The organism is Macrococcus sp. 19Msa1099, assembly GCA_019357535.2.
GTDB lineage: Bacteria > Bacillota > Bacilli > Staphylococcales > Staphylococcaceae > Macrococcoides > Macrococcoides psychrotolerans.
Window position 1 is genome coordinate 57,672 of sequence record CP079956.2, and the last position, 94,568, is coordinate 152,239.

The window sequence follows — 94,568 nt, forward strand, 5'->3', positions numbered from 1 at the left end:
CATAAAGTTCCACCTGCTTTCTATTTATGATTGTTTCCTTGGTTTTGAATATATTTTTTTATGACATCAATTGGTGCGCCACCAGTAGTTAGAAGACAAAAACTTTTAGACCAAAACATTTCCCTCCAAAGAAATTGTTTCACTTTTGGAAAGTCACGTTTTATCAAACGAGAACTAGCACTTTTATAGGCATTGATAAATTTGGTCATTTCCGTTTTCGGTTGTGCCTTGAACATGATGTGAATGTGGTCTTTATCATGATTCCACTCAACTAAAGTAATATGATACGATTTTGAAATTCTTTCAAAAGTATCTTTAGCATATTCAGATATTTCATCATCAATCACCTGTCTACGATACTTTGTAACTAAAACAAGGTGGTAATAAAGAAGGAACACTGAATGATTATTTGTGTCTAATTCCATTGTTATATCAACTCATTTCTTTTATAGACTGATTATAACATGAAGCAAAATAAAAAGGCAACATGCCCTAGTTGTCGGTTTTCGAGTTACCCACGGTAATCCTCATACCGAACGGCATTCATCACCCACCTATAGAGGATGGGCGACTTCTGCCTAAATTAGTAAAAATAAATACTTTTTGGGAGAAAATTTATCATGAGTAACTATATATTTCAACAATACCATAGCAAAGAGAACGTCATTACAGCTAACTTCATATTTTTTATAAGTAATATAAGAAGGATTTCTGAAAGAGCATATATGAATTTTATATGGAACATACAAGGAGAGGGCATACCGGAAGATAATAATTTTGTGACTCCGTTATTTAAAAATCAAATCAAGTTAAGTGTTTATAAAAGTGTTCCTGACGGTATGATTCATCAATCTTCTAACAAAATAATTGTTGAAACTAAGGGTAATGGTGCAATATTTAGAGAGGAACAGATTAATGGTCATTTAAATTATTTTGATAACGAAGATTTAATGATTTTTTTGACTTTAGATAAATATAATCTTAGTGTGTCAGATAAGTTGATGATAGAAAAAGTTGTTGAGTTGAAGAATAACACATTAGATGATCAAAAAAAGAATAGAATTAAACATGTCCATTTAAGATTTAAGGATATTATTGATAAGATTTATGAAGTAATAGACGAAACAAGAGAATTTGAATTGATAGACTTAATAGAAGCATACTCTGAATACCTTCAATCGGAAAACTTATTAGATGATATTGAGGGAAGGATGAGAATGTGTCTTTCAGGTAGCTCATTTGATGATAACCTTAAACATAATATTTACTTTCATCCTGCTGAAAAAAGAGGATACAGTTTCAAGCCGATAGAATACATCGGGCTATATAAAGACAAAGCAATACAAGCTATCGGAAAAGTAGACAAAGTAATAGTGACGGAAATAAATGAGAGCTCATTATCCTTGAAGACAGTTTATCCTGTAGGTACTGAGTTATCGACTGATGAGTATGAAATAGTTAAAAATAAAATAATGGTGCTTGGGAAAGAAAAGTGGACTAATCTATTGAACGAACCACATTATTATTACTTAATTGAAGATTTTATAGAGACCGACTACAAGAAAATATCTAAAGGTGGATCAATGGGGGTTAGGTATTTTAATGTGAATGAACTTTTGAATAAGGATAACTTAACCACTGAACAAATTGCTAACGAATTATGTAATATAGATTGGGAATAATGGCTAATGAATGAAAAGATTGAAAAACTATTATTGGGAGATAATTAATGAAAAATGTAGAAGATTATATGCAGTGGAGAACTTCAGAAGGCAAAAGTTTTGAAGATATTTTTAATAGAGAAATGAATATTTTAGGTTGGACTTATAGAGATGTATTGTATTCATTTTTAGGAATTTATGTTTTGGGGATATACGTATATTATGAAGAAGATATAAACAAAAAAAAGACTAGGCTAGAATTTAAAGATGGAAGCCAACTATGGAATTTCGAAAAAATATACAAGTTATATGATAAATATGAAGAACTAAATAATCTTCAAGAAATAAAAAGTTTTCTTTCTGTTTACGGCTCTATTGGTAATATAATTCCAATGTGGCCTGGGGGTAACGTACATAAAGGAAGTTGCAATTATTATGACTTAACGGAAATATATTTTAATAATTTTAAAAATTGGAGAGATTATTTAGTATTAGAATATCCTAATGCTTGTTTAGAAGAAATTGTTGATAGAAGTGAAAAATATAATATGAAGGAGTTCATGGATAAACTTGACAAAGAGTTTTATAAAAAATATCTGAAAGACATTACGCAAGTAATAAAAAATAGAGAAGAGGAGATAAAAAAGCAACTTCATAATTAAATAACCTCACTCTTAACCGATACGCTGAAAGTTATCATAAATGATGAGGTTTTTAACAATCTTCAATAACGTTTTTTGAGTACACTTTACATAAATTATTGAAATAGAGAGTGTGATTTTTATGACGATACTAGAAACAGACCGTTTAATTTTAAGGGAACTTCGAAAAGAAGATAAATTTAATCTTTCTAAAGTATTATCTGATTCTGAGTCTATGCAACACTATGGTCATCCGTTTAATGAGCATGAGGTTGAAGAATGGATTAAGTGGAATATCGAAAATTATGCTACATATAATTGTGGTCTATGGGCGATTATTCTGAAAGAAGATGGAACTTTTTTAGGTGACTGTGGTATAACGATGCAAAATATTGATGGAGAGGTACTACCTGAGATTGGATTTCATATTATCAAAGAATACTGTAACAAAGGTTATGCCTCAGAAGCGGCAAATGCATGTATGGAATATGCTTTTAATGTTTTGGGGTTTGAAAAGATATATTCATATTCAACTATAGATAACTTGCCATCTCAAAAAGTAGCATCAAAAATTGGGATGAAGAAACATAAAGTATTTGAAAAGAACGGGTTACAACATATTGTTCAAATAGCTATCAAAGAAAAGGAGAGTATAATATGAGTATCGAACAAAAATTATTTGATGAAGCCAAATCTTTTATTGTTAAACGTTTCCCTAAAGGATGGGGAGGTGCTGCAGCGATGTATTCCAAGAAAGGTGAAATTTATATTTCAGTTGCTCCCGAGGTAATTAATGCTTCATCAGAATTATGTATTGAAACAGGAGCGATTTTAGAAGCTCATAAATTTGATGATATTATTACACATAGTATCTGTGTTGTAAGAGATGATGAAAATAGTGAATTTAAAGTTTTAACACCATGCGGTACATGCCAAGAAAGATTACTTTATTGGGGTAACAATGTGAAGGTGGCTGTCACTAATGATAGTAGCAATTTAGAATATAAGTCATTAAGAGAGTTACAACCGTTTCACTGGACAAATGCATATCATGATATTGAATTCAAAGAGATCTTATAATAAATGAAAAACTTACGGAAAGACTGTTAGAGGTGTACTCACAATGCATTCTTTTAAAATATGGAACAAAATATTCGAAGATAGAGAAATAATTGTAGAAAAAGAAGATTGGAATAAGGAGTATGAAGGTTTAAATATTTCAAGTGGAAATTTTAATTTTAAAAGTAGATTAGCAAAGAAAACTCCTAAGAAACCGGGATATTTCGTTGCTATATGGAAGAAAGATTCCCTTAATAAAAATATACCTTTTAATGAAGATGATATTGGGGATTACCTTGTAATTAATATTCTTGATGACTATAATGAAGGTCAGTTTGTTTTCCCTGTTTCGATCCTAATCGAAAAAGGTATTGTCAAAGCAGATAATTCAAAAGGCAAAATGGCTTTTAGATTGTATCCACCATGGTTCAAAGATTTGAATAAAGCTGCAATGGTTAGTCAGAAATGGCAGTCTGAACATTTTTATAAGATGGGTGAATATAAGTTTGACTAATAAGCGTAAATTAAGTCCAAAGCTAATAAAGCTTTGGACTTAATTTTATACTAATAATTCTTTGCTATTAATTTCCTTTTTCAATTCCTTAATAAATGTTGTGATATCTTTTGATACATTCTCTGACTGACCGTATTTTCTAACAGATAATGAATTATTATTTTGTTCCTCATCACCCACTACAATAGTGTAAGAGATTTTATTCATTTGACTTTCTCTAATTTTCTTACCTAGCTTTTCGTCTCTGTTATCAATATTTACTCTGATGTTTTCCTGAGCAAATACTTTTTGAATTTGTTTTACATATTCAATATTATTTTCAGATACTCCAATAAGATTCACTTGAGTTGGTGCCATCCATAATGGAAATGCCCCTTTAAAGTGTTCGATCAATATTCCAAAGAAACGATCAAGTGATCCAAATATTGCTCGATGAATAACTACTGGTCGTTCTTTTTCATTGTTTTCATTTACGTATGTTAAATCGAATTTTTCAGGCATTTGGAAATCAAGTTGCACAGTAGCACATTGATGACTTCTATTTAATGCATCTTTAATATGAATATCAATCTTAGGACCGTAGAAAGCACCGTCACCTTCATTAATACTATAAGGTAGGTTTAAGTTATCTAAAACATTTGATAATGATTTTTCAGCTTCTTCCCATAGACTTAATTCTCCTAGATATTTTTCTGGACGAGTCGATAGTTCTATTGAATATCCAAATCCAAAAATGTTATACAGGTAATCAATAAGCTCTAATACATTTTTAACTTCCTCTTGAATTTGAGATTTCATTATAAAAATATGTGCATCATCTTGACAGAACGTTCTTACACGAAGTAATCCATTTAAAGCTCCGCTAAACTCATGACGATGTACTTGTCCAAATTCAGCTATTCTAAGTGGTAAATCTTTATAAGATTTTAATTCATTTTTAAATATCAACATATGACCAGGACAATTCATAGGTTTTAATGCAAAATCATTATCATCAACCTTTGTAAAATACATATTTTCATGATAATGATCCCAATGTCCAGAAGCTTCCCAAAGTCTTTGATTCATCATTAAAGGTGTTTTAACTTCTTGGTATCCTCTTTCTAATTGAATCTGTCTTAAAAACTCTTCCATTTTATTTTTAATGAACTGCCCATTTGGTAGATAGAAGGGCATCCCTGGAGCTTCTTCGGAAAACATGAATAGTTTCAGTTGCTTACCTAGTTTTCTGTGATTTCTTTCATCCGCTTCTTTTAAGAAGTCAAAATAATTATCTAATTCTTCTTTTGATGCAAATGCTACACCATATATACGCTGAAGCATCTTATTATTACTATCACCTTTCCAGTAAGCACCTGCAACTTTTGTTAATTTAAAGTGATTTACATATTTAGTACTTGGTACGTGTGGACCTGTACATAAGTCTGTAAATTCACCTTGTTGATATATTGAAAGTTGTTCTTCTTTATGGCTTTCTATGATATTCACTTTATAAGAATTATCTTTAAATACATTCTTAGCTTCTTCATAAGATACCTCAGAACGAATGAATGTAAGATTTTCTTTTTGAATTTTTTTCATTTCTTTTTCGATTTTACTTAAGTCACTCTCACTGATAGATTGATCTAAGTCTATATCATAATAAAAGCCATTTTCAATAACTGGTCCAATTGATAGTAGTGCATTTGGATAAATTCGTTTAATCGCTTGAGCTAAAATATGTGCTGTGGAGTGTCTTATCACTTCAATCCCTTCGGCAGTATTAATATTATAGAAACTAAGTTCTGAATCTTGATGGATGGGATAGGTCAAATCAACTAAGGTTCCATTGACGCGGCAAACAATGGCTTCCTTGAATAAAGAATTACTAATCGATTTTGCAACTTCACTTGCTAGAATTCCTTTCGGATATTCTTTTTTACTTCCATCTGGAAATTTGATACTAATTTGTTGATTTGACATTTAAATCTCTCCCTAAATTTTATTTTTATAATAAAAAGACCCGTCCCTCAAAAAAGGGACGAGTCTTCTATTACCCGCGGTTCCACCCAAAATTCCATCATTGATGATGACACTCTAGCATGTTTAACGTACATGAACGTGATATGTTTCCATATCATTTATAGTTAAGGTAGTAATTTTATTGTCTGATTTAGGAATCTCTCAGCAATTATTCCCTCTCTGTTAATCGATCAAATAAAATCATGTCCTTGTGTGTAATATTAAATTAAACATATGATATATTTTATTGAATATTTTGTCAACATTTTCATTTTTAAAATTGAATATAAAAGGGGTCATAAAGTGCCTAAATTTAAAGGGATTATTATTGAGGGTTATTCATACACAGGAAAATCATCTATATTTAATGAAATAAAGAAATTACAAACATTATCAAATAAAGAACGTTCAGCAGTCTATATTACAGAACACTACACTCAAATTCTCAATGTTAACAAACATGATGAGATAATTGAAATAACAAAAGATAATCATATTTCGTTATTAGAGTCGCATTTGAATTATTTGTCTCAACTATCGAATTGGATTAATAATGAGATAAATCATGGTAAATCTTCTAGTGACCTTTACTATATGATTGAGAGATATCATTTAAATCATATAGTACATTTTGGAAATCATCATGAGATTATTCAAATACAAAATAAATTAATGGAATTAAATCCACTTTGTGTTCTGTTAACTGTTTCTAAGAGTGAAATGAGCAAACGAATCCAGCTTAGATATCCGCAAATAGGTAATCATGATTTAAAAAAAGAAATTGAAAAGTTTACACAAATTCAAGAGTACTATATAAAAGCTGTAAGCAATACAGTCATTCCGTATAAGATTGTAAATACTGATAGTATGGATTGGGAAGGTTTAGCGAGTCAAATTTATTCTCTTCATTGTGAAACTTGAATCCACTTTGTAATCCTAAAGTGTGACGATACCACTTCTCAGTTTTTTCAATATCACTAACTAGTAGTTTATTAAACAGTGGCATTCGATAAAATTCCATGTAATCACCTCCTTACTATAATCGTAAGGTATAACGTGACGTTAAAGTAAAGAGTGAATTATGAAATAATCATAATATTACTTGGCTTCGCTTGAACAATAAATAGATGGTATAAATTAATATTAAGGCTATGGTATAATTAACTGAATATTTAGTTTTCTAAGCGTAGTTGTTAATACATAGGAGGAAGAAAATGAACTGGAAAGAAAATAGAATTCTATCAGTTAAGAATGGTACGAATCCAATGGTAATAAAAGAACTGAAAGGAAGCTATGTTGTGTTTGGTGATGTACAATTTCTTCCAGGCTATTGTGTATTGCTTCCTAAAAGAGAGGTAAGATTATTGAATGATCTTACCATAGAAGAACGTCAAGATTATTTATTAGATATGAGCTTAGTAGGCGATGCGATGATGAAAGCATTGAATCCGACAAGAGTGAATTACGAAATATTAGGTAACAAAGATCATTTTCTTCATGCACATTTGTTTCCAAGATATGAGTGGGAAGATGAGTCGGTGAAGTATATGCCAGTGTGGGCGTATGATGCTTCCAATTGGTCGAATGAAGAAACGGCTTACGATCCTGATAAACATGATGAAATTAGAAATAAGATAAAGAACGAACTTGAACAGTTGTATAAAATATAAAATCATAGTCGATATCATCATTTTGATATCGACTTTAATTATAATAAACCTCACTCTTAACCGATACGCTGAAAGTTATCACAAGTGATGAGTTTTTTTCTTAGAATTTAATATTTTAGTTAATTTCGTTTGTCAAAATAAGCTAGACAATTTCTCATCTTCGATGAAACTCATAAATACTTCCAATGGTGTTTTATAGCCCAGCGATTTTCTAGGACGATGATTAATATTTTGAGCAACACTAATGATATGATCATCAGTGACTGAATTAAAGTCTAATTCTTTATCTAATCCACTGCGTCTAAGTATCCCGTTAGAATGTTCATTCAATCCACGTTGCGACGGAGTGCCGGGGTCAGCAAAGAATATCGAGATATCGTGTCGGTTACAGATTGTTTTCCAGTTGGAGAACTCCTTACCACAATCGAAAGTAATCGATTTAAATATATGAGCAGGTAAAGCTGAAAACATAGAGTGAAGCGCATCTTCAATATCATCTGCCTTGCGACCTTGAGGTCGTATAGTGATAATCATCTTAGAGATCCTTTCTACTAAGGTTATGACAGCACTCCCATGATTACGGCCAATGATAGTGTCACCTTCAAGATGACCAAATTCTTGAAAGAAGAAAGGAAATTCTTATATTCTTTCAGAAATGTGTCTTTTGAAAGCCTGTCTACCTCTTTTTTCACAATGACCATTTGGCTTCCTTTTACCTTTCATAGGTAAAGATTGTACCGAAAAGACGTTTTCCTTAAACATTCTATAAAGAGTTTTTACAGAACAATCAATCGGGTGTTCACCTCTGCCAATAATAGTGTCAGGTGTCCAGCCATCGGCTACTTTTTCTCGAATATAAGCTGACTGATTTTCTGGAAGTACTATTCTATGTCTGCCACAATTTGATTTTCTTTGCTTATACTCCTGGTAATATTCCAGTGCAGTTATACCTGTCTTAAGTGCATTTATTACGTTATAAATTGTCTGTCTTGATCGTTTCAATCTCTTTGCGATTTCTTTTACCGAAAGATCTTGATGATAATATGATTCTATGAACGTGAGTTCATCCGTGTTAAGATGTTTATAGGCTATTCTGTACTCACTCCTTATGTTTTCTTTGGTCGGAAATACATATTGAGTTTAGCACAGAAGGCTTTTTTAGTTGTCTAGCTTAATTTTACAATCGACGAAGTAAAAAAGATTAAAAGGAATAGGGAAGTTAGTGCATTGGTATTCACATTCTTACCACAAAAAAATATAAAGCCAGTAGCGTCAAATAATAAATCAGATAATAATGCTGAGGAGTTACAGTTTTTAGCTAACAGCTTACACTTAGGTGATAATCTAGAGAATAATCCATTATATTCTGCATTAAAAAATAATTAAACCCTAAAATCTTATGCTCATAAGATTTTAGGGTTTTATCATTAACCATTTATTGTTATTAATCTATTTTTAGTATTCTCTAGTTTCTTTAACAGATATGTCGCTTCTCTATATCTCTTTTCCCTAACTAAAGCATCAACTAACCTAGCTGTGTTATTTTTGTTCAGTTTTAACTTCGCATTATTCTCTTTGACATTCATATAGCTTGTGACAATACGATTATAGTCCTTTTCATATAAACTTTTAATAAAAACATTTTCTAACCTATCTTCTCTTTGATTTAGAGACCTTATAACAGTAACAATCAGATTAGCTACACTATATAGTAATAGCACCGCACTTGATCCAACAAATAGCACTTTAAAGAGCAACTTATTATAGTCAGTGATAATGAGTAACATTTTAATTGCTTCTTCATTCTTAATATCTTTTAAGACGCCAGGCGTCAAATGTACCATATTAACGATATACAGTACTAAACAAAGTAAAGCTGTAGAGAGAATGAAGAGTAATGAACTTTTTATGACTTGTTTTTTATCTATCCATTCTAAACCGTAGTGAAATAATAGTTTATTTATCAATGTGATCGCTATAAATGTCGGAATTAATCCACATGCAAGAAATAATGATGTAATCATAAGGTATATAGCATCAATTGTTTCCATCATTATTCACCTCTCTTTGAATACTCTTCTAAAAGGTCTTTTATCACTTTCTCTTTAGAAAGATCTGAATACTCAGGTATATAATCATCAATCATTCTATATAGACTTACCGCTTTTTCATAGATTTCAATTTTAGGATATCTGTTTTTATCTTTTAACTCATTAACCGTATCGTCTGTATGTTTGAAAACTTTGCTAGTAATTCTATTTTTTACTGATGGATAGACCTTTTCTTTCTTCTCAGCAGAAACTAATTTATCATCCATAATACTTGATGGCGGAGTGGGACTTTTTATATTTTTATTCCAGCTCTTAGACATATCCTATTCCTCACTTTCTATTTTTTCTATTCGCTCTAAAGTCTCTTTTACAGCATTTTCATACATATGTAATGTCTTTTTGTCATATGGCAGGTGTTCTGTTATGCCATATTTACCCCAAGCAATTACACGTTTAGAACGTCTTATAATATGTTCGTATACATCTTCTTCAAACTCTGCTCGCAGCTCTGCTTCTACCTGTTCTACAGTGCTTCCATTAGGATCTATGAGATAGGGTAGTATACCAATTAATTCAATATTCTCATTATATTGAAGCATAGATCCCACATAGTTATAGATTTTTCGAGTAGAGTTTGCGCTTGCTTCTTCAGTCTGTGTAGTAATTATCATATAGTCACTACAGCAGATAGCATTTGTCGTTGTTATTCCTGTTGATGGTCTCGTATCAAAAATGACATAATCATATTTTTCTTTAATGTCCTTTAGAAGTGTATAGAAAAGATAGTATCTCGCTTTTTTATCTTTCAGCTCCTCCACAACATACGTGTCAAATTGCTCTAACTCCCACGAACCATGTAGTAAATCTACATTATCGTGAATTGTGATAATCGCATCTTCTATCGTTTTTTCAAAGTTACTATCCACTGCATTCTTTATTGATTGAAGCAGTTCTGTCTCTGGTTCCATTTCTTCTTTATGAAAAGTACGTTTTAATTTCTCTGTAACATCTGCCTGAGGGTCTGAGTCAATAACAAGTATCTTTTTATCGTATTTTGTCGATAGAATGTATGTCAGTAATTCAACATAAGTTGACTTTCCAACTCCACCTTTAAAATTACCAACTGTAATCGTCTTAGTCATCTGATAATACCTCCTACTCATATTGTATACTGTTGTACACTATGGTGTACAAATAATGTTAATGTAATTATATATTCTTAAATAAATATTGTAAAGTAAATTTATACATAATTTCTCTTAAGCATTGATATTATTTTGATTGTGGAGCATAAATGATATAATAAAAATACATATTATAGTAATGTGATATATATTTTTATTTATACTGAGGTGATTTCTTGGATGAGTTAGAAAATGATATTGAAAGATTAAAAAAAATTATAGAGAATCTTTTAGAGAGGACTAAATATTATTCTGCAACAGAGTTTAACTGCAATGAAGTTCCAGTAGGTACATTTTTTAAGTTCAGACAGTCTGAAGGGAAAGAGCTGTTTCATTATCAGGCAGATACTTTATATAAGATAGCTAGACGTATAGATCACCTGGATAAAGAGTCGAATACAGCTCAGAGTTTCAGGAAAGAAGTTACTGCATTTAAGCAACGCTGGATTTTAAAGGAGATAAAAAGAAAAGGAAATATATCGAGGATTAACTACCACACTTTAAAAAAATTCAGAAGTAAAAACTCGATGAATAGCTACAGCATCAATACATTAATAACTCATGCAGAAAACATCCAGAAAGTATCTAACACACACACCAATACACCTGAAAAAGGAAAGGATGACGTAAATGGACAAAGAAAGTTTATTGAGTAAAAACAATAAGGATCTGACTAAGGAAGAAAAGAAAGAAAAGAAACGTATAAAAAAAGAAGAGAGAACCAAAGCAAGGCAGAGAAGAAAAAATAAAAGAAGAAAAGTTAAGGATACAAAAGAAAACTTTTATACGTTAGGTGGACGTTTTGGTGATAGAGATCCTCGAACTAAAGGTGGGATCAGAACACTCTATATTCGAAAACTAACAAATATATTATTAATATCAGGGCTGATATTACTGATTATACAAGTTGCTAGAATGGTAGATTATCAAACAAATAACAGTACACCAGTAGGAACAGACATAACCTTTGAAAAATCTGGTGCAACCGTTAAGATTTCTGATATATGGACTGATAAAAAGAGAGAGGTTACAGTGGTTAAACTTAAATATAGTAATAAAGCTAGAGAAGTTCTTAGTCTCAGCGGTGATAAGTATAATCTGTACTTCCTTCATACAACACGACACAAGCCAGATATTGAGATGAAATATGGCTTATTAGGTTCTGAAGGAGACGGTTATCTATTTATCAAAGGAAAGCTAGACAAAAGAGCTTATGAAATAGTTATGGCGAACGCTTTAGAGGTTATATACGAAGATAACAAAGACAAGAGGTCTATAGATATTAAGAAGTTACAAGATAAAGCTATAGAAGAAACGATTAGTAATGCTAGTTACACAGAAGCTAAGCAGGAAAGTATATTCAATAAAATGTTTCAAAGTAACAAAAAAGCACCCAAGAACGATATTATAAATTTCAGAATTAATGCATTTAGTGAAAATACAAAGGTATATGACGGATCATTCTTAACTAAAGATGGTGATATTGATTATGGAAAAGTAGTAAGTAAGACTTCTCTGTCACATGCTGTAAAGAAACTTGAAGAAACACTAAAAAATGAAAAATTAGAAAGACAATCATATACAGTGAGTTTAGAAGAATACAAAGACAGACTAAAAAGAGATAAAGATAATAAAGATGCTGCTGACTCAGTGAAACGAATTACAAAGAATATAGAAGAAAAAGACGAGCTAATCGAAGCACTAGAAAAAGAGATTGACGTATATAAAAATGCCTCGTTCTCAAAAGATAATTTTGGGAATATGCAAGAAAAGTTTAAATACTTTGATAAGCAGAAAGCGGGGTACTGATATGGAAAACATGGACTTTCTGCAATATGGTGAGACAAAGTTTAATGAAATCAATAAGTATTTAGGTAATGCTTTAACGTTATTAGAGTATCCTGAAAATGAGGTCATAGAGCGTGAAGAAGAGCTAAAAGGATTAGACTATCTTATGAAACGTAGGGAGACACCAGTAGCGTGTTTAATTGGTGATGCTGGTACAGGGAAAACAGCTCTAGTTGAGACCTATGCAAAAAGAAAGTATATTCAGGGAGAAAAAACAGTTGTACTATCAGTTAATATCGGTGCGTTAAATTCGGGTGGGGTTCATAACCTTAAGGAACGTATGGAAAACCTGTTACCAAAAGTGAAGGAATATGAGGATGTTCTAAAAGAAAATGACGATAGTGTAAAAGTAATGATATTTATAGATGAGGTACATCGCATTATTTCTGTCTTTGGTAAGGGCTCTAAAGAGGGTGGGGATATTTTAAAACCCACTCTTGCAAGAGCAGGGCAATATGTTAATGTTATCACTGCTACAACAAGAGAAGAATATGACCGATATATAGCGAAAGATGGAGCTTTAGCAAGACGTCTGAAGACCTTAGTAATCAATGAACTCTCACCAAAGATTACTAAGATGATATTAAAGAACTGGCTGATAAATAAGATTGGTCAGAGTTCTACAGATGCTATTGACGATAAAGTTTTTGACAGAATTATCCGAGCTAATAAGCAGATGCAATCAGAATTCTCTGAGCCTGCGAAATCAATTGATATTATAGAGACGATGTTAGCGATACATGAAACAGACGATGTACCAATGGATAGAAGTTTAGTAGATTTTGTATTCAGGACTTCAAAAAACGTGGATCTTGAATTTAATATTGATCCATCAGTAGTTGTTGAGAACTTGAAAAGAAGAGTAAGGGGACAGCCGCTCGTATTATACACTATGGAACGCATGATAGAGATGATATCATGGCAGGCGCAAGGTAATGATATCTCTAATAAGCCTAGAGGAACGGGGCTTCTAGTAGGGACTTCAGGTGTAGGTAAAACTGAAGCGGTAAAGGCGCTTACAGAGGGAATATATGGAGATGAAAGCAACCTTGTTATTTTCAGTATGACAGACTATGATACTCCTGGAAGTTCCGACCGCTTCAGACTCGATTTAGGAACAACGGTGAGACATAGAAAATCTGTAGTCATACTACTAGATGAGATAGAAAAAGCACATAGAACTGTCCGTTTAGCATTATTACCTATCCTGGATGAAGGGATAGTGACATATTTTGAAGAGGGTACTGATGGCTTCCTGGTAAGACAGCAGTCTTCTCTAAGGGGCTCAATTGTTTTTGCTACCTCAAACTCAGGTAGTAAGATGTTTGAAGACATCAATAGATATGCGAAAGAGTTACAGGACATCAGCCAGGATAAAATAGATGATTATAGTAATCAGCTCAAATTTAGTACTAAGAAGCTAGAGCCTATCATCCAAAGAGGTCTGGAACGTGAATTCCCGCCTGAATTACTTCAGCGTTTTACATATACCGTGCCATTCAACGCTTTAAATAATTCGACTAAACTAGATATTGCCAATAAGATGCTCGCAAAAGAATTGAAAGAGTTTATGGATAGAGGATATACAATCAGTATAAATAATGCTGTGAAGTGGGGACTTGGATATGAGGAGTATAAGGCAAATGAAATAAGCATGTATATTGTATTTGAACGTATGATGACTAATAATGCAGGGGCTTCAGGCGCTCGTAACATATCTAAGGTAATAAAGACGGATATTATTCCTGAGCTGCTTCATAAGATGAGAGAATACCCTACATTACGTCGCTTCAAGATCACGACAAACGGAAGATGTATATTCCAAACCACAGAAGAAGCAATTACAAATGGTGCTATAGAAATAGTCCCTTACTAATTTATAGCATAGAATGAACTACCCCTCATACGTTATTGTATGAGGGATAATTTTATTACATGATAATCATGCCCGTTAATTTATTATATTATTAAATCTATTCCACATTTAGTGTTTTAATATTATTCATATTCATTTTGAAATTACTTAATACTTCAGCATCTATATTGAATTTGTAGAGGAATGCAGAATGTTCTTCATCAATCTTTATCACCAATTCCCTATCTCCTAGCCTCCTATAAGCTTTATTTCTTCTTCTTAGTCCATTAATAACATTCGTTACACCGCCTGGAGACATTTCCTGGTATACATTAAACCTTACTTCACCTACATTACCTGGTTTAACCTGTTTAATGTAATATCTACTACCAAAGATCTCTCCTACTTCTAAGCTACTCATATATGCTTCACCTCAGATCTATTTATTATCGAATAAACTTTTTTATATCAAAAGCCTATTTATTCCTTGAATATGACTTACTGCAGGTGCTTTCTTACTTCAACTGGAAAGACTTCTGGATGATTGATTAGCAATCGACCTATCTCGATAAGTACACCGATTTCAAAGAATATTTCTTCTCGCTCATTAGTTTCTTTATTTATTAGGTACTTCCCATCAAAGTGATATTTACTATAAAGTTCACTCATATCTATAATCTTTTCTACATGAAAATGTCCTTCCCCCTTATTCATACCAGAAAAGATAGAATGGTTTCCGTTGTAGACATATGTAACACCCATAGGATAAAGATATATCGCGCGATGATTTGTACTATCTTCAATGAACGAGTTTTTTCTAGTGATGTAGGTGTCTATTATAATACCATCACCAATTGATTTTATATTGTCTATAATTCTTTCACTATTCCAAATGGTAGTTATAATCGGAGATCTTGCATTAGATATCAATAATTCCTTAGGCATATAAACATTATTTTCATAGCTATCTTTATCATATAGAACTTTATTTTGCAGTGTTAGTAGAGGTTCGAGATAAGCGTCTACGATATTAAAATATTCGTTTTTGTATAAAATATTATCTCTTCCATATTTTAATATGTTACTTGCTGACTTATTTTGAATGAGATCAGTAAATATCTTTATATAACTAAATACTGGATGTAGACTTCGATATTTTACACTCTTGTTTTCTTTTAATAGATCTTTTGCGCCATTTAATATATTATTCAGCTGCTCTTTTTTTATATCATCTTTTGTTCCATTTTTTTTAAAGAAATACATTAAGCCTTTATTGTTTGTGTCTATCCTTTTAGAAAACATACAACCCCTCCCTTTATTACTAATTTTAGCAGAATTAGAGGGGTTATGTATTAATTAAAACAAAACAAAATGGAGAATTTTATAGAAGATCTTGTAGGTTCATAACTTTTAAAATGTCTTAATTTACATTAAAAACTAATTTTTTTATCTCTATTAGTTGAAAAATGATATATTTAAATAAGCTCCGTTGCAAGCCTTTTCGACGTCATTATCCTTGCATCATCGAAGTAAGGAGGAAGCGTATGTCTAATCAGCAAAGTACAGATACGCTCAGCAAGGACGCTAAAGCAGGCATTATTGCCAGTGTTTTAAGCGGAATTGGACGAGTGATTGCAGCTTTGATTATCAGCAACTAACGTGTTTTAGGAAGTAGATTATGATTGTTTTAATGATTAGAAATGGGAGCAATTAAGCAAGGTAAAATAAGAAGAATTGAAAATGATAAAACACAAAACCCCTTAACTCTAGACCGCCAAGAATAGAGTAAGGGGTTTCTTTAGTGCTAATTTCTAGTTTTTGTTCCTCGAAATTCACGTAATTCTATTTGTCTTTGGGAAGACGTATGTTTCTATCAGCAAGTTAATATTAGCAATATTCTATATGAAATACAAGTATTATGCTAAAAAATAAGCAGATAAATATACAGCGTTCGTATTACTCGCAATTGATTATCAATAAAATGTCACTGCGCTAATAATCGGAACTCTATTAATAAAAAAGTACTAAAACACTTGATAGATATAGCCTTAGACTGAAGCCAGGCACAATTTCTAGAAAATGATAATGTCACTGCGTAAATGTCACTGCGTAAAAGAGAAAAAATATGCTTTCAACCCTTGATATAACTAACTTTGAAAACTGATGAAAATAATAGAAACTATGTTCTTTTAATCTATTTATTATTAATCTATATATAACCATTAGGAACTACGGTTATATTTCACCAATAATTATAAAATTCTGTAAAAAAGCCCCACTGATGTCATAGACATAGTGGGGAATTATGTTACAATAATCGTATATCTTTGCAAAATACCTAGAAAAGAAGTACAATAAGTTAAAAATATTTAATAAAGATATTTGTTCTCAACATAAAAGACAATTTAATAGCAAAAAAATAGAACGGCTCTCTGATTGTCGGCAAAACTCTCAGAGATGCAACAAGCGTGTCTACCCACGTTTGTTTACCGTTTAGACTATATATTATCATGTATTTGATATTTCGTAAACTGGAAAGAACCCACTTTCTCAGTACATATCGTAATACCATTATATGTATCTCTGTATACTCTTGACTGTAGACAAGCCAACGATTACACGCTCTTGTGTTCTATGTTCGCTTGTCTTTTTTGTTGTCAAAAATAAAGTGTATGACAGAGAGGAAGATCAATATGAGTCAAAATCTAGAGTATCTCAGAAGCTACCAGATGTTTGCTTCCGTGAAGCAGATGGATTATGCGGTGATGCAGTACAACAAGGAACTTAGCAGAGCACACTATGAGACATTAAATACAATTAAGCAGTACAGCTGTAAGATTGCAGGTGTCTGCCATCTTAAATATAAGACAATTGCGAAAGTATTAGGTAAGAGTGAACGTACGATCATGAGACACATCAAGTATCTTGTCGCAAAAGGCTGTCTTTCAAAAATAACGACAGTACGTCCTAAAAAAGGTGGGGACGGTGCTAATATATTTGTCATCAATCCACCGAATACCAATGTAGAAGAGAAATTAAAAAGCAGAGTATCACAGAAAAAGAACAATCAGAATAACCAGGATAAAAGAAGCTATTTTAAAAGACTGAGTGATAACGTAGAGCAAGCGATCACAAACATAAACGATAAGTACTTTAGAAGCAGACCTTTCAACGTACCAGAACATATATACGCTATTCATAAAGCTGTGTTTACAGACAGAAAATTGGAACTCATTGCGGAACAATGTATCGCTGAAGCGGTGAGACTAGGAGTAAATTCAAAGACAGAGCAGGATGACCTATTGCATTATGCACTAAAAGCGGTTACGAAAGCAAAAAGAGAATATTATCGTGGAGAGAGGCAGGACAAGATAAAAAGTGAGCGATACTATGCAAAGAAGGTAGTTACGAACAGGGTTGAAAAGCTGAGAAAATATCAGTCAGAAAGTGAATATCTAGATTACCCAGAGCAGCAACAGATAGAGTCGATTGAAATGACGCCTAAATGGCTACTGGATCAGATAGAAGCTGAGAAAAGAGCCGCTTCAGAGCCGATAAAACAAAAGAAATATGATGAGGATGAATTAGAGAAAGAACGAGAAAGAGTAAGAAAAATGCTACAAGAGCCATACTGATATTTCTATTCAGATAATTATTAATAAATAATTATTGTAAAATAAATAAAAATAGGACGAAAAGTGGTATAATCTAACTATAAAATTATAACGGAAGGTGATCTGATGCAGAAGAAAGTAATATTACTGTTATGTATGATGCTTACATTCATGATGATAACACCTGCGATAGTTCATGCTAATAAGACAGGCGCAGAAGCAGTAAGAACGCTTCCATCACTAGATGAGGGTGTTACAGAAAAAATAGAGAAAGATGCAAAAAATAAAGATGACAACTCAGAGAATGCAGATTTACTACAGGAACGATTAAATCAGGATGAAAGTGCGAAGTCAGAGGGAGTTGCTGATACCTCAATGTGGACGATGTATGCACAATTCATTATGACGTCAGCAAACAAAGAAAAAGGAGAAAAGGAAAGTAAGAATGATAAAAATGCACTGGAAAAAGCCTTTGATGGTGCCATCTCAGGAATAATTGGAGATGGGGGTGTGACGCTAGATATCCCTTACAAGAAAATGTATAGCCTATCGAATGAATTAAGCGGAAAAAAAGGAGACGATAAAGATATAACAGGTACACAGTTAGCATCCTTTTTAGGGACTTATTCACACTATAATTATATTGATACTGTTTCAGGTAATCGAATAGCGAGTACTACATCTAATGGAATTTCCTTTGTACTAAAGATGATAGCAGGATTTATCATTGTTACATCTCTAGCTGTATACTATATGATCAATTCTCTTCTTTCACTATTGGTGAACGGTATGATAGAGATAAATCCGTTCAAGATATTAGGGTTTGGAGATGATAAGAATATCGCATTAGAAAATCCTATCGCTAAAGGTATTCAGACGATACTCTATGAGATAGGTCTAGACGATACTTTCTTTACTGTAATTACAGAGTTTGGTCTGATATTTGTAGTGGCATTCTTCGGATTTAAACTAATGAAATATCTATCAGATAAAGATTTTACAGGGGTATGGAAGACATTACAGAAGTTTGGTATACAGATATTCACGATGTTTGCGATGATCCCAATTATCATGCTGATCTACAGTGAGGCAGCTAAAGGTATAAAGGCGATGAATGAAGAAACCTCTGTAAATAGCAATCTTGCATCACAATATATATTAGATGTCAGAGGATGGGCAGCATCACAGAACTTATCACCTTCAGGGCTATATAACCCTGCTTTTCCTAACTCTAATGCTTCAAAAGAGTATATAGATAATACATTCAGTCCAATCTCATCAAGACAGATGATTGCAGACATCAACAGACAGACCTATCAGACACTCTATGGAGAAGGTCTAGGGAAGAAGATTGGATTTGATTTGGTGCAGAACTGGTCTATGAATGAGAATTTCAATGTGAATACTTACTTCGGTGATATTCAGAGAGGGACTTTACCTAACGGTGATAACGATCTGCCCGCTCACACTAATTTTTTGACGCATTATCCTAACGCAAGTTACAAGGACATAGAATATGCGATGTGGTCGGGGACACAGAATGTAAATGATAAATTAAGAGACGTTAAAAATCCACAGTTTAAACCAAAAGAAAAAATCGGAGTATTTGAGGAGAACACTTTTTCTACGCAGTCTGTCGCTCTGATGCTTCAGTCGTCATTTGATAAAAGCGGTACTCATTTCTATGCATACAATCTAGCACCAACAGGGATGCAGGGAAATATGAAGAACCTTTCAACTGTAAAGACAGAATGGAAGACACATACGATGCCTGGAGAAGGCTCGTTAGGTATCTTCGCTTCTGGATTATCACTGACTGCTAAATCTCTAGGGTATGCAATATTAGGGATAGGCTGTATCATCGCACTACTGACTGTGAACTTATTTGAAACAGCAGGAAGGTTCTTCAAGAGCTTATTTAAGGCGATTATGTTCGGTGATTTCAACCAGGCAGTCGCATTGCTCTTTATATCTATATCGTTTCTTGTATCTTCACTGATTGCGATGCTGTTACCAAGTCTATTCGTAAATTTTATAACAGTACTGACAGGGGCGATAAACCTTGTAACTCAGAACTTCTTACCTTCTAGCATTTTAGAAATGATTGGTGGTATTGCCACACTTTATTTATGCTACAAGGTAGGTTGGGGTGGTAAAGTAGGTACGAAAAAAATATCTCCCGCCAAAGCGATTATCGGAATACCAAGTGAGATGGCGATTGGATTTGCTGACAGAGTAGATATGATGTCAGGACAGAATATTGGTGACGGATTTAAACAGGGTATGCGTGGTGCTAAGTACAAGGGCAGACAGAATACTAGAGAACTTGGAAAAGCGGCCGCTAATTCGTCTCAAAACGCAAGACGAAGACTTAAAGGCGGTTCTAAAGGTGTCGTGATGACAGGAGCGAAAGAAGCGGCTAAAGGATTTGTCACTGGTGGTGTAGTCGGAGCAGCGGCAGGCGGAGCAGTAGGAGCAGCTAAAGGCGGCTATAAAGGTATGAAGACACCTGAGACACGAGCAAAACTTTCCGCTTCAGGATTGAAAAAAAATATAAAAGAGGGGCATCAAGAAGGACAGAAAAAGAAACAGCAGAAAGAGATGGAGAGTAGTTATACTACTTATAGAAGCGGAAATCCCTCACTAGGTGCAAAAAATGTAAGTCTAGAAGACAGAAAGAATAATTTTAGTAATACAGAATACAATAACTTAAAAGGATCTTCAAATGCAGATGAATTTAAGAATAATCTATCTTCTTCTAGTAATGGTGAAAGCGTGGCATATAACACACCAAGCGGACGAACAGCATTACAAGGTACAGAGTTTGTAGATGATAAAGGAAGCGTTTCAAACCAAAAAGTACAAGCGTTTAAGACAGAATATCAACAGGCAGAAAGAGACGGGAAAGTCACGGATGAAATGAAACAGAAAAAAGAACAGCTCGACAATTCTTTTAATGCAGGAGCTGAACAGTTATACAGTAATCACCCAAATGCAGGAAAAAGTAATCAGAGCTTAAACAGTAGTGATATAAAAAGAAGTGATAAGGCTTCAGAGATAAATCAGGCATCTAGAAGTAACAATCCTACGACATCTAAAGTGAATACTGATGGCAACTCTAAAGCTGCTACTGATTTAAGTAAATCGAAATCTACAGCAGAAAGTAAGAATATACTTCAGAACACTACTGCAAGTAAAAATAAAGCAGTCAAACCAAAAACGAATGGCGTACCTAAGGGTGGCGCATTAAGACTCACACCTGAAGAAAGACAGGCGTTGAAACTAAAATACAGCGAGAGAGAAAGATTTAGACAGCGTAGGGCAAAAGAGCAGGCAGAAAGACAGGCAAGAATAGATAAAAGGGTAAGAGAGTTCAGAGAGAGAAGAAATAGACCTGAAGAATAAAAAATATGATGTTATCTATACCTTTCATCCTCATAAAAATATAAAATGAGGATGAAAGGTATATAGCATTATATAAATTCTAAATTTGAGAGGATGTTTAAGATGAAAAAGATATTGCCGATCTTATTGATTTTTATTCTGATTGTTTCTGCTTGTAGTGGAGAAAAAGAGGAAAAGAAGAAGGATGCTAAAAAGGAAAGTAATCAGATAGTAGAAGCGGATGGAACATTAAACCTAAAGAATTATCTTCATAAAAAAGGTAATGTTGCTTTTTTAGTTCGTAATACAGATGGATCTCAGACGTTAGACGAAAAAACGAAAGTTGACGCGATAATTGTATCCAAAGGAAAAGAAATGCAAGTATTCAATACGGGATTTGAGGAAGTTAATTCATTACTATTAGAGGATATTAATAAAATGGGTAGCAATAAACAAGCAGCTGATATGGGGAAAATGTTTGATAAAGCTCTGCTTGAAAGAGATGTAAAATATATGAACGAAACACATAAAAAAGGTACAGATAGAACTAACAAAAAAAATGAAGAGTGGGGTAAAGAAACACATGAATTTATACCACTAACTAAGGAATACACGTTACCTGAAGATAGAAAATTGGTATATGAGGAAAGAGAAGAGCATGGAAAAAAAGCTATATTCATGAATGTTAAACCAAGAACTTGGCATAATAATACATCGAACTATTACGAACCGAAACTTAGGATTGTATACAATAGTGATATAGGGTATAACTTTACAGAAATGTTGCCTCTAACAGAAGTTGGGAATAAAAAGTATATAGGAATTTCAACGGTTGCTAATGACCAAAATGAAGCGAAAATGGTAATAGTAGAAGCACCGAAAGGTACAAAGAAGATTAGCTCTGGACTATAATTTCACTTAATAAATATGAGGAGGAATTATCATGGAAAAGAAAAAGTCGAAGATAAAAACCTTAAACAGAAAAGTAAAGAATAAAATTAAAGATGATTTTAGAAGTGTAGCAGAAGTAGAAGAAGGTAGTATTATAAATGCTTTAAGAAAGCTATATATAAAGCTTTTTAAAAGTTAAAATATATGATATAATTATCTTAAGTTAATTAATTATAAATAATTAATTTAAAATAACAAAAAGAGAGGATGTTTATATGGATACATTAACAGAAACATTGCAAGCATTGTCTCCGAGCATGAAACTTCTACTTTCAGCGGTAATTGGTATCGCAGGACTGTTCTTTGGAGCAAAGACAGGTATTAAAGCGCAAGCTGCTTTCTCAGACAAAAATATCTCTGAGGGTTTACTCTTTTTAGCGCTTACGCTAGTAATTTTCGCAATTGGAATTATATTATTCGTTATGATCTGGGGGATTGCACAAAACACTGGTAATGATTTTAACAGTGAGTTTGGTTTCATCCTACCATTCTTAAATCAATAATAACTGAGCGTACTATACGCTCTTTTATTATATATAAAAGGTTATTTTTATGGTAAAAAATAGGTGGGTGACTGCAATGTGTGATTATGAGGAAGATTTAGATGTTATGCAAAGAAATGCTGAAATTGTATTGAATAGCCCTATATTCGGTAATCGCATATCATATGAAACAGGCATATCTAAATCTAAGATATATAAATATAGATGTAATATAAAGAAATCCTGGAAGAAAGAAGATTTGATTAAGTTAAATAAGATGTATCACACACATGCATTTTTCGAGAATAAAAGAAAAGGATGATAATTATGGCGAAAGTTAATGAATTAAACTTAAAATCAGTTAAAATGGCGGATGGATCAGATGTTTATATCGCTGTACTCTTTACATTGAGCGATGAGTATTTAGAAGATGTATCAGAAAAGAAACAGAATAGATATTGGGGTACATTCTCAAAAAAATATGGTAGAGATATATCAAAGAAGAACTACTATGTGTCTACAGATATTAATTATTTATCAGAAAAGGATGATTACTCTGATAAAGAGGTAGTAGCAATTATAAATTTAGAAAGCCTAACAGCTATAGATGAGAGAGATAAAGACAATTTAGACTTTGGTTTAAGGTTAATGAAAGATGAAAAGTTACTACTTATTGATCAGTCTATAACAAATGACCTTAATAATAAGGAATTGAATAGAGGTCTGACGTTTGATGAAGTGGAAGAAGAACATGATAAATTAAGTATTTATCTTAAGAAGCGAGTAGAAGAGAAATTAGAGATGCAAGCTCAGGAAGAGGAAGAAAAAGAGAGCGAAGATGCAAAGAGATTAGAACAAACGATTAGTCCTGAAAATGATGGAATGGCTGATGATATTCAGAAAGAAATTGAAAAAGAGGGAGACAATAAGTCGGATGTAAAAGATGAACAACCGACAAATAACATTGGTGAGAATTCAGAAGAAGATTATATCTATGTAGATCAGGAACAAGAGCAATTATCAAAAGAAGAGGAAAGAGCGTTACAATTAGCGAATTTCAGAAAAGAACTCTATGAATATATTGATAGTCAAATCCCTAGACCAAATCTATTGGATATTGATGTAGCAAATATTTTTTCAGATATTGATTACAAAGGTTATAAAGACCTATATCTCATCACACAGAATAGCATCGAAAAGAAAATAAATCATGAGCAAGCAGTATTACAGCAGCAACGAAAAGATATAATTGATACGATCTATCGTACAGTAGAGAGCGAATTGATTAAGAGATACGGTTCAAATATACGACTGTCTGATTATAAGAAAGATGATGGAGAATTTTCGCATATCTATAAACAAGTGGCGAAAGATTATGAAGAGGTAATTGCTTCTTTGGAAGACCATAGAAAGAGTAAAGAAGACCTTCTCAATGAGCAGTTTAATATCAATAAGAGAAATTATGTAGCAAGTCAGACTAAGAAAGCTGAAGAGGAATTTGAAAAAATCAATCGCCCCAAAATAAAGGAAGAGTTAGATAAATATATTGAGGGTATTAGTGCAGCTGCTGAAGAAAGCAGAGAAGTACAGCTTGCAATATTAGAAGAAGATATCTACATGGAAACAGAAAGAAGAAATAATATTCTGATCCAGGATATCATTAAAGACTTCAACCCTGTACTTACAAACGCAATCAGCAATTTTAAAGAATTGATGACAGTTAGCATGACAGAAACAAAAGAAAAAATGCAGAAAGAAGTGGCCACTTTAATTGATAGAATTCAAGAAGTTGAGAAAAAGAGAATTGAGTCTGAAAAGCTTGCTGATGATACTATAAATGCAAAGGTAAAAGAAAGAACATCAGACTATAGCCAATTGAGAGATAAGATCAGTACTTTAGAGAATGAAATTTATAACAAAAACAAGGCACTTATGGATATGGAACAAGAGAAGATGAGAAAAGACAATCAGTTAGTGAGTGCGAGTGAAGAGAGAAAAATGCTAATTGATGATAAAGAGTATCACAAAAAAGCAGCGGATGAACTCAGAGAAGAGCTTAATAAACTCAGAGTCCTGCAACTCGAATCTATGAAGGATTTTTCTCAGAACCCTCAGAACAATATTAGAGCAAAAACAATTGAAAATAAGAAAAATAAAGGTGAAAAACTTACTTTCTCTGAAAAGCTAGATACAATTGACAGAAAGTTATATAACTTAGTCGGAGCCACGCTTATCGGTGCAAGTTTGCTTGGAAGTGCATTTATTATCGGTGGTGGAGATGAAGCAAATAGTGCTGAAGAAGTTAAAGCGTTAGAACATAAGATAGAAAAGCAGCAAAAACAGATAGATGAAGCTAAATCAATTGAAGAACAACGTCAGCAAAAGGAATTAGAAGATGCACAAGCGGAAGAAGCAAAGTCCTTAGAAGAAGCACGTTCTATAGAAAAAGCAAAAGCTGAAAAAGCAAAAGATAAGGAAAAGAAATAAGTCTGAAAAGAGTAATCAACTGTTTGCTAAAAAATATTATAAAGTATAATAATATGTAAATATGTAAATATGTATATATATGTATTGCGAAAGGTTGACATACTATAATTTTAAAACCGAAAGAAATGGCTAAAAAACCTAATGTATTTGTAAAAACATTACAATCATAGGATAACGATGGGGTACTAGTTGCTTATCGCAATCCTAAAAACGGAGCAATTAAATGAGTATCTAGGTGTCTCAGAAAAAAGCAATCAAAAAACGTTGCATACTGTCGCGTATCAAACAGAAATCAAAGTGACGATATAGATAATCAAATTGAATTTATACAAAACCATGTAAACGGTAAAAATTTAGTGTTGGATGAAATCATATCCGATATCGGTAGTGAACTAAATTACAAACGCAAAAAGTGGAACAAATTAATTGATGGTGTAATGAATAATGAAATAGATACGATTTATATTACCTATAAAGATAGATTTATTCGCAATTATTCACGTATTTAGCTGTCGTGTCTATGGATTACGTAAATATAAAAGATACAGGATGATAGATTATGAGAGCCTATAAAACAGAAATCAAACCGAACAAAGCACAGATTGAATTAATCAATCAAACAATTGGTGTAACACGATATGTCTACAATCTATTTATAACAAAGAATCAGAACAGATATAAAAGAAATCTATCATTTATGAGTGGTTATGATTTCAGCAAGTGGGTGAATAATAGACATTCCAAAGAAAAACAGTGGATTAAAAATGTCCCGAGTAAGGCAGTCAAACAAACTATTATGAATGCAGAAGATAGTTACCGTAAGTTTTTTAAAGGTCACTCGAGTTATCCAAAGCATAAAAAGAAATCATTGAATGGTGCTTTTTATCTCATTGGTACAATCAAAGTTGAAAGACATCGAATATTTTTACCGAAGTTAAAATGGATTCAGTTAAAAGAGTTCGGCTATATTCCTAAAAGTAACATTAAATCGGCAACAATTAGCAGAAAAGGAAGTCATTATTTCGTATCAGTGCTTGTAGATGAGCCTTTTACTGTTAATGTGCGTAATCAAAAATCAGAACCGATTGGACTAGATTTAGGGCTAAAGGAAACAGTATATTCATCGAATGGCGAAAAATTAATGAGTCTTTATCGCAATAAACAACTTATTAAGTTAAACAAATCTTTAAAAAGGCAACAACGAAAACTCTCAAGAAAGCAAAAAGGCTCAAATAACAGGTATAAACAGTTACTTAAAATTAATCGTTTATATCAAAGAATATCTAATATTAAAACAGATATGAAACGAAAACTTATAAGCACAATCATTAAAGCCAATCCACGATACATCACAATAGAAAATCTTAACATTAAAGGTATGATGAAAAACAGACGACTATCAAACGCATTACAACAAACAGGATTAGGATATGTTGTAGAATGGTTGAAACATAAATCAAAACAACATGACATCGAATTAAGACAGGTCGACCGATTCTATCCAAGCAGTCAGTTGTGTAGTTGTTGTAAGCATAGACAGAAAATGCCTTTAAACAAAAGAACATTTTATTGTGAGAATTGTGGGAACGAAATAGATAGAGATTGGAACGCAAGTTTAAATTTAGTGAAAGCAGAAGATTATGTCGTACTTACATAATAAAATATTAAGAAAGGAAAACTACTAAAAGATAAGTATGCATCTAAAATGTGAGGAACAAATACGGTAGGCTATACCGGAATTAACGCCTTTGGAGTGGACTTGAACTTATTATCAAATGATAATATCCACGTTGAATAAGGAAACTTTCTAAAATATACATTTTGATATGATTTTAGTAGCAGGTGATTTCAATGGATGAAGTGAACGAGAGAGAAGAAGAGATTAGAATTGGAAAAAACTATGGCATCAAGGCTAATCTAAGGCAAGGAACGAATGATATCATCTACCCGATTGAATTTCTAAGGAAAATGGGTATCTTTCTAGCGATAACAATTAGAAGGATAATAACAGCTATACTAATTATCTTCTTAATATTTGTAGGTGTATCTTTACTGCTGACAACAGATGGACTTAGATTAAGATTTCTATGGTTACCAATGACTTTGCTATCGATTGGGTTACTGTTGTTGTTAGCACAATATTCTTTTATAAATCCCTCTTATGGATCTTTCTTATCAATCGGTAAATCACTGGATAGGCAGATGAAGGAAAGAAGACTTGTTCTAAAAGGAAAACAACAACGTGATAGAGCGAGTATTGTTAGAACAATTGAGGATGATGGAACAATTATCTTTGAAGATGGTAGTTTAGGTAAAATGTTAAAGATTGATGGCTCTACTTCTCTTGTAGCTTTTCCATCTGAAATAAGAGATCAGGAACGCAGAGCAATTCGTTATCATAATACAAGAGAAAGAACTACTACAGAAATTGAGATAACATCTTCGCAGAAACAGAATGCGGAAAAGCAAATTAAACGTGTACAGCATCTGAAAAGAATTAATAAGAATCCTGCAATTTTAAAAATGTTGGAACAAGAAGAAAATCTACTAGCAACGCGTATTAACGGAAAAAAATCTACAGTTATTCAGTATAAGTTACTTATTGATAAAAAAAAGAAAGGACTTAACTTAGCTTTAGAACATCTTTATAGATATGAAGCTGAAGGATATTACTATAGCGTGATAGAAGTAGAAAAAGATGAAGCAGAGGAAATTTTAAGAGATATATTCTTCCTTAAATAAATCACACACGAGGATAAGGATGGTGCAAAATATGAAACTGATAGAAAGTCTGAAGTTTGTTGGAAAGTATAACAAGAAAACAACAAGAAATGATAAATCATATCTAGTTCCTGTAACGGGTTATGATTACACGCCTAGTATAATTAAAAGCGGTAAAAGATATGGAACAGTTGTATCAGTAGTTAATAAATTTGGGATGAATAGAAATAAGCAGTACGGATGGTTTGTGGATTTAATTCCACAGATCTCTGTACCTAGTGTAAAAGCATATCTATTTGTAGCGAGTAAACCGATGTCGAAAAAAGAGCAGCAAAAAATATTTAATAAAAAGGTCAGTGGAACCATTAAGACCTTAGATAGTCATAATGATCCAAAGGGTGCAAGCTCAGGTGAAATTGAACTACGTGTATTACATGCTAATGACTTAGAAATGTACACAAAGAAAGATACTAAGGAGGAGTTAGGGATAGACTTCCAAATACTCATGCTATTAGTATCAGATAACCCTGACGACGTTGCAGAGCAATTAAGAGTACTTAAAAGAAACTATGCAGATGATATGGCAGGTATAGATTTGATGTCGGTAGCAGGAGATCAAAAGACATTGTTTAAAAGACTGTTAAAAGCTCCGAGAAAATCTGTATACGATTACTGTACGATGTCATCTGATTTTGCGGGATTTGATCATTCAGTACGAAAAGGTTTAGATGATGAAAATGGCGTCTCTGTGGGAGAGCTAACTGTATCTTTATCGAATGGTAATGCACTAATGGATTTAGACGGTTCATTTAGTAAACGTATTCTTGTATCCGCTTCTAGTGACTCTTTTATATATCAGTATGACAGAAAGTTATCAGCAAGTTCTATGTGGGGGCAGAAGATAGCGAACCATACTATGATGAATGGTCATAGAGTGTTCCATATGGTGATGAATAGCTTCAGATACTATTCTAACGAGGGAAAAAATAACGAAGATTTCACTTTTAGCTGCCTTCCTGAGATGGAGTCGGTAATGAAGAGAGTGGATCTAAGTAGAGGAGGATTAAACCCTATAGAAATGTTTGGAGATAAAAAGAATGCAATTGAGATATACAATACGCACAAAAGAAAAATAGCACAGATATTCTACTATATCACTCAAAGACAACTTTCGAGAAATTCACTGCTGATGTTAGAAGATTTATTAAATCAATTCTATTATTCAAACAAGCTATGGGATGATAAAGTAAACGACAACCCTTTAAGAGCTAGGATAATTGGGGTAGAGAAACCTGAGACAGTACCGACATCAGGAGACTTCCTCACATGGTTAAAAGAAAACCTGGAGAAAATAAGGTTGAGTGGTACAGAAACCGAGATAAATAATGCTAAAGACCTATATCTAACATTAAAGAATGCATTAGACAGTTATCCGCACTTGTTTAATACTACAACTAACTTGCCATTAAGAATTGATAAAGATGTTCTACAGTATTATTACGACTTATCAGGCTTAAGAGGTAATCCTGAGATAATGGAAGCTCAATTCTTAAATACGTTTGATTACATTACTCAGCTTGCGCAAGAAGGTGATGTGATCATGTTACATGGGGTAAATAAATTAACGATAGAAACCTTAGATATTGTGAAGAATAGAATTGAAGTACTTATGGATGCGGGAATAAGAATGGCTTATCTTTTTGATGAGATGTCTACAGGTAATCCTATTAAAGGAAAAGAAGATGAATTGATATACTATTCAGATATGTTTAATACTAAAGACATCCTCTTTAAGAACTTTGAAAGTCAGTTTGACTATACGATATTAGGTACTATGACAAGAGATGAATTTGAAAAGTATCAGAGACTTATTAGACAAAAACTACCTAAAGATTTAGCAGATATAATTACAGCAGCAGATCAACCGCTTCAATATCAAATAAGAAGACCATCAGATTTAACATCAAACTATATTTTAGCGGATTTTATAGTATAGAAATTGTAAATAAAAATTGTCTTTCTTAGAATTAAGAAAAATTAAATTTCCTGTAAATATTGATATGGCAAACGAAATTCTAAAATCCTTATATAAATATCCTATTGAAAAAAACTGAATATAAATATTTGAAAACTATTTTAGGAATTATATTTTTTCGTTTGTCAAAATAAGCTAGACAATTCCTCATCTTCGATGAAACTCATAAATACTTCCAATGGTGTTTTATAGCCCAGCGATTTTCTAGGACGATGATTAATATTTTGAGCAACACTAATGATATGATCATCAGTGACTGAATTAAAGTCTACTTCTTTATCTAATCCACTGCGTCTAAGTATCCCGTTAGAATGTTCATTCAATCCACGTTGCGACGGAGTGCCGGGGTCAGCAAAGAATATCGTGATATCGTGTCGGTTACAGATTGTTTTCCAGTTGGAGAACTCCTTACCACAATCGAAAGTAATCGATTTAAATATATGAGCAGGTAAAGCTGAAAACATAGAGTGAAGCGCATCTTCAATATCATCTGCCTTGCGACCTTGAGGTCTTATAGTGATAATCATCTTAGAGATCCTTTCTACTAAGGTTATGACAGCACTCCCATGATTACGGCCAATGATAGTGTCACCTTCAAGATGACCAAATTCTTGAAAGAAGAAAGGAAACTCTTCTATTCTTTCAGAAATGTGTCTTTTGAAAGCCTGTCTACCTCTTTTTTTACAATGACCATTTGGCTTCCTTTTACCTTTCATAGGTGAAGATTGTACCGAAAAGACCTTTTCCTTAAACATTCTATAAAGAGTTTTTACAGAACAATCAATCGGGTGTTCACCTCTGCCAATAATGGTGTCAGGTGTCCAGCCATCGGCTACTTTTTCTCGAATATAAGCTGACTGATTTTCTGGAAGTACTATTCTATGTCTGCCACAATTTGATTTTCTTTGCTTATACTCCTGGTAATATTCCAGTGCAGTTATACCTGTCTTAAGTGCATTTATTACGTTATAAATTGTCTGTCTTGATCGTTTCAATCTCTTTGCGATTTCTTTTACCGAAAGATCTTGATGATAATATGATTCTATGAACGTGAGTTCATCCGTGTTAAGATGTTTATAGGCCATTCTGTACTAACTCCTTATGTTTTCTTTGGTCGGAAATACATATTGAGTTTAGCACAGAAGGCTTTTTTAGTTGTCTAGCTTAATTTTACAATCGACGAAACTAAAATAAAGATGCTATATCAAGTTATATTTTATAGCATCTTTATTTTTATTTAATTATCATGTATAGAAATTTATATATCAAATTCTATTTCTTGGTTTGCTAAGTTTTGAATCTCTAACTGATTTTCAATAGTAATAGGAGCGACAATCCATTGCCGTGCCCGACAATCATTAATAAATTTATTTATTCTATTTTTTCCATTACGTTCTTTTAATGTAATTACAAGCCCGTAGTTCAAATTTAATGCATTATTGTTATTCAACCTATCTGTTGCAGAAATACGAAATCCCCAACTACCATTTGAAATCTTTTGTGGTCCTTTATGGTTGGTTGTAATTTTCTCTTTTAACACTTTGGTATTATCCCATTTTCGAAATTCACTTCTAGCATCTTCTTCTGTAGTATATGCCCCAACTTCGTATTGTTTATCCTTATTAAAACTATTTATCTTTGATTTATGATCCAATCGACCAAACTTAATATTTAGTTCAGTATTTGAATAATCTACACCTTGATTTCTAGAACAGCGAGGAAAATAAGTAAGAGTTATCTTTGAATAGTAAGGATGACAATTCGTCTTGATATCTAAAGGCACAGGAATATTATAGGAATAATTATAAAAGTCCCTTACTCGATCATAAATATAGAATTTAATCTCATCATTCTTACCTTTAACAACTTCTTCAATTTTTATAGGTACAATCCCATATCCCACTGTATTTATATCTTTATCATTGGTTTCCCAAGGGACTGCAGAGTCAATAATTAGTGCTTTTGCTACCTCTCTGGGAAGCTTTAAGATATCAACTAGATAACTTATTTTTCTCGCAATCCATGGCGCTGCAAAAGAAGTTCCTGTAACTCGATCTTCACCTAATGGTTTACAGACAATTATTTCATCTCCTCTTGTTCCGCCATAATAACTAATATCAGGTTTATTAAAGAAAGATAAAACCGGACCGTGTCTACTATAATCAACTATTTTTCCTTCTTTGGATACAGAGTTTACTACTATTGAATTCAATGAGTCTGCTGGCGACCCTATTAATTTACTATTTGTATTACCCGCATCATTTGTACCTGCTACGACAAATATGACATCTAAATTTGATTGAAGTTCATCTAAAATAGCAGCAATAGGAGAAATATAGTTTTTATTTATTTCTTTATCTGAGCCAAGAGATAGATTCCAGACTTTAATATCTTTATTCTCTATAACTATGCTCTTGATCATATTAGCTAGGGTAAAAGCACTAAATTTCTCTCCACTTGTTACCCCGAAGTGACGAACCTTAAATCTACCACATCCATCGTCTAAAGCGCTATTAAATGAAGGACCATCTACAATAATAGAACTTACTGCAGTACCGTGATTATAGTCTTTGGATTCTAACATTATATTAGGGTCAATCATATTTCGATATTCAACCCAATCAGAAAAATAAACAGATTTATCAAAATGAGTGTCGATTACACCAATTGTCGGTTCATTACTAGGAGAAGGAATACTAATTGGAGAAAAAGATTTTATTTCGTTATCACTATAAGTGTCGAAGTTGCTTAAGTCTGTAACAGCCATGGAAATGATATAAGGGGTTACATTTAATATTTTCTCTAATGCATTAGGCGTTACCCAAGCTGTATTGGTATCTAAAACTCTATATTGATTATATTGAATATCTAAATCCTTAAGTAACTTGTTAATCTCATATTCAGTTTGATAAAAGGATATTATGTGGCTTTCTATATTTTCAATGCGTTTATCTTCTACATAGAAACATTCGATATTAGCTATATCAACTAATATTTCTGAAAAGGATGTTCTTTTTACCGAAGATTCAGTATAATCAATGTCATAAACTTGATTAATAATATTATTTATGACTTCCTTATTGACTATCTCTTCATTAATATAGGTAGTAAATGTTTTATATGCCTCTTCTAATTTTTTGATGCTGCTTCTTAAATATTCTATAGGTACATAATGAGTTATTTCATGCTTTTTATTTAAATCATCTGAAAACTTCACTCCAACTACAGTCTGATGCGTAGAACTTTTATTATTTTCAGCTAATATTATTCTTGACCTTCTTGATTTTGATATAAGATCTACATATTTAATTGTTATAAAAATATTTTCAAAAATTCTATCTTGTGATTCCCAATATAATAAAATATCTTTAAGTTGATCAATCAGTACTTTAAATTTGCTGAGATTAAAATACTGATTCTTATTTACATTTCGACTTCTAGATTGTCCTGGTGTGTAAGGTTGAGATTGGATGCTTCCTCTTAAACCTAGTAATTCATTCATGTTTTTTAACCTCTCTTGATAATGTACTGATAGAAATACCTGTAATTTTTTCTAAGTCACTATATGTGAACCCTTGTTTTTTAATTTCCGATAATGATTTGCCACCTATATCTTCTAATATATTTGTGTATAAAATTTTAAGATGACTATATGCATCATTTTTAGATGAAAAAGCAAATGCAACTTTTATTAAATTTTTTAAATCAGCAGGATATGGAATTTTTTCATATAAATTTATAATTTTATTAAATAAAATTACTTCTTTACTTTGATCAGCTGTTTTTTCAAAATATTTTTCATAGAGAGAAGTAGCAATATCATTTAAATCATTTCTTGTATACCTGTTAAAATCAACTTTCACCTCAAATCTTCTCGTTAAAGCACTATCTAAATGATTATACAAGTTTGTAGTTGCAAAAATGTAAATATTATCATTTACACTATCCAAGCCGTTCATTAGTGTAGTTGTAACTCTTCCCATTTCTCTTAAATCGTTCATATCCATACGATTCATAGCTAAAGCATCAATTTCATCAAAAAGAACAATAGTTGGTTCAAATAATGAATTTAATTCTTCAAATGTCTCATTTAAATTTTTTGAAGTTTGTCCAAGTTTACTGTCAATAATAGAGCTAAAATTAATAATCTTAATTTTTATATTTAAAATTCTAGAAATTTGAAACACTGATTGGGTTTTTCCTGTACCCGGTGCACCATAAAAAAGAAAAGAATTTAGTCCTCTGTTATGCTTTATACTGTTAATTATTCCATTAATATCATTTGTTATGGATTGTGGTAATAGAAGAGATTCGTTATTATCTATTTGTTTTTTTACTTCATTAGTATGTTCTTTAGAATTACTAGTTTTTGATAGAGTTTTAACTTCCTGGGGAGAAAGAAAATCAAAACCAGAAAGTTGTGATAATATAAATTCTGCAAGTTGTATATCACCTGTTTTATCAAATTCCTCAGCTATTTTATAAGCTGTAGTTCTAAATGAAGCATCGTTATTTTCTATATGATATTTAATTAAATCTAAAACGTCAGATTTTTTCATTTTCATACCTCCTTTAATAAATAATATATCAAATTTGAAAAAAAAGATATGATTATCGGTATTTATTTTAGAATAATGAAAAAATGATTCCATTAATGAAAAATATGTCGAAATAAATATTTATATTAGTTTTCAGTGTTAGAAATCAAATATGATTAAGAAATATTCTATACCATTATCTGAATTGTCATATTATTTATCATTGTTTTGCAATGACTACTATGATAGATGCTAGATTTAGATATATTCCACTTCTTTTCGCTAGGTTTGAGAGATATTCCGTTATCTACTGGTGTCTTGAGGAATTTAATATCACTATCGTTACATTACTTAGATTCTTTGCCGAGACATCCTCTTACTCTGACAGACACTCTCTCTACCGCCAATTTTTCTAGGATTAAGTCATCCTCAAATTCTGAGAAAACCACAAAGGAATGAATGATAAGCTGACTATTAGAACTTAATCAACCCATCGCGATATTCTCCTGAATACTATGGAAACACCCATCTGTCATTTAATACATCGTCGATAAAAATTAAATCTTCCGTATTTCTTCCAATCTGGTCTAATCTTCAAACAACAATAGCGTATAACTTCTAAGAAAATTCAACAATTTGTTCAAATCCAAGACGTGTACTTTTTTGTACAACAGATCTTATCGGTAAATATTTTTAGTCTAAATCACTCTAGTTTTGCAAATAGTCACGATTCATAATTATTTGCAAGGTCTCTTTCCTGTATTCTTCCAACTCTTCAGGTGTCATTTCTTTTTTGGAATTATTTGTTGGCTTCTTTTTTTCTGCTATCTCTTCTTCTAATAACCACTGAGGTGTCATTTCTATAGATTTTATCTTATTAGTACTAAACTTTTTTGGTGCTTCATATATCTCTTCTTTTTGAAAAGTAAACTCTAAGTGTGAGATTTTTCTGCCTCTTTTTATCTTATTGATTTTCAATCCAGTAAATACACCTTGTAAATCTTTTTGAACTATCTTAAGTACACGTTTATCTATATCGGACATTTGGTAAGACTTAGGAATATCTAATCTTTCTCTAAAATCTTCTATATCAATTTTAAAGAAGCCTGTACGTCGATATTGCTTTAGTAATCTAAATACATTTTTTGAGTAACCTGATTGAATATTTGTTAGTTCTTGCAGCTCAAATCTAGTAAAATTACCTGTAAGATTATTTAATATATGCTCAAGTTTGGGATTAATCGATATTTCTAAAGTATTCTCTTCATCATCTAACTTATAATGTGTGAATAGAACAAACTTTTCAAAACTCCTGCCACTACGCTTAGTATATGTAAGATTTAGCATTTTATCGTAAATACGTTCTAAATCATTAATAAATCTTTCTCTAGATCTGCTTGAATAATTACTTAAGGATTTAAGAGTTGTAAAGTCATACTTTACTGTTTGTACACCTTCGTCTTTAAGCTTCGTACATATAGCAAAGAATAAGTCTATTTCTACAGCGTTGAAGTTTTTTAAAGGTACTAAGTTCATTTCATTTTGATATTTAGTTACATAGCTTCTTTCTTGTTTAGACATACTTTTCACCTCTTAAGGGCTATTCTAACATAACGTCCTTACAAAAACTATTTAAAGTCTAATGTAACAATTAGTCCTTTTTTTGTAACAAAACGACCTTTTAAATGCTACAAAATGACCTTCTAAGTGTTACAAAACGTCCTTTTATATGTTACAAAACGTCCTTTAAAAAGTAACAAATTGTCCTTTGATTAACTCTATACCTATTGCGAGAGTAAGGATTAGAGACATCTAAAAGATTTTAAAAGGTTTTAAAAATATATTAAAAGATAAAAAAGGGGATTTTATATATATTTCATTAAAGAATTCATATATAAATAGCTTTTAAAATAAAAAACAATAGTTAATAAAGGTCGTTTTGTTACACGATTTCTTTAACCTATTTCAAAAAGGACATTTTGTTACTTGGATACTTTTAGTGTATTTAAATTTTTTCAACTGAAAATTAGCACTATATACAAAAAATAACTCTTAATATGGAGTAAATTATATTTATGAAAACGACGCTTTGCTAGTATCATAAAAACACAGTAAATGTAACTACTTACTCAACAACAAAATATATAAATTCAATACATCTTTAAATGTATATTTCAATCATTATTTATGATTTATTACGAGTAACACAATGTAAGTTATGCTATTTAATTTTTCCAGTCATGTAAGCTTTAAAAATATATAAATCAACAAAGAAAAATAATCCAAATGAAATAACACTGTGAGATATTTCAAACTATTCCCAAACCGATTACAAAGTGACATAATAAGAAACGGAATTAATAAAACGTTTATAAAGATAACGGAACTTGTTAAGGTAACATCATTATTCATTTTTAAATTTAATCGGATTCTTTTTAATATTTTCGTTTGTCAAAATAAGCTAGACAATTCCTCATCTTCGATGAAACTCATAAATACTTCCAATGGTGTTTTATAGCCCAGCGATTTTCTGGGACGATGATTAATATTTTGAGCAACACTAATGATATGATCATCAGTGACTGAATTAAAGTCTAATTCTTTATCTAATCCACTGCGTCTAAGTATCCCGTTAGAATGTTCATTCAATCCACGTTGCGACGGAGTGCCGGGGTCAGCAAAGAATATCGAGATATCGTGTCGTTTACAGATTGTTTTCCAGTTGGAGAACTCCTTACCACAATCGAAAGTAATCGATTTAAATATATGAGCAGGTAAAGCTGAAAACATAGAGTGAAGAGCATCTTCACTATCATCTGCCTTGCGACCTTGAGGTCGTACAGTGATAATCATCTTAGAGATTCTTTCTACTAAGGTTATGACAGCACTCCCATGATTACGGCCAATGATAGTGTCACCTTCAAGATGACCAAATTCTTGAAAGAAGAAAGGAAACTCTTCTATTCTTTCAGAAATGTGTCTTTTGAAAGACTGTCTACCTCTTTTTTCACAATGACCATTTGGCTTCCTTTTACCTTTCATAGGTAAAGATTGTACCGAAAAGACGTTTTCCTTAAACATTCTATAAAGAGTTTTTACAGAACAATCAATCGGGTGTTCACCTCTGCCAATAATGGTGTCAGGTGTCCAGCCATCGGCTACTTTTTCTCGAATATAAGCTGACTGATTTTCTGGAAGTACTATTCTATGTCTGCCACAATTTGATTTTCTTTGCTTATACTCTTGGTAATATTCCAGTGCAGTTATACCTGTCTTAAGTGCATTTATTACGTTATAAATTGTCTGTCTTGATCGTTTCAATCTCTTTGCGATTTCTTTTACCGAAAGATCTTGATGATAATATGATTCTATGAACGTGAGTTCATCCGTGTTAAGATGTTTATAGGCCATTCTGTACTAACTCCTTATGTTTTCTTTGGTCGGAAATACATATTGAGTTTAGCACAGAAGGCTTTTTTAGTTGTCTAGCTTAATTTTACAATCGACGAAATAAAAATTTCACATTTTAATTAACAAGTAAATAAATTACTATATAGATTAAATTATTTACTCGCTGAAAAACATTGATAATAACCCTATAAAGTTAGTATTTAAAAAACTTTATAGGGTTATTATCATAATGCATATTCTTAATTTCTGATCTTTATATGAGCGTGGAGATATCGATTATATATTACTATGTTTGACTACCAATCATTTCACTTATGTTAGAAATATTATTTTCATTCATATAATCTATCAATTTAAGATTAATTTTCTTTACTATAGATGGTCCATCATATATAAGAGCTGTGTATATTTGAATGATTGAAGCTCCAGCTTCAATCATTTTAACTACTTCATCGGCATTAGAGATACCTCCAGTTCCAATTATAGTTAAATTTCTACCTACTTTTCGATATATATGTTTGATCATTTTTAAATTTCTATCATACAAGGGTTTACCACTTAATCCACCATGTTCAACAGAATATTTAGAAAAAAGTCCATCTCTATTTTGAGTAGTATTAGCTACTATTATCCCTTCAAAATGCTCTGAAATAAGAGGTAAAATTTCATCCAATAACTCATAAGATATATCACTTGTTATTTTAATAAATATTGGTAATTCTATATTTTGAGTGGATTTTAATTCATTAATTTTTTTAATTAAACTTTCTAACATATCTAATTGATGAAAATCTTGTAATCCCTTTGTATTGGGCGAGCTAATATTAATAGTAAAATATGGAGTATCATTAGAAAAATATTCTATCACTTTTATAAAATCATTTATTCTATCATTAGTATTTTTATTTATACCTACATTTACTCCCACTGGAATTTCATAATTGAATTTTTTGTAATTTAATCTAGTTTTATACATACCACTATTATTAAATCCCATCCTATTAATGATAGCTTTATCTTCTTTTAATCTAAATAATCTTGGTTTCTGGTTTCCTTCTTGTGGAAGGGGTGTGACTCCCCCAATTTCTATATGACCGAACCCTAAACTCTGAAGAATATATGCAACTTCACATGATTTATCAAATCCAGCGGCAAGTCCAATAGGATTTTTAAAGTTTATACCGTGTATATTATTTTCTAATAGTGGAGAATTCACAAAAAATGTTTTTCTAAATATTTTTCTGAAAATAATGGATGATTGAATCAATTTTAATATATTTATTGTCTTATTATGTACATTTTCAGAGTCTATCAAAAATAATATTTTTTTTATAAATCTATACATACTTAATTGTTCCTAGCTAGATACTCTTCTAATCTTTTACACTCAGAAGTTCTATTTACATTTTTTAAACTGTCTATTACATCTCTAATGCTTGATATACTATAAATATTCAAATTATATTTTTGGCTAATAAAATGACTTGCTAAAATATTGGAATCAATTCCATTCTCCTGTCTGTCTAATGCCACTAAATAACCAACTAATTCTCCGTTAGCTTCTCTAATCATTTCAATTGTTTCCAATACTGTTTTACCAGAGGTCAAAACGTCATCTAATGCTAATACTTTTCTACTCTTTATTTCAGCACCTATAAATTTACCGTTATCTCCATAACTTTTTTCTTCTTTCCTATTAAATACATAGTCTATATTCATTTTATATTTTTTGTTTAAAACAAAAGTAGTGGCTAGAGCTATTGGAATCCCTTTATAAGCTGATCCAAATATAACATCAAATTCTATTTTATTTTCATAAATATAGTCAGCATAAAACTCACCTAAATCCCACAATCTCATACCATTATGAAACGAACCAAAATTGAAAAAATAAGGACTTTTTCTTCCAGATTTTAATGTAAAATCTCCAAATTTTATTATTTCATTGTTTACTATATATTCTGAAAAGCTATTCATCGGGACACTCCTTTAATTCTAATTTATCAATTAAATTAATTAAATCTTTTTCTGAGGATGAAATTCGTACATTTTTATCTTTAATCCAATTATCGTCATAAATCTGATTAAGGTAATTAATACCTGTATCAGGGACAATTGCGATTCCTCGATTTTTATCTGAACTTCTTAATACTTTAATAGCTGCTGCAATTGATAAACCTGATGATCCTCCTACAAGAACACCATATTCTTTAGCGAAATATCTACAAAGTGATATTGCTAACTCATCTGATACGATAGTATAATTGTCAATATAGTCAAAATTTATATTACTACTCTTCCATGCTAATCCTGCACCATTAACTAGATATGATTGTTTATTTTGCTCAAATATACAAGAACCTAGTACATCTGCACCTATAATCATCTTAAGAGGAGAAGATTCTTTTACTTTTTGGGCTATACCAGTTAAATGCCCACCAGTACTAACTGCAGAAGTTAAAAATTCAAATTCTTCTTGTAAGAACTCTAAAGAAGTATGTTCATAATGATATTTTTGGTTAAAATTATTTTCATATTGATTTAACCAAAAATAAGAATTAGCTTCGTCTTCTTTAATAATTGACTTTACTTTTTCAATTCTAGTTCTTTGATAGTTACCTGATTCATCTTTATCATTAACTAACACTACTTCAGCACCATATGCTTTATATAAATTAATAACAGATTGATCCAATTTGGGGTCGATTACTAATTTTGTTTTAATACCTTCTATAGCACCAAACATTGCTATCGATTTACCTAAATTACCTGAAGTAGACTCAATAATTATATCCTCATTTTTTAAAATCCCAGACTCTTTTGAGTATTTTAATAGTCCCCAAGCTGTCCTATCTTTAATACTAAAATTAGGATTAAAATATTCTAATTTTAGTATTAGCTCTTTTCCTTCAGGTATTATCCCTCCTTTTAAAACTAAAGTAGGGGTATTACCTATCAAATTAGACATATGATTATTCATTGTATCCTCCCATCACTACTATATTAAATGACCATCTGTTTCATTTAATACAATATTACCGTCATTTTTAATTAAGACTAAATCTTCAATATGAATTGCACCGATTCCATACTCATAATAGGGAGTTTCAATACATAAAACCATCCCATCTTCTATTAATTCAATATTATTTTCTGAAAGAACAGGTAATTCATAAGGTTCTAAACCTATACCATGACCAACATGATTCCTCTTATAATGAGGGATTCCATTATTCTTAACTTCATTCATCACTAAATCATATACTTCGTAGGCGTGCATCCCCGGTTTAATTCTTTCTATAGCAGATCTTTGAGCATTTCTTAAGATATTAAAGTAATCTTTATGTTTATAATAATTAGGGTTTTTAACAACAATTCTTGCTACATCTGCCCAATAACCTTCATATACAATATCGCAATCGAACCAAATAAAACTTTCATCAGTCAGTTTAGTATTATTAGGTTTTCTCTGCCCACCTACTGATTCTCTGCCGACCTTTATCATAGGAAGTACAGGTAATGCTCCTTGCTTGGAAACTTGGGTATTAAATTCTTGAACAATAGCCTTTTCATCAACCTGTTCTGAATAAATTAGATCCTTAATATGCATAATAGACTTTTCTAGTATGTTAGCTGACTTTCTTAGCAATTCTATCTCTTTATTTGTTTTAATACTTCTTACCTTTTTTATTAAGTAGGAACCTTTTAATACATTATAATTTGATAAATAATCACTTAATTTTGTATATTGAGAATTGTTTAATCCTTCTTCATCCAATACTATGTTTGATACAGATAATTTTTTTAATAATTCTATTAAAGCAAGATATGATGTATCATAATTGGTTTTAGGGTTTGAATATTGAAGTAATTTTAATTCGTCTTTCGTTAGAAGACAATGTTCTCTTCTTTCTCTATAAAACTTCCCATAGGTATGTACTATACCTATATTTGAATAAGCATCTAATACTTGATCTATTTCGCCTAATGAATGTATGATATGTATTTCATCCAAGTTATTTTTATGTATCACAGCGAAAACTTCACTATTATATGGTCTTAATTGTTTACAAACCGGAAAAAAGCCAGTTAAATATTTAAAGTTTTCTTTTGTTGTAGCAATAAATACATCAGCATTTTCTTCATTTAAAATTTTTTCTATTTCTGTTCTATTATACAATTCATGTCTCCTTAATTTTTTGGTTTATTAATTCAATTACAGCTGGTGCCATTTTAGTAAAATCATATAAACTAATATATTTTATTTCTGTTATTTCTTCATTTGCTGAGATATGATTTAATACAGCAGTTGTTTTAAAACAATTTAATTTAACTTGTTTATTAGTATCAGGGTATGCATTACCAACAATATCGTATAAGTATACTAAGTCATTCTCATGAATGTTGATATCCAGTTCTTCATTTAATTCTCTTATTAATGCTGATTTAACATCTTCCCCTTTTTCAATCTTCCCACCCGGAAGATAAAATTTCTCATTTTTTCTTACCCTTACTAATAATATTTTGTCATCTTTAATATCTACAAGACATGCACAGTTATAATCTATCAAGTAACCCACTCACTCTCTCTGTTAAATCATTTTTAGGATAAGTCAAATAGTGCATAGCTCCTATCCTCATTGGATCTCCCGCGTGATAATACTCATAAACTTTTTGTCTTTGACCAAACGCTTCTCCCGTTAAGTCCCATGCTAAATTTAGTAATTTTATTCGATAATTTGCATCACATAAATCGGAAGAAAGACTTTGCTCTAGTATTGATTTATTTTCATTTAATAAATCTGCTTCAGTTGGTACAGACAACATTGAACCTGCTGATAATTCTTGAATTAAATCTACTGCATTTTTATAAATAAAAGGTAAATTATATCTAATCGCTTGTATTGTTTTTATTTCAGGTGTAAGGATTCCTTCAGCAGTAAAATTTGCCTCTTCTTCACATCTAGAAATACCTGCTTTAATTAATTCAATAGAACTTGTTAGATATCCTAACTTTTCTTGAATATTAATAAAGTTACTTAGCCCTAGTTTTTCAGCTAATTCAATTGCTACACCAGTAATAAACTCAAGTTTCACAAGTCCTCTAGTAATATCTTGATGTCCTGTATGATGTCTTATCTTAGAGCTATCAAAGAAATGATTTGAGGTATCAATATTTTTATATACAAAAACTCTTTCCCATAGAACTTTTACATTTTCAAAAATTACATATGCATCCAGTTCTTCTAGAGAATTAGACAGTGGATAATCAAACTCATTGTATCCTTCTTTATTAATCATTTTTCTTGATATAATTTTAATACCTGGTGTATTTACTGGGATAGCAAATGCAACTGCAAATGATTCATCTCCTTCTTTAAGTCCAGGCATATTGAAAATCAACAATTCATCTGCTAATGGCGATAGAGTTACAATCATTTTTGATCCCTTCACTGTTATCCCCTGTTCGTCAGTTTCAATAATTTTTACAGCTGCGTAATCATGATTTAATTCACCTAAACTCTTGCTTCTATCCATCTGTACATTAATAGAGGCATGGGAGACAAACAAATCATTTTCACTTATGTATTCGTAATATTTTTTTGCATTTAAAGAAAAGTCTGTATACTTATTTTTACCTAAAAATGAAGAGTGCTCTGATAAGCTCATAATTCCTGGATTCAAGAAATCTGGAGTTCTACCTAACATTCCAAATGATTCTTTAGCAATGTCATAATAAACTTCTCTTTTTCTTCTTAAATCTTCTATCGTTTTTGGTTTTAAAAAAGTAACAGACTTTTTAATATTGTTTTCTTCATACGTATGATTAGAATTAGTTTCTTGTAATTCATAATACTTTTCAATATAACCGTATGTTTTATTAAGAATATCTATCGATAATACATTTTTTATTTGCTCACCATTTATATAAACTACTCGCCCATCATTTAATTTCATTTATAAAATCATCCCTTCATATAAATAAATAGTTTCTTCATATTTTCTTATATTATTCATTATTTTATCGATATATATATCATGAAAAGTATTCTCATTTAATATTTGCAAAGGTATACTTACACCAAGTATCCTTCCACATTTAAGATTGACTTTACTAATTCCTGCTGGTATTCTTCTGTTTTTATTTACTAAAAGCTTAATTAGTTCCTCATCAACTTCAGGATAAATTACTTTTACACTATCCTTACTATATTCGTTTTTATGTACTCTCTTAAAAGAATTACATTTATTTAAGCAATCTACAAATTGAATATAACTTTCCAGAGGTTCGGGAGTATTTTCATCATTCATAGTGTTAATTTGTAGTATATCTTTATCCTTCTCACTATCCAACTTACTAAATCGCTCATTTTTTAATAGTATTTGTATATGATTAGCATAATCATCCTTTGAAATAGTATGTTGCCACGTATCTATATAATATTCTTCACTATTTATAATTTGGCATAAAATATACTTATATTTAAGTGCTTTTAGGCATGTGTACCTGTGAGCTCCATCAAGCACCAAGTAATAATTATCAATTTTTGTTACGATAATTGGACTTTTTTGAACACCTTCTTCTTCAATTTTAGTTATTAATTTCTGAAATCTAATTTTTTCAGTGTATTCATGTAAAACTAGATTATTAATTTCTATAAATCTTAATTCCAATATATCTCCTCAATTCATATATTTGTTAGGTAACTCATGTTTGAAGTTTTTCATTTTATTTAATAGATTTTCAACGGAAGAATCTATTATTATTAGTTCTTTATTTTTTTCTGGAGCAAATCCTGAATTAACCGTATTATTAATTAGATCAATTATAGGATTAAAAAAACCATTGATATTCAACACGCCTATAGGTTTTTCATGTAAACCCATTTGACTCCATGATAAGACTTCAAATAGTTCTTCAAATGTACCAAATCCACCAGGTAGTATTAGAAACCCATTAGATAAATCCGCCATCATATTTATTCTTTCACTCATATCTCTTACTTTAATTAATTTATCAATTTGATTATGTGCAATCTCTCTATCTATTAAAAACTCTGGCATTATACCAGTAATATAGACTTTTGATTTAATAGCTTCGGTAGCGACTAATCCCATTAATCCAACTTTTCCACCACCATAAATAATCTCCATTCTTTCTTTTTTGATTATTTCTATCAAATCTAAAACAGCTTTTTGATATAAGTTGTTATTCCCACTATTAGATCCACAGAAGATACAAACTTTGTCCATTATAGTTCCCCCTACATATCAAATTAGTAATATAAGTATTATTAATAGGCTTAGGTTTTTACTATGATTTCTTAATATAGTGAAAAACACTATTATCAATTTTCATATTCATTTTTTCATACAACTTTTGTGCATTGATATTACCTATTGAAGTTTCTAATGTTACATATTTTGCATCTTTTGAAACTGCATATTTAAAAACTTCATTTATTAAACTTTCTCCTAAATTATTTCTTCTAAATTTTTCATCAACAAAAAGATCATTTAAAATATAAGATTTTTTCATAGAAACAGATGAAAATGTTGGATATATTTGAACAAAACCCGCTATTACCTCTCCATACTCAGCAATAAAAATAATAGATTCTTCATTTTCAATTCTATTTTTTATGAAATTCTTTGCACCCTTTAAATCACTCTCTTTTTCATAAAATATTCTATATTTATTAAATAAAATACTAACTGTTTCTAAATCATCAATATTTGCTTGTCTAATTTTCATAACCAAAATTTCCCTTACCACAAATGATTACCAATTATTGGTTCGCTAGATAATAAAATTGTATACATCAACAGAATAATTACATACTTTCTTCTTTTTAACATAATCAAAATCAAACTCCTTTTAATATAATATTTTGTATATTATAATTATTGCAAAAATTAATTGTGCAAATGTGCATAAAATTGTGAAATATGAGGTGTGAAATGCTATATGAGGTAATTGAGGCAAAAAGAAAAGAACAAAATATTACTAGAAGTAAGCTTTGTAAAAATGTGTGCAGTCCATCTACGCTATACAGATTTGAAAAAGGGGAATTAAATGTTTCTTTAGATATTTTTACAAAATGGTGTGAAAAACTTAAAATTGAAAATATAAATTTAATTTCTACAAAAATGTATTTAAATGAACTAAATCAGTTTGACATAGCAAAAGAAGCTATTTATTATAATGATTTCGAGAGCTTAGAATATTTAATAAATTCATCTCCTACTAAAAAGAACAGTTACTTTTTTACCACAAAACTACATCCTTGGATGTGTGCTGTATATTATTTTAATATAGGGGAAATTGATAAATCAAAAACAATATTAAAAAACATATGTCCTCATACTAAAATAAATTCATTTTTTGATTTTAATGTTCTAAATTCATTAGCATTGGTATATATATTAAATAAAGAGTGGTATAAAGCAAAAGAAATTTTAAATAAGTGTATTAATAACTCTTATTTCAAAGAAATTTCAGATATAAATATTGAAATGAAAGTTAAATATAATTTAGCATATTGTCATTTTTACTTAGATAACATTTACGACTGTATAGATATTTTAGAAAATTTAGTATATTTAAACAAAAAAAATACCCATATTTTTATGATGGGCAAAATATATTATTTTTTATATTTATGTTATAAAAAATTAAATAATGATAAAATATTTAGAGAATATTTAAAATTAGCATACTTCGCGTTTTATATTGAAGATCCTCAATCAATATATATTTCTAAAAATATTATCCCAACTTTAAAAGAAGAAGGTATTACTATTCATATTTAATATCTTTCATATCATAGATTAACAGTAATATAAGTAAAATAATAATCATAAATTTTTTCTATAAAAGGTTCCGTTCATTCTGTATATTTGCTATAATAGAAACAAATTACACTTATGTAGACATTAAATTAAAGAGTACTAATTATCAGTAAGATAATTTGGTATGTCAACAGTATACTGGACAATTTTTATGTGGTACTTAACTTATAACTGACTGGCGTTTGATAGTTCAGTGAACCATGAATTCTATGATGGTTAAACCAATTGATATAATCAGATAGTTGTAAATTAAGTTCATCTAATGTTCTGAAGCAATTCGGATATATAAATTCTGTTTTGACAGCTTTAAACGTTGATTCTGCTATCGCATAATCATAAGGACATCCTTTTATACTTAAAGATCGCTGTATACCAAACGTCGTTAAAGCATCTTCGATGCACGCATTATCAAATTCTTTTCCTCTATCTGTATGAAACATAGATACACGATGTAAATTGCCTTTAATGCTAGATAATGCCCTTAGTACAAGGTCTGCATTTTTATGTCTACCGGTACTTACGCCAATAATCTCTCGATTAAACAGATCAACAAATAAGCATATATAATGCCATTTATTCGCTACTTTTACATAAGTTAAATCACTTACAATAACTTCCATCGCATGTTTTCTATTGAATTTTCGATTAAGTCTATTATCTATCAATTGTTCATTGTAATTTTGCTTTTTATGTTTATATCGGGCTTTGTTATATAATGAAATGAGCCCATTAACCTTCATAATCTTAATGATTTTTCTTCTTGAAACAACTAAACCTTTGGTTTTTAACACTTCTCTAATCTTCCTAGACCCATAACATTTTCTACTCTTATTAAATATACTGATAATGCTTTCTGTCAGTATATGTTCTTGTGCTTCTTTTTCTGCTTTTCTCACGACATTTACTTCATAGTAATAAGTACTACGGCATATTTTAAGAGCTTTACACATGGCTGATACCGAATATTGATGGCTATTCTGCCTAATAACTTTTATTTTCGTCCCATTATCAGCGCTGCTTGCTTTAAAATATCTGTTTCCATCCTTAACTGCTTATTTTCTTTACGTAACCTTTTTAATTCTTTTTCATCTTCACTGAGATTATCTTGATGCTTAAATGAGCCAGTTTTATCATAGTCTTTAATCCATTTGTCTAGTGCTGATGGTGTTAAAGTATACTCTTGAATAATATCTTTACGAGATTTTCCATTTTTGAACAATTGAACCATTTGAAGTTTGAATTCAGGACTTAAAGTCCTTCTCTTTTTTTCCATAAAAAGAATCGCCTACTTTCTTAATTTAAGACTAACCTTCCTTATAAAAGTTGTCTAGTTAAGTGTAGCCGATCCATAAAAAACACGATTTACATGGTCCCGTAAATCGCGTTTTTATGGTTCTGTAAAGCCGTCGTATGCAGTTATTTTTGTAAGATATAATTTTTTTAAATTATATTACTCAGGATCAGTAAATATATTGTTATCAATGGTGTATGGGGGCTTAAAATCGCTTGAGCCATACTTCAGACTTAAAATCTGAGAAGTATCAACATTAGAGGTGATAGTATTCTTTTTGACTGAGATTATGTCATTAGAAAGCTGTATTGTAGCATCCTGAACTTTTTGTACCATAGACTCTTTATATTCCTCTAACATCTTAATAAGCTCTTCTCTGTCTTCAGATGAAAGGTTGTCACTTAATCTACCATCACCTAATCTAGTAAATACCTCATTTAGATATTCTATAGAGTCTTTAAAATAAACTTCTAAATCTGAGAAGCTTTTCTTACTTTTAAAGAGTGGTGTCTCATTTTGTGATGTCTTTTCTTTGACAGGCTCATCAGTTAAGTTATCCTGAATCGCTTCTGTTTTAGAATGTTCCTTTTGTTCGTAAAAATCTTTTAAAGCATCATCTACACCCTGAATAATATTTTGTGTCATTTATTCTTCATCCCTTTCTAAAACTATAAATTCTATGGTATTATTATAGCATAATTATTAATAAATTATAAGGTAGTGATGGCTTTTGAGAGAAGAAAAAAGTAAAACGTTGATAAAACCTATAAAAATATTAGCGTGTCTTTCTATTCTGAATGTAACTTTGCCGATGGTTGATACTCAAAATGTAGTTAAGATGAATAATACAGCTAAAGCAGGAAACCTTATCTTTGAAGCACAGCATGGATGCTTCGATGGTAATAGTTCTGTAGATAAAGGTGACGAAAAGAAAGCAGGAGTAAAAAAGGGTGATGCTTCAGCTAATATACCTAATGCTGAAGTCATTAAAGATATCTATGATTATCTTCATGGAGAATATGGATTTTCAACTGAATTTATTGCGGGCATAGTAGCGAACTGGATAAAGGAAGCACAACTAGATCCGACATCAAACGAACCCATGCGATCTGGGGAGAAGTCGGCAAAAGAAGCTACTTCAGGAGAGTTAGGGATCGGTTGGGGGCAGTGGAGCTTTGAGAGGCATCATGCACTTGTAGACCATGCGAAATCTATGGATAAAGATTGGTGGGATCCTAAAGCACAGCTGGATTATATGGTAAAAGCAGATGGCATGTATGTTGACATACTAAAGGATCTTGCATTGAATTCAGGTGATGATCCGATAGAAGAAGCTGTAAACTTTCATAATCAATGGGAACGTTCTGCTGATAGTAAGCAAACTGTTATAGCAGATAGAGGTCAAGTAGCAAAGGATGTACTTGCCTATATGAAAGAGAACGGAATGGATGGGGCAAAAGAACCTGATAAGATAGAAAAAATAAAACAGGGCAAAAGTGGTAAAGTCTCAGCTAATTCGGCGACAAGTGATACAGGGGAAAAAGTAGTAGAAAAACTCTGTGCAGGAATGGATGATGCAATAAAGTCTACAGGTAAAATAGGTATTAGTACTAAAGTTAATGGAGAGAACGGACAAGCAATCTCTCAGAATTACGAGTACAAGGACTTGCCAGAAAAATATAAGAAGTACATTAAGTTACCTCGATTTGATGAAAAATACCTTAAGAAGTCAGGTAATAACTTCCCGCAATACGGAAATACAGGGCAATGTACCGAGTTGACATGGGCTTATATGTACCAATTATGGGGCAAAGAGCCGCCTCAGAATGGTAATGGTAATGTGATATGGAAAGCCTATAAAGAAAAAGGGGCGAAGATAACAGATAAACCGACAGTAGGATATGGATTTTCATCTAATAAACCACAAGCAAATGCAGGAACAGAAGAGTTTGGGCATACGGGTGTAGTCGTTGGAGTAATGCCAGATGGAAAATGGATTATGGCTAATTACAATGTACCTCCAAAAGCAGCACCTTCTCGTACTTTATACTATACAGTGGTAAATGGAACAGATGGTAATATTAAATTCTTCAGCGGGTTAAAAAAATAAGAATGCAGAAAGGAGAAAGAACATGAAAGATGCTATAAGATACATATTAATAATGCTGCTAGGTATCGGTCTCTTAGTTACTTTGTTCTTCAACTATACATCTTCTAAACAGATAGAAAACGATGAGAAAAGAATTAGTGAAATTAAGGTTCCAAAAGCAAAAAGTTTTAACAAATCAATGACTCCTAATGAAGTAGAAGAGCTAGAGAAAGTGGTAAAAGGAAAGATTGATGATTTTCTCTTAGGACAGTATCAAGATGATACAAGTGGAAATGGTTCAGCTTATGACGTATTAAGAGGGGTGTTCGTCTCAAACTCAAATCCAGTGATCATTAATGAAAAGACTAGTGAAAAAGAACATATTAAGTACTATGAACCCTTTGAATATAAAATCAGTAACTTTTCAGGACAATATAATGAGCAAGGCAAAGAAGTGATGATGAATATATCTGTAAAACATGATGGAGAAGTGAGTAATGAATTATATACACTTATCTCTTTTCAATTAGACAATGATAATAAAATGATTGGAGGTGGATTGTATGGCGAAGAAAGATAGTTTTATAGAAGAAAGACGACGAAAATTAGACTTATTAATTCTTTTCTTGATAACATCGCTTATTATTTCATCGGTTATTCTATATAATAAGATGAATGAAGCAGAAGATTTGAGCAAGGACTTAACAGCAAAGCAAGAGAAAAGAGAAAAAATTATAAGTGAAAATAAAAAGATAACTGAAAAACAGATAGAAAACGATAACCTGGTAGGCAATCATGACGTCTCAGTAACATCAGAAGATTTCAATCATTTATATTTTGACTGGAACAGTTGGGAAATGTACTCTAAAAATATGAAAGAGATACGTGAAAAGTATCCTAACCTAGAAAGAAGTAAGTATGTAGACATATCAGGTATGGATGTTGGAACAGGAAGAAGTCCTGAAAGTGTGCATAAGGTACAGATTTATAACACATCAAAGCAAGGAGAAATTGCAGAAATAATAAATCAGAACCGACGTTATGATGACAGGGTGACGGAGCGACTTATATTTAAAGTATCTGAATATGATAAAGGAAGATATGATATCAAAGAATTCAAAGTCTATAACAGAGCTTTATAGGGGATGTTTATATGGAATTATACAAGATAACAGAGTTTGCGGAGCTGATAGGAAAAACTCCGCAGACTCTTAGAATTTGGGATAAAAAAGGAAAGCTCAAACCAAACTACAGAGACGAAAATGGCTGGCGTCTTTACACGGAAGAACAGCTCAAAGAGTATCTGAGAAGTACCAGCACAATCCCTAAAAAAAGAAATATTGTATACATAAAAGATCACATCAGGTATGAGGAAGAAAAACAGCTTATCTTAATTGATAGATACTGTAGGAAAGAGAAAGTAAAGGTAGATGAAGTGATATATGAAAAAGGTAAGTTCTATGAAACCAGTCTATTCAAGGCAATAGTAGATGAGATAATAAGAGGTGAAGTAGAGTATCTCATTATCATAGACCGAGATGTTTTCTATCCTAGCATATTCACTATATTCTTCCAGTTGATAGAAAATACTGATACTAAGTTGATGATTATATCAGAATTAATATAATAAAAGTATATAAAATGATATTAATACTATATTATATGCTAGTAATATATATATAGTATGTGATACTATTTATATAGCCTATTAATTTAGGCATAGTGTTGATTTTGTCTTACTGTTCTTTCCTTTTCAGTGAGACAAATTAATGTTATCTGCACTTCCTTATCTTGGAATTGCTGTGTGTGGGGCATATAGTTCATACTATATGCCTTTTAATTATGTAAAACGTAACATTATTTTTCCTAGATTTTATATTTTCATGATATAATTAATATAAAATAATTAACTAAATATAATTAATTCAGAGCAGATAGGAAGTGATTAAATGGATGAGACAAAGAAGATACTAAAAAAGGTTAATCAGCTATTAGATGATGAGTCGATTTCTTCGTACAGGATTAATAAGGAAACACAGATAGCTATCGCAACGTTACATCGTTTAAGAACGGGTAAATCTAAGGTAGAATATATGCAATTCAGGTCTGTAATGGCACTTTATCAATTTTACATAGACTATGAAAAAAAGTTAAAAAAGCAGAAAAAAGAAGAAAATAAATAGTACTCATATACCTGATTTCATGTTTAATTTAAGAAAGGGTGAACCTTAATGAAGTTTAATACTACACAGAAAGATTTACTTAAAAGGGGATTTACAAGCGCTTTAAGAAGAAAAAATGAACTTTTAGAAGAATATAAGAGAAAGCATCCTGAACTATATAATGAAATTATTCATGATTATCTTGTGTGGGATGGTTTCCCTAAAGATGTTAAAGCAGAAAAAGTGGATTATACAGTAGATATATCAGGTGATCCTGAAGCCCTAGTGCAGATATTAGAAATTAGAGAGATTATCCAGGACGAAGAACAGTTTAAAGCAAATATAGAAAACGATAAATTCTATATTGATAATATAATAGACGTACCTATGTATATTGATATGCAAGTGACGATTAAAACAACTGTAGAAGAATATATGGATAAGTTTCCTGATGGCGAATATATATCTTATAGACTGAATAATTACTACGAGGAAGAAGAGTTTGTGAAATTCCTAGAGGAGAAAGAGGATGTAAAAGAATGGATTAAACGAGAAGCGAAGCAAGAAGGTTTCCCTGATGATGTAGATCTAGAGAAATTGAAATACACTTTACATCCAAACGTTTCCGGAAATCAGATGCATAGAGTTGCAGAACACATACATCAAAGAGAAGTAATTACAGAAGAAAATCCACTTTATAAGTTTATACCAAATGAACTCTATTCTTACATCTATAATCATGCACTATTTGATTTGAGATTAGAATTAAATCAGACACCTGAAGAATATTCAGAATAGCATAATTTAATTATGCTATTTTTTATATTTAATTTACAAATAAGAACGAAATATATATATAATTCAAATTAAAGGTGGTGTATTTCTTGAAAGAGTTCTTAAACAAAATAATCATAACATTTCTGATTATATTAACATTTGTATTTATTATACTTTTTAATGGAATGAGTCCAGGTAAAATGTTGGATAAATTTAATCTTGATAGTAATTTCATAGATGACATTAAGTATCTCTTCGTAGAAAAAGATCAGTTATTAGATGTCGATGAGAAGAGTTTGGTTAATGAACCTTACATACCATCAAAGTATCCTGAAAACTATAAGTTTATCGGTGATGGTAAGACTATAATAAATCAAAAGGATATGAAATTATTGAGGAGTGAAGGAAGTAAAGAAGGTTGGGTGAAATATAGTAACCTTGATAATAAAGGTAGATCTAGAGAGGTTTTCTCGCTGATTGATTATGAAGCAGTATATAAAAACTCTTCAGCAGTGAAAGAAAGACCATCATTTGATAGTAATTTAAAGATAGCAGGCGAGTTTTCAGATGGTACTTTTAATATCTTTACTAGAAGTTGGGATGGGGAACAAAGAAATAATCGTATAGAACAATTATCGAATTATAGAGGTTATATCTATAATAAGAGTCATCTATTAGCGTGGTCTTTAGGCGGAGACATGAAGGCGCATAATGTGATATTAGGAACTAGAGCGCAAAATGTAGGAACAAACAGAGGTCAAGGTAGCGGTGGCATGGGATATATAGAAAGCATTGTAAGAAACAGTTTATATAATAATAAGTCACTGAAAGTATATTATCATGTGAAGCCAGTATATAAAGAAGACGAGTTGATACCGAGAGGTGTGAGAGTAAGAGCATATTCGCTAAATGATGAAGGAAGAACTTTGAATATAGATATATGGACATTCAACGCACAGCCAGATGTAACTATTGATTATGTCAATGGTACATACAAGAAGCAAATATAAAGAGGAAAGGAAGTTGCAGAAATGAAAAGTAAATATCCGTTTGCAGGCATATCTAAAAATATATACTTTGCTTTAAAGACTACAACAGTAATAACCGTCATTCTATTAGTATTAGGGTTAATATTATCAATTTTATCTAAATGGATCATTAAAGCGGCAGAATTCTTATTTGAGCCTAACTATGCGCATAACTGGTTTATAGAAACAAATGCTAAAAATGATGGTGCAATGTCGAAATTACCATTTGTTGAAAAGATTTTTGCTGATACATCAAATTGGAGTGAGAATATTGCTAGTGCTATATCGCTAGAGAGTGGGACGTTGATATCTAGTATTCTGAAAACTGCATTGATAGTATTTACGATACTTTTAGTGCTATATATTATCACAATAGTTTTAAGGCATCATAAGGGAGAAATTGAGCCATTTCTAAATGATAGAGAGTCGTTTAAGTTAAAAAGGCAGATTATCAGCTCACTAGGAGCAGGGATTAGAGATATCTATGATGAAAGTGATAGAAAATTAAAGAAAAAGGAACATGGCGCAAGGTTTGCTATAAGAAGAATGCAGGTCGAAATTCACACAACGCTTGATAAAGGACAGCAGAGACCAACTAAGAAATACTCTGTAACAATCAGAAAACCTAGAAAGACAGAAATAAATAGAATGGTGCTGACGAAGATTAGAGATCTACATGATATATTAACGGATCTCACGGACGGAGTAAGTTTTGATCAGATGAAAACGACTGCAAATAGAAGATACTATGTATATGAAGGTGCGGAAGAAAAAGAACTGAAAGAAGCTAGAAGCGTAATCAAAAGACGTGAAAGGTACAAAAATAGAAATAGTAATGGTGCAATGATTAGTGAAAGTCAGACAGTAAAGACTACTTTCCCCTTAGAGCTTATTAATGACGTAAGCGAAAAAGTAGAGATAGAAAAACGACGTGCAAAGGAATTTACAGAAGGTATTCAGGAACAGGTGACAGATCAACTTTCTACAATTGGATTGCAGGCAAACATAACAGAGACGTTTATATCAAGTAAGACAGCAGTATTCAGCTATTCGTATAGATATAACCCTAATCAACCGCACGATAGTAAAATTGCTAAAGCCATTAGTGATAGGTTGAAGATAAGAGGAGTTGTAGCAAGTTCTGATGCTGGTAAAGTTGATGTAGAAGTACCATTTCCAAGCGATGATAATAAGCCTGACTACATTGCAATTCCTATTGATTATAGAGCCATGCTTCATTCGATGCTAGAAAATGTTAAACCGAATGATGACATGAGTACAATGTATGGTGTTGTTAAAGATGGTTCACCTGTAATAAGAAAAGTTAGTGATGCACCACATATGCTTGTAGTTGGTGCAACTGGTTCAGGTAAATCTGTAGCACTAAATACGATTTTAATTGGTTTATTATCACATAATACACCTGATGATGTTCAGCTGATGATTATAGATCCGAAGAAAGTAGAATTTAAGATGTTTAAAGACTCTCCATACATGATTACAAACCCGATAACCGATGTAGAAGATGCAGAAGCAGCCTTAGAATATGCGGTGATGGAGATGGAAGAGCGATACAAAAAATTAGAAGATAACAATGTAAGAAAAATTTCTGATTACAATAAGTTGGCATTAAAAGATGAAAAAATGGAAAAAATGAAATACTGGTTTATTGTAATAGATGAATTCTCAGACTTTAAAGATACATTGGAAGATTTTAAGAATGTAGAGAAAATGATAAAACGATTAGGTCAAAAAGCGAGAGCTTGTGGTATACATCTTATTCTTGCTACACAAACACCTCGTGCTGAGGTAATTACGGGAATAATCAAAGCAAACTTACCGTTAAAAATTGCGTTTCAGACAAGTACGAGACTTGAAAGTACTATTGCTTTAGATGACACTTCTCATGTTATGACTGCTGATGAATTGTTAGGAAAAGGGGACGGTCTGATGAAAAGTGGCTCAAATGTAACCCGCTTTCAGGGCGCTTTTATTTCAGATGAAGAAATTGATAATATCACCACATACTGGAGAGAAAATTATGCCAAGCCTGTCTTCGTAGACTATAAGGCAATAGTTGCTAGAGCGCATGGAGAAGAGATATCAGATGATACATTTGAACAGTATAGTGCAATGATGAATCTACAACAGACAAGATTGGATAATAATGTATCTGAAAGATCATATCCAATTAAAAAGACAGCATTAGAGAAAGCGCAGGAAAGACAGGAGAAAAAGGAGCGTACATATAAAGTGGATATGTCTAAATACTTTAAAGACGTACCTCTGATTAAAACCGAAAAATCAGATGCTGCAAATACACAACCTCAACCTGAAGATAAACAGAAAGATAAAAATAAAAGCGTAGAGAAGCATAGGTACTCTGACAAAGAAAAATCTACAAGTGATATTCTAGGACTGTAGGCATGAATATATTTGAACGTGTCGGAAGATGGTTAACACCCTATAAATACGCTTTTGATAAAGAAGAATATCATCAGGTAGAGAAGAGTAGTAGAAGAGCGAAACTAAGCAATAATAAAAAGCAGGAAAAAGACATGCCTGTAATGAAGCAGGAAGAACTCAGTGACTTTCTAGAACGTGGTGAAATCGGAGTAAGTATAGTGAATATAAAAGAAATCATGGATGAAAAAAGTGCGTTAGAAAGGCTTCTACACAGCGCATCACACAATGGTTACTTTATCCATACTGAAGAACATCATCAGTTAGCAATCCGCTTTAGAAAAGTTTCAGCATGGAATTATTATGAACGCTCTAATAAGCGTAGAGTTAAATTGAAGCCACTAATTGAGTACAAGGAGAAAGGGCTGAGTGATAAAACGCATTTAATTCCTGTCGGGTTTCATGGATCAGAAAATGATGAAAGACTACTGATAGATTTTGATAGTACATTAAACAGAAAGCATCTGAAGAAGTTTGAAGATTATATTGCAAAAATTAACGAAAAATCTGATGTATTATGGTTTATAAATATTGTTCGGCAGCAGGATGACACAATGATCTGGAATGCTTCTGTGTGGGATGAACATGGAGATGTAATAAAAAGAGAAAGTTTTCATGATAAGAATAAGGTAAGGTGGCGATAATACAATATCGCCACCTACTATGTAGATAGGGTGTTATATATGACTAGAACAACAAAAAAGACATCGAAAAGAACATATGATAGAGATCGTTTAATGAAAATGCTGACCGAAAATAACAAGCTATTATTAAAAAGCTATACTTCAGGAGAAAGAACGATGACTGATATATTAGAACAATGTAATGTATCAAGCAACACTTTCTATGAAGTTGTCAAATCTATCTACCCTGAAGCAGTGTATGAGAACAGGAAAAATAAAAAGAAAAATAATTTGAATAGAATTATTGAGGAACTAAAAAATGATAATTTCAAGTTATTTAATACTTATATTTCAGGTGCTATATCAACGAATGAAGTAATTGGAAAATTAAAATGTAACAGATATATATTTTTCGAGGCAATAGAGCGTATTCATCCAGGAGCAGTAAAAGAAAACATGGAAAAGAGAAAAAGATTATCTCCTAGTCAAAAAAATAGAATGATATCTAAATTGCAGGAAAATGATATGGACTTGCTAAAGAGATATATCGACAACAAAATAACGGTGAAAGAAATTGAAGAAATAACTAAGCTCCCTACTAATGCATTCTATTTAGCTATAAATGAAATATATCCTACTGCAAAGGAAGAGAGATCTGAAAAAAAGAAGAAAAAGGTAGAACGGATAGAAAGTAAGCCTAAAAAAAATAAATTGGAGAAAGTAATAAACTATTTAGAAGCTGATAATAGTAAGAAATTAAAAGAATATATAGCAGGTGGTATTTCAGTACAAGATATCGTAATTGATGCAGGAGTTTCACCCTATTACTTTCGTAAAGCAATAGAACTTATTCATCCAAGCGCAATAGAAGAAAATAAACAAAACAAGGCTTCAAAAAAACCAGTAAAGAAGAAGCGAGTAAGCCATATTGAAAAGACAATAGAATACTTGAAAGCAAATGATAATGAGGTGCTGAAAAAGTATATAGCAGGGGATATTACAATGCAATATATACTAAAAGATATTAAGGTGGCACGATATTCATTTGTTGAAGCGATTAATAAGGTGCATCCTGGAGCTATAGAGGAAAACGCTAAAAATAAAGATACTGTTACTAAGGTGTTAGCTGATTATCTTAAAGAAGATGAAGACAACTTATTAAATAAATATATAAGCGGCGAGATGGATCCTAAAGAAATAATGACATTATTAGATATTGATGTACCACCTAATACATTCTATCAAGCATTAAAAAAGGTAGATCCATATGCCAGTAAAAAGAGAAAAGAAAACAAGATATATGACATAGACAGAATGTTAGAATATTTGAGGAAAGATGATTATAGGAAGGCTAATCAATATATTTCAAAAGAAGTAAATGTACAAGATATTGAGGCCGATACTGGTATGAGTACTCAAACATTCTATAGAGCGATGAATATAATTAAAGGTCGTGAGAAAAGTTATATTGAAAATAAACAGAGTGATATAGAACTGATGAAAAAGTATTTAACCAGAGAAAACAAAGATAAGTTGAACAAGTATATATCAGGCAGTATAACAATTAATAGTATACTAGATAAGACAGGGTGTAACAGGCCAACATTTTATAACGCTTTAGAAGCTGTACACCCTACAGCTAGAATAGAAAGAAAGAAGCTACTTGAAGAAAATAGAAGTAAAGAAGTTTTAAAGTTTCAGAATGCTATAGAGCAAGGTATAGCCTATGAATATATCGACTACAATAAAGAGAATATTTTCGGAAAACATTCTAAGTATAATAAAAAGAGTAATGAAAGAATTTTAAAAGTTCGCATTCAGAATATATTGTTAGATTATATAGGAGCAACACCTTTCACGTTCTTCTCAGCAGACCAACTTATAAAGATTGTGAGAAGAATTCTAATGTTAAAGGAGATAGAGGCGGGAACAACTAGATACGCTGTAGCAAAAAAATATAAAGTGCAATCTTCAAACGTCTATCAGATGTACGAAGAGTATAAGCAAAATAAAAAATATGTAATAAATGTATCTGAAGAGCAGCTTGATATTATTATGAGAAATATAAAGATTTATCAAGAAAGAGACGATAAGAAATTAAGAGATACGTATAAAATCTACGATGATACTTTAGAAATTATATTTATGATGATGGAAGATATTATCGATAAAATATTTCAATGAAAAGACGGGTTTATTACATAAAAAATCAATCTTCACACAAATAGAATATTTGTTAGTATTTATCAAGTGTGAACTTTTTTCAAGACTAAAAAGAAAGAATATACAGTTGATAAAGACACAGCTAACCATGGTGGTAGAAAATGGAAATTAAAGAAAAATGGAAAGCGTGTAGCCTCATTAGACGGTAACGGAAAAGTACTAAGTAAATAAAGGAGACTATCAAATGAAAGATTTATTATTTAAAGACATAACAATTAAATATCATGAATCATTGCAACTAGTAAAAGATAATGAACGAATTGTATTTTTATCTAAAAATTTAGATGAAATTAATTGTATTGTTGACTTCAAAATAGAAAACAATACTGTTAAAAGCATTAATATAAAACCACGCTTCAATATTGATATTACCATTGAGAATGGAGTATACATTTTTAACGTCAATTTTGTGGAAGATTAATTTATTAGTTTGTTACATACAATTTTAACTATTTTAGACATGCATCATCCTCTTTTGAAGTTGGATGATGCATGTCTATATTTATTGTGTTGTATATTGTTTGAGTCATTTTTTAATCAACACATCTATTTCGCTCATGTTGTCAATTTACTATTTTATCAAGTGATTTTCTCTCATGAAATCTTCATATAATAAATGATCTTCTCTGCCATACTTAGTATAGAAAGTTATCCAGGTTTCATCTATTCCATTTTTTTCATGTATTTATATACCTTTTTCATTATTTGATTTCTCACCTTGATATATTTTGACTTTGTTCTGATTGAATCTAAAAAGAATCCATCATATGTTTCAATTTCTACTACAGGATAACCTTCTTCCGTGTAATCTTCTGAATGTATATATACGCTTTTGTGTATACTATTTTCACTTTTCATATTTAATTTTTTCATATAAGCTTAGACTTGCCATTTTAATTCTTCCCATTTTTCAAACACAATCTTTTGTGTTCCGTAAGATTGCGTATTTAATTTTTACAAATAGAAGTCAGCATCAGAAATAAAGCAATACAAGGGCGACTTGTCGGCGTAGCTTTACCCTTGTATTGCTTTATTAGTTGGACACCAGCTCGATCTTCAGCTGGTAGTGAAACTTTTGATGCTACGATATGCAGTTAAAAATTATGCAATCTTATGACACATGGATTATTTTTTAATAAAAATCCTGGTGAAGTGGGTTTCTTCACCAGGATCCTTTGATTTTATAAATTTAAAAATTCGGTTTATGAACCGAATTTTTAGATATTCGTCTTACTAACCGAATTTATATAATCTCTATTATTTTATTAATTTCTAAATCTTTAAACTCTTGCTGTACGACTAGAAAGACATTTACCCTCATATTATATTCATCTAATTTATTTATAACTGTCTGAAGTAAATGAATTTTTTCATCTTCATAGTAATATATAAAACATGCTGATGGCTTATTACTGTAATGATTTAGTTTATTGTTGATATCGTCTATTTGTTCCTGAGATAAATCAGGCATAAATTCTTTAGTTTGTTGTTCAATTTGTTTTCTTATGTCTTCGAATTGTTGTGGCATCGTTGCAAATGGGGCCCATTTTATCATTTTTCGACCTTCTGGAATGTTCCTGGATAAATATTCTCCTGGTATCTCTTTATAATTTGTCACTGTCTCTAACTCAACCGGGACTTTTGGATGCAGTGGATTTAGATTATGGGCTTTCAAGTGATTCACCTGCTTTATATACGATACAGTATGATATATCTGAACTATCAAATCCATCTGATTCAAATAAAGTTCCTACAGGAACCATCGTAGCTTCAGCTAAAACTTGTTCATCTGATATATCAAAATTGCATAGCATATTTACGATATGTTCCTTTTTAGTCTGAAGATCCTCTAGTCCAAATTTACGTTCATGATATAAATCTTTTAGAATCTCAAATGTTATTTTATCAATTATTACACATTCATATTTTTCCATAATGTCTTTATGGCTAATCATCATAAACCACCTCTTTCGCCTAATTATAGAACATACGTTCGCTATTTTCAAGCATTTTCAATGCTGAGAAAGCGATTTTAACGCCTCGAAATTGATTTTTGTGGACCGTAGTAAGTTAAATTCCTTAAAATCTACTTTAGAATTATAACTTAAATAATCTTTCTATTTATATTATTTCGTTTGTCAAAATAAGCTAGACAATTTCTCATCTTCGATGAAACTCATAAATACTTCCAATGGTGTTTTATAGCCCAGCGATTTTCTGGGACGATGATTAATATTTTGAGCAACACTAATGATATGATCATCAGTGACTGAATTAAAGTCTAATTCTTTATCTAATCCACTGCGTCTAAGTATCCCGTTAGAATGTTCATTCAATCCACGTTGCGACGGAGTGCCGGGGTCAGCAAAGAATATCGAGATATCGTGTCGGTTACAGATTGTTTTCCAGTTGGAGAACTCCTTACCACAATCGAAAGTAATCGATTTAAATATATGAGCAGGTAAAGCTGAAAACATAGAGTGAAGCGCATCTTCAATATCATCTGCCTTGCGACCTTGAGGTCGTATAGTGATAATCATCTTAGAGATCCTTTCTACTAAGGTTATGACAGCACTCCCATGATTACGGCCAATGATAGTGTCACCTTCAAGATGACCAAATTCTTGAAAGAAGAAAGGAAACTCTTCTATTCTTTCAGAAATGTGTCTTTTGAAAGCCTGTCTACCTCTTTTTTCACAATGACCATTTGGCTTCCTTTTACCTTTCATAGGTAAAGATTGTACTGCAAAGACGTTTTCCTTAAACATTCTATAAAGAGTTTTTACAGAACAATCAATCGGGTGTTCACCTCTGCCAATAATGGTGTCAGGTGTCCAGCCATCGGCTACTTTTTCTCGAATATAAGCTGACTGATTTTCTGGAAGTACTATTCTATGTCTGCCACAATTTGATTTTCTTTGCTTATACTCCTGGTAATATTCCAGTGCAGTTATACCTGTCTTAAGTGCATTTATTACGCTATAAATTGTCTGTCTTGATCGTTTCAATCTCTTTGCGATTTCTTTTACCGAAAGATCTTGATGATAATATGATTCTATGAACGTGAGTTCATCCGTGTTAAGATGTTTATAGGCCATTCTGTACTAACTCCTTATGTTTTCTTTGGTCGGAAATACATATTGAGTTTAGCACGGAAGGCTTTTTTAGTTGTCTAGCTTATTTTGACAAACGAAACATTTTATTTAGTCTACAGAAATTGTACATAAACTCCTTAATTAAAAACATGCTGACCCATCAGCTACAGTATTAGCAGATGCAACAGCACAAGAAATCATCAATAAGAAAACTGAAATACCAAACACTGGTGGAATCGGTACAGTTATCTTCACAATGATAGGTAAATGAAAAACATGTTATTACTCTTAGGAAGAAGAGTCCTAGTCACTATGCAAGTATGATGTACCTTCTCTAAGCTTGTAGCCAATCAAAACTACTTATATGAATAATATCAGTCCCCGCGTTTCGATTGAAGCGCGGGATTTTATTGTTGTGTAGATTACGCATGGGGTAACGACAGAGAGTAAAAGAATATATTTTATTATTTTAAAAAATTTTTTAGGTTGGACTAAAGATGTGGTATATTATTGTATAAGGAGATGATAATATGAATAAAAGTCTGGAAGAAATAAATGGTAAGGTGTCTTTTGATAGTGAGGCACATGGCGTCAAGAAAATGATTATGTATTTGGGACCAGGGCTGTTGGTAGCCGTCGGTTATATGGATCCAGGAAACTGGATCACATCAATGGCAGGGGGTGCACAGTTTGGGTATACGCTACTCTTTGTCATACTGTTATCCAGTCTGTCAGCGATGCTCTTGCAAAGTATGTGCGCGCGTCTTGGGATTGCTAGTGGTATGGACCTCGCTCAGGTTACCAAGCATATGAGCAATAAGCCTGTGTCCATCGCTGCATGGGTTGTTACAGAGCTTGCAATTATGGCGACAGATATTGCGGAGATCATCGGTAGTGCAATTGCTTTAAATCTGCTGTTCAACATTCCTCTAGTTATCGGAGTAACGATTACTGTTGTAGATGTCTTGCTGCTACTTGTCATCATCAAGCTGGGTTTCAGGAAGATAGAAGCTATTGTTGGTGTTTTAGTATTCACGGTCTTATTTATCTTTATGTTTGAAGTATATTTTTCTTCACCTGAATGGAGAGACGTGCTGGAAGGATTTCTGCCAAGTACAGCTATCGCTACAAACAGTAACCTGCTATATCTTGCTCTTGGAATCATCGGTGCAACCATCATGCCCCATAATCTTTATCTGCACTCATCTATCGTGCAGTCTCGGAACTATATACGTGATAATGTTGCTAAGAAGAAAGAGGCTATTAAGTATGCAGTGATTGACTCACATATTCAGTTGACGATTGCTTTTGTAATCAACTGTCTTATATTGATACTTGGGGCTTCGTTATTCTATGGCAACGGGGAAGAACTCGGCAGATTCTATGATCTATATAATGCGCTAAAGGCATCGACATTCACAGGTGCAGTGGGCGGTGCATTGATGAGTACATTATTCGCTATAGCATTGTTAGCTTCGGGTCAGAACTCGACAATTACAGGAACATTATCAGGTCAGATAGTTATGGAAGGGTTCCTAAACATAAAGATACCGCAGTGGGCAAGACGACTGATTACAAGGATGATTGCTGTAATTCCTGTTTTCCTATGCTTGTGGTTGTATGGTTCAAGTGCAACAAAGATTGAAGATTTGCTGATTTTTACACAAGTATTCTTAAGTCTTGCACTACCATTCAGCATTATTCCGTTAACGTTAGCAACAAGCAACAAAAAGATCATGGGAGAAGCGTTCGTCAATAAAACATGGGTGAATGTCATCGCCTGGCTGTTAACAGTAATCCTTAGCGTACTGAATATGTATTTGATTGTAGAGACGGTAAAAGAAATTTTATAATAATAATGATGTAAAAATTATATAATTGAATATGGCACTATTAAAAATGGATATAATGTACTTAGTTAAAAACTATAAATTAAAATTTAGAGCGTAGTGGATAGTATGAGTTTCTCAATGAACTTCAGAGTATTAATTATCTAATAAAAGTAATGAAGTTGGTGATAATTTTATATTAAACATAATTGAATCATTTAATGTAAACAAGAAATAACAGTTTGGGACATAAGTAAATCTTCGATTTACAAACCCTACTCAAGATAAAAGCAGAAATTCCATTTGGAATTTCTGCTTTTTTGATGCAAAAAAAGAAGCCCTTTTATATAATGTAATCACCACAAAAACATTGAAAAGGGGCTTCTTTATGTACAAAAATTATAACACAAATCAAATCACACTGCCAATGGATATAGAATTTATGATTCCAAAGGATGACTTATGTTTCATTGTACATGATCTAGTAGAATCAATCCCTGAAGAAGAGTATCAACAGTACAGAAATAGAATGGGTGCATCCTCATATCATCCCAAAATGATGCTTAAGGTTATTCTTTATGCTTATACTCAGTCTATTTTCTCAGGTCGAAGAATTGAAGCATCATTAAACGACAGTATTCGAATGATGTGGTTATCACAGGAACAGAAGCCTTCATACAGGACTATCAATAGATTCCGAGTAAACCCTATGATGGATAACCTGTTGAAAACTCTTTATGTAAATTTCAGAACACAACTTGTTGAATATAAACTGATTGACGAACAGTCAATTTTTATTGATGGTACTAAGTTAGAGGCAAGTGCTAACAAGTACACATTCGTATGGAAAAAGAAAATTCTTTCGTATCAAGAGGACTCGCTTTCTAAAGCTAAGTCTATCTATGACGATCTACTGAAATAGGAAGTCATTCCTGAAATACAGAATGAAAGTAAGGACGAAATCACAATAGACTCTTTAGCGCATATCGAAAGAAGTCTAAATCAAAAAATCGAAGATTTAACATTTCAGATTGATAATGAAGAGAATGTCACGGAGAAGAAGAGAATAAGAAGTGAAAGAACCCCAATCAAAAAGACGCATAAGGTGATTAAAGATATCTACGAAAGAAATATAAGATATAATGAGCAATTGAAAATCCTGGGCGATCGAAAAAGCTATTCTAAAACAGATTGCGATGCCACATTCATGAGAATGAAGGAAGACCATATGAAGAACGGTCAATTGAAGGCAGGATATAATCTACAGATTGCGACAAACAATCAATTCACTCTGGCTTATGACGTCTTTCCAAATCCGGCGGATTCAAGAACACTCACTCCGTTCTTGAATAATTTCATAGATTTGCATAAGCAACTTCCTAAATATATTGTTGCCGACGCTGGATATGGAAGTGAAGAAAATTATGAGACTTTGATTGATGAGTTTGAAGTTACACCTTTAATTCCTTTTAATACATACTATTCGGAGCAATCAAAGAAGAACAGAACAAATATTTTTAATACATTTAACTGGCCATATAATGAAATTGAAGATTATTTTACATGTCCCGAAAATCACAATCTTAGATTCTCTCATTATTCAAAGAGAAAAAATGGTGATTTCGGAAGTATATCCAAAGTATACCGATGTGAGATGTGTCAAAGTTGTCCACTAAGAGATAAATGCATTTCTAAAAATACTAAGGGCAATAAAAGTATTTATAGAAATAATAATCTTGAATACTTCAAATCAGAGATTCGCAAGAAGCTTTCAGATGAAAATACCGGAAGAATCTACGCAAACAGAAAGATAGACGTAGAACCAGTATTTGGATTTCTGAAGGCTATTTTGGGTTACACACGAATGAATGTGCGTGGTAAATCTAAAGTGAAGAGAGATATAGGCCTTGCGCTAATGGCAGTAAATATAAGGAAAATGGCCACCTCACGTGGTGAAAATAAAAATAAAAATAAAGAAATAGCGATAAAATTTGATTTTCATCAAATTTTATCGCTATCTTTATTATCAGGAGTACTTATGTCCCGGACTCTTCAATGCCTTTCCAACGATTGATTCATCAATCGTTACTCAATCAGTTAAGACTGTGCAGATTTAGATTTCATTAGACAATCACTGCAGAACAGCAGAAGATTGCAAGGGCAACTTGTTGAACGTAGTGATCTCTTGCAATCTTCTGTTAGTAGAACGTCTGCTTTAGCTGACAGTGATACTGTTCTGCTAGATTGTAGAATGATAAATCTGCACAATTCCAAACACGCTAGTGTTTGTTCCTTGCACTGTAAGCCGACAGAAGCCCCCTGGGCTTTGTCGGCTTACTTTAATAATCTGCCATATAATAGTAGTCTTCCTTATCAATATCTATCTGTTTTAATTTATGAAATGTCTCAAATGCTTCTGCTATGTAATGATAATATATATCATCATAATCATAACCACCAAAAAATGGTCCCATGTAAGTTGGTAACAAATTACTAGCTTTTTCGGGTGCCTCGATGATTTTTATCAATCTATCGTATACATCTTCTACCATATAATTATCAAGTTTAACTCTGCCAGGATTACCTAGATAATATCTTTCATCAAAATAACCATGTAATGCATTGAACTTTCTAAAATATGCTATTTCATCTAATCTGCCATCTTCTTCTTTTACAATATACATATCTAATCCCATTATATATCCCACCTTTTTTTAATTTTGCATAAAGAATATAATATGTTTTATATTATATTCTTTATGTTTTATGTTTTAGGTAAGTTATACAATCAAGTTAGCCACCTAAGGTGGAAGATACATTAATGGTTTATAAAAAAATACGCCATGACGAATTCATGTTAATATTGTAGTTCTCACACCGACAATAAAGGAATGAATTCGTATGACGCATATCAATGGTAACACGAAAACCGTTAAGGGCAAACACCTTTCTAGAGATGAACGAATCATCATACAGACGTTGATCAATGAAGGATATTCAAACAGAAAAATAGCTGGAAAGCTCGGTAGAGCACCACAGACCATCAATAATGAGATAAAGCGCGGCATGTACACACAAAAGAGCCAGCAGGTACAGAATAATAAAATCTACACTTACTACAAGTGCGTCTATTCACCTGATCTTGCTCAGGATAGATACTTTGAAAATCGTATCAAGTCAGGACGTCGTCCTCTTCCCATTACAGATAATCCCTTTGTTGAATGGGCCGACAATCTGATGATACATCAGGAAATGTCTCCGGCTTCCGTTATTATGCTTGCTAAGAAAGCTAAGCTTTTTCCAGAAAGATTCATACCCTGTATAAAGACACTCTATAACTGGATTGACAGAAAACTGATAAAGACACGTAATATCAATCTTCTGATGAAGTTAAAGCTTAAGAATAAGAAGCCGACAGGCTTTACTCGTATTAATAAAAAAGTACTGGGTCAGTCTATCGAACTACGTCCTCAGGCAGTGGATACTCGCACGACCTTCGGACATTGGGAGATAGATACCGTTGTCGGACAGAAGTCTGCCGAAGACCAGGTTCTCCTCACCATGGTTGAGAGAAAAAGTCGCTATGAACTTATCTTAAAGATCGATGGTAAACAAACTTGCCATGTAGTCAACGCACTACGTCGTCTGATAAAGGAAACAGGAGATGCTTTCCCTAAAATATTCAAGTCTATTACATCAGATAATGGACCTGAATTCAGCGATCTTTCTGAATGCCTCAAGGGATTATCTGAAGTCTACTTCACTCACCCCTATGCCTCTTGGGAAAGAGGGACGAAAGAAAATCAGCACAGATTTATTCGCCGGCATATTCCTAAAGGTATCCCCATTTCAACTGTAAAAGCTTCTACCGTCCATAAAATCCAGGAATGGATGAACAGATATCCACGTAAGATACTAAATGGACAGTCAGCAATGGAAGTGTTTTTGAAGGAGCTAATCAAGGAGAACATACTGAGTGAATCCCTAGGATTCTATATGAACTAGATTTGTCAGGGTGGCTAACTTGTAATTGCAATTTAGAACCAAAAATAAAATACTATACTGCCATTATAAAAAACGGTAAAGTATATATCAGACAACCAATCAAAAGTCAAACAGCTGCAGCTGCACGTTTAAAGAAGGGGTATGATGTATTTGCCACTTCGCAACAATATGCACTTAATGCTGCGAAATCTGCAAGTCCCACAGGTGTAGTAAAACATGAAAAACATGGTAAAGGATCTAATTATTATTGGCATTATCATGGTAGAAATAAACAAAACACAAAATCTTTAACAGGTCATTCATTTCATAAATAAAGGAGGATTCTATGCACTTAAAAATACAAAATTCAGATGAATATAAAAAACTTTTAGATGCCGTTGCAATATTTTCAAATAAAATTTCTATTGTTGTTTCAATAAATGAAGATTTTGAAAAGCAATCTATATATATGCAGTTTAAAAATAATTTTATTTCATCTTCTGTCACAAAGAAATGGCCAGGTACTATATCTACATCAAAATCTTTAATGTATACATTTACATTCGATAGAGATATGAAAAATTTTTTAAAAAAATATCCAAATTTCTTTACTAAATCTTTAGAAGACGGTTACATATGGTATTCATCTCTCGATGATATAGAAGCTGACTTTTCTTTTTATAAAAATGATGATTTAATTATGTATACTACTGGCCATGAACAAACAATTATAGTTATCAATTCTGATCTAAAAAACTATATCCAAACACATTTTAATCACATTATAGATAATTAGTTATAAATATATTTGTTTTATAGAAAGAAGTTCTGAAAAATCAGAACTTCTTTTTTTACATTTTATTTAGTCTACATAAATTGTACATAAACTCATTACTTTCTGTACACTCTTTTTTTATAAACATTGCAATCAAATTACCTTCATATTTATGTATAACAACTCATGTTTTAATCTATGTTTGATAACATGTACTGAATTAAGATGTAGTACATTGAAAAAAGAGATAAGAAGGAATGAAAATTGAATATGCAAGAGTTTCAAAATAGGTTACTTAAACTGGATCTTCAGAATGACAGTCTTGAAAATTATGGATGCGAAAAATTTTCACTGACAAGATGTGGGGGGAAAAGTCATCATTCAGGACTTAGAAGAAAGTAAGTCTAAAATATAGAAATAGACTAAATTTCTTCAATTATTATAGTCATGATATAATAATAATATGTATTTTATTTAACAAATTATTTGTGATAAAAGTATTTGAGCGTTTGGGGGAAGAAAATGTCATACTTACAAAATATATTTTTAGAATTTAATGAGAATATTACTATTAGCGAATCATACAAACACAAAATTAGAAGAGGAAGAAATACTTTAAGAGAAAAAATTAATGGTGGTTTTTTAAACGATGGTCACAAAAAACCAGAACATTTAACTCAAGGCTCTTATGCTATGCATACAGCACTATTACCAGAAGATGGTGAAGATTTTGACTTAGATAGTGGAATATATCTAAAAGATTATGATACTGAACAAATATATTGGCCAAGTACCATAGAAGTTCACAAACAAATATTATCTTATGTATCAGGGCATACAAATTGTATCATTGATAAAGATACTTGTGTCAGAGTTGATTATCAAGATAATTATCACATCGATTTACCTATATATATTATAGGTTTAGATAAACAAAATGATGAAGTTGCTTATTTGGCTCATAAAATTAATGGTTGGATTATTAGTGATCCGAAAGCCTTTAGAGATTGGTTTAATAATAATGTTAAAATTTCTGATGATAAGGTTGTTAGGAGAATTGTAAAGTATATAAAAAAATGGTCTAAAAATAAAAATATTAATTTACCAGGGATGGCAATTTCGATACTTGTTGTTGAATGTTATGAAAAAGCTGATAATGATCCAGATGTTCTTTTTAAAGTATTAACGAATATATATGATAGATTGGAAGACAATTTTTCATGTAGAAAGCCAATAAGACCTCTAGAAGAGGATTTATTGGAGAAATACAGCTTTCAAGATGAACAAGAAATTTTAAAAGAATTGAAGGAATTTAAAGATTTACTACATGAAAGTATTTATATTTCTGAAAATGAAAAAATGTCTACTGATATTTTATCGGAAATATTTGGGTCTAAATTTCCTATAGGGGATTCTGATGTTAAAAATATTAATATTTTAACACAAACTGATGTACCAGAAAAAATCGGTTTAAAAAATAGACATTATGCATGATAAGATACATGAGTTATATAGTTACTTTTTAAAATTGGGCTATATAGTTAAAATAGAAGACGATAAAATATCATGGAACATCAATATTAAAAATAATAATTTTAAACTTAGTATTGTGATTCCTGAATATTACCCTTTTGAGTTTTTAAAAATTAAAATAATTAATTTTAGTGATTTTGATTTCTATATTCCTCATACATTAACAGGAAATTATTTATGTCTTTATGAAGTTAATTCTGATAGACATAATTATAAGAATTATTTAGAAGAAGCAAAAGAAACATTACAAAGAGCAGTGGATATTTTGGAGAAATCTGTAGAAAGAGAAGTTGAAAATCAATATAAATATGAGTTTTCAGATATCTATCCTTTCCTGACTTCTAATCAAGTAAACTATTTTCTTAGTGAAGATTATAAGACACCTAAATTATTAAAATCTTTAGAGGGATTCAAAGATAAGGATAACAAAGAAAAGTTAAGAATACTCTATGATACTAATTATAGTATTGATTCATTAGGGATGTTAGTGAGTAATTTAGGAATAAAAGACTATAAAATAAAAGAATCTGTGCTTTATATTCCTGTTGAAAATAGCAATTTATCTTCACCAATAACTAAATTTGCAGATTTAATCAATGTCTTAGAAAATAATAAGCATTTTAATTTTTTTGCAGAGAAATTAATTAAAGGTCTATCTACTATAACATTAGGAGTTTATCAAGAAGGAATTAACATCCCTACGATCTTATGTTTTAAAATAGAAAAACTATATTTTCCTAAAGGAAAAATTGTTAAGAAATCATCTTATAAAAGTATATTGAAAATCAATAATAGTAAATTGTTGGTAAATATGAAGATTAATGATTTGTCGCAAAATAAACTGATTTTTAGAAGTGGTGATGGTCATAGCAACCGAAAACTAAGTTTTTATATTATAGGTTGTGGTTCTTTGGGGAGTTTCTTGAGTAAAAGTATATGTGATACTTTTGATATTGAGAATATAATACTTCAAGATAACGATATTTTAGAAGTTGATAATATCGGCAGACATCTATGTGGACTGAGAAGTCTGAACAAGTTTAAATCCAATGAGGTTGCAAAAGTAATCAATAATTACTATCCACATATAAACACTAAAGCTATATATACAAATATATTGAATGAATTCTTAGGTAAAGAGAAGCATTTGTTATCAGAAAAGTATGATTTTCTAATTTGTGTTGTAGGAGATGAAAATGTTGAGGAACAACTAATACAAATGTATGAAAAAAAGAAGTTGCACACACCACTAATTATAGTCTGGATTGAACCTTATTTGGTTGCGGGTCATATTTTAATTTTTAATGGTGAGCTTAATGAACTTTCAAAATCATATATTTTTGACAAGGAAAGAAATATAAAATTATCAGTTGTACAAAATGTACACCAGTATTCTAAATCTGAGGCTGGGTGTCAAAGTAGATTTATGCCTTATTCTGGCTTTGAAGTGCAGTTATTTATAAATAAATGTGTAGACTTATTAATGAATAATAGATATTTAGAAAAAAAGGGGAATTACCATATCACGTATTTTGGAAATATGAAGGAAGCTAGAGGAAAAAATATTGAAATCAAACAACAATGGACAGCAAAAAATAATAGGGAACTATTTGTTACTAGATTTGACGAATAATAATAAATTTCCTTATGAAGTTTATATTAGGAAAAATATCTTTGAAGAACTTAATATAGAGTACTCTCAGTCTTTATTATTCGAAGTCGGTGGTATTATTTTTGGGAGAAAAATATCCGATTCCAAAAAAATATATATTGATAAAATAGAAAGAATAATAAGGGGAAATTCTATAATCAAGTTAGCCACCTACGGTGTGCTTTAAAAAAATAAAAAATGAGCCATGTGCATCCATGTTAATATTGTAGTTACCACAACAAACAATAAGGAATGAATGCAAATGACTCATCTAAATGGTACCACTAATCATATTAAAGGAAAACACTTAACTGAATTTGAAAGACATCAAATTCAGATTTTGAAGAGTGAAAATTATTCAAATCGTGCTATTGCTAAAATTTTGAATAGAGCACCTCAAACGATTAACAATGAGATCAATAGAGGAACTGTTAAACAAATTAAGCGCATAGTTTCTAATAGTAAAGAATATTTTTATGATTATGAATGCTATTTCCCTGATGTTGCTCAACTTAAATATGAAACAAATCGTATGAATTCTTGCAGGACACCAAAACATCAGTTATCTCATGCTTTTATTGATTGGGCTGATAAGATGATGTTGAATAAAAAATGGTCTCCCGATGTTGTAATAGCCTATGCTAAAAAGAATAATATTTTTTGTGATTCTATTATTCCTTGTGTTTCAACACTATATAACTGGATTGAAAGAGGAATTATGAAGACCTCTAATATCGACCTTATAGAGAAGATATCACGAAAACCAATTACAAATAGAAGACCTAGTCGAAAAAATAAAAAAGTATTAGGAAAATCTATCGAAGATAGAAGTCACGAAATCAATTCTAGAGATGTCTTTGGTCATTGGGAAATTGATACTGTTATTGGTTCTAAACTTAAAAACGAAAGAGCGTTACTTACACTTGTTGAAAGACAGACACGATATGAAATCATCGTTCCTATTAAAAGTAAAAATAATGATGCTGTCACATTAGCATTAAGTCAATTAAAAGATCAATTAGATAATTCATTTTCACGAATATTCAAGTCTATTACTTCTGATAACGGATCAGAGTTCAGTGACCTTACGGAGACACTACCTGACACTGAAATATACTTTACGCACCCTTATTCATCATGGGAACGAGGTACTAAAGAAAACCATCATAAATTCATTAGACGGATAATCCCTAAAGGAATCAGTATGGAATCAGTATCTGATGAGATAATTTATCGTATCCAAAACTGGATGAACAATTATCCCAGAAAAATTCTAGATTATGAAACACCTAAATACCTGTTTCTGAAGTCACTAAAATCCGAAGGATTATTAAGTGAACCATTAAGCTACTATCTCTATTAATTTGGATGTAGTGGCTAACTTGCAATTGAAATTTTCGAAAGAATAATAAGTGAAAATAAATTTCATAATTCATATGAAAGAAATAGTAAAATAGCTCAACAACTTATAAACGAAGTTTGGAAGGAATCATGTGGTTATCTTAATTACTTGGGAGAATGGCATAGCCATCCTAAAATGAGAGCGTGGCCAAGTGTAAAAGATTATAAAACTATAGTTAGTTTGACAAAAGAAAAAGAAAGTTCTTTGTTTCCATATACAATTATGATGATTATAGGATTAGATAAAGAAGTCACAGTAACTATAGTGAATAGAAAAGAAGTGATTACTTGCATAAATATTCTAAATTAGAACTTCAGAAACAGTACGAATTAGGAGTTATATTTTTAACTTTAATATCTTATATAATATCTGTTTGTATAAGTCCATTAATAGATTATATAATCAAATTTCTAAAATTCATGAAATTCCCACCAAATTTTAATGAAAATATTAACTTATTAGTTAATTTTGGGATTTTTGATTTTTCTTTTACTCCTATAATAGTATTTTGGTTTCTATATTACCTTTTCGATAAATATTTATGGAAATGGAAAATAATTGTTATGTATTTCAAAATTCCCTCAATCGAAGGTTATTATTATGGAAGTTTAAAATCAAGTTATATTGATCCTAAAACCAATGAGAAGAAACCTACTATCGAAATGAATTTAACAGTTAAACAGGATTTCAATAATATATCTTTTATATGTAATTTCCCAAATACGCCATCAACCTCAAAAAGTCGTATGGCTGCATTAGAAAAGTATGAAAATAATGTAGCCATATTTGAATTTGCTTATTACAATCAGAGTGAAGATATAGATATTGAAAGCACTAGTCACTACGGATATAATCGTCTTTATTTTAATACTGAAGATGGTACGGTACGTGGGAGTTATTTTAATAATAGGGGTGTGAGTCCTAACAAAGGTATAATCAATTTAAAGAAATCTTCTGGAACTTGAAGGATTTGATTTAATATTTATGATCCATTAGAATAAATATTGATTAACGTAAGTCGATAATGCTAACACAATATGCTAGAATATATTTAATGAATATTTTTAGTATAGATTCATCAAAGCCCTTTTCTGTCCTATTAGAAAAGGGCTTTAGTGACCTTAGTTACCTACTTATTCGACTTATATATACAAAGAAAAAGTCATTATTGGCATACTATATGAATAGAATGCCTATGTGTGATATAATAATTGATAAAATTATATGATAGAGGATAAATTTATGGAAATAGAGGACTTTGATGAAAGTTCATCAGAGAGAATAGTTATTGCAAAATTAGATGTTGAAAAAGTATTTCACTATACAGGGATACAATTCTTTAATGAGGATGTGTATCTTACGCCTGGATTGGTCAAACATATAAAAAGAAGACATGATGGTATTTGGGAAATTTATAAAACAGAAATAAGCAATTCAATATTAAATCCTGATTATATAGGTGTAAATCCAAAACATGATAATAGTATAGAAATATATAAAAGATTAGACAATGTTATTCTAATAGCCATAACCAGTAAAGAGGATGCTGGAGTAATTATATCTAGTATTTATGAATTGGATAATGCTGAACATAAAATCACTAAAAGACTTAATTCGGGTAGGATTCAAGAGTTTGATTAAAATACTTGATAATAATGTATATGTCTATTATAATGAATATAATAAACTAAATAGAGAATTTTAGTATTTAAGGTGGGAAAGGTTCCCCACGCGCTCTCTTTGAGAGTTAAAAGAGATCCCAGATACGCCGCCTGGGTAATTACTAAAATGATATAAAACTTATTGATGTAGATATACATCAATAAGTTTTTCTTTTTAAATAAAATGTTTAAGAGTAATCAAAATATAGATAATTAACAGAAATAAAAATATAAGCAAGATAGACCTTAATCTAATTTTCTATTATAGATTTTTTAATTCTATAAACTGTAGTTCTTGTCACATCGTTTCTTTTAGCAATTTGACTAATAGGTAATCCCTCTTTTAATTCATCAACAATTTTAAAATATATTGTACGTTTTTGTAGGTCACGAGAAGTGGGAGAGTAAATTAGTGGTTTACCTTTAAAAGCACCACGTTTTTTTGCTAATGCTATACCTTGTGCTTGCCTTCTTTTACTTTCTGCACGTTCCTGTTCACTAATCATTGCTAGTATTTGAATAATTAAATCTTTAACAAATCTATCCATTAATTCATTACCAATAATCTCCTGCATGATTGGTAAGCTAGTAATAATAAGTTGAACATCTTTCTTTTTCAGAGTATTGATTGTTTCAATTACTTCATTATAGTTTCTTCCTAAACGATCCAAACTTTCAACAATAAATATATCCTTTTCTCTACTATAATTTAATGCTTCATTAAAAACTGGTCGATCTTTAATATTTTTGCCACTTACTTTTTCTGTAAATATTTTTTCGCAACCATTCTTTTTTAATATTTCAATCTGTCTATCCATATTTTGGCTACTAGATGAAACTCTTGCATATCCAATTTTCATTTTTTAAACTCCCAGTACTATACACTTATAATGTACACTCATAATACCATAAATCATGAATTTTGGATTGTATATTTTAAGTGTACTTATAAAATACAATAATAAGAGATGAAGACACTTCAATATGGTATAATCATCTTAGAACATAATGAGATTATTAAATTAAGTACTAACTTAGTTATTATAAAAATAACATTGAATTTTATGAAAGGAGTTATTTTAATGAAAAAGAAAGTAATAGTATTATGTGGAGGAAATTCGAGTGAACACGAAGTATCTTTAAAATCTGCTAAGAATATTTCAGATTCGCTTAATCAAGATAAATATAACTTATCTATAATGTATATAAGTAAAAGTGAAGAAGTTATTCCTATTACTTATGATGAATTAAAATTGCTAGTAGAAGGTAAAAAATTAGATCTTTCGATTTCCAAAAAAGAAAATCTATATTTAATTGGTGAAAATAATGAAGAAGAATGTGTAGTGTTCCCAATTATCCATGGAGCTTTCGGAGAAGATGGAAAGCTTCAAAGTATTTTAGAAACATTAAATATTCCATATGTAGGTAGTTCATCATCAACTTCTGCAATATGTATTGATAAAGAATTTACTAAAATAATTGTTCAATCATTGGGAATTAAAGTAGCTAAGTCTCTTACAATAAAAAAACATGAGAGTTATGTAAGTTATGAAGAGATAGTTGATAAACTAGGCGTTCCATTTTTTGTGAAACCATCTCGACAAGGATCATCAGTAGGTATCAGTCAAGTGACTAATGAATCAGAATATACCAATGGATTGGAGGAAGCATTTAAGTATGACAATAAGGTTATTGTAGAAGAAAAAATATCAGGATACGAATTAGAATGTGGAGTATTGGGAAACGATAATCCTATTGTTTCTGAAATTGGGAAAATAGAGACTAAAGATCAAGATTTCTATAGTTATGAAAATAAATATATTGATGAAAATGGTGCGGTACTAGAAATCCCTGCTAAAATAGATCCATTAATTAAATCTACTATAGCTAATTATTCATTATCTATATACAAAAAACTAGATTGCAAAGGATTATCAAGAGTAGACTTTTTTGTTGATAAGGAAAAAATAGTTTTCAATGAAATAAATACAATACCTGGTTTTACAAATATCAGTATGTATCCTAAACTATTTAATGCTGTTGGTATAAGTTACGATGATTTGGTAGATCGTTTGATTTCACTTGCAATAGAAGAATTTAAAAATAAATAATAAGGAAGGGAAGAATCAAAAGAAATGATTTTTCCCTTCCTTATTAAATTAAAATACTGATATGCTCCCTATAAAGTAGACACTTAAAAAGTGAAAACTTTATAGGGAGTTTTTAATTTGAGAAAAAAGAAAATTACACTTGATAAATATCAACAAATCTTCGATTTGTATGAAGACGGAAATTCATTTAGCAGTGTCATAAATAAGTTTGGTTTGGATATTAATAAAGTTACACTCGCAGCTGAATATAGAAGATACTTAGAACATGGTATTTACTCTCTTAAATCAAGAAAAAATAATCATTCATATACCTCAGAATTTAAAAAAAGTGTTATTAATGAGTATATTCAAAAGGGCAAATCATTTCAAACATTAGCAGCAGAATATAACATTCCATCTCATGAAACTATACGTAAGTGGGTAATAAAGTATACTGAAGGAAAAGAGAATAAAACTTATTCTCCAAAACCGGAGGTATATAATATGAAAGCTAGAAAAACTACTTTAGAAGAGCGTATTGAAATCGTAAATTATTGTATAAGTAACGAATTTGATTACAAAAGTACTGCTGAGAATTTCAAAGTGAAATATTCTCAGGTTTATAGCTAGGTGAAAAAATATAATGAACATGGTGAAACAGGACTTATAGATGGACGTGGAAAAGGAAAACCTACAGAAACATTGAGTACTGAGGAACAATTGAAATTAAAAGCATTAGAATCAAGAAATCAATTTCTAGAACTAGAGAATGAAGCTTTAAAAAAGAGAAAACAAATCGAAAGGCAGTTGATGAATCAAAAGTTAAACAATTAGCATCATATAAAACTGTAACTGAACTAAAAGAAAGATATCCTATTAAATGGATATGTGACGCTCTAGGTATTTCAAGATCAAGTTATTACAAATGGTTAAATAGAATAATTCCAAGCACTGAAATTGAAAATGAAAATTTAAAGAATGAAATTCTTCGAATATACAACATGTCTGGTGGTACTTACGGTTACAGAAGAATTTATATCTATTTAAGACTATTTACTGAATATCAGGTTAACCATAAAAAAGTACAACGAATCACTCAAAAATATAATATTAAAGCTTTGATCCGCCAGAAAAAGAAAAAATACATCCGTAGTACTCCAGAAACAACTGCTTTAAATGTGTTAAATAGAGATTTTCAACAAAACGAGCCAAATAAAGTATGGTTAACAGATGTGACAGAGTTCAAATTAAGAAACGGCAAAAAAGTATACCTTAGTGCAATCTATGATTTAGGTTCTAAAAAGATTGTGAGTTATGAAGTTTCACGAAGAAATGATAATCCATTAGTTTTTAATACATTTAATAAAGCTAAAAAAGAAAATGAGACTGAAGGTATTATTTTTCACAGTGATAGAGGGTTTCAGTACACAAGTAGAAATTTTAATAAAAAACTGAAAGAAGCTAAAATGATACAAAGTATGTCTAGAGTTAGCAGATGCATAGACAATGGTCCAATGGAAGGGTTTTGGGGTTTATTAAAATCGGAGATTTTTAAAAGTAAAAAATATATTTTTGAGGATTTTGATCAAGCTAAAAAAGAGATTAGAAAGTATATTAAATTTTTTAATGGCGATCGTATTTCATTAAAAATGGCTGCGCTAATACAAGCGCAGCCGAGTAACTAAGTTTTATTTTTTTAAGTGTCTACTTGACAGGGTGATGTTCATAATTATATTTTTTCAGGCATTTTTATTTTGAACCATGAAAATAGTAAGCCATATTTTAAAAACTTGAAAGTATATATAGATAATGAGTTTGCTATAATACCATATTATGAAGATGAAAGTGTTTATCTACTTAACGGGAGTAAATATATAAAAAATATTTAAAAGATAGAAAATTCCAGACACTTTATTATGTCTGGAATTTTAAAAATATAATAGTTTTTCATCCTAAAAACAAGTACAGAAAGAAGAAAGCAAATAGAAGAAAAAGGAGATAGAATGAAATATTTCGTTACTGAAGAATGGGCGGGACCCGGACCTGTAGCTACATTTATTTTCAAAAGTGAAAATCATCAGAATAGATATTATCTTTTCGACGAGTATGTGCTAGAGATCCATGATATACTCGTAATTTTTAATAAAAATTTTTTTGTAGCAGGAACCTGTAATTTTTCTAGTTTAGATTTGATTAATATTATAAAATATATTTTTATGAATAACATCGATGGAGGAAAATATAAAATTATTAGTGAATTTAAGGAAATAATATGGAAAGAGCTTTCTATGGATTCATCATCTGAATTGTTATTCGAAGGAGTATGATTGGTAGAGATTCTCTCTAAATTCAATATCACCTGAAGCGATCTGCTATAATGAAAGTGTCAAAATTGCACAGAAACACCCCCGGTATAAAACGATTAACACCCGTAGCTGTAGAGATACAGGATACGGGTGTTATTTTATGATCCAACCTATAAATTTACAATCTAATATGCGGCATTTAACACCTAACATCTAACACTTAACATATGATATGTAACATCAGACTCACAGGTGAATGAGCGCATCTATTCTATGATATTACAGCATGTCATAAGAAGATGCTTCCAGGAACAAGGATGATCCATTATAAGAAGATATATGAAGCGGCGTACTAGAACGTTACAATCTCCTTAAGCTCATTATATTTCTGAATTGCTTCATGAAGATGAGCGATCTGTCATATACATAGATTTGAAGCTAAGCTGTACTTCCTGTTAGTAGTTATGGCGCAGTATGGAACATTACCGCTCAAAATAAGCTCTGTCAATGCAAAGCACCAGGAACACATGCGTAATAGAAATGTAAAGCAGCATCCCAAATACCTTACAGAGAGAATATAGGTATATATGACCTGCTAGAAGCGGTATCATAAAAGTTATCCCTACAGGTTCCCTATACCAAGTAAAAGCCGATATCAGCTACCTTTTTGCACCTAGAAATAATTTTGGTGATATTATTTTTTGGTTTTTTTGTTGTTAAAAAAATAAGTAAAAATGGCTAGTAATAATATGGATATGAGACTAATAATATTTATTATCATCTGAGATTGAGCACCATCATTAAACAATCCATTAAGAGTTACGATTATAAGTATTAAAATAATTATAAAAAAAACAATGTTTCCTTTTTTATACATAAGACACCTTCTTATCTTGTATCATTTTCCATAGCATGTTATCATTTTTTTGTATAAAATACAAATAATAGGAGATGCCATTATGGATAAAAAGATTAGTAAATTGACGATTAAAGTAACAGCATTAGCATTGTTAGTAACTCCAATTTCTCAATATTTTGATCAATCAACTGCGTTAGCTAATACAGTAAGTACAGAACAAGTACAACAAGAAGCTCGTAATTTTGAAAAGGAAGTGACACCGTTTTTAAGTTTGATTGAAAAAATGCCTCAATCTATCGCTGATCAAGGTATAGATGCAGGTGTTAAATGGTTGAATGAAAATAAAACTAGTGAATTTGCTAATCATGTTTTTGTGAATCAAAATGGCTCTCTTGTATTAAAATCAACTGCTCCATCTAATAAAAGTACCGTGAGAACCTTAGACTGGGGAGCTTGTATTAGTGCTGTAGGGGTTGCTGTGGTAAGCAATGCGATTCCATGGACTAAAATATTGAAAGTTAAGAAAGCTGCTAAAGCAGTTGGCGGGATGACAAAGATGACAAAGATGATTACTACGGCTTATCAACACCAAAGAAATCTAGGATTATCAAGAACGAACGCTCTAAAGAAAGCAGTTTCAATATCCGCAAGAACATTTCCAGAAGATGTACAACAAGCATTAATTGAATTCTTTTCTTTGGGCGGGCTATCAGCTTGTTTCTAAGAAGCAGATTAGTAAGCTGTACCGATATAAGAAAGCGATCCACTGCAATAATAAATATACTATAATGAAAGTGTCAAAATTCTATAAGAATATCCCGATGTAAAACGAGTAACACCCGTAGCTGTAGAGATATAGGATACGGGTGTTATTTTATGATTCAACCTATAGTAAACAATCTTCGTCCTTATATCACATCGTCCCACTCCCCCGCTTCAGTAGAAAAGTGATACGCACCCTTAAAATGTCTTGCTTCAGTAGAATACGTCTGAAAACCGCTTCAAAAGAAAATAGATATAAGTTTAGCCGATTTCAACGATTTTTTAATCGACTGCACCCATCAACAAAAAATGCACGTAATCGTCATTGCGGACTTAGCTTCGCAGTCCTATGAACGATTACAGGCATTTTTTGCTTCGGGACAAGTCTCCTAAAAAATAGTAGAAATCGGCTAAAAAAGTGAGTGCATTCTGTTGACATGATTAACATAATGTCATATAATAAAGGTAAGTTGAAAGGGGGATAGCATATCAACACTATACAGAGCCTAATCTTCCAGGCTCAACACACACAACACACACAATTCAAAGGAGCGTAAGGAACATGAAAAAATTTGACGAAAAGTACATCTACAAAATCACAGAGAACAAGACGTATTACAGAAAGACAAAACAGGAACGTATAAAGCTTAACTGTAAGGACAACGTTATCGACTTCGCAAGAGAAGAAATCGGGTACTGCGACAGAGAAAAGTTGCTAGTGCTAGGTGTCAACACTAAGAATGAGGTCATGATTGCCTATGTGGCGCATGTCGGTACGGTAGATGCCTCACTTGTACACCCAAGAGAGATATTCAAGCCACTGATAGAGAACAGTTGCACAGCTTTCATAGTCATTCATAACCACCCGAGTGGCTATGCAGATGAAAGCATACAGGATGTTGAAATGGCAAGAAGAGTAGACAAAATCGGGGATATGCTTGGTATCGGGATGTTGGATGCCTTAATCGTAACTGATGATGATGCGACAAGCCTTAAGAGTAAAGGGTTAGTTTAATGACAGGGGGGGAATTTGCCCCCTAAAAAATTTTCGGCGGCTCCGTCTGACGTGTGTTGTCGTCTAGTTACAGCCTTTGAGAAAACCACTCAAAGACTTACACAGACGACAACACACGCCAACCTCCGCCAGATGATACTGTAAAAAGTACCCCCAATAATAGTATACAAGGGTGTACAAATGAAAGAGGATACAGGAACATAGAAGACAGATAACCCTTTCAGATTTGAGGAATATCGTATAAAGGACTGTAGCAACCCTTAGAACGAACAATGAAGCGTTCTAGGTATGAAACAGAACGTTAAAGGATAGAAGCGGCTAGCATACTGAAGCAGAGAGGAGCATTGATATGTATCTTACAGAACAGTTGAAACGTTTCAGTTCGATAGATGGATACCTTATAGAAAAAGGGATGACACAGGAAGAGATAGATAGTAAAAAGCTTGAAGCGGTAAAGTATCCCAAAAAAGAGTTTAGGTACTGTTATGAGGAAGTTGGAGAAGATACAGAGATACGAATAGTACCTATGAAAGATATACATGATTATGCAAGGCTTGAAAATAAGTGTAACGGTATAAGTTGGCACTATCATTTGAACGGAAGGTTTTTTGACAGTGATTACACGCCTACCTTTCAAAAAGAAAGATTTTCAAGGTTATTCGAGAAGTGGCATGATATGAATATATCTGAGATTAGAAGACTGTATGAAGAACAACCGTCAAGCTTTAATAGCTTCTACTTTATAAAGTATATTGATGAACATGGGAGGACGTATTACTACCAGGAAACAGATGGAAGCCATCGACTTGTTGTAGGCAAGGTTATAGGTGTAGAGCATGTATTTCAAAAGCGCTCAACTGTATTTAAGGTGAATAGAGAAAAGTTGAGGTTATTCAGAAAGGTACAGGATATAGAGAATAAGCGAGATACATTTTTAAGTACATCTGTACTTTTTGAAAAATCGGAATGTCCTGTAAAACCAGTGCTTGTAAAAAATTTCGTTATATCGTCGGATAAAGAAACATATATCCGTGCAAAAGCAACAGACTTTGACAGGCTATATAAACTGGTAAAATATAAACCAGAAGCGGCTAGTGGAGAAATAGAAGAAGCAGGGTTATTCGTTGATAATATGGCTTATGTAGAGCGCAACGTTATAAAGGCGCTGATTGAAAGAAGAAGCAGCGTGAAGCGGCTTATAAATCTTAAGGTAAGACATAAGCTATATGGTTCATACAGCGACCACGTGAGCTTTAATGGTAGAAAGAAGGATGAAGCAGTAGGGAAGCTGACAGATTATTTTGAGTATGAATTATATTTACTGAAGCATAAGGATAATGACAAATACACAGAGAAGATGAAACAGCTTAAAGAAAGATATAACCAGTTGAAACAGGGTAAATAGTACGAAAGAAATTTATCGGCGATCCATATATGAGTCTAATAGATATAGAAAGAGCGATACAGATTATACGGACAAATAAAGCTGATACAGAGCAGGTAAGACGTTTAGGACATTCTGTAGGTATGAAGCGTTTATCATTCGCTCAGAAGGACACAGAGAAGAGAGAGGGGAATAGAGATGGATAAGTCAGAATTAAAGCAGTATCTGAAAGAAAATCTCATCAATAGAGATGAAGCAGTGAAGATTACAAAGCAGAGTAAAGGGACGTTCTCAAATGCAGTACTGAAAGGCTATATCCCTGTATTCTATGACACTGGAAGTACAAAGCTGTTCTTAAGAGAAGAGATAGAACAGTACGCAGTCAGCAAGGAAGAGAGAGCTAAGCATAGATTAAAAGGTAAGGATATGCAGACAGTTAAAAGAGAGGATGAAGCATGATGAATATCAGATATAAGGAGAGAGAAGAGATGTTGATTACAGGTAGAAAGGAAGCGGATAAAAAGACAGAGCAGAAACATTTAGAGCAGACAGGTGAATATAAGGTAACTGAAGAGAAGTTAATCATGCCTGAAATGAAACAGTCAATGACAGAAGGATATGCTCAGAAAGAAGAGTAGTAAAGCCTATTGAATATGTGTGATATATGATGTGTGTAAATGTGTGGAAAGATATGCTATCGGAACGTATAGGGACTCTAGAAAACTGGAGCCCCTATTTTTTGTGGTTATAGTGTCATAAAATATAGTATAATAAATTATAGTATATTTTATGATAGGAATAAGAGAGGGGCAAAGGATAGCCAGTAATACAAGCTGCTATCAGTAGATATGGATAATACACATAAGTCTAAAGAGATGAGACACGCAGTACAGAGATTACTGAAATCAAACCTTACAGGGTACTATATATCAAAGCATACAGGTATCAGTCAGACGACGATTACATATCTTAGAAAAGAGAAGAGAACACTGGATAATATGACTTTAAAAAATATGGAGCTTCTTTATCAGCTTTACCTGGATAATGAAGCGGATATAGAGAAAGGATAGATGATGATGAACATTAAGGATCTGGCAGAAGCAGAAATCCTGGTAAGAAAGATGAGAAAACCATTAAGAGATGAGCTAGATGTTGCTATAGAGGCATTAGGTATCTTATATATGCTAGAAGAAATTGAGACTGATGGACTTACTGCATTAGAGCTTTGTGGTTTGTTGCATATGAGTCATCAGAGACTGTCCCCGATACTAAAGAGCTTAGAAATTAAGGGGTATGTGAGTAGAAAAAGAAAACCGACAGACGAACGATCTATCGTAATATTCATGAATACAGAGAATAAAGAGAACTATAGAATACTTAAGAGCTACATAGAAGAGCTATAGACTGAAGCGGTGAAATGCTGAGGTCTTTTATTAAATTGTATACAAGAGTGTACAAAATACAACAAGTCAAATTTCCATATTATATAAGTAAAAAATTGCAATATAATTACAAAAAAATTAATATTAATTTATATATTGAGATAATCTTCATTATATAAACAAGAGAAAGAGGAGATATTTATGAAAAAGAATGCTAAAGTTACTACAATTCTAGTTGCGAGTACCATGTTATTCTGTTCATTCACACCATTTGTTGCAGAAGTTTCTGCAAATTCGACTTCTGTTCAGAATGTCTCTACGGAACAAGATATTAAACAAGTCACTCCTGCTCAATTACAGAAGTATGATCAATATGTTAAAGTCTCTGGAAATCAGTATGTTTTAGATGAGGGTATCTATGATGTTGCTGATAAAACAACCATTTCAGCAATTCGAGAACAAATTAAATTTTCAAATGAACAAGTCAGTATTCATAGTGAAAATATTAATAGTGCGACAAAGGAACGAGTTGAAAAACAAAAATCAGTTGTTACATATAGTGCAGCAAGACCAGCACATGAAGTCAGAAAATATTGGTGGGGTGTAAAACATATATTCAGAACTGCAACAGCAGCAAAATATCAAGCATCTCAATGGCAAAGCGCAGCACTTAAAACAGCCTTAGCATCAATTGTACCTGGAGTGGCAGTAGTGGGAATACCAGCAGCAGGATATGCAGAATTACTTTCACATGATTTGAGTAGTTATTCAGATGCACATCCTAAGAGTAAAATATATATGGATGTAAATAAGTGGTTTACATACTCATTTGGTATTTGGAAGGACTAAGGTTTACATATGAAAAAAAAATATTTTTTACAAGATATAATTAATATAATTCTATTAATTATAATATTTTTAGCCGCTTCTAATATAATTGATATAGATAGTTTTTTGCTTAAGGCTTTGATTCTAATTACGTTAGTGAATTCAGCAGTGATGATTTATAATACGAGAAAAGAAAAATATAGAGATTAATTTAAAGGCATGCTCTTGGATACTGAGAGCATGCCTTTATTTTTAATAGAGAATAGATTATAAAAAGAAAAGAGCTAATAATAGTTCATATATTTTTTATGATTATATTAGTGTACAAGAGTATACAACAGTGTATAAAGGTGTACAACAGTATACAAATGATAGAGTAAATCTGAAGTGGTACTAATAAAAGAAGCATATTTAATATTAAAAGTATGCTTCTTTTTATACTGTAGTCTTTGAAAGTGAATTTATAAATGACACAGTATCACATATATTTTTATCGGAATTAAAGTATGCTAGGTATTGATGTAATGTATCGTAAAGTTTTTTGATACTATTGATGGATGTAATTTCTTCACCAAATTTTTTATTATGAATTAACGCATATGCTTTTACTTGTGTAGATGATTTAGAAAATAGAATAGTTACTATAAATATATCACTATTAAATATTAGTTCGATACTGTCATCATGTTTGTTATTAAATCTGACATTTTTCATATCTTTTACTTTCAGTTCGATTGATTGCAATTGGTCATCTGTTAATATTGCACCACTTGTTGTTTCTAACTGCTGTTGATACTGATAGAGCTTTTCAGCATTTTCGAGAGTTAGGTTTTCGATTTTACGTTCTCCAGATCGAATGCGTTGAATACCTGAAGCAGCTACACCTGTACCTTTAGATATTTGATATGCGGATATATCGCTATTTATTAATGTATTGATTGTATCTTTCATATATTAGTGAATAGAGAGGATATAAAGTAGTAAGTTATAAAATTAATGAGTCAGTAGTAAATACATAATTAATATTAGAATAAAAGATATGCATAAGTTAGATACTATTTGAAATATATTCTTATTTCTTTCTGTCATTATTATCACTCCTTTTATATAATGGATTTCGGAGGGTTAGTCCCACCCGAACAATACTTTGATTAGTGCTACGAGCGATGTGAGGATTATTAGAATGTTTTTGATGATTTCTGTAATCTCTTTCCATCGCTCTACTTTTTTGTCTAACTTTGACTCTCTCCGTTCCTCTCTATTCACTTTGTTCACCTCCTTATCTATAATTAATCATAAAATGCCGAATGGCATGTATAAACCTTTTTTCTTTAACTTTCTAAAAAAAGTGTACAAATGTATACAACAGTGTACAAATAATAGAAATAATTAATTTAAAATATATATTCTATGAATACTATCATATATGATAGTATAATGAGATTAGAGGTAAATTAATATCTAATTATTGGGAGTGACTGAATATGATTAATAAGTACGAAGCTATTCGCCAGGAAGCAGTGAAGTATATTAAAAATGATAACCTTTATGTAGATTTATATGAGGATATGGAAGATTATATGGAGCAGTTAGATATTATAGATGAAGATGAGAGAGAAGATGTACTCGAAAGAATAGATATACAAGGGAGCTTCTATTCTATTGAACGACTTGGAATGAATATAGATGAAGCAACGATCGTTGATACAAAAAGTATAACAACTCATTATGATTTACTTAAATATATAGATGAGGAAGATAAGTATAGAAGAAAGAAGCCAAAAAGAGAGCTGCTTTACATTAGTAGAGAACGCATAGACGAATTCAAAGATATATATAGTAGATACTTTGAAGGTAAAGATTTTAGTAAATGCCCCACTCCCCATCTTGATATAATTCTAATGGTATCGGTTGGGGTAAAGCTGCACGGTTCAGCAAGGCTATCAGATCATTGGAATTTTGAAATTGAAGAAGAAGTGGAACTAGAAAATGGTACGTTAGAATTTGTTACAGAAACACATTGTAAATCTGATGCACCAGATGAAGCGGTCGCTATAGGAGTATTTGATGAAAATATAAAAAGTTATATCTCAGTATTTATTGATGAAGCTGAAAATGAAGTGAGTGTAGTAAAGATAAAAAATGATGGTATAGAAATCTATGTATAAAAGGCATCTATTTTTTAGATGTCTTTTATAAAATATAATAGTGTACAAGAGTATACAAGAGTGTATAGAAGTATACAATATAGAAAAGGATGCGGTGACTCTGAGAAAGATAATATATAATAATGGAAAAGATTTTTGGTATTTACTAGATGATATTGTAAGACAAGGTCAAGAACTATATCTATTAGAAAATGAGAAGTTATCCTGATAAACAGATTATTATCAATAAGAAGCTGGAAGTAATTATGAAAAACTGTAGAAGCGGATTTACAGAATATGATGAGATAATTAATAAATCTTTAAATATAGAAGATATATCTGAACGTAAAACCTTTTTGAAAAAGTATTTCGATAACAGGCATACAGAATATTTATTTAAATATTTTGAAATAAAATAATAGAAGGTGATTTTATGAATGAATGTAATGATATAGTATTAGAAATTGCTAATCATTTTAAAGCAAGAGCAGAAGAGTATGAGAAACTAGAAAAGAAGGAGCAGCTTTTAAGAAAAGCTGAATGCATGATCAATGTGGTAACACAAAATAAAGAATTATATAGAAAAGCAAAGGCATGGGAAGAAACAATTAGTCTTTTAGAAAATATAGTTAAAAATAAAGAAGTAAATAATAGTACACTAGAAGTATATAGAGCGGTCTTAAACATGATGTATAGAACTATTTAGTATACAAGAGTGTACAAATAATAAAAACATATAAATATATAAAAAAGGGAAATTCTATAATCAAGTTAGCCACCTACGGTGTGCTTTAAAAAAATAAAAAATGAGCCATGTGCATCCATGTTAATATTGTAGTTACCACAACAAACAATAAGGAATGAATGCAAATGACTCATCTAAATGGTACCACTAATCATATTAAAGGAAAACACTTAACTGAATTTGAAAGACATCAAATTCAGATTTTGAAGAGTGAAAATTATTCAAATCGTGCTATTGCTAAAATTTTGAATAGAGCACCTCAAACGATTAACAATGAGATCAATAGAGGAACTGTTAAACAAATTAAGCGCATAGTTTCTAATAGTAAAGAATATTTTTATGATTATGAATGCTATTTCCCTGATGTTGCTCAACTTAAATATGAAACAAATCGTATGAATTCTTGCAGGACACCAAAACATCAGTTATCTCATGCTTTTATTGATTGGGCTGATAAGATGATGTTGAATAAAAAATGGTCTCCCGATGTTGTAATAGCCTATGCTAAAAAGAATAATATTTTTTGTGATTCTATTATTCCTTGTGTTTCAACACTATATAACTGGATTGAAAGAGGAATTATGAAGACCTCTAATATCGACCTTATAGAGAAGATATCACGAAAACCAATTACAAATAGAAGACCTAGTCGAAAAAATAAAAAAGTATTAGGAAAATCTATCGAAGATAGAAGTCACGAAATCAATTCTAGAGATGTCTTTGGTCATTGGGAAATTGATACTGTTATTGGTTCTAAACTTAAAAACGAAAGAGCGTTACTTACACTTGTTGAAAGACAGACACGATATGAAATCATCGTTCCTATTAAAAGTAAAAATAATGATGCTGTCACATTAGCATTAAGTCAATTAAAAGATCAATTAGATAATTCATTTTCACGAATATTCAAGTCTATTACTTCTGATAACGGATCAGAGTTCAGTGACCTTACGGAGACACTACCTGACACTGAAATATACTTTACGCACCCTTATTCATCATGGGAACGAGGTACTAAAGAAAACCATCATAAATTCATTAGACGGATAATCCCTAAAGGAATCAGTATGGAATCAGTATCTGATGAGATAATTTATCGTATCCAAAACTGGATGAACAATTATCCCAGAAAAATTCTAGATTATGAAACACCTAAATACCTGTTTCTGAAGTCACTAAAATCCGAAGGATTATTAAGTGAACCATTAAGCTACTATCTCTATTAATTTGGATGTAGTGGCTAACTTGCAATTGAAATTTTCGAATATATAAAAAAACAAAAAATTAACAAATAAATATAAATACTTAAATAAATTTAAGTAAAATACTTTGCAACGATAAATGTATTATATATAATTTAAGTATCTTAAAGATAAGTAGAGAATTAAAATGAATTACACACACAGTAGCAGAAAAAGGAAAAATGTTAAGAAAGCAATTAAAGGATTTAGGTTACAGCAACCGCAACCGCAAAGTAAAAGTAAGATCTGAAAGTTATTCAATGGGAAGTTCAATCCATGTAACTACCGTAGATAGAGAAGTTGATACAGAAAAGGTTAAACAGTTGGCAACACAGTTTGAAGAAGTCAGAAGAGAAGAATATATAGTAGAGACATTATTAGGCGCTAATACTTATTTTCATATCTCTATAGATTATCCAGCAGAAGTCAACGAAACACATCAAGAATATAATGTAGCATAAATTAAAAGGCACTGATATAATTCAGTGCCTTTTAATTTATATATATAAGAAGTTAAATAAAATTAAATATTAAATATATTTAAAATATAAAACACAATAATAATTTACAAATAAAGCCAATAAATAATACGATTTTTATAGTTTCAAATATGGGACTAATACGTTATAATTAAATCATAAATTATTACAGTTCTATTTGTGGGAAAACCTATTATATTAAAAATGCATTTAATGAAATTTTAAAGGTTTAGATTAAATAATAGTCATTGATTATATATAAATAAATATATTTTAATCATCTATTAAAATAATAAGTAAATAATGTTTAATATTGCTTAAAACCAACAAGTATACATTAGTGTACAACTGTATACGTATACAAGAATGTACAAGAGTATACGCTCTATTATTGAGATATTTTAAATAATAATTATTAGGAGTGATTTATATGGCTAATACAAAAACACAAAAAAAATTAAGTATTTCTAAAATGAAAAGTGAGATGATCTTTGAATGGTTTATCAATATTGGTGCAGCTAATATTAAAAGTAGAAAAGTTATACAAGAAAAATTAAATAAAGGTAAATCAACAATTTATAGAAATATTGATAAATTAAAAGAAGTTGCTGAGGATAGGACTTACTTTGATGCACTAGCAGAAGTTTTTACTTTATCAGAGCTTAACACGTTAATAGAGCTGTTTAATGAGTACCAGACATTGCCCCCTGAAGAGAAAATGACTAAGGAAGAAAAACATGAAGCTGCGATAGCGGAGCAAAGAGAAACTGTAAATAAACACCTAAATTCTATGGGGATGAAAGAAATTACAGATGGTGCGGTAAAGCAGGAAGCGACAGATGATAACAACAAGACTGATATCGATAATTTAAAGAGTAAACTAAACCATTTAGGTAAATGAGGTGGGTTAAATGTCAGAATGGAAGTTTACAGTAAACTTACAACCAGTACCTACCCCACGACCTTCATTTAGGTATGATCCAAAGAACAAGAAGACCATCACTTATTATCAGCAGAGCTATATTGATTACATGGATGCTGTTAAAAAGATGTTAGAAGAAGCAGGGGCATACAACGAAGACTTTTATAATGTGATGTCAGCTAAACTTGGTGTAAAAGCGGAACTATATTTTTATTTGAAAGTACCTAAAGGGCAAAAGCGTATTAATAATATTATGCGAACTACTGCACCTGATTTAGACAACTTAATAAAATCCATCCTAGATAGCATATTCAAAGGTTTAAAGATAAAAGACAGTAGAATAACGATGATACAATCTGCAAAGTTCCAAGTGCTAGATAATCCAAGAACAGAGATAATTCTAAAGGGGGTAGACTGATGGCAACGACAAATCTAGAGAAGTTCCAGAAGATAGAGAAGATGATGGAACAGGCGAAACCATTACTTGATAGCTATTTAAAGGGTTTAGAAGAACGACATGAATATATGTCTGTTTACAGATCTGAGTATCGTAAATTAAGGAATGTAACTAAAAAGATAGCCTCAGATATAGAAAAGGATCTCAGAAGCAGAGAAGATACGACTACGAGCTATGAGAATGTTAAGTATAATATTCAGGCTGTATATGAGAGACTTAAAGAAATAGCAGAAACGGAAATAGAGACTAAAGGGGCAAGTATGATACTTGAAGAGATGAGAGATGCTAAAGGAAGCCTTAATAAGAGCAAAGAAGTTAATATAAAGGCGCTAAAAAAGATAAATGACGTAGTAAAGAAATATAACATCCCTGTACCGCTTCTAGAGCAGTTTATTGAAGAATACGAAACTGAGGATGTCATAGGTCAAGAAGCGGCTGACACGCTCTTAAATGAGCTTAAACAGGGGGATAGTATGTATTTATCATCTTTTAGAGGATATAGGCAAGCATGTGAAGAAGACGACGAAGTATATGAGTACTATAGCGATGTTGTAGATGACTTTTTAGATTTCGGTCTTACGAATTACGGGGAAGCCCTCCAGGAAGTACTACCAGAAAGCACAGAGAAGAGGGTTGGTAGACCAGATGGAGAAGCATTGCTAGACGTATTAGTACCAATTAAATCTTCAGGTTTAGAGTACTTTCAATCAAAAAACCGCAACTCTCATGGTTATTATTACAACAGCCAGTACGCTAAAGAGTTAGCATACGTGCGTAGAGCTTTGCTAGAGGATCGAGAGTATATAGGTACTAGAAACGCATTCAATCGCTTAACGTCAGCATTTGAACAACTCTCAGACTATATGTATGAACGATATCATCAACTAGGCGGAACGCCTGTAAATTATCACGGACATGATGACAGAAAGAAATAAGGTTTAAACTAACCCACAATAACACCATATAATAAAATAAGCAACAAAGCAAAAATATTTAAATAAAATTAACTTAATAAGAACAAACGTACAAGCAGTCTGCTTTCAGGCTGCTTTTTTGATGTGTGGAAATATTTTAACGAACAGCTAATAAAATAACAAATAATAACAATTAGTTATTTTATAATAAATATATTTATAGATCTTAAAGTAAAAATAAATATCAATTATTGAAAATTATATAAAAATTAAAACATAAATCTTCAATAATAAATATATGCAGAATGCATAGAAGTAAAATAAAAAACACAGTCTCAAAAATGGAACCAATAAAAGAACCAACACAGGAGGTAGTCCCAAAAATGAGACCATAGGCGCCAAGCCTATGGGCTATTAGCCCATAGGCTTGGCGCCTATGGTCTCATTTTTGGGACTACCTCCTGTGTTGGTTCTTTTATTGGTTCCATTTTTGAGACTGTGTTTTTTATTTTACTTCTATGCATTCTGCATATATTTATTATTGAAGATTTATGTTTTAATTTTTATATAATTTTCAATAATTGATATTTATTTTTACTTTAAGATCTATAAATATATTTATTATAAAATAACTAATTGTTATTATTTGTTATTTTATTAGCTGTTCGTTAAAATATTTCCACACATCAAAAAAGCAGCCTGAAAGCAGACTGCTTGTACGTTTGTTCTTATTAAGTTAATTTTATTTAAATATTTTTGCTTTGTTGCTTATTTTATTATATGGTGTTATTGTGGGTTAGTTTAAACCTTATTTCTTTCTGTCATCATGTCCGTGATAATTTACAGGCGTTCCGCCTAGTTGATGATATCGTTCATACATATAGTCTGAGAGTTGTTCAAATGCTGACGTTAAGCGATTGAATGCGTTTCTAGTACCTATATACTCTCGATCCTCTAGCAAAGCTCTACGCACGTATGCTAACTCTTTAGCGTACTGGCTGTTGTAATAATAACCATGAGAGTTGCGGTTTTTTGATTGAAAGTACTCTAAACCTGAAGATTTAATTGGTACTAATACGTCTAGCAATGCTTCTCCATCTGGTCTACCAACCCTCTTCTCTGTGCTTTCTGGTAGTACTTCCTGGAGGGCTTCCCCGTAATTCGTAAGACCGAAATCTAAAAAGTCATCTACAACATCGCTATAGTACTCATATACTTCGTCGTCTTCTTCACATGCTTGCCTATATCCTCTAAAAGATGATAAATACATACTATCCCCCTGTTTAAGCTCATTTAAGAGCGTGTCAGCCGCTTCTTGACCTATGACATCCTCAGTTTCGTATTCTTCAATAAACTGCTCTAGAAGCGGTACAGGGATGTTATATTTCTTTACTACGTCATTTATCTTTTTTAGCGCCTTTATATTAACTTCTTTGCTCTTATTAAGGCTTCCTTTAGCATCTCTCATCTCTTCAAGTATCATACTTGCCC

At 31.4% G+C, this 94,568-nt stretch carries 93 protein-coding genes and 5 pseudogenes (1 of these 98 only partly in view); 64 read left to right on the forward strand and 34 right to left on the reverse strand.

The features are described from left to right. Together tnpB and tnpA are read right to left on the reverse strand one after the other, a co-directional pair. Positions 1-3, reverse strand: partial view of an IS200/IS605 family element RNA-guided endonuclease TnpB gene (gene tnpB, locus KYI10_11620; protein QYA34042.1) — the beginning only. The gene continues 1,140 nt to the left of window position 1, outside the view; only the first 3 of its 1,143 coding nucleotides appear in the window; the start codon lies at positions 1-3; its stop codon lies beyond the left edge, outside the window. Between the two features lie 17 nt (positions 4-20). Beyond that, positions 21-425, reverse strand: coding sequence for an IS200/IS605 family transposase (tnpA, locus tag KYI10_11625; GenBank protein ID QYA34043.1), 405 nt, complete (start codon positions 423-425; stop codon positions 21-23). A 195-nt stretch (positions 426-620) separates the two neighbouring features. Here tnpA and KYI10_12700 point away from each other — a divergent pair, with 195 nt between their 5' ends. The 5 genes from KYI10_12700 (at position 621) to KYI10_11650 (ending at position 3,875) form a co-directional block, all read left to right on the forward strand. Continuing rightward, a complete protein-coding gene (locus tag KYI10_12700) occupies positions 621-1,682 on the forward strand; it encodes a hypothetical protein (GenBank protein ID XBW67577.1) in 1,062 nt (353 codons plus the stop codon). A gap of 47 nt (positions 1,683-1,729) precedes the next feature. Further along, entirely contained in the window at positions 1,730-2,323 is a 594-nt protein-coding gene (locus KYI10_11635) for a hypothetical protein (GenBank protein ID QYA34044.1), read from the forward strand. A 121-nt stretch (positions 2,324-2,444) separates the two neighbouring features. Continuing rightward, complete coding sequence (locus tag KYI10_11640) at positions 2,445-2,963, forward strand: GNAT family N-acetyltransferase (protein QYA34045.1); 519 nt, start codon at positions 2,445-2,447, stop codon at positions 2,961-2,963. Beyond that, entirely contained in the window at positions 2,960-3,382 is a 423-nt protein-coding gene (locus tag KYI10_11645) for a cytidine deaminase (protein ID QYA34046.1), read from the forward strand. The genes KYI10_11640 and KYI10_11645 overlap by 4 nt, the downstream gene beginning before the upstream one ends. A gap of 43 nt (positions 3,383-3,425) precedes the next feature. Beyond that, positions 3,426-3,875: a MepB family protein gene (locus KYI10_11650; GenBank protein QYA34047.1), complete on the forward strand. Its 450-nt coding sequence runs from the start codon at positions 3,426-3,428 to the stop codon at positions 3,873-3,875. 45 nt (positions 3,876-3,920) lie between these two features. Here the strand turns inward: KYI10_11650 and thrS are convergent, their stop codons facing one another. Further along, on the reverse strand, positions 3,921-5,837 hold the full coding sequence (gene thrS, locus KYI10_11655; protein ID QYA34048.1) for a threonine--tRNA ligase: 1,917 nt from the start codon (positions 5,835-5,837) through the stop codon (positions 3,921-3,923). A 342-nt stretch (positions 5,838-6,179) separates the two neighbouring features. Between thrS and KYI10_11660 the strand changes: the two genes are divergently transcribed. Both KYI10_11660 and KYI10_11665 read left to right on the forward strand, forming a co-directional pair. Next, entirely contained in the window at positions 6,180-6,797 is a 618-nt protein-coding gene (locus KYI10_11660; protein ID QYA34049.1) for a hypothetical protein, read from the forward strand. A 293-nt stretch (positions 6,798-7,090) separates the two neighbouring features. After that, the gene (locus tag KYI10_11665) at positions 7,091-7,546 is read left to right on the forward strand and encodes an HIT family protein (protein ID QYA34050.1); all 456 of its coding nucleotides are present in this window, start codon (positions 7,091-7,093) and stop codon (positions 7,544-7,546) included. A gap of 132 nt (positions 7,547-7,678) precedes the next feature. Here KYI10_11665 and KYI10_11670 read toward each other — a convergent pair. The 4 genes and pseudogenes from KYI10_11670 to KYI10_11685 form a co-directional block, all read right to left on the reverse strand. After that, positions 7,679-8,638: pseudogene (locus tag KYI10_11670) on the reverse strand (IS30 family transposase). Between the two features lie 335 nt (positions 8,639-8,973). After that, positions 8,974-9,600, reverse strand: coding sequence for a hypothetical protein (locus KYI10_11675; protein QYA34051.1), 627 nt, complete (start codon positions 9,598-9,600; stop codon positions 8,974-8,976). Next, positions 9,600-9,917: a hypothetical protein gene (locus KYI10_11680; GenBank protein QYA34052.1), complete on the reverse strand. Its 318-nt coding sequence runs from the start codon at positions 9,915-9,917 to the stop codon at positions 9,600-9,602. The genes KYI10_11675 and KYI10_11680 overlap by 1 nt, the downstream gene beginning before the upstream one ends. Before the next feature lie 3 nt (positions 9,918-9,920). Further along, positions 9,921-10,739: a ParA family protein gene (locus tag KYI10_11685; GenBank protein ID QYA34053.1), complete on the reverse strand. Its 819-nt coding sequence runs from the start codon at positions 10,737-10,739 to the stop codon at positions 9,921-9,923. 218 nt (positions 10,740-10,957) lie between these two features. Between KYI10_11685 and KYI10_11690 the strand changes: the two genes are divergently transcribed. From KYI10_11690 to KYI10_11700, 3 genes are read left to right on the forward strand one after another with little or no spacing between them, the layout of a single operon-like run. After that, a complete protein-coding gene (locus tag KYI10_11690) occupies positions 10,958-11,437 on the forward strand; it encodes a hypothetical protein (protein ID QYA34054.1) in 480 nt (159 codons plus the stop codon). Next, positions 11,412-12,590, forward strand: coding sequence for a hypothetical protein (locus tag KYI10_11695; protein ID QYA34055.1), 1,179 nt, complete (start codon positions 11,412-11,414; stop codon positions 12,588-12,590). Before KYI10_11690 ends, KYI10_11695 begins: the two co-directional genes overlap by 26 nt. A gap of 1 nt (position 12,591) precedes the next feature. Next, a complete protein-coding gene (locus tag KYI10_11700) occupies positions 12,592-14,505 on the forward strand; it encodes an AAA family ATPase (GenBank protein QYA34056.1) in 1,914 nt (637 codons plus the stop codon). A 97-nt stretch (positions 14,506-14,602) separates the two neighbouring features. Here KYI10_11700 and KYI10_11705 read toward each other — a convergent pair whose 3' ends face one another. Both KYI10_11705 and KYI10_11710 read right to left on the reverse strand, forming a co-directional pair. Continuing rightward, positions 14,603-14,905 (reverse strand): hypothetical protein, encoded by a 303-nt coding sequence (locus KYI10_11705; GenBank protein QYA34057.1) that lies wholly within the window; start codon positions 14,903-14,905, stop codon positions 14,603-14,605. Positions 14,906-14,982: 77 nt separating this feature from the next. Beyond that, complete coding sequence (locus KYI10_11710) at positions 14,983-15,786, reverse strand: DUF6710 family protein (GenBank protein QYA34058.1); 804 nt, start codon at positions 15,784-15,786, stop codon at positions 14,983-14,985. 1,391 nt (positions 15,787-17,177) lie between these two features. On the opposite strand from KYI10_11710, the gene KYI10_11715 reads away from it, so the two are divergent. The 11 genes and pseudogenes from KYI10_11715 (at position 17,178) to KYI10_11765 (ending at position 30,119) form a co-directional block, all read left to right on the forward strand. Next, a complete protein-coding gene (locus KYI10_11715) occupies positions 17,178-18,119 on the forward strand; it encodes a helix-turn-helix domain-containing protein (GenBank protein ID QYA34059.1) in 942 nt (313 codons plus the stop codon). A 105-nt stretch (positions 18,120-18,224) separates the two neighbouring features. Further along, on the forward strand, positions 18,225-21,503 hold the full coding sequence (locus tag KYI10_11720; protein ID QYA34060.1) for a hypothetical protein: 3,279 nt from the start codon (positions 18,225-18,227) through the stop codon (positions 21,501-21,503). Positions 21,504-21,605: 102 nt separating this feature from the next. Next, the gene (locus KYI10_11725) at positions 21,606-22,394 is read left to right on the forward strand and encodes a hypothetical protein (GenBank protein ID QYA34061.1); all 789 of its coding nucleotides are present in this window, start codon (positions 21,606-21,608) and stop codon (positions 22,392-22,394) included. A 31-nt stretch (positions 22,395-22,425) separates the two neighbouring features. Further along, entirely contained in the window at positions 22,426-22,572 is a 147-nt protein-coding gene (locus KYI10_11730; protein ID QYA34062.1) for a hypothetical protein, read from the forward strand. A gap of 76 nt (positions 22,573-22,648) precedes the next feature. After that, positions 22,649-22,936 carry a hypothetical protein gene (locus KYI10_11735; protein QYA34063.1) on the forward strand — a complete coding sequence of 96 codons (288 nt, stop codon included), beginning with the start codon at positions 22,649-22,651 and terminating at the stop codon, positions 22,934-22,936. A gap of 76 nt (positions 22,937-23,012) precedes the next feature. After that, positions 23,013-23,237 carry a hypothetical protein gene (locus tag KYI10_11740; protein ID QYA34064.1) on the forward strand — a complete coding sequence of 75 codons (225 nt, stop codon included), beginning with the start codon at positions 23,013-23,015 and terminating at the stop codon, positions 23,235-23,237. A gap of 5 nt (positions 23,238-23,242) precedes the next feature. Continuing rightward, a complete protein-coding gene (locus KYI10_11745; GenBank protein ID QYA34065.1) occupies positions 23,243-25,402 on the forward strand; it encodes a hypothetical protein in 2,160 nt (719 codons plus the stop codon). Between the two features lie 107 nt (positions 25,403-25,509). Further along, a pseudogene (locus tag KYI10_11750) lies at positions 25,510-25,975 on the forward strand (recombinase family protein). After that, complete coding sequence (locus tag KYI10_11755) at positions 25,962-27,059, forward strand: RNA-guided endonuclease TnpB family protein (GenBank protein ID QYA34066.1); 1,098 nt, start codon at positions 25,962-25,964, stop codon at positions 27,057-27,059. The pseudogene KYI10_11750 and the gene KYI10_11755 overlap by 14 nt, the downstream one beginning before the upstream one ends. Positions 27,060-27,253: 194 nt before the next feature. Next, positions 27,254-28,144, forward strand: coding sequence for a hypothetical protein (locus KYI10_11760; GenBank protein ID QYA34067.1), 891 nt, complete (start codon positions 27,254-27,256; stop codon positions 28,142-28,144). 31 nt (positions 28,145-28,175) lie between these two features. Then, on the forward strand, positions 28,176-30,119 hold the full coding sequence (locus tag KYI10_11765) for a hypothetical protein (protein ID QYA34068.1): 1,944 nt from the start codon (positions 28,176-28,178) through the stop codon (positions 30,117-30,119). Positions 30,120-30,283: 164 nt separating this feature from the next. Here KYI10_11765 and KYI10_11770 read toward each other — a convergent pair whose 3' ends face one another. From KYI10_11770 to KYI10_11835, 14 genes are all read right to left on the reverse strand, one after another. Beyond that, positions 30,284-31,243: an IS30 family transposase gene (locus tag KYI10_11770; GenBank protein QYA34069.1), complete on the reverse strand. Its 960-nt coding sequence runs from the start codon at positions 31,241-31,243 to the stop codon at positions 30,284-30,286. A 173-nt stretch (positions 31,244-31,416) separates the two neighbouring features. Then, positions 31,417-33,660 (reverse strand): S8 family peptidase, encoded by a 2,244-nt coding sequence (locus KYI10_11775; protein QYA34070.1) that lies wholly within the window; start codon positions 33,658-33,660, stop codon positions 31,417-31,419. After that, entirely contained in the window at positions 33,653-34,717 is a 1,065-nt protein-coding gene (locus KYI10_11780; protein QYA34071.1) for an ATP-binding protein, read from the reverse strand. The genes KYI10_11775 and KYI10_11780 overlap by 8 nt, the downstream gene beginning before the upstream one ends. 687 nt (positions 34,718-35,404) lie before the next feature. Further along, positions 35,405-36,277, reverse strand: coding sequence for a RepB family plasmid replication initiator protein (locus KYI10_11785; GenBank protein QYA34072.1), 873 nt, complete (start codon positions 36,275-36,277; stop codon positions 35,405-35,407). 870 nt (positions 36,278-37,147) lie between these two features. Next, positions 37,148-38,107, reverse strand: a complete 960-nt coding sequence (locus KYI10_11790; protein ID QYA34073.1) for an IS30 family transposase — start codon at positions 38,105-38,107, stop codon at positions 37,148-37,150. A gap of 286 nt (positions 38,108-38,393) precedes the next feature. Beyond that, positions 38,394-39,452 (reverse strand): quinone-dependent dihydroorotate dehydrogenase, encoded by a 1,059-nt coding sequence (locus KYI10_11795; protein QYA34074.1) that lies wholly within the window; start codon positions 39,450-39,452, stop codon positions 38,394-38,396. 2 nt (positions 39,453-39,454) lie between these two features. Further along, on the reverse strand, positions 39,455-40,084 hold the full coding sequence (gene pyrE / locus KYI10_11800) for an orotate phosphoribosyltransferase (GenBank protein ID QYA34075.1): 630 nt from the start codon (positions 40,082-40,084) through the stop codon (positions 39,455-39,457). Beyond that, entirely contained in the window at positions 40,077-41,087 is a 1,011-nt protein-coding gene (locus KYI10_11805) for a cysteine synthase family protein (protein ID QYA34076.1), read from the reverse strand. Before KYI10_11805 ends, pyrE begins: the two co-directional genes overlap by 8 nt. Positions 41,088-41,105: 18 nt before the next feature. Next, a complete protein-coding gene (locus KYI10_11810) occupies positions 41,106-42,287 on the reverse strand; it encodes a Xaa-Pro peptidase family protein (GenBank protein QYA34077.1) in 1,182 nt (393 codons plus the stop codon). Position 42,288: 1 nt separating this feature from the next. Continuing rightward, entirely contained in the window at positions 42,289-42,687 is a 399-nt protein-coding gene (locus tag KYI10_11815; protein ID QYA34078.1) for an NUDIX domain-containing protein, read from the reverse strand. Further along, on the reverse strand, positions 42,665-44,065 hold the full coding sequence (locus KYI10_11820; GenBank protein QYA34079.1) for a 4-hydroxyphenylacetate 3-hydroxylase N-terminal domain-containing protein: 1,401 nt from the start codon (positions 44,063-44,065) through the stop codon (positions 42,665-42,667). The genes KYI10_11815 and KYI10_11820 overlap by 23 nt, the downstream gene beginning before the upstream one ends. Continuing rightward, complete coding sequence (locus tag KYI10_11825) at positions 44,066-44,782, reverse strand: ParB N-terminal domain-containing protein (protein QYA34080.1); 717 nt, start codon at positions 44,780-44,782, stop codon at positions 44,066-44,068. It lies immediately after the preceding gene. 9 nt (positions 44,783-44,791) lie between these two features. Beyond that, positions 44,792-45,361: a TIGR00730 family Rossman fold protein gene (locus KYI10_11830; GenBank protein QYA34081.1), complete on the reverse strand. Its 570-nt coding sequence runs from the start codon at positions 45,359-45,361 to the stop codon at positions 44,792-44,794. Between the two features lie 61 nt (positions 45,362-45,422). Further along, on the reverse strand, positions 45,423-45,863 hold the full coding sequence (locus KYI10_11835; GenBank protein ID QYA34082.1) for a GNAT family N-acetyltransferase: 441 nt from the start codon (positions 45,861-45,863) through the stop codon (positions 45,423-45,425). 206 nt (positions 45,864-46,069) lie between these two features. On the opposite strand from KYI10_11835, the gene KYI10_11840 reads away from it, so the two are divergent. After that, on the forward strand, positions 46,070-46,921 hold the full coding sequence (locus KYI10_11840; protein QYA34083.1) for a helix-turn-helix transcriptional regulator: 852 nt from the start codon (positions 46,070-46,072) through the stop codon (positions 46,919-46,921). A gap of 188 nt (positions 46,922-47,109) precedes the next feature. Here the strand turns inward: KYI10_11840 and KYI10_11845 are convergent. Together KYI10_11845 and KYI10_11850 are read right to left on the reverse strand one after the other, a co-directional pair. Beyond that, positions 47,110-48,233, reverse strand: a protein-coding gene (locus KYI10_11845) for an IS3 family transposase (GenBank protein ID QYA34084.1) whose coding sequence is annotated in 2 segments (ribosomal slippage) — positions 47,110-47,987 and positions 47,987-48,233 — 1,125 coding nt in all. Because the reading frame shifts where the segments join, the coding sequence is not laid out codon by codon here. Positions 48,234-48,410: 177 nt separating this feature from the next. Further along, positions 48,411-48,896 (reverse strand): hypothetical protein, encoded by a 486-nt coding sequence (locus tag KYI10_11850; GenBank protein ID QYA34085.1) that lies wholly within the window; start codon positions 48,894-48,896, stop codon positions 48,411-48,413. Positions 48,897-48,981: 85 nt separating this feature from the next. Here KYI10_11850 and KYI10_11855 point away from each other — a divergent pair, with 85 nt between their 5' ends. The 11 genes from KYI10_11855 (at position 48,982) to KYI10_11905 (ending at position 60,037) form a co-directional block, all read left to right on the forward strand. Next, the gene (locus tag KYI10_11855; protein ID QYA34086.2) at positions 48,982-50,361 is read left to right on the forward strand and encodes a phage tail tip lysozyme; all 1,380 of its coding nucleotides are present in this window, start codon (positions 48,982-48,984) and stop codon (positions 50,359-50,361) included. Between the two features lie 22 nt (positions 50,362-50,383). Continuing rightward, the gene (locus tag KYI10_11860) at positions 50,384-50,920 is read left to right on the forward strand and encodes a hypothetical protein (protein QYA34087.1); all 537 of its coding nucleotides are present in this window, start codon (positions 50,384-50,386) and stop codon (positions 50,918-50,920) included. Then, on the forward strand, positions 50,904-51,482 hold the full coding sequence (locus tag KYI10_11865) for a hypothetical protein (protein QYA34088.1): 579 nt from the start codon (positions 50,904-50,906) through the stop codon (positions 51,480-51,482). Before KYI10_11860 ends, KYI10_11865 begins: the two co-directional genes overlap by 17 nt. A gap of 11 nt (positions 51,483-51,493) precedes the next feature. Further along, positions 51,494-51,967, forward strand: coding sequence for a MerR family transcriptional regulator (locus KYI10_11870; GenBank protein QYA34089.1), 474 nt, complete (start codon positions 51,494-51,496; stop codon positions 51,965-51,967). Positions 51,968-52,289: 322 nt separating this feature from the next. Beyond that, a complete protein-coding gene (locus KYI10_11875; protein QYA34090.1) occupies positions 52,290-52,523 on the forward strand; it encodes a hypothetical protein in 234 nt (77 codons plus the stop codon). A 48-nt stretch (positions 52,524-52,571) separates the two neighbouring features. Continuing rightward, the gene (locus KYI10_11880) at positions 52,572-53,300 is read left to right on the forward strand and encodes a hypothetical protein (protein QYA34091.1); all 729 of its coding nucleotides are present in this window, start codon (positions 52,572-52,574) and stop codon (positions 53,298-53,300) included. 164 nt (positions 53,301-53,464) lie between these two features. Beyond that, positions 53,465-54,289 carry a DNA/RNA non-specific endonuclease gene (locus KYI10_11885; protein QYA34092.2) on the forward strand — a complete coding sequence of 275 codons (825 nt, stop codon included), beginning with the start codon at positions 53,465-53,467 and terminating at the stop codon, positions 54,287-54,289. Between the two features lie 21 nt (positions 54,290-54,310). Beyond that, entirely contained in the window at positions 54,311-56,731 is a 2,421-nt protein-coding gene (locus KYI10_11890; GenBank protein QYA34093.1) for an FtsK/SpoIIIE domain-containing protein, read from the forward strand. Positions 56,732-56,733: 2 nt separating this feature from the next. Beyond that, a complete protein-coding gene (locus KYI10_11895; protein QYA34094.1) occupies positions 56,734-57,414 on the forward strand; it encodes a hypothetical protein in 681 nt (226 codons plus the stop codon). A gap of 39 nt (positions 57,415-57,453) precedes the next feature. Next, positions 57,454-59,577: a hypothetical protein gene (locus tag KYI10_11900; GenBank protein QYA34095.1), complete on the forward strand. Its 2,124-nt coding sequence runs from the start codon at positions 57,454-57,456 to the stop codon at positions 59,575-59,577. A gap of 223 nt (positions 59,578-59,800) precedes the next feature. Then, positions 59,801-60,037, forward strand: a complete 237-nt coding sequence (locus KYI10_11905; protein ID QYA34096.1) for a hypothetical protein — start codon at positions 59,801-59,803, stop codon at positions 60,035-60,037. A 242-nt stretch (positions 60,038-60,279) separates the two neighbouring features. On the opposite strand, the gene KYI10_11910 is transcribed toward KYI10_11905, so the two are convergent. The 4 genes from KYI10_11910 to KYI10_11925 all read right to left on the reverse strand — a co-directional run bounded on the left by KYI10_11910 (position 60,280) and on the right by KYI10_11925 (position 62,714). After that, the gene (locus KYI10_11910; GenBank protein ID QYA34097.1) at positions 60,280-60,489 is read right to left on the reverse strand and encodes a hypothetical protein; all 210 of its coding nucleotides are present in this window, start codon (positions 60,487-60,489) and stop codon (positions 60,280-60,282) included. Positions 60,490-60,859: 370 nt separating this feature from the next. Next, positions 60,860-61,300 (reverse strand): YolD-like family protein, encoded by a 441-nt coding sequence (locus KYI10_11915; protein ID QYA34098.2) that lies wholly within the window; start codon positions 61,298-61,300, stop codon positions 60,860-60,862. Beyond that, positions 61,278-61,574, reverse strand: a complete 297-nt coding sequence (locus KYI10_11920; protein ID QYA34117.2) for a hypothetical protein — start codon at positions 61,572-61,574, stop codon at positions 61,278-61,280. Before KYI10_11920 ends, KYI10_11915 begins: the two co-directional genes overlap by 23 nt. A gap of 180 nt (positions 61,575-61,754) precedes the next feature. Then, on the reverse strand, positions 61,755-62,714 hold the full coding sequence (locus tag KYI10_11925; protein ID QYA34099.1) for an IS30 family transposase: 960 nt from the start codon (positions 62,712-62,714) through the stop codon (positions 61,755-61,757). Between the two features lie 527 nt (positions 62,715-63,241). Between KYI10_11925 and KYI10_11930 the strand changes: the two genes are divergently transcribed. Both KYI10_11930 and KYI10_11935 read left to right on the forward strand, forming a co-directional pair. Beyond that, on the forward strand, positions 63,242-64,564 hold the full coding sequence (locus tag KYI10_11930) for an Nramp family divalent metal transporter (GenBank protein ID QYA34100.1): 1,323 nt from the start codon (positions 63,242-63,244) through the stop codon (positions 64,562-64,564). 364 nt (positions 64,565-64,928) lie between these two features. After that, positions 64,929-66,667: pseudogene (locus tag KYI10_11935) on the forward strand (IS1182 family transposase). 212 nt (positions 66,668-66,879) lie between these two features. On the opposite strand, the gene KYI10_11940 reads toward KYI10_11935, so the two are convergent. Further along, the gene (locus KYI10_11940; GenBank protein ID QYA34101.1) at positions 66,880-67,236 is read right to left on the reverse strand and encodes a hypothetical protein; all 357 of its coding nucleotides are present in this window, start codon (positions 67,234-67,236) and stop codon (positions 66,880-66,882) included. A gap of 205 nt (positions 67,237-67,441) precedes the next feature. Here KYI10_11940 and KYI10_11945 point away from each other — a divergent pair, with 205 nt between their 5' ends. The 9 genes from KYI10_11945 to KYI10_11985 all read left to right on the forward strand — a co-directional run bounded on the left by KYI10_11945 (position 67,442) and on the right by KYI10_11985 (position 75,526). Continuing rightward, positions 67,442-68,545: an IS30 family transposase gene (locus KYI10_11945; GenBank protein QYA34102.1), complete on the forward strand. Its 1,104-nt coding sequence runs from the start codon at positions 67,442-67,444 to the stop codon at positions 68,543-68,545. Between the two features lie 2 nt (positions 68,546-68,547). Further along, positions 68,548-68,859, forward strand: a complete 312-nt coding sequence (locus tag KYI10_11950) for a hypothetical protein (protein ID QYA34103.1) — start codon at positions 68,548-68,550, stop codon at positions 68,857-68,859. 11 nt (positions 68,860-68,870) lie between these two features. Then, the gene (locus KYI10_11955; protein ID QYA34104.1) at positions 68,871-69,320 is read left to right on the forward strand and encodes a hypothetical protein; all 450 of its coding nucleotides are present in this window, start codon (positions 68,871-68,873) and stop codon (positions 69,318-69,320) included. 501 nt (positions 69,321-69,821) lie between these two features. Further along, entirely contained in the window at positions 69,822-70,793 is a 972-nt protein-coding gene (locus KYI10_11960; GenBank protein QYA34105.1) for a CBASS cGAMP synthase, read from the forward strand. Then, positions 70,786-72,465 (forward strand): ThiF family adenylyltransferase, encoded by a 1,680-nt coding sequence (locus KYI10_11965; GenBank protein ID QYA34106.1) that lies wholly within the window; start codon positions 70,786-70,788, stop codon positions 72,463-72,465. Before KYI10_11960 ends, KYI10_11965 begins: the two co-directional genes overlap by 8 nt. Before the next feature lie 280 nt (positions 72,466-72,745). Beyond that, positions 72,746-73,846: an IS30 family transposase gene (locus KYI10_11970; GenBank protein ID QYA34107.1), complete on the forward strand. Its 1,101-nt coding sequence runs from the start codon at positions 72,746-72,748 to the stop codon at positions 73,844-73,846. A 105-nt stretch (positions 73,847-73,951) separates the two neighbouring features. Next, complete coding sequence (locus KYI10_11975; GenBank protein QYA34118.2) at positions 73,952-74,194, forward strand: Mov34/MPN/PAD-1 family protein; 243 nt, start codon at positions 73,952-73,954, stop codon at positions 74,192-74,194. Continuing rightward, complete coding sequence (locus KYI10_11980) at positions 74,173-74,850, forward strand: hypothetical protein (GenBank protein QYA34108.1); 678 nt, start codon at positions 74,173-74,175, stop codon at positions 74,848-74,850. Before KYI10_11975 ends, KYI10_11980 begins: the two co-directional genes overlap by 22 nt. Positions 74,851-75,109: 259 nt before the next feature. Next, complete coding sequence (locus KYI10_11985) at positions 75,110-75,526, forward strand: plasmid-related protein (GenBank protein QYA34109.1); 417 nt, start codon at positions 75,110-75,112, stop codon at positions 75,524-75,526. A gap of 271 nt (positions 75,527-75,797) precedes the next feature. On the opposite strand, the gene KYI10_11990 is transcribed toward KYI10_11985, so the two are convergent. Then, entirely contained in the window at positions 75,798-76,406 is a 609-nt protein-coding gene (locus tag KYI10_11990) for a recombinase family protein (protein ID QYA34110.1), read from the reverse strand. A 222-nt stretch (positions 76,407-76,628) separates the two neighbouring features. Here KYI10_11990 and KYI10_11995 point away from each other — a divergent pair, with 222 nt between their 5' ends. The 12 genes and pseudogenes from KYI10_11995 to KYI10_12750 all read left to right on the forward strand — a co-directional run bounded on the left by KYI10_11995 (position 76,629) and on the right by KYI10_12750 (position 86,193). Next, positions 76,629-77,657 (forward strand): D-alanine--D-alanine ligase family protein, encoded by a 1,029-nt coding sequence (locus KYI10_11995; GenBank protein QYA34111.1) that lies wholly within the window; start codon positions 76,629-76,631, stop codon positions 77,655-77,657. Positions 77,658-77,774: 117 nt separating this feature from the next. After that, positions 77,775-79,321, forward strand: a pseudogene (locus KYI10_12000) (IS3 family transposase). A 318-nt stretch (positions 79,322-79,639) separates the two neighbouring features. Further along, a complete protein-coding gene (locus KYI10_12705) occupies positions 79,640-79,963 on the forward strand; it encodes a hypothetical protein (protein ID XBW67578.1) in 324 nt (107 codons plus the stop codon). Positions 79,964-80,901: 938 nt separating this feature from the next. After that, the gene (locus KYI10_12710) at positions 80,902-81,525 is read left to right on the forward strand and encodes a hypothetical protein (protein ID XBW67579.1); all 624 of its coding nucleotides are present in this window, start codon (positions 80,902-80,904) and stop codon (positions 81,523-81,525) included. A 600-nt stretch (positions 81,526-82,125) separates the two neighbouring features. Continuing rightward, a complete protein-coding gene (locus tag KYI10_12715; protein ID XBW67580.1) occupies positions 82,126-82,578 on the forward strand; it encodes a JAB domain-containing protein in 453 nt (150 codons plus the stop codon). 349 nt (positions 82,579-82,927) lie between these two features. Next, positions 82,928-83,983, forward strand: a complete 1,056-nt coding sequence (locus tag KYI10_12720) for a hypothetical protein (protein XBW67581.1) — start codon at positions 82,928-82,930, stop codon at positions 83,981-83,983. Positions 83,984-84,012: 29 nt separating this feature from the next. After that, the gene (locus KYI10_12725; GenBank protein XBW67582.1) at positions 84,013-84,168 is read left to right on the forward strand and encodes a hypothetical protein; all 156 of its coding nucleotides are present in this window, start codon (positions 84,013-84,015) and stop codon (positions 84,166-84,168) included. Beyond that, positions 84,161-84,421 carry a hypothetical protein gene (locus tag KYI10_12730; GenBank protein ID XBW67583.1) on the forward strand — a complete coding sequence of 87 codons (261 nt, stop codon included), beginning with the start codon at positions 84,161-84,163 and terminating at the stop codon, positions 84,419-84,421. Before KYI10_12725 ends, KYI10_12730 begins: the two co-directional genes overlap by 8 nt. Beyond that, positions 84,418-84,600, forward strand: coding sequence for a hypothetical protein (locus KYI10_12735; protein ID XBW67584.1), 183 nt, complete (start codon positions 84,418-84,420; stop codon positions 84,598-84,600). The genes KYI10_12730 and KYI10_12735 overlap by 4 nt, the downstream gene beginning before the upstream one ends. A 237-nt stretch (positions 84,601-84,837) precedes the next feature. Next, entirely contained in the window at positions 84,838-85,032 is a 195-nt protein-coding gene (locus KYI10_12740; protein ID XBW67596.1) for a DNA-binding protein, read from the forward strand. Further along, a complete protein-coding gene (locus KYI10_12745; GenBank protein XBW67585.1) occupies positions 85,033-85,365 on the forward strand; it encodes a helix-turn-helix domain-containing protein in 333 nt (110 codons plus the stop codon). 180 nt (positions 85,366-85,545) lie between these two features. Further along, positions 85,546-86,193, forward strand: coding sequence for a hypothetical protein (locus tag KYI10_12750; protein XBW67586.1), 648 nt, complete (start codon positions 85,546-85,548; stop codon positions 86,191-86,193). Positions 86,194-86,607: 414 nt separating this feature from the next. Here the strand turns inward: KYI10_12750 and KYI10_12755 are convergent, their stop codons facing one another. Beyond that, positions 86,608-87,123: a hypothetical protein gene (locus KYI10_12755; GenBank protein ID XBW67597.1), complete on the reverse strand. Its 516-nt coding sequence runs from the start codon at positions 87,121-87,123 to the stop codon at positions 86,608-86,610. A 174-nt stretch (positions 87,124-87,297) separates the two neighbouring features. Further along, positions 87,298-87,438, reverse strand: a complete 141-nt coding sequence (locus KYI10_12760) for a hypothetical protein (GenBank protein XBW67587.1) — start codon at positions 87,436-87,438, stop codon at positions 87,298-87,300. A gap of 218 nt (positions 87,439-87,656) precedes the next feature. On the opposite strand from KYI10_12760, the gene KYI10_12765 reads away from it, so the two are divergent. The 8 genes from KYI10_12765 (at position 87,657) to KYI10_12800 (ending at position 93,098) form a co-directional block, all read left to right on the forward strand. Then, complete coding sequence (locus KYI10_12765) at positions 87,657-88,340, forward strand: hypothetical protein (protein XBW67588.1); 684 nt, start codon at positions 87,657-87,659, stop codon at positions 88,338-88,340. A gap of 191 nt (positions 88,341-88,531) precedes the next feature. Further along, positions 88,532-88,738, forward strand: coding sequence for a hypothetical protein (locus tag KYI10_12770; GenBank protein XBW67589.1), 207 nt, complete (start codon positions 88,532-88,534; stop codon positions 88,736-88,738). A 14-nt stretch (positions 88,739-88,752) separates the two neighbouring features. Continuing rightward, on the forward strand, positions 88,753-89,025 hold the full coding sequence (locus KYI10_12775) for a hypothetical protein (protein ID XBW67590.1): 273 nt from the start codon (positions 88,753-88,755) through the stop codon (positions 89,023-89,025). A 164-nt stretch (positions 89,026-89,189) separates the two neighbouring features. Then, positions 89,190-90,290, forward strand: a complete 1,101-nt coding sequence (locus KYI10_12780; protein ID XBW67591.1) for an IS30 family transposase — start codon at positions 89,190-89,192, stop codon at positions 90,288-90,290. Positions 90,291-90,565: 275 nt separating this feature from the next. Then, on the forward strand, positions 90,566-90,766 hold the full coding sequence (locus tag KYI10_12785; protein ID XBW67592.1) for a hypothetical protein: 201 nt from the start codon (positions 90,566-90,568) through the stop codon (positions 90,764-90,766). Positions 90,767-91,214: 448 nt separating this feature from the next. Continuing rightward, the gene (locus tag KYI10_12790) at positions 91,215-91,685 is read left to right on the forward strand and encodes a hypothetical protein (protein ID XBW67593.1); all 471 of its coding nucleotides are present in this window, start codon (positions 91,215-91,217) and stop codon (positions 91,683-91,685) included. 10 nt (positions 91,686-91,695) lie between these two features. After that, complete coding sequence (locus KYI10_12795; GenBank protein XBW67594.1) at positions 91,696-92,124, forward strand: RusA family crossover junction endodeoxyribonuclease; 429 nt, start codon at positions 91,696-91,698, stop codon at positions 92,122-92,124. Then, complete coding sequence (locus KYI10_12800; GenBank protein ID XBW67595.1) at positions 92,124-93,098, forward strand: hypothetical protein; 975 nt, start codon at positions 92,124-92,126, stop codon at positions 93,096-93,098. Before KYI10_12795 ends, KYI10_12800 begins: the two co-directional genes overlap by 1 nt. 787 nt (positions 93,099-93,885) lie before the next feature. On the opposite strand, the pseudogene KYI10_12805 reads toward KYI10_12800, so the two are convergent. After that, positions 93,886-94,568: pseudogene (locus tag KYI10_12805) on the reverse strand (hypothetical protein).

Coding starts and splice junctions, on each gene's coding strand:
- tnpA (QYA34043.1), bottom strand. CDS start 425: ATGGAATTAGACACAAATAATCATTCAGTGTTCCTTCTTTATTACCAC.
- KYI10_12700 (XBW67577.1), top strand. CDS start 621: ATGAGTAACTATATATTTCAACAATACCATAGCAAAGAGAACGTCATT.
- KYI10_11635 (QYA34044.1), top strand. CDS start 1,730: ATGAAAAATGTAGAAGATTATATGCAGTGGAGAACTTCAGAAGGCAAA.
- KYI10_11640 (QYA34045.1), top strand. CDS start 2,445: ATGACGATACTAGAAACAGACCGTTTAATTTTAAGGGAACTTCGAAAA.
- KYI10_11645 (QYA34046.1), top strand. CDS start 2,960: ATGAGTATCGAACAAAAATTATTTGATGAAGCCAAATCTTTTATTGTT.
- KYI10_11650 (QYA34047.1), top strand. CDS start 3,426: ATGCATTCTTTTAAAATATGGAACAAAATATTCGAAGATAGAGAAATA.
- thrS (QYA34048.1), bottom strand. CDS start 5,837: ATGTCAAATCAACAAATTAGTATCAAATTTCCAGATGGAAGTAAAAAA.
- KYI10_11665 (QYA34050.1), top strand. CDS start 7,091: ATGAACTGGAAAGAAAATAGAATTCTATCAGTTAAGAATGGTACGAAT.
- KYI10_11675 (QYA34051.1), bottom strand. CDS start 9,600: ATGATGGAAACAATTGATGCTATATACCTTATGATTACATCATTATTT.
- KYI10_11680 (QYA34052.1), bottom strand. CDS start 9,917: ATGTCTAAGAGCTGGAATAAAAATATAAAAAGTCCCACTCCGCCATCA.
- KYI10_11685 (QYA34053.1), bottom strand. CDS start 10,739: ATGACTAAGACGATTACAGTTGGTAATTTTAAAGGTGGAGTTGGAAAG.
- KYI10_11695 (QYA34055.1), top strand. CDS start 11,412: ATGGACAAAGAAAGTTTATTGAGTAAAAACAATAAGGATCTGACTAAG.
- KYI10_11700 (QYA34056.1), top strand. CDS start 12,592: ATGGAAAACATGGACTTTCTGCAATATGGTGAGACAAAGTTTAATGAA.
- KYI10_11705 (QYA34057.1), bottom strand. CDS start 14,905: ATGAGTAGCTTAGAAGTAGGAGAGATCTTTGGTAGTAGATATTACATT.
- KYI10_11710 (QYA34058.1), bottom strand. CDS start 15,786: ATGTTTTCTAAAAGGATAGACACAAACAATAAAGGCTTAATGTATTTC.
- KYI10_11715 (QYA34059.1), top strand. CDS start 17,178: ATGAGTCAAAATCTAGAGTATCTCAGAAGCTACCAGATGTTTGCTTCC.
- KYI10_11720 (QYA34060.1), top strand. CDS start 18,225: ATGCAGAAGAAAGTAATATTACTGTTATGTATGATGCTTACATTCATG.
- KYI10_11725 (QYA34061.1), top strand. CDS start 21,606: ATGAAAAAGATATTGCCGATCTTATTGATTTTTATTCTGATTGTTTCT.
- KYI10_11730 (QYA34062.1), top strand. CDS start 22,426: ATGGAAAAGAAAAAGTCGAAGATAAAAACCTTAAACAGAAAAGTAAAG.
- KYI10_11735 (QYA34063.1), top strand. CDS start 22,649: ATGGATACATTAACAGAAACATTGCAAGCATTGTCTCCGAGCATGAAA.
- KYI10_11740 (QYA34064.1), top strand. CDS start 23,013: ATGTGTGATTATGAGGAAGATTTAGATGTTATGCAAAGAAATGCTGAA.
- KYI10_11745 (QYA34065.1), top strand. CDS start 23,243: ATGGCGAAAGTTAATGAATTAAACTTAAAATCAGTTAAAATGGCGGAT.
- KYI10_11755 (QYA34066.1), top strand. CDS start 25,962: ATGAGAGCCTATAAAACAGAAATCAAACCGAACAAAGCACAGATTGAA.
- KYI10_11760 (QYA34067.1), top strand. CDS start 27,254: ATGGATGAAGTGAACGAGAGAGAAGAAGAGATTAGAATTGGAAAAAAC.
- KYI10_11765 (QYA34068.1), top strand. CDS start 28,176: ATGAAACTGATAGAAAGTCTGAAGTTTGTTGGAAAGTATAACAAGAAA.
- KYI10_11770 (QYA34069.1), bottom strand. CDS start 31,243: ATGGCCTATAAACATCTTAACACGGATGAACTCACGTTCATAGAATCA.
- KYI10_11775 (QYA34070.1), bottom strand. CDS start 33,660: ATGAATGAATTACTAGGTTTAAGAGGAAGCATCCAATCTCAACCTTAC.
- KYI10_11780 (QYA34071.1), bottom strand. CDS start 34,717: ATGAAAAAATCTGACGTTTTAGATTTAATTAAATATCATATAGAAAAT.
- KYI10_11785 (QYA34072.1), bottom strand. CDS start 36,277: ATGTCTAAACAAGAAAGAAGCTATGTAACTAAATATCAAAATGAAATG.
- KYI10_11790 (QYA34073.1), bottom strand. CDS start 38,107: ATGGCCTATAAACATCTTAACACGGATGAACTCACGTTCATAGAATCA.
- KYI10_11795 (QYA34074.1), bottom strand. CDS start 39,452: ATGTATAGATTTATAAAAAAAATATTATTTTTGATAGACTCTGAAAAT.
- pyrE (QYA34075.1), bottom strand. CDS start 40,084: ATGAATAGCTTTTCAGAATATATAGTAAACAATGAAATAATAAAATTT.
- KYI10_11805 (QYA34076.1), bottom strand. CDS start 41,087: ATGAATAATCATATGTCTAATTTGATAGGTAATACCCCTACTTTAGTT.
- KYI10_11820 (QYA34079.1), bottom strand. CDS start 44,065: ATGAAATTAAATGATGGGCGAGTAGTTTATATAAATGGTGAGCAAATA.
- KYI10_11830 (QYA34081.1), bottom strand. CDS start 45,361: ATGGACAAAGTTTGTATCTTCTGTGGATCTAATAGTGGGAATAACAAC.
- KYI10_11835 (QYA34082.1), bottom strand. CDS start 45,863: ATGAAAATTAGACAAGCAAATATTGATGATTTAGAAACAGTTAGTATT.
- KYI10_11840 (QYA34083.1), top strand. CDS start 46,070: ATGCTATATGAGGTAATTGAGGCAAAAAGAAAAGAACAAAATATTACT.
- KYI10_11850 (QYA34085.1), bottom strand. CDS start 48,896: ATGACACAAAATATTATTCAGGGTGTAGATGATGCTTTAAAAGATTTT.
- KYI10_11860 (QYA34087.1), top strand. CDS start 50,384: ATGAAAGATGCTATAAGATACATATTAATAATGCTGCTAGGTATCGGT.
- KYI10_11865 (QYA34088.1), top strand. CDS start 50,904: ATGGCGAAGAAAGATAGTTTTATAGAAGAAAGACGACGAAAATTAGAC.
- KYI10_11870 (QYA34089.1), top strand. CDS start 51,494: ATGGAATTATACAAGATAACAGAGTTTGCGGAGCTGATAGGAAAAACT.
- KYI10_11875 (QYA34090.1), top strand. CDS start 52,290: ATGGATGAGACAAAGAAGATACTAAAAAAGGTTAATCAGCTATTAGAT.
- KYI10_11880 (QYA34091.1), top strand. CDS start 52,572: ATGAAGTTTAATACTACACAGAAAGATTTACTTAAAAGGGGATTTACA.
- KYI10_11885 (QYA34092.2), top strand. CDS start 53,465: ATGAGTCCAGGTAAAATGTTGGATAAATTTAATCTTGATAGTAATTTC.
- KYI10_11890 (QYA34093.1), top strand. CDS start 54,311: ATGAAAAGTAAATATCCGTTTGCAGGCATATCTAAAAATATATACTTT.
- KYI10_11895 (QYA34094.1), top strand. CDS start 56,734: ATGAATATATTTGAACGTGTCGGAAGATGGTTAACACCCTATAAATAC.
- KYI10_11900 (QYA34095.1), top strand. CDS start 57,454: ATGACTAGAACAACAAAAAAGACATCGAAAAGAACATATGATAGAGAT.
- KYI10_11905 (QYA34096.1), top strand. CDS start 59,801: ATGAAAGATTTATTATTTAAAGACATAACAATTAAATATCATGAATCA.
- KYI10_11910 (QYA34097.1), bottom strand. CDS start 60,489: ATGAAAAAATTAAATATGAAAAGTGAAAATAGTATACACAAAAGCGTA.
- KYI10_11920 (QYA34117.2), bottom strand. CDS start 61,574: ATGATGATTAGCCATAAAGACATTATGGAAAAATATGAATGTGTAATA.
- KYI10_11925 (QYA34099.1), bottom strand. CDS start 62,714: ATGGCCTATAAACATCTTAACACGGATGAACTCACGTTCATAGAATCA.
- KYI10_11930 (QYA34100.1), top strand. CDS start 63,242: ATGAATAAAAGTCTGGAAGAAATAAATGGTAAGGTGTCTTTTGATAGT.
- KYI10_11940 (QYA34101.1), bottom strand. CDS start 67,236: ATGGGATTAGATATGTATATTGTAAAAGAAGAAGATGGCAGATTAGAT.
- KYI10_11945 (QYA34102.1), top strand. CDS start 67,442: ATGACGCATATCAATGGTAACACGAAAACCGTTAAGGGCAAACACCTT.
- KYI10_11955 (QYA34104.1), top strand. CDS start 68,871: ATGCACTTAAAAATACAAAATTCAGATGAATATAAAAAACTTTTAGAT.
- KYI10_11960 (QYA34105.1), top strand. CDS start 69,822: ATGTCATACTTACAAAATATATTTTTAGAATTTAATGAGAATATTACT.
- KYI10_11965 (QYA34106.1), top strand. CDS start 70,786: ATGCATGATAAGATACATGAGTTATATAGTTACTTTTTAAAATTGGGC.
- KYI10_11970 (QYA34107.1), top strand. CDS start 72,746: ATGACTCATCTAAATGGTACCACTAATCATATTAAAGGAAAACACTTA.
- KYI10_11985 (QYA34109.1), top strand. CDS start 75,110: ATGATAGAGGATAAATTTATGGAAATAGAGGACTTTGATGAAAGTTCA.
- KYI10_11990 (QYA34110.1), bottom strand. CDS start 76,406: ATGAAAATTGGATATGCAAGAGTTTCATCTAGTAGCCAAAATATGGAT.
- KYI10_11995 (QYA34111.1), top strand. CDS start 76,629: ATGAAAAAGAAAGTAATAGTATTATGTGGAGGAAATTCGAGTGAACAC.
- KYI10_12705 (XBW67578.1), top strand. CDS start 79,640: ATGAAATATTTCGTTACTGAAGAATGGGCGGGACCCGGACCTGTAGCT.
- KYI10_12710 (XBW67579.1), top strand. CDS start 80,902: ATGGATAAAAAGATTAGTAAATTGACGATTAAAGTAACAGCATTAGCA.
- KYI10_12715 (XBW67580.1), top strand. CDS start 82,126: ATGAAAAAATTTGACGAAAAGTACATCTACAAAATCACAGAGAACAAG.
- KYI10_12720 (XBW67581.1), top strand. CDS start 82,928: ATGTATCTTACAGAACAGTTGAAACGTTTCAGTTCGATAGATGGATAC.
- KYI10_12725 (XBW67582.1), top strand. CDS start 84,013: ATGAGTCTAATAGATATAGAAAGAGCGATACAGATTATACGGACAAAT.
- KYI10_12730 (XBW67583.1), top strand. CDS start 84,161: ATGGATAAGTCAGAATTAAAGCAGTATCTGAAAGAAAATCTCATCAAT.
- KYI10_12735 (XBW67584.1), top strand. CDS start 84,418: ATGATGAATATCAGATATAAGGAGAGAGAAGAGATGTTGATTACAGGT.
- KYI10_12740 (XBW67596.1), top strand. CDS start 84,838: ATGAGACACGCAGTACAGAGATTACTGAAATCAAACCTTACAGGGTAC.
- KYI10_12745 (XBW67585.1), top strand. CDS start 85,033: ATGATGATGAACATTAAGGATCTGGCAGAAGCAGAAATCCTGGTAAGA.
- KYI10_12750 (XBW67586.1), top strand. CDS start 85,546: ATGAAAAAGAATGCTAAAGTTACTACAATTCTAGTTGCGAGTACCATG.
- KYI10_12755 (XBW67597.1), bottom strand. CDS start 87,123: ATGAAAGATACAATCAATACATTAATAAATAGCGATATATCCGCATAT.
- KYI10_12765 (XBW67588.1), top strand. CDS start 87,657: ATGATTAATAAGTACGAAGCTATTCGCCAGGAAGCAGTGAAGTATATT.
- KYI10_12770 (XBW67589.1), top strand. CDS start 88,532: ATGAGAAGTTATCCTGATAAACAGATTATTATCAATAAGAAGCTGGAA.
- KYI10_12775 (XBW67590.1), top strand. CDS start 88,753: ATGAATGAATGTAATGATATAGTATTAGAAATTGCTAATCATTTTAAA.
- KYI10_12780 (XBW67591.1), top strand. CDS start 89,190: ATGACTCATCTAAATGGTACCACTAATCATATTAAAGGAAAACACTTA.
- KYI10_12785 (XBW67592.1), top strand. CDS start 90,566: ATGGGAAGTTCAATCCATGTAACTACCGTAGATAGAGAAGTTGATACA.
- KYI10_12790 (XBW67593.1), top strand. CDS start 91,215: ATGGCTAATACAAAAACACAAAAAAAATTAAGTATTTCTAAAATGAAA.
- KYI10_12795 (XBW67594.1), top strand. CDS start 91,696: ATGTCAGAATGGAAGTTTACAGTAAACTTACAACCAGTACCTACCCCA.
- KYI10_12800 (XBW67595.1), top strand. CDS start 92,124: ATGGCAACGACAAATCTAGAGAAGTTCCAGAAGATAGAGAAGATGATG.